Origin of the sequence: Vibrio sp. OPT24 (assembly GCF_015163545.1) — a bacterium.
In the GTDB taxonomy this organism is placed as follows: Bacteria; Pseudomonadota; Gammaproteobacteria; order Enterobacterales; family Vibrionaceae; genus Vibrio; species Vibrio cyclitrophicus.
This window is the reverse complement of record NZ_JADDYI010000049.1, coordinates 144,801-229,717: the sequence shown is the minus strand read 5'-3', so window position 1 is coordinate 229,717 and position 84,917 is coordinate 144,801. Positions and strand designations below refer to the sequence as shown.

The 84,917-nt window shown below is 44.8% G+C and carries 71 protein-coding genes, 6 tRNA genes and 1 rRNA gene (1 of these 78 only partly in view); 51 read left to right on the top strand and 27 right to left on the bottom strand.

Annotated features, from left to right (window positions below):
* Both rrf and IQO02_RS13790 read left to right on the top strand, forming a co-directional pair.
* A 5S ribosomal RNA gene (gene rrf / locus IQO02_RS13795) occupies window positions 1-97 on the top strand; the annotation flags it as partial.
* 106 nt (window positions 98-203) lie between these two features.
* Window positions 204-294, top strand: a tRNA-Ser gene (locus IQO02_RS13790).
* A gap of 114 nt (window positions 295-408) precedes the next feature.
* On the opposite strand, the gene ilvY is transcribed toward IQO02_RS13790, so the two are convergent.
* The gene (gene ilvY, locus IQO02_RS13785; protein ID WP_010433390.1) at window positions 409-1,299 is read right to left on the bottom strand and encodes an HTH-type transcriptional activator IlvY; all 891 of its coding nucleotides are present in this window, start codon (window positions 1,297-1,299) and stop codon (window positions 409-411) included.
* 146 nt (window positions 1,300-1,445) lie between these two features.
* Here ilvY and ilvC point away from each other — a divergent pair, with 146 nt between their 5' ends.
* Window positions 1,446-2,930 carry a ketol-acid reductoisomerase gene (gene ilvC, locus IQO02_RS13780; RefSeq protein ID WP_010433392.1) on the top strand — a complete coding sequence of 495 codons (1,485 nt, stop codon included), beginning with the start codon at window positions 1,446-1,448 and terminating at the stop codon, window positions 2,928-2,930.
* A 159-nt stretch (window positions 2,931-3,089) separates the two neighbouring features.
* Here ilvC and ubiK read toward each other — a convergent pair whose 3' ends face one another.
* From ubiK to IQO02_RS13760, 4 genes are all read right to left on the bottom strand, one after another.
* A complete protein-coding gene (ubiK, locus tag IQO02_RS13775) occupies window positions 3,090-3,341 on the bottom strand; it encodes a ubiquinone biosynthesis accessory factor UbiK (protein ID WP_010433394.1) in 252 nt (83 codons plus the stop codon).
* 119 nt (window positions 3,342-3,460) lie between these two features.
* Complete coding sequence (locus IQO02_RS13770; RefSeq protein ID WP_010433396.1) at window positions 3,461-6,583, bottom strand: multidrug efflux RND transporter permease subunit; 3,123 nt, start codon at window positions 6,581-6,583, stop codon at window positions 3,461-3,463.
* Window positions 6,584-6,594: 11 nt separating this feature from the next.
* Window positions 6,595-7,701 (bottom strand): efflux RND transporter periplasmic adaptor subunit, encoded by a 1,107-nt coding sequence (locus tag IQO02_RS13765; RefSeq protein WP_010433397.1) that lies wholly within the window; start codon window positions 7,699-7,701, stop codon window positions 6,595-6,597.
* Window positions 7,702-7,719: 18 nt separating this feature from the next.
* Window positions 7,720-8,301 carry a TetR/AcrR family transcriptional regulator gene (locus tag IQO02_RS13760; protein WP_010433399.1) on the bottom strand — a complete coding sequence of 194 codons (582 nt, stop codon included), beginning with the start codon at window positions 8,299-8,301 and terminating at the stop codon, window positions 7,720-7,722.
* A 180-nt stretch (window positions 8,302-8,481) separates the two neighbouring features.
* On the opposite strand from IQO02_RS13760, the gene rep reads away from it, so the two are divergent.
* Window positions 8,482-10,500 carry a DNA helicase Rep gene (gene rep / locus IQO02_RS13755; protein WP_010433402.1) on the top strand — a complete coding sequence of 673 codons (2,019 nt, stop codon included), beginning with the start codon at window positions 8,482-8,484 and terminating at the stop codon, window positions 10,498-10,500.
* Window positions 10,501-10,595: 95 nt separating this feature from the next.
* Here rep and IQO02_RS13750 read toward each other — a convergent pair whose 3' ends face one another.
* The gene (locus IQO02_RS13750; RefSeq protein ID WP_010433405.1) at window positions 10,596-11,009 is read right to left on the bottom strand and encodes a c-type cytochrome; all 414 of its coding nucleotides are present in this window, start codon (window positions 11,007-11,009) and stop codon (window positions 10,596-10,598) included.
* Between the two features lie 297 nt (window positions 11,010-11,306).
* On the opposite strand from IQO02_RS13750, the gene IQO02_RS13745 reads away from it, so the two are divergent.
* The 11 genes from IQO02_RS13745 (at window position 11,307) to IQO02_RS13695 (ending at window position 21,121) form a co-directional block, all read left to right on the top strand.
* Window positions 11,307-11,383, top strand: a tRNA-Arg gene (locus tag IQO02_RS13745).
* Window positions 11,384-11,431: 48 nt separating this feature from the next.
* Window positions 11,432-11,507, top strand: a tRNA-His gene (locus tag IQO02_RS13740).
* Window positions 11,508-11,584: 77 nt separating this feature from the next.
* Window positions 11,585-11,661, top strand: a tRNA-Pro gene (locus IQO02_RS13735).
* 45 nt (window positions 11,662-11,706) lie between these two features.
* A tRNA-His gene (locus IQO02_RS13730) sits at window positions 11,707-11,782 on the top strand.
* A gap of 55 nt (window positions 11,783-11,837) precedes the next feature.
* A tRNA-Pro gene (locus tag IQO02_RS13725) sits at window positions 11,838-11,914 on the top strand.
* A 1,134-nt stretch (window positions 11,915-13,048) separates the two neighbouring features.
* Window positions 13,049-14,776 (top strand): dipeptide ABC transporter ATP-binding protein, encoded by a 1,728-nt coding sequence (locus IQO02_RS13720; protein ID WP_010433407.1) that lies wholly within the window; start codon window positions 13,049-13,051, stop codon window positions 14,774-14,776.
* 94 nt (window positions 14,777-14,870) lie between these two features.
* Window positions 14,871-16,424: an ABC transporter substrate-binding protein gene (locus IQO02_RS13715; protein ID WP_016768241.1), complete on the top strand. Its 1,554-nt coding sequence runs from the start codon at window positions 14,871-14,873 to the stop codon at window positions 16,422-16,424.
* Window positions 16,425-16,606: 182 nt separating this feature from the next.
* Entirely contained in the window at window positions 16,607-17,584 is a 978-nt protein-coding gene (locus IQO02_RS13710; protein WP_010433413.1) for an ABC transporter permease, read from the top strand.
* Between the two features lie 2 nt (window positions 17,585-17,586).
* On the top strand, window positions 17,587-18,525 hold the full coding sequence (locus IQO02_RS13705; RefSeq protein WP_010433417.1) for an ABC transporter permease: 939 nt from the start codon (window positions 17,587-17,589) through the stop codon (window positions 18,523-18,525).
* Window positions 18,526-18,712: 187 nt separating this feature from the next.
* Window positions 18,713-19,675: an SPOR domain-containing protein gene (locus IQO02_RS13700; RefSeq protein WP_016784110.1), complete on the top strand. Its 963-nt coding sequence runs from the start codon at window positions 18,713-18,715 to the stop codon at window positions 19,673-19,675.
* Between the two features lie 201 nt (window positions 19,676-19,876).
* On the top strand, window positions 19,877-21,121 hold the full coding sequence (locus tag IQO02_RS13695; protein ID WP_010433422.1) for an NADH:ubiquinone reductase (Na(+)-transporting) subunit B: 1,245 nt from the start codon (window positions 19,877-19,879) through the stop codon (window positions 21,119-21,121).
* 76 nt (window positions 21,122-21,197) lie between these two features.
* Here the strand turns inward: IQO02_RS13695 and IQO02_RS13690 are convergent, their stop codons facing one another.
* The 3 genes from IQO02_RS13690 to IQO02_RS13680 form a co-directional block, all read right to left on the bottom strand.
* The gene (locus IQO02_RS13690) at window positions 21,198-21,449 is read right to left on the bottom strand and encodes a DUF6482 family protein (protein WP_065107183.1); all 252 of its coding nucleotides are present in this window, start codon (window positions 21,447-21,449) and stop codon (window positions 21,198-21,200) included.
* A 131-nt stretch (window positions 21,450-21,580) separates the two neighbouring features.
* Window positions 21,581-22,936, bottom strand: a complete 1,356-nt coding sequence (gene gorA, locus IQO02_RS13685) for a glutathione-disulfide reductase (RefSeq protein WP_010433426.1) — start codon at window positions 22,934-22,936, stop codon at window positions 21,581-21,583.
* 188 nt (window positions 22,937-23,124) lie between these two features.
* Window positions 23,125-23,964 (bottom strand): 23S rRNA (adenine(2030)-N(6))-methyltransferase RlmJ, encoded by an 840-nt coding sequence (locus IQO02_RS13680; protein ID WP_010433428.1) that lies wholly within the window; start codon window positions 23,962-23,964, stop codon window positions 23,125-23,127.
* A 279-nt stretch (window positions 23,965-24,243) separates the two neighbouring features.
* On the opposite strand from IQO02_RS13680, the gene prlC reads away from it, so the two are divergent.
* On the top strand, window positions 24,244-26,286 hold the full coding sequence (gene prlC, locus IQO02_RS13675; protein WP_016784107.1) for an oligopeptidase A: 2,043 nt from the start codon (window positions 24,244-24,246) through the stop codon (window positions 26,284-26,286).
* 103 nt (window positions 26,287-26,389) lie between these two features.
* Here prlC and asnC read toward each other — a convergent pair whose 3' ends face one another.
* Window positions 26,390-26,854, bottom strand: a complete 465-nt coding sequence (gene asnC / locus IQO02_RS13670; protein WP_010433446.1) for a transcriptional regulator AsnC — start codon at window positions 26,852-26,854, stop codon at window positions 26,390-26,392.
* Between the two features lie 125 nt (window positions 26,855-26,979).
* Between asnC and IQO02_RS13665 the strand changes: the two genes are divergently transcribed.
* The 3 genes from IQO02_RS13665 to IQO02_RS13655 all read left to right on the top strand — a co-directional run bounded on the left by IQO02_RS13665 (window position 26,980) and on the right by IQO02_RS13655 (window position 31,764).
* Complete coding sequence (locus tag IQO02_RS13665; protein ID WP_016768246.1) at window positions 26,980-30,090, top strand: EAL domain-containing protein; 3,111 nt, start codon at window positions 26,980-26,982, stop codon at window positions 30,088-30,090.
* 142 nt (window positions 30,091-30,232) lie between these two features.
* Window positions 30,233-31,012: a class I SAM-dependent methyltransferase gene (locus IQO02_RS13660; RefSeq protein ID WP_010433454.1), complete on the top strand. Its 780-nt coding sequence runs from the start codon at window positions 30,233-30,235 to the stop codon at window positions 31,010-31,012.
* A gap of 161 nt (window positions 31,013-31,173) precedes the next feature.
* The gene (locus IQO02_RS13655) at window positions 31,174-31,764 is read left to right on the top strand and encodes a hypothetical protein (RefSeq protein ID WP_016784105.1); all 591 of its coding nucleotides are present in this window, start codon (window positions 31,174-31,176) and stop codon (window positions 31,762-31,764) included.
* 109 nt (window positions 31,765-31,873) lie between these two features.
* Here IQO02_RS13655 and IQO02_RS13650 read toward each other — a convergent pair whose 3' ends face one another.
* Together IQO02_RS13650 and uspA are read right to left on the bottom strand one after the other, a co-directional pair.
* Window positions 31,874-32,752, bottom strand: a complete 879-nt coding sequence (locus tag IQO02_RS13650; protein ID WP_016768248.1) for a carboxylate/amino acid/amine transporter — start codon at window positions 32,750-32,752, stop codon at window positions 31,874-31,876.
* A 52-nt stretch (window positions 32,753-32,804) separates the two neighbouring features.
* Window positions 32,805-33,239 (bottom strand): universal stress protein UspA, encoded by a 435-nt coding sequence (gene uspA / locus IQO02_RS13645; RefSeq protein WP_010433461.1) that lies wholly within the window; start codon window positions 33,237-33,239, stop codon window positions 32,805-32,807.
* A 189-nt stretch (window positions 33,240-33,428) separates the two neighbouring features.
* Here uspA and ftnA point away from each other — a divergent pair, with 189 nt between their 5' ends.
* The 3 genes from ftnA (at window position 33,429) to IQO02_RS13630 (ending at window position 35,792) form a co-directional block, all read left to right on the top strand.
* Window positions 33,429-33,956 (top strand): non-heme ferritin, encoded by a 528-nt coding sequence (ftnA, locus tag IQO02_RS13640; protein WP_004735556.1) that lies wholly within the window; start codon window positions 33,429-33,431, stop codon window positions 33,954-33,956.
* Window positions 33,957-34,024: 68 nt separating this feature from the next.
* A complete protein-coding gene (gene uspB, locus IQO02_RS13635; RefSeq protein ID WP_004735557.1) occupies window positions 34,025-34,348 on the top strand; it encodes a universal stress protein UspB in 324 nt (107 codons plus the stop codon).
* Window positions 34,349-34,598: 250 nt separating this feature from the next.
* The gene (locus IQO02_RS13630) at window positions 34,599-35,792 is read left to right on the top strand and encodes an NAD(P)/FAD-dependent oxidoreductase (RefSeq protein WP_016800987.1); all 1,194 of its coding nucleotides are present in this window, start codon (window positions 34,599-34,601) and stop codon (window positions 35,790-35,792) included.
* A 136-nt stretch (window positions 35,793-35,928) separates the two neighbouring features.
* On the opposite strand, the gene IQO02_RS13625 is transcribed toward IQO02_RS13630, so the two are convergent.
* The gene (locus IQO02_RS13625) at window positions 35,929-36,822 is read right to left on the bottom strand and encodes a DMT family transporter (RefSeq protein ID WP_016795919.1); all 894 of its coding nucleotides are present in this window, start codon (window positions 36,820-36,822) and stop codon (window positions 35,929-35,931) included.
* Window positions 36,823-36,960: 138 nt separating this feature from the next.
* Here IQO02_RS13625 and rmuC point away from each other — a divergent pair, with 138 nt between their 5' ends.
* From rmuC to tatC, 7 genes are all read left to right on the top strand, one after another.
* Entirely contained in the window at window positions 36,961-38,493 is a 1,533-nt protein-coding gene (rmuC, locus tag IQO02_RS13620) for a DNA recombination protein RmuC (RefSeq protein WP_102277809.1), read from the top strand.
* Window positions 38,494-38,558: 65 nt separating this feature from the next.
* Window positions 38,559-39,338 (top strand): bifunctional demethylmenaquinone methyltransferase/2-methoxy-6-polyprenyl-1,4-benzoquinol methylase UbiE, encoded by a 780-nt coding sequence (gene ubiE, locus IQO02_RS13615; RefSeq protein WP_026012235.1) that lies wholly within the window; start codon window positions 38,559-38,561, stop codon window positions 39,336-39,338.
* A 98-nt stretch (window positions 39,339-39,436) separates the two neighbouring features.
* Entirely contained in the window at window positions 39,437-40,042 is a 606-nt protein-coding gene (locus IQO02_RS13610; protein WP_016768252.1) for a ubiquinone biosynthesis accessory factor UbiJ, read from the top strand.
* Window positions 40,039-41,673, top strand: coding sequence for a ubiquinone biosynthesis regulatory protein kinase UbiB (gene ubiB, locus IQO02_RS13605; protein WP_010433475.1), 1,635 nt, complete (start codon window positions 40,039-40,041; stop codon window positions 41,671-41,673). Before IQO02_RS13610 ends, ubiB begins: the two co-directional genes overlap by 4 nt.
* Before the next feature lie 54 nt (window positions 41,674-41,727).
* Window positions 41,728-41,982 (top strand): Sec-independent protein translocase subunit TatA, encoded by a 255-nt coding sequence (tatA, locus tag IQO02_RS13600; protein WP_004735565.1) that lies wholly within the window; start codon window positions 41,728-41,730, stop codon window positions 41,980-41,982.
* 3 nt (window positions 41,983-41,985) lie between these two features.
* Window positions 41,986-42,393 (top strand): Sec-independent protein translocase protein TatB, encoded by a 408-nt coding sequence (gene tatB, locus IQO02_RS13595; protein WP_016768253.1) that lies wholly within the window; start codon window positions 41,986-41,988, stop codon window positions 42,391-42,393.
* A gap of 148 nt (window positions 42,394-42,541) precedes the next feature.
* Window positions 42,542-43,300 carry a twin-arginine translocase subunit TatC gene (tatC, locus tag IQO02_RS13590; RefSeq protein ID WP_010433482.1) on the top strand — a complete coding sequence of 253 codons (759 nt, stop codon included), beginning with the start codon at window positions 42,542-42,544 and terminating at the stop codon, window positions 43,298-43,300.
* A 307-nt stretch (window positions 43,301-43,607) separates the two neighbouring features.
* Here tatC and IQO02_RS13585 read toward each other — a convergent pair whose 3' ends face one another.
* On the bottom strand, window positions 43,608-44,372 hold the full coding sequence (locus tag IQO02_RS13585; protein ID WP_016768254.1) for a TatD family hydrolase: 765 nt from the start codon (window positions 44,370-44,372) through the stop codon (window positions 43,608-43,610).
* Between the two features lie 208 nt (window positions 44,373-44,580).
* On the opposite strand from IQO02_RS13585, the gene hemB reads away from it, so the two are divergent.
* The 3 genes from hemB to polA all read left to right on the top strand — a co-directional run bounded on the left by hemB (window position 44,581) and on the right by polA (window position 49,629).
* The gene (hemB, locus tag IQO02_RS13580) at window positions 44,581-45,624 is read left to right on the top strand and encodes a porphobilinogen synthase (RefSeq protein ID WP_010433487.1); all 1,044 of its coding nucleotides are present in this window, start codon (window positions 44,581-44,583) and stop codon (window positions 45,622-45,624) included.
* A 78-nt stretch (window positions 45,625-45,702) separates the two neighbouring features.
* Entirely contained in the window at window positions 45,703-46,137 is a 435-nt protein-coding gene (locus IQO02_RS13575; RefSeq protein ID WP_016787704.1) for a GNAT family N-acetyltransferase, read from the top strand.
* 678 nt (window positions 46,138-46,815) lie between these two features.
* A complete protein-coding gene (gene polA / locus IQO02_RS13570; RefSeq protein ID WP_102364216.1) occupies window positions 46,816-49,629 on the top strand; it encodes a DNA polymerase I in 2,814 nt (937 codons plus the stop codon).
* A 507-nt stretch (window positions 49,630-50,136) separates the two neighbouring features.
* Here the strand turns inward: polA and IQO02_RS13565 are convergent.
* Together IQO02_RS13565 and yihA are read right to left on the bottom strand one after the other, a co-directional pair.
* Entirely contained in the window at window positions 50,137-50,742 is a 606-nt protein-coding gene (locus tag IQO02_RS13565; protein WP_016791239.1) for a hypothetical protein, read from the bottom strand.
* 230 nt (window positions 50,743-50,972) lie between these two features.
* Complete coding sequence (gene yihA / locus IQO02_RS13560; RefSeq protein ID WP_010433499.1) at window positions 50,973-51,632, bottom strand: ribosome biogenesis GTP-binding protein YihA/YsxC; 660 nt, start codon at window positions 51,630-51,632, stop codon at window positions 50,973-50,975.
* A 148-nt stretch (window positions 51,633-51,780) separates the two neighbouring features.
* Between yihA and IQO02_RS13555 the strand changes: the two genes are divergently transcribed.
* The 5 genes from IQO02_RS13555 (at window position 51,781) to hemN (ending at window position 56,381) form a co-directional block, all read left to right on the top strand.
* The gene (locus tag IQO02_RS13555) at window positions 51,781-52,398 is read left to right on the top strand and encodes a c-type cytochrome (protein ID WP_004735574.1); all 618 of its coding nucleotides are present in this window, start codon (window positions 51,781-51,783) and stop codon (window positions 52,396-52,398) included.
* Window positions 52,399-52,955: 557 nt separating this feature from the next.
* Window positions 52,956-53,594 carry a class I SAM-dependent methyltransferase gene (locus IQO02_RS13550; protein WP_016789627.1) on the top strand — a complete coding sequence of 213 codons (639 nt, stop codon included), beginning with the start codon at window positions 52,956-52,958 and terminating at the stop codon, window positions 53,592-53,594.
* Window positions 53,594-54,151 carry a Der GTPase-activating protein YihI gene (gene yihI / locus IQO02_RS13545; protein WP_010433507.1) on the top strand — a complete coding sequence of 186 codons (558 nt, stop codon included), beginning with the start codon at window positions 53,594-53,596 and terminating at the stop codon, window positions 54,149-54,151. The genes IQO02_RS13550 and yihI overlap by 1 nt, the downstream gene beginning before the upstream one ends.
* Window positions 54,152-54,157: 6 nt before the next feature.
* The gene (locus IQO02_RS13540) at window positions 54,158-54,646 is read left to right on the top strand and encodes a DUF2489 domain-containing protein (RefSeq protein WP_010433509.1); all 489 of its coding nucleotides are present in this window, start codon (window positions 54,158-54,160) and stop codon (window positions 54,644-54,646) included.
* A 343-nt stretch (window positions 54,647-54,989) separates the two neighbouring features.
* A complete protein-coding gene (gene hemN, locus IQO02_RS13535) occupies window positions 54,990-56,381 on the top strand; it encodes an oxygen-independent coproporphyrinogen III oxidase (RefSeq protein ID WP_010433511.1) in 1,392 nt (463 codons plus the stop codon).
* Between the two features lie 85 nt (window positions 56,382-56,466).
* Here the strand turns inward: hemN and IQO02_RS13530 are convergent, their stop codons facing one another.
* From IQO02_RS13530 to glnA, 5 genes are all read right to left on the bottom strand, one after another.
* Complete coding sequence (locus IQO02_RS13530) at window positions 56,467-59,064, bottom strand: EAL domain-containing protein (RefSeq protein ID WP_016784091.1); 2,598 nt, start codon at window positions 59,062-59,064, stop codon at window positions 56,467-56,469.
* A gap of 80 nt (window positions 59,065-59,144) precedes the next feature.
* Window positions 59,145-60,548 carry a nitrogen regulation protein NR(I) gene (gene glnG, locus IQO02_RS13525; protein WP_010433515.1) on the bottom strand — a complete coding sequence of 468 codons (1,404 nt, stop codon included), beginning with the start codon at window positions 60,546-60,548 and terminating at the stop codon, window positions 59,145-59,147.
* Between the two features lie 109 nt (window positions 60,549-60,657).
* Window positions 60,658-61,734, bottom strand: coding sequence for a nitrogen regulation protein NR(II) (gene glnL, locus IQO02_RS13520; protein WP_010433517.1), 1,077 nt, complete (start codon window positions 61,732-61,734; stop codon window positions 60,658-60,660).
* 167 nt (window positions 61,735-61,901) lie between these two features.
* Window positions 61,902-62,474 carry a DUF4124 domain-containing protein gene (locus IQO02_RS13515; protein ID WP_010433518.1) on the bottom strand — a complete coding sequence of 191 codons (573 nt, stop codon included), beginning with the start codon at window positions 62,472-62,474 and terminating at the stop codon, window positions 61,902-61,904.
* A gap of 216 nt (window positions 62,475-62,690) precedes the next feature.
* Window positions 62,691-64,100 (bottom strand): glutamate--ammonia ligase, encoded by a 1,410-nt coding sequence (gene glnA, locus IQO02_RS13510; protein ID WP_010433520.1) that lies wholly within the window; start codon window positions 64,098-64,100, stop codon window positions 62,691-62,693.
* A gap of 247 nt (window positions 64,101-64,347) precedes the next feature.
* On the opposite strand from glnA, the gene IQO02_RS22465 reads away from it, so the two are divergent.
* Together IQO02_RS22465 and typA are read left to right on the top strand one after the other, a co-directional pair.
* A complete protein-coding gene (locus IQO02_RS22465; RefSeq protein ID WP_016768260.1) occupies window positions 64,348-64,563 on the top strand; it encodes a hypothetical protein in 216 nt (71 codons plus the stop codon).
* A gap of 100 nt (window positions 64,564-64,663) precedes the next feature.
* Window positions 64,664-66,496, top strand: a complete 1,833-nt coding sequence (typA, locus tag IQO02_RS13505; protein ID WP_010433522.1) for a translational GTPase TypA — start codon at window positions 64,664-64,666, stop codon at window positions 66,494-66,496.
* Between the two features lie 265 nt (window positions 66,497-66,761).
* Here the strand turns inward: typA and IQO02_RS13500 are convergent, their stop codons facing one another.
* Window positions 66,762-67,292 (bottom strand): AAA family ATPase, encoded by a 531-nt coding sequence (locus tag IQO02_RS13500; protein WP_102265231.1) that lies wholly within the window; start codon window positions 67,290-67,292, stop codon window positions 66,762-66,764.
* A 31-nt stretch (window positions 67,293-67,323) separates the two neighbouring features.
* Window positions 67,324-67,965, bottom strand: a complete 642-nt coding sequence (locus IQO02_RS13495; RefSeq protein WP_016784088.1) for a DUF2959 domain-containing protein — start codon at window positions 67,963-67,965, stop codon at window positions 67,324-67,326.
* Between the two features lie 42 nt (window positions 67,966-68,007).
* Between IQO02_RS13495 and IQO02_RS13490 the strand changes: the two genes are divergently transcribed.
* From IQO02_RS13490 to IQO02_RS13480, 3 genes are read left to right on the top strand one after another with little or no spacing between them, the layout of a single operon-like run.
* Entirely contained in the window at window positions 68,008-68,949 is a 942-nt protein-coding gene (locus IQO02_RS13490) for a virulence factor BrkB family protein (protein WP_010433528.1), read from the top strand.
* Window positions 68,921-69,355, top strand: coding sequence for a D-aminoacyl-tRNA deacylase (dtd, locus tag IQO02_RS13485; protein ID WP_010433531.1), 435 nt, complete (start codon window positions 68,921-68,923; stop codon window positions 69,353-69,355). Before IQO02_RS13490 ends, dtd begins: the two co-directional genes overlap by 29 nt.
* Window positions 69,356-69,371: 16 nt before the next feature.
* A complete protein-coding gene (locus IQO02_RS13480) occupies window positions 69,372-70,307 on the top strand; it encodes a bifunctional GNAT family N-acetyltransferase/hotdog fold thioesterase (protein ID WP_010433534.1) in 936 nt (311 codons plus the stop codon).
* Window positions 70,308-70,335: 28 nt separating this feature from the next.
* Here IQO02_RS13480 and IQO02_RS13475 read toward each other — a convergent pair whose 3' ends face one another.
* From IQO02_RS13475 to hslR, 4 genes are all read right to left on the bottom strand, one after another.
* Window positions 70,336-72,306 carry an AsmA family protein gene (locus IQO02_RS13475; protein WP_265575859.1) on the bottom strand — a complete coding sequence of 657 codons (1,971 nt, stop codon included), beginning with the start codon at window positions 72,304-72,306 and terminating at the stop codon, window positions 70,336-70,338.
* A gap of 156 nt (window positions 72,307-72,462) precedes the next feature.
* Entirely contained in the window at window positions 72,463-74,088 is a 1,626-nt protein-coding gene (gene pckA / locus IQO02_RS13470) for a phosphoenolpyruvate carboxykinase (ATP) (RefSeq protein ID WP_010433544.1), read from the bottom strand.
* Window positions 74,089-74,425: 337 nt separating this feature from the next.
* Window positions 74,426-75,319, bottom strand: a complete 894-nt coding sequence (gene hslO, locus IQO02_RS13465) for an Hsp33 family molecular chaperone HslO (RefSeq protein WP_010433546.1) — start codon at window positions 75,317-75,319, stop codon at window positions 74,426-74,428.
* A gap of 18 nt (window positions 75,320-75,337) precedes the next feature.
* Complete coding sequence (gene hslR, locus IQO02_RS13460; protein WP_010433549.1) at window positions 75,338-75,724, bottom strand: ribosome-associated heat shock protein Hsp15; 387 nt, start codon at window positions 75,722-75,724, stop codon at window positions 75,338-75,340.
* A gap of 317 nt (window positions 75,725-76,041) precedes the next feature.
* On the opposite strand from hslR, the gene gspC reads away from it, so the two are divergent.
* From gspC to gspK, 9 genes are all read left to right on the top strand, one after another.
* A complete protein-coding gene (gene gspC, locus IQO02_RS13455) occupies window positions 76,042-76,938 on the top strand; it encodes a type II secretion system protein GspC (protein WP_016768265.1) in 897 nt (298 codons plus the stop codon).
* Window positions 76,939-76,979: 41 nt separating this feature from the next.
* Complete coding sequence (gspD, locus tag IQO02_RS13450) at window positions 76,980-79,004, top strand: type II secretion system secretin GspD (protein ID WP_016784084.1); 2,025 nt, start codon at window positions 76,980-76,982, stop codon at window positions 79,002-79,004.
* A complete protein-coding gene (gspE, locus tag IQO02_RS13445) occupies window positions 79,004-80,506 on the top strand; it encodes a type II secretion system ATPase GspE (protein WP_010433557.1) in 1,503 nt (500 codons plus the stop codon). Before gspD ends, gspE begins: the two co-directional genes overlap by 1 nt.
* 1 nt (window position 80,507) lies before the next feature.
* Window positions 80,508-81,728 carry a type II secretion system inner membrane protein GspF gene (gene gspF / locus IQO02_RS13440; protein WP_010433558.1) on the top strand — a complete coding sequence of 407 codons (1,221 nt, stop codon included), beginning with the start codon at window positions 80,508-80,510 and terminating at the stop codon, window positions 81,726-81,728.
* A gap of 87 nt (window positions 81,729-81,815) precedes the next feature.
* A complete protein-coding gene (gene gspG / locus IQO02_RS13435; RefSeq protein ID WP_010433561.1) occupies window positions 81,816-82,259 on the top strand; it encodes a type II secretion system major pseudopilin GspG in 444 nt (147 codons plus the stop codon).
* Between the two features lie 96 nt (window positions 82,260-82,355).
* Complete coding sequence (gspH, locus tag IQO02_RS13430) at window positions 82,356-82,949, top strand: type II secretion system minor pseudopilin GspH (RefSeq protein WP_010433564.1); 594 nt, start codon at window positions 82,356-82,358, stop codon at window positions 82,947-82,949.
* Complete coding sequence (gene gspI / locus IQO02_RS13425) at window positions 82,936-83,331, top strand: type II secretion system minor pseudopilin GspI (RefSeq protein WP_010433567.1); 396 nt, start codon at window positions 82,936-82,938, stop codon at window positions 83,329-83,331. Before gspH ends, gspI begins: the two co-directional genes overlap by 14 nt.
* Window positions 83,318-84,052 (top strand): type II secretion system minor pseudopilin GspJ, encoded by a 735-nt coding sequence (gspJ, locus tag IQO02_RS13420; protein ID WP_016791474.1) that lies wholly within the window; start codon window positions 83,318-83,320, stop codon window positions 84,050-84,052. Before gspI ends, gspJ begins: the two co-directional genes overlap by 14 nt.
* On the top strand, window positions 84,045-84,917 hold the 5' portion of the coding sequence (gene gspK, locus IQO02_RS13415) for a type II secretion system minor pseudopilin GspK (protein WP_010433573.1). It continues 177 nt past the right edge of the window; only the first 873 of its 1,050 coding nucleotides appear in the window; it begins with the start codon at window positions 84,045-84,047; the stop codon falls past the right edge of the window. Before gspJ ends, gspK begins: the two co-directional genes overlap by 8 nt.

Genomic DNA, 84,917 nt, shown 5'->3' with positions numbered 1-84,917 from the left:
TGGACCCACCTGATTCCATGCCGAACTCAGAAGTGAAACACAATAGCGCCGATGGTAGTGTGGGGCTTCCCCATGTGAGAGTAGGACATCGCCAGGCTCCAAATTTATTTTCACTTTTTTAAAAGTGAAGACAAAAGGTATCGTTACTTGCATTAGCAATTAACAACATCATTAGTGTACTAATCTATTGATGACAATTTGTTGGAGGGATGGCTGAGTGGTCGAAAGCACCGGTCTTGAAAACCGGCAACCGTTAATAGCGGTTCTAGGGTTCAAATCCCTATCCCTCCACCACCATTGAAAAGCCCGCTGAGAAATCAGCGGGCTTTTTTCTTATATGTAATATAAACAAAAAGAGAAGAGCACTGACGTGCCCTTCTCTTTTTGTTTACTTGAACCTTATTATTGCTAGTCTGTTAAATATTTGCCCTCTGCAACTTGCCAGAATGCTCTTATTAGAGGGTTATCTAGCTGAGAGCGCTTACAACACACACCTAACTCAAATGGTTTGATTGGCTCTATCTTTAAGCGGTCTACTTTGTCTCGTACAGGACTGTTGTTGATGACGACATCTGGTGCAATACCCACTCCACAACCAAGAGCAACCATACTGACGATCGCTTCATGCCCTGAAACTTGAGCATAAATGTTCGGCTTTATCTTCATCTTTTTGAACCATGCGTTTGCACGTTCTCGGGCTGTCCCTGCTTCCGGGATGATAAAGGGTACTTCATTCCAGTTGGGCTTATCTGATTGCAGTTGCTGGCTAAAGCTACTCACGCCAGATGGAATGATGACTGACAGTGGAATATCGCTGATGGTCTCGAACTCTAACCTTGAAGGCAGGATATCTGGCTTCGCTGAGATCGCGATATCCGCCTCATCATTCAATATTTTATCGATGGATTGGGCTGGGTCACCAGTAGATAGCTTGAATTCAATATAGGGATGAATTGCCCTGAATTCAGTTATTAGCTCAGGAAGATGACTATAACTAGCCGTTACTGAGCAAAATATACGAATTTCTCCTTTAAGTTCCTGCTCTCCACCCTTTAGATGAAGGTTATATTGCTGCCACTCTCCAACAATGCTCAATGCAACAGGTAATAGGTGTTTGCCTGCTGGGGTGAGATCAACGCTGCGGTTGTCTCTGATAAGCAATTCTTGCCCCGTCTCCTCTTCTAGTTTTTGTACCTGACGACTCAGCGCTGAAGGACTGACGTGCATAGCAGCAGCGGTTTTGCTGAAACTCTTGCTATCACATAAATGTATAAATAATTGTAGAGATTTTATGTTCATGTTCTGCGATCGTTTCCATGTTGCATTTATTGCAATAACTAATTGTGAATATATCACTTTCAGCAACGGAGTGTCTGTTTTAGTATGAAGTCATTCGATAGAGAGATATCGACCTTACGGACTTATTTTTAAAGGAGTGCCCTAGAATGGCTAACTATTTCAATACATTAAACCTTCGTGAACAACTTGACCAATTGGGTCGTTGCCGCTTTATGGATCGTGAAGAATTCGCGACAGAAGCTGAGTATCTTGAAGGTAAGAAAATCGTAATTGTTGGTTGTGGTGCTCAAGGCCTAAACCAAGGTCTAAACATGCGTGATTCTGGTCTAGACGTATCTTACGCTCTACGCCAAGCAGCAATAGATGAAAAGCGTCAATCATTCAAAAATGCTGATGAAAACGGCTTTGTTGTGGGTAGCTACGAAACGCTAATCCCTCAAGCAGACCTAGTAATCAACCTTACTCCTGATAAGCAACACACAAACGTTGTTGAAACAGTAATGCCTCTAATGAAGCAAGGTGCTGCTCTTGGTTACTCTCACGGTTTTAACGTTGTTGAAGAAGGCATGCAACTACGTGATGATCTTACGGTTGTAATGGTTGCACCTAAATGTCCTGGTTCTGAAGTACGTGAAGAGTACAAGCGTGGCTTTGGTGTTCCAACACTGATCGCTGTTCACCCAGAAAACGACCCTAAGGGCGAAGGTTGGGATATCGCTAAAGCTTGGGCAGCAGGTACTGGTGGTCACCGTGCTGGTTGCCTAGAGTCTTCTTTCGTAGCGGAAGTTAAATCTGACCTTATGGGCGAGCAAACTATCCTTTGTGGCATGCTACAAGCAGGTTCTATCGTATCGTACGAGAAGATGATTGCTGATGGCATCGAACCGGGCTACGCAGGCAAACTTCTACAATACGGTTGGGAAACGATCACTGAAGCACTGAAGTTTGGTGGCGTAACTCACATGATGGACCGTCTATCTAACCCAGCTAAAGTTAAAGCGTTTGAGCTTTCTGAAGAGCTTAAAGACCTAATGCGCCCGCTTTACAACAAGCACATGGATGACATCATCTCTGGTCACTTCTCTAGCACAATGATGGCCGACTGGGCGAACGATGACGTGAACCTACTAGGCTGGCGTGAAGAGACAGGCGAAACGGCATTCGAAAATTACCCAGCTTCTGACGTAGAAATCTCAGAGCAAGAGTATTTCGACAACGGTATCCTAATGGTTGCTATGGTTCGTGCCGGTGTTGAGCTAGCATTCGAAGCTATGACGGCATCAGGCATCATCGACGAGTCTGCTTACTACGAATCTCTACATGAGCTTCCACTAATTGCAAACACGGTTGCTCGTAAGCGTCTTTACGAAATGAACGTTGTAATTTCTGATACTGCTGAGTACGGTAACTACCTATTCGCTAACGTAGCAACACCGCTACTACGTGAGAAGTTCATGCCTTCAGTTGCAACAGACGTAATTGGCCGTGGTCTAGGTGAAACATCTAACCAAGTTGATAACGCTAAGCTAATTGAAGTAAACGAAGCTATTCGTAACCACCCTGTAGAATACATTGGTGAAGAGCTACGTAGCTACATGAGCGACATGAAGCGTATCGCTGTAGGCGGTTAATCTTCTGCTCATAACTGGATAAAGATAGCCCTGAACATTTGTTCGGGGCTTTTTTATGCCCGCAACTATTTGCTTGTAAAGTTTTGATAGGTCGAGGAAAAATAAAGGCTTACCCGAAGGTAAGCCTTTATTCGAACTTGAACTGATGGAAACGAGCTATTATTTGTCTGAAAGCTTTGCTTCTAAATCAGCTAGCTTTTGTTCCATTTCAGTTAGCTTCTGGCGAGTGCGAAGCAGTACTTGTGTTTGAACATCAAATTCTTCACGGCTCACAACGTCTAGCTTGTTTAGTTGGCCTTGGATAACCTGGCGAACTTTTTGATCTACGTCTGAACCAAGCTCTTTTACTGGTTGAGGCATAGAATCGTGAATCTGCTTAGCAATCTGCTCTAGTTTTTTTGGATCAAACATATCAATTAAAACTCCTGAATATTTACCACTATTCTATTTAATCACACTTGAGATGTCGCCTATGGCGTATAAAAAAAGGCCACCGAAGTAGCCTTTTTATTGTTAATACGACTTAGCGATTACTTATTATCAGCTAATTCTCTGTGTGCTGCTTTTGCTTCATCGACGCGAGCTAGCTTTTCTAGGTCTTTGTCTTCAACAAATACAGGTAGAGGTTTGTGTTTTTCAGCCAAGTAGCTGTAAATCACTGGCAGTACAAATAGCGTGAAGATAGTACCAATCGCCAGACCAGCTACGATTACGATACCAATACTAAAGCGCTGAGCCGCACCCGCACCACTTGCGTACATCAGTGGGATTAGGCCGGCGATCATCGCAGCTGTTGTCATTAGAATCGGACGAAGACGAACCTTCGCAGCTTCCATTACTGCTTCAATACGAGTCTTGTGATGATGCAACTGTTCCTCTTTTGCAACTTCACAGATCAAGATACCGTGCTTGGTAATCAGGCCGACCAAGGTGATTAAACCTACTTGTGAGTAGATATTCATCGTTGCCGCACCCCAAGCCAGAGCGATTAGGGCACCACAGATCGCAAGTGGCACAGATACCATGATAACCAATGGATCTTTAAGAGATTCGAATTGAATCGCCAGTACCAAGAAGATGATAGCCAGTGCTAAACCAAAGGTCGCGTAAAGCGCGCTACCTTCAGTTACGTATTGACGTGCTTCACCCATGTAATCGTGGTTATAGCCACTTGGTAGCTTATTCGCCGCCGTGTCTTCAAACCACGCAATTGCATCACCCATTGCAGCGCCTGGAGCAGGTACCGCACCAATCGTAGCTGAGTTCAATTGGTTGAAGTGAGGAAGAGAACGAGGCTCTGCCACAACATCAATCGTAATCAAACTGCCAAGTGGTACAGCATTACCGTCCGCAGCACGTACGTAGTAGTTATTCATCGATTCTGGGTTCAAACGGAATTTACGTTCAACTTGAGGGATAACCTCGTAAGAACGACCATTCAAGTCGATACGGTTTACGTAGCCATCTGACATCATGGTACCAAGCGTGATACCGATATCTTGCATGGTCACGCCGTATGCGCCCGCTTTGTCTTTGTCGATGTGTACTTTCATCGTTGCTGAGTCATAGTTCAGATCGAGATCCGAGTATACGAACAGCGGGTTTGTCGCTACATCAGTCAAGATATCAGTGGTGATTTGGAACAGGCTCTCAAAACTGTTTGGCGTTGTGATAACAAACTGAATTGGAAGACCTGAACCTGCACCTGGTAGCTCTGGCATTTGGAATGCAGTAACTGCCATTCCAGGAACATCTTTCACCAAACTACCAACGCGGGTTGCTACGTCAGATTGACTTGCTTCACGCTCACTCCAAGGCACCATAGATGCAATACCAAACGCTTGGTTTGCATTAGGAACACCTGTGAACACCTGCGCGTAAGCTACTTCTGGCTGATCAGACAGAACCTTATTTACGTCGTTCATGGTATTTTGCATGAAGTCTAAGTTCGCGTTCGACGGCGCCGTACCCATCAACATGATCACACCTTTATCTTCTGAAGGTGCTAACTCACTTGGGATGAACTTAAATAGCATTGGTAAGCTTGCAAATACGATCACCGCAAAGCCAATGAATACTGGGCGATGGTTCATTACCGCGCTAAGCATGCGCTCATAACGGTTCGTCATGCCATCCAGTACGCTATGTACTTTCTGTTCAAACTTGCTTGGCTCAGCATGAGCTTTTAGCATTTTAGAACACATCATTGGTGATAGTGTTAGTGCCACGATACCTGATACAAAAACAGAACCCGCTAGAGTTAATGCAAACTCTTTAAATAGTGAGCCCGTGATACCACCCATCATCGCGATTGGAGCGTATACTGCGCCTAGCGTTAGGGTCATTGCGATAACAGGAACCGCAATTTCACGAGTACCGATGATCGCAGCACGGAAAGGTGACTCCCCGAGCTTAATATGTCGGTCGACGTTTTCCAGTACCACGATCGCATCATCTACCACCAGACCGATGGCGAGCACCATTGCCAGTAGTGTCATCAGGTTCCAAGAGAAGCCCATTGCCTGCATTACCATTGCCACACCAATCAAAGATAGTGGGATAGTAACGATAGGGATCAGTACAGCACGGAACGAACCTAAGAACAGAGTAATTACGATCAATACGATTAATGCAGCTTCAAGGATGGTTTTTATAACCTCTTGAATCGATTCGTTAATCGCAATTGTCGAGTCATACATCACGTTCATGGAAATGTTACTTGGCAAGTTCTTCTCTAACTGAGGGAGAAGTTCAAGTACATCAGCGGCAATGTTGATTGGGTTTGCACTTGGTGCTGCATTAATTGCTGCAACTACCGCTTCTTGGCCGTTGGCACTTGCACGGTAAATATCGTGGCTTTTCTCTAGAGAAACCTTAGCGATGTCAGACAGGCGAATAATCTCACCTTCACCACTTCTAACGACTAAGTTCTCTAGCTCTTCAGTGTTCGAAACTTGCGTGTCGGCACTGCCGTTATAAAGAACAAACTCACCTGTTGCTTGACCTGTCGCCGATTGGTAGTTATTCGCATCCAATACCGCCATTACGTCAGTTGCGGTAAGGTTTACTGCTGCCATTTTAGCTGGGTCTAGCCACACGCGTAGTGCGTATTTCATACCACCATATAGGTCAACTTTAGATACGCCATTTACCGTAAATAGTTGCGGGTTGATTACTCGCTCTAGATAGTCGGTAATTTGGCTCGACACCAACTCATCACTGGTAAAACCAATGTAGAGTACCGCCGTTGTTGAACCGGTAGACATAGTTACGGTTGGATCTTCGGCTTCTTTAGGAAGCTGAGAACGTACCGAGTTAGTCTTGGCCAGTATGTCAGACAGCGCCGCATTCGGGTCTGTGTTCAACTTCATGTTCACGGTAATCGTCGAGCTACCGAGTACAGAAGAAGAAGTCATATAGTCGATGTTATCCGCTTGGGCCACAGCCTGCTCGAGGGGCTGGGTGATAAAGCCTTGGATAAGATCGGCACTTGCACCGTAGTAACTCGTAGTTACGGTTACGACGGTATTCGTCATTTCAGGGTATTCACGCACCTGCATTTTGAAGATTGCTTGTAAGCCAAGCAACGCAATCAAAAAGCTGATGGATACCGCTAGAACTGGACGTTTAATAAAAACATCAGTAAAGCGCATTGGGCCTCCAGTTACAGCTTAGGTGTTTCAGATGGTGGAGTGATTGAATCACTTTCTACGATCTTAACTTTGGCACCGTTACTCAGACGTACTTGGCCAGAAGTTACAACCGTATCGCCAGCTTTAACGCCTTCAAGGATATGTGCGATATCTGCTGTACGTTCACCAACTTTCACAACATGTTGAGCAACACGTTGAACGCCGTCTTCTTCCGTTAGGATGTAAACATTGTCACCGTATAGAGTGAAAGTAATCGCCGTTTGCGGCAGGGTTACTTGGTTCTCTAGTTTAGGAAGAATGATGTTAGCGCGAGCGAACATGCCACTGCGAAGCTTGCCATCATTGTTTGGAATATCCGCTTGAACTTGGATAAGACCACTTTGGATGCTTACTGCAGGTTCAATAGCACTGATAGAGCCTTCAAACGGTTTTTCTGGGTAAGCATCAACAAAGATGTCGATAGCCTGGCCAACATTAATGCGAGAGATATCGGTTTGAGAAACCGTGAAGCGTAGGCGCATGACACTGGTGTCTTCTAAACGAACGATATCGGTACCCGATTGTAGGTATTGACCTAGGTATACGTTACGAATACCAACCTTGCCATCAAAAGGTGCGCGAATTTCACGGCGTTCGATCGAGGCTTTTAGGCTTTCAATATCAGCAGATAGAGAGAAGTAGTTTGCTTCTGCTTCATCGTACGCTTCTTTAGAAATAGAGCCTTTCTTGAATAGACCTTGGTAACGCTTGTATTTTGCTTTCGCAGCAGGCAAACGAGCTTCAGAACTCTTAAGGTTGGCTTTCTCTACGTCAGAATCAAGACGTACCAGTTGCTGACCACTCTTAACATCAGTACCCGATTCGAAAGAAATTTGGTCAATAACACCGCTGGTTTCGTTCGCTAGTGTCACACCTTGATTTGGTTCGATGAAGCCGATAGCTTCAATTACGGGAACCCAGTCGATCGGCTGAACTTCAGTTACCGTTACGGGAAACTCGGGTTCAGGGCGGTTGGCCATATACTCAGCAATTTTTTGTTGTTTGAACATGTTGAATCCAATAACGCTGCCAAAAAGCAATACAGCGATGAATAACATGAAGAAAGTCCACTTTTTCATTATGGTCAAAACTCCGATCTAGTGTTTAATTATTGCGTCCCAACTGGCTTCTATTGCAGCTTCTAGTGCTGCCTCGTCGAGTTGGTAAAATCCTAAAGAATGCTTTCGCGCTAGAGAGACACTAGCCGCTAAGCTCAAGCCGCTTAATACTTCATTATCAAGCGGTTTAAACAGTCCCTGCTCTTTACCTTCATTAAATAGCAGTTCAACTTGGGCAAACATTTTACGTTCCAGTTCCCTGAAGTTTAGGCTATTTGTAATAGGTAGAGAGTCATACTGAACCCGATTTTTTATCGCGGCTAAGTTCGTTCCCGCTAAGTTCCATATGTTCAACCACATAGTACGATAGCGTTGCTTAATTGGATCCGAATCATTAACCCCTTCTTGAACAGCATCAGCTACTCGTTGAGTCACGAGCACTCGAACATCATCGATCAAGTGATCTTTATCATCGAAGTAGCGATAGATAGTGCCTGCAGCTACCCCTGCTTCTTTGGCTAATTTTTGCATCGAAAGGCCTTGAAAACCGACCTCTGCAATGAGCTTTTCAGCAGCAGAAAGTATTTGTTGGCGTTTATCCTGAGGTGCATGAGTTGTCATCTTTCCATCACCAGTGAATGAACGTTCATTCATTATAGCCTAAGAACCATACATCTATGCAACAAAGTTTTACACAAATGACGTAAAAATCTTGTATAAGAGAACGTAGCATTCGTGCTATTGCAGCATTATTATAGGCGCGCAATTTAATTCGCCCCTCTAGACCAAATTGAGAATCAAATGAAACTGAATCCAAGACAAGATGAAGCCGTGAAGTATGTTTCTGGCCCCTGTTTAGTATTAGCAGGCGCTGGTTCAGGAAAAACACGTGTTATCACCAATAAGATTGCTTACTTGGTTCAAGAGTGTGGCTACAAAGCTCGTAATATTGCAGCGGTAACCTTTACCAATAAAGCGGCACGCGAAATGAAAGAGCGTGTAGGACAAACTCTAGGTAAAAATGAATCAAAAGGTCTGATCGTTTCGACCTTTCACACTATGGGTTTGACGATTATTCGCCGCGAATACAAAGCATTGGGTTTAAAAGCTGGCTTTTCTTTGTTTGATGATCAGGACCAGTTAGCTTTACTTAAAGAGTTAACCGAAAGGCAGATCGATGGTGACAAAGATCTACTACGCGCTTTAATGAGCACCATTTCGAATTGGAAGAATGACATGCTGACGCCTGATCAGGCCAAAGCACGAGCTCAAGGCGAACAAGAACAGCTTTTTGCATTCTGTTTTGAGATGTATCAGAAACAGATGAAGGCATACAACGCGCTCGATTTTGATGATCTGATTGCGATGCCGGTATTGTTACTGAAAACTAATCAAGAAGTCCGTGAGCGCTGGCAGTCTCGCATTCGCTATTTACTGGTCGATGAGTATCAAGATACCAACACCAGTCAATATGAGTTGGTTCGTTTATTGGTGGGAGAACGTGGTCGTCTGACGGTAGTAGGTGATGATGACCAATCTATTTACTCATGGCGTGGCGCAAAGCCGCAAAACTTGGTTTTGCTAGGTGAGGATTACCCGAACCTTCGTTTAATCAAACTAGAGCAAAACTATCGTTCAACCAGTCGAATTTTGCGTGCGGCGAACATCTTGATCGCTAATAACCCACATGTTTATGAAAAATCACTGTTCTCAGAGATCCCGGACGGTGAAAAGCTCAAGGTTTTGAATGCCAAGAATGAAGAGCACGAAGCCGAACGTATTACTGGTGAGATCATTGCCCACAAGTTTTTGAATCGCACAGATTACAAAGATTACGCAGTGCTTTACCGTGGTAATCACCAATCTCGCTTGATTGAAAAAGCCTTGATGCAAAACCGTGTGCCTTACAAGATCTCTGGTGGTACGTCTTTCTTTGCTAGAGCTGAGATTAAAGACATCATGGCTTACTTACGTGTGTTGGTGAACCCTGATGATGACAATGCGTTTTTACGTATTGTGAACACGCCACGTCGTGAGATTGGTCCGGTTACTTTAGAGAAACTCGGCAGCTACGCCAATATGCGTGGTAAGAGCTTGTTTGAAGCCAGCTTTGAGATGGGCTTAGAGCAAACGCTGACGGGGCGTGGTCTAGAAAACTTGCGCCGTTTCGGTGACTGGATTGTTCGTATCTCGGATAATGCAGAGCGTGGTAATACGGTTGAGGCCGTACGTTCTTTGGTTCGTGACATTAACTATGAAGATTGGTTGTACGAAACTTCGGCGAGCCCGAAAGCGGCTGAAATGCGAATGAAGAACGTCTCTGATCTTTACAGTTGGATAGTGGCTGATCTTGAAGGTGACAACTACGACAAGGAAGAGAAAACCCTACGCGAGGTAGTGCAACGTTTAACACTGCGTGACATGATGGAGCGTGGGGAAGATGATGACGATGCAGACCAGGTTCAATTAATGACACTGCATGCATCGAAAGGCCTAGAGTTTCCATATGTATTCCTGATGGGGGCAGAAGAGGGTATTTTACCGCACCAAACCAGTGTTGATGAAGGCAACGTAGAAGAAGAGCGTCGTCTTATGTACGTAGGGATTACTCGAGCGCAAAAAGAGCTGACCTTTACTAAGTGTCGTGAACGCCGTCAATATGGTGAATTGATTAAGCCAACACAAAGTCGCTTTCTTGATGAACTGCCGCATGATGATGTGGAGTGGGAAAGCGTTAAGAAGCCTCAATCCGCTGAAGAAAGAATGGAAAAAGGGCAGGCGCACATTGCGAATATTCGAGCGATGTTCAATAAGAAATAATGATCTACTTTAATAGCACTATATAAAAACCAATAAAAAGGTGACCATGAGGTCACCTTTTTTGAATTTGGCATTTTTAATTACAGATCGGTAAATTATAGACCGGCAATCATGTGCTCGATAGCATCTTTGATTTCGTCGTCTGAACAGTCCATACATGAACCTTTCGCAGGCATTGCATTAAAGCCGTTGATTGCGTGATTCGCTAGAATATCGCGACCTTGAGCAATACGAGGACCCCAATCACCAGCATCGCCTTTTTTAGGTGCGCCACTTACGCCAGATGCGTGACAAGCGATACAAAAGGTACCGTAAACTGCTGCGCCATCACGAGGGCCTGTTGGTTCCGCGGCTACTGGCTCACTGCCGACTAGGTATACTTGGCCAACTGGTTTGATGCGTTCAGCAATAGCATCTTGCTCTGCTTCGCTTAGGCCTGAAGCCATTGCACCAGTTGAAAAGGTTAAAACTGCGATGACAACGCTTAAAATTCGACGAGACATATCCATTAAACTCACTTTACATTCCCAAGGTAAGTACATGCTTACCAATTTATAGTGTTGGAAGGGTGTTTTGATTTGAGCAGCAAAGAGCAACTGTTAAACCAATGTAAATAATGGGTGATTATATCCCGATAAGTTGTTGCAATAAACAACAACTTATAAGCTGTAGCGGGTTGTAGTACTCAAATAAGGGGTTTATCACATATTAACTGTCGAAAAAGAGACCAAACAGAAAAAAAAGTTAAAAAAGTACTAGACGGCATTGGGTGATATACGTATTATTCCACTCCGCCGACAGGGCATGCGCCTGTAGCTCAGCTGGATAGAGCGTTGGCCTCCGGAGCCAAAGGCCGAAGGTTCGAATCCTTTCAGGCGCGCCATCCGGTCTCTTACTTCGGTAAGTGAGAATTGGCAAAAAAGAAACAATGGTGGCTATAGCTCAGTTGGTAGAGCCCTGGATTGTGATTCCGGTGGTCGCGAGTTCGAATCTCGTTAGCCACCCCATTTTTTCTTTACAAAATATCGGTAGCTTCGGCTTCCAGTGTTGATTCATTCTTCCCAAGAATCGATACAAAACTAGTCGGTGAATAGCGCAGCTTGGTAGCGCATCTGGTTTGGGACCAGAGGGTCGGGGGTTCGAATCCCTCTTCACCGACCACTATTTCAATAATCGCTTGTTAAGCGGTTATATAAAAAATTAGTGGTGGCTATAGCTCAGTTGGTAGAGCCCTGGATTGTGATTCCGGTGGTCGCGAGTTCGAATCTCGTTAGCCACCCCATTAATTTTGGTAGCTTCTTTGAAGTTTCCAGTTTGAGAAATCAAACGAAACATCTCGGTGAATAGCGCAGCTTGGTAGCGCATCTGGTTTGGGACCAGAGGGTCGGGGGTTCGAATCCCTCTTCACCGACCACCTTAAGAAAGCTCATCAGAAATGATGAGCTTTTTTTCTATCTGGAGAAAAGATAATGGTGTATTCGGGGGCTGGAAGCCCAGTCGCATCAAATCCTTCTTCACCGAGCACCTTTAAGAAAGCTCATCAGAAATGATGAGCTTTTTTTCATCTGTAGATCACTAGATTGGAACCCAAGTGGGTTTCACCTGATGTTCAAAGAATGTCTCTTCACCGATCACTTAAGAAGCCTCAACTAGCCGTCCGCGTCAGAAATGACGGGGCTTTTTTACGCCTGGAATTTAGATCATTTGAGACCAGAGGGCTGGATCGCCAGTCCGCAGGAAGCCCTGCCGCGCCGTTATTCATTAACCTGCTATTTAAGGTTATGAACTTACCTATTTCGAAAAGTTGTCTGTGATCGTACTGGTAAAATGTACTTTCGTATTAAATGAGCATGCTGTCATGTCTTTAATTATTACGTCTTTATAAATATTTTCTCTATAAAATCATTAGATCTATATCTAATTTTATATAAATTGATTGCTCAATAATTCGACAAATTAATGGGTTTGGTCTAAGTGTTTTTATGAAAAGAGAAATCTAACCCTAGATTTGCTCTCTAAGGTCTATATTTGACAGATTTCTTCATATTAAATAGCCTAAAATCGTCTCTAATTTTATAAGCCTCTTATTTTACTACTTTACATTTATCACACTTATCTTGATGGTGGAAAGTGTGGCTTATTACTATGTATCTAGTTGTTTTATTTGTATTATTTAAATAATCCAGCATTTGTTTCTATAGTGTTAATTGTTTTTTGGAATAATTATTTGTTTTAAATGACTAATAGTGAGATCTGCTTTGAACGATTGGTTTCAGTCTACAAGTAAGTTGTAGTAAGGGATTTGTGAGTATTTCTCACCATGAGTATGATGTTGATTTTTATTACTATATGCTCTTTTTTTGAATAGTTATGTAGTGCTTTTGCTTGCCAGGCGTTTAATGTCGACTTTTTATCCTATTTTTGTTGCTTTTCTGTGAATTATTTGCCAAATTGTCAACCGTATAAAATATCAGAACAATATTCTGGTAAGAATGGATTCAATTTTGCAGACAGGGCAGAAAGCTGCCAAAGCAGTAGAGGTCTGGTAATGTCACTTTTAGAAGTAAAAAATCTTCGTATCGAATATCCATCTCGTCATGGAGTTCACGCCGCAGTTAAATCACTTTCGTTCAACATTGAACGTGGTGAGATCGTTGGCGTTGTAGGCGAATCTGGTGCAGGTAAATCAACAGTGGGTAATGCTGTTATTGATTTACTGAGCCCTCCTGGCCGTATTGCTAGCGGCGAGGTGTTTCTGGATGGCGAAAAAGTTTCGGGTTTATCTCCTGAGCAGATGCGCTCTGTTCGCGGCTCAAAGATTGGATTTATCTTCCAAGACCCAATGACTTCTCTTAACCCTCTATTCACAGTAGAACAGCAGTTAAAAGAGACGATTCATGCCAACATGAAGGTTTCGGATCAAGAAGCCTACCAGCGTTCACTAGACTTGATGAACCAAGTGGGTATCCCACAACCAGAAAACCGTTTAAAGCAGTACCCACACCAGTTTTCTGGCGGTATGCGTCAGCGTGTTGTTATCGCGATCGCATTGGCAGGTGAACCTGACTTAATCATCGCAGATGAACCAACAACCGCACTGGATGTTTCTATCCAAGATCAGATCTTGGGTTTGATTCGCGACCTATGTATTAAGAAGAACGTAGGTTGTATGTTGGTCACGCACGATATGGGTGTTGTATCTAACGTAACCGATCGTGTAGCCGTGATGTATCGTGGTGATTTGGTTGAGTTTGGCCCAACGGCGAAAGTCCTTGGCACTCCTGAGCATCCATACACACACAGCCTTATTTCAGCGGTTCCGCGTTCAGATCGTAAACTCGATCGTTTCCCTACAGTGAGTTACATCGAAGAAGCACACGAGATGGAACCACTGGATGTGAAAAACCACTGGTTGGGCCAAAGCCAAGATCACCGTGATTACACGGGGCCTTTGTTGAACGTTGAAAACGTGAACTTACGTTTTACGACTAAAGATTCATTCTTCGAAAGCCGTCGTGAATATGTTCAAGCGTCAAACAACGTCAGCTTTGAAGTGCATGAAGGTGAGACGTTTGGTTTGGTGGGTGAATCTGGTTCGGGTAAATCAACGATTGCTCGTGTGATTGCTGGCTTATACGCACCGAACTCAGGCAAGGTAACCTTTGAAGGTATTGACCTTACCGGTCTTAAATCTGAAAAAGAGCGTCGCCCTATGCGTCGCCAAATGCAGATGGTTTTCCAAAATCCGTATACATCAATGAACCCTCGAATGAAGATATTCGACATCATTGCTGAACCTATCCGTTTCCATAAGCTAACTCGCAACGAAAATGAAACTCGTCAGATCGTTAACGACCTGCTCGATCACGTTGGTTTGGGCCAAATGGCAGGGGTTAAGTACCCGCACGAATTCTCAGGTGGCCAACGTCAGCGTATCTCTATTGCTCGCGCTCTGGCAACTCGTCCTCGTCTTCTGATTTGTGATGAACCTACCTCGGCGCTGGATGTGTCAGTACAGGCTCAAATCCTTAATCTATTGAAAGACCTGCAAGACGAGCTCAATCTGACTATGCTGTTCATCAGTCATGATTTACCGGTTATTCGTCAAATGTGTGATCGTGTTGGCGTGATGCAAATGGGCGAACTATTGGAAGTTGCGCCAACTGAGCAGTTATTCCAATCGCCTCAGCATGAATACAGTAAGCACCTAATTTCTTTAATGCCTGAGTTTACGGGCTTAAGAGAAGAAAAAGCAGTGGCAAAAGCCGCAGTATAAAAATCAGCAGGCTGGAGTTTAGCTTGCTAAAAACAATAAACAGACGCAAATACAACAACTAGGGATCTGGATTCCCGCATGAAGGAGTTATGCAATGAAAACCATGAAAAGCAAATTAGCAGTAGCTTTGATGGCAGCTGGCCTAAGCTTTAGTGCAGCAGCAGCAGATATTACCGTTGGCTACGCAGCTGACCCAGTATCACTTGATCCGCACGAGCAGCTGTCTGGTGGCACACTGCAAATGTCTCACATGGTGTTTGACCCTCTAGTACGTTTTACACAAGAGATGGATTTTGAAGGCCGCCTAGCATCTAGCTGGGAGCGTGTTGATGAAACGACTTTCCGTTTCAACCTACGTAAAGGTGTGAAATTCCACTCTGGTAACGAACTGACAGCTGATGATGTTGTGTGGACTTTTGAACGTCTACAAGCTTCTCCAGACTTTAAGTCTATCTTCACGCCATACGAGAAAATGGTAAAAGTGGATGACTATACAGTTGAGCTAGTATCAAAAGCGGCTTACCCACTAGTACTACAAACAGCAACTTACATCTTCCCAATGGACAGCAAGTTCTACTCAGGCCAAACAGCTGAAGGTAATGACAAGTCTGAACTAGTTAAGCACGGTAATTCGTTTGCTTCGACTAATGTTTCAGGTACTGGTCCATTCATCGTTACGCAACGTGAGCAAGGCGTTAAAGTTACGTTCGAGCGTTTCAATGATTACTGGGATACAGAAACGGATGGTAACGTAGACAAGCTAACACTTGTGCCAATCAAAGAAGACGCAACGCGTGTTGCAGCACTTCTTTCTGGCGATGTAGATATGATTCACCCTGTAGCACCAAACGATCACAAGCGTGTTAAGAACGCTAAGAATATCGATCTAGTAACGCTACCTGGTACTCGTATCATTACGTTCCAAATGAACCAAAACAGCAACGAAGCACTGAAAGATGTGCGTGTTCGTCAAGCAATCGTTCATGCGATTAACAATGAAGGTATTGTTAAGAAAATCATGAAAGGTTTCGCGACAGCTGCTGGTCAGCAAAGCCCAACAGGCTACGCGGGTCACAACGAAGATTTAGTTCCTCGTTACGATCTGAAAAAAGCGAAAGAGCTGATGAAAGAAGCGGGCTACGAAGATGGCTTTACACTAACTATGGCAGCGCCTAACAACCGTTACGTGAACGATGCGAAAGTAGCGCAAGCGTCTGCGGCAATGCTGTCTAAGATTGGTATCAAAGTTGATCTTAAGACGATGCCTAAAGCACAGTACTGGCCTGAGTTTGACCTATGTTCAGCAGACATGATGATGATCGGTTGGCACTCAGACACAGAAGATTCAGCGAACTTCAATGAGTTTCTAACAATGACTCGTAACGAAGAGACTGGTCGTGGTCAATACAACTGTTCTGGCTACTCAAACCCAGAAATGGATGCGATTGTAGAAGCTTCTAACACCGAAACTGATCCAGTTAAGCGTTCTAAGATGCTGAAAGGCGTTGAAGCAACACTTTACAACGATGCAGTATTCGTACCTCTACACTGGCAAAGTGAAGCGTGGGGCGCGAAGTCTAACGTTGGTGCTGCAGACATCGTAAACCCAATGGTTATGCCTTACTTCGGCGACCTAGTTGTAAAATAATCTAGCTTGCTAGAATCGAGAGCCTGAAGTTTTTCAGGCTCTCAATATTATTAAGATATAGATTTAAGTTTCGGTATTTGGTCTTCCTTCAGTCTGGCTAAATACCTTTTTTAAGACTGAATTTTTTTGTTGTCTAATCGCGGATTTCGATTAGATAGTCATGGATAGATAAGGGGCAAGGAATGGTTACGTTTCTGGTCAAGCGCCTGTTTCAGGCACTGATAGTGATGTTTGTGATCAGTTTGGTGGCGTTTGCCATTCAGGATAACCTGGGCGACCCGTTACGTGAGTTAGTCGGTCAATCTGTTTCAGAGTCGGAGCGTCAAGCGCTACGTGATGAACTCGGCTTAAATGATCCCTTCGTTACAAAATACTCTCGCTTTATAGGCGCAGCCCTACAAGGTGATCTTGGTACTTCATATTTCTTTAAACGCCCTGCTGTGGACGTAATTCTAGATAAACTGGTCGCGACACTGGAGCTCGTGTTCGGTGCTTCTCTGATCATTGTTTGTCTGTCGATTCCATTAGGCGTTTATTCTGCAATACACCCAAAAAGTTTCTTCACTAAGCTTGTGATGGCCGGTAGTAGTATCGGTATCTCTGTGCCTGTTTTCTTAACTGCAATCATGCTGATGTATGTGTTCTCTATCGAGCTAGGTTGGCTGCCATCATTTGGACGTGGTGAGACTGCAAACTGGTTTGGTTGGGAGTCTGGCTTCTTAACACTAGATGGCCTTGCACACTTAGTTCTGCCGAGTATTGCTTTGGCATCTATCATGCTGCCGCTGTTCATTCGTCTAGTGCGTTCTGAAATGCTAGAGGTTCTTAGTTCTGAATACATCAAGTTTGGTAAAGCAAAAGGCCTAGCGCTGAACAAGATTTACTACCAACACGCTTTGAAGAACACAATGTTACCTGTACTAACGGTAGGTGGTGTTCAAATCGGTACTATGGTGGCTTACACCATTCTTACTGAAACTGTATTCCAGTGGCCGGGCACCGGCTTCCTATTCCTTGAAGCGATTAACCGAGTGGATACACCATTGATTACCGCATACGTTATCTTCGTTGGCTTGATCTTCGTAGTAACGAACACCATTGTTGATTTGCTTTACGGCATCATTAACCCAACAGTGAACATTACAGGGAAAGGAGCATAATCATGGAACAAACAACAACAGCTCCATCTCGTTGGGAGCGATTCAAGCAGTCAGACATTCTGTACTACTTCTTACGCGATAAAGTGGCTATGTTCAGCTTCGCCATCTTCGCCGCCTTCCTTGTGATGGCATTAGCGGCACCGATTTTAGCCCCAATCGATCCATACGACGTGACGTCTATCGATATCATGGATTCAGAACTGCCACCATCTTGGATGGAAGACGGTGAAGAACGTTTCTTACTGGGTACTGACGAGCAAGGTCGTGACATCTTATCGACTATGCTTTACGGCTCCCGCTTATCACTGACCATTGGTTTCTTAGCGGTTGGCCTTCAGTTGACTCTCGGTATCATTATCGGTTTGTCTGCGGGTTACTTCGGTGGTCGTATTGATAGCTTCCTGATGCGTTTTGCTGATGTTCAACTTTCATTCTCAACCATGATGGTTGCGATCATTGTCTCAGCCATCTTTAAGGCAAGTTTCGGCAGTGACTTCTACGCGCAATATGCCGTTGTTATGCTGGTGGTGATCATCGGTATTGCAGAATGGCCGCAGTATGCTCGTACCATTCGTGCATCGGTATTGGCAGAGAAGAAGAAAGAATATGTTGAAGCGGCACGTGTGATGGGCTTTAGAGCGCCTCGCATCATGTTCCGTCATATTCTACCGAACTGTTTATCACCGATCTTGGTTATCTCTACGGTACAGGTGGCAAATGCCATCATGTCAGAAGCGGCACTTTCTTTCCTAGGTTTAGGCCTTCCGGTAGACCAACCGTCACTGGGTGCCCTAATCAGTACTGGTTTTAACTACATTTTCTCAGGAGCATGGTGGATCACAGCATTTCCTGGTGTGCTTTTGGTAACATTAGTTCTAGTTATTAACCTACTAGGCGACTGGTTACGTGACGTGTTTAACCCTAAAATTTATAAAGGGTGATAGCTCGGTTTGATTTTTAGCAAAAAAAGTCACTAAACTAAGAGCCGTAAGCAATTACGGCTCTTTTTTTGCTTAATGGATCTGGAACTTAGTATTATTGATAGTGTCAATGATACTTAAAATGGAATTCATGTTTTATCGACATTGATTCGGTAATAATTAACCCGTGAGGGTTTAAGTGGTGGTTATGAAATTGACAATGAATGCTGTATGTCGTGCTGTGATGAGAAATTATCGTATGGGGCTTATCGCTGTATCTCTTCTGGTGTCGAGCCAAGTTAATGCAGAATCGGTACTATGCGATGCCACTCAAGCAAGCACCAATCAATTACCACAGCTAGAACAATCATGTCCGATCGGTAAAGGTGTATGGGGCAGCAAAGCGCCTAAACGTCATTCAGATAACGAACTGTTTTGGGTTCAATGTGGTTTGCTAAATAAGCCTTTGTCACTGAACCGAGCGAAGCCTCTATATGAAAAGATCTCAACTAACGTATGGATGAAGCCTGAGGGTGGCGATTATCGTTGTTTGATTGGTCCTTACTCTACATTTTCGGATGCGAGAAAAGACTTAGCTCAAGTACGCAAGGTGTCTGGTTATGGTGAAGCCTTTATTCGTATGGTTGATAAGTCTAAAACCTCATCACAGCCTGTCGTTGCAAAACCAGCAGAGTCAAAAGCTGTAAAGCCTAAGGCTCCTGTAAAAGTAGAAGCTAAACCTGCGCCGAAACCTGTGGCGGTTAAGCAAGCGGCTGCGGTAACGAGTGCTGCCGCTATTCAGACGCTACCAAGCGGTAATGCGAGTACAGACAACGATCTAGAAATCGAAATTCGCGTGACAGCCAATGTGTCGGGCAACCAATATGCTATTCCTTACCTCCTAGACCATCAGCAGCAGTTCTATATGGAGCAAGGCAAGCCTTGGAGCCGCCTCGATTACGGTAGCGCTGAATTAGTCTGCAATAAGGTCAACATGAAGCTGATGACTGAAAAACAGTGGCAGAGTATTTTGGGTTCAAAAGTCATGGAAAAACAGAATTGGCCAATGCACTTACCTTATTGGGGGGCAGGCAAGAAGGGTCTGTTTACCAATGGTAATGTAAACCAATTGAAAGGGTCTTCATTGCTTAATGTCATGTGCGTTAAATAAGTAACCTAAAGTAAGACTAAATGAGCCTCAGCTATCGCTGGGGCTTTGTTATTTATGAACCTAACTTTCTCATATTGGTTTTGTTCTTGAATGTTGGTCAGTTTCTTGAATACGAACTTGATTAAAAATCGCTAAAAGTTGTTCAAATTGAGCGTTTGATGCGTAGAAAACCATAACTCAAGCAATAAGGTGATTGAGATTATGAGTTTTAAAAAACGTTTAGAAGATGTGGCACCGCAATTTGAAGCCGGAGGTAAGTACGAAAAACTCTACCCAGTGTATGAGGCGTTCGCGACGATATTTTACACGCCTGGCAATGTAAACCGAGGGTTGACCCACGTTCGAGATAGTATCGATCTCAAACGAATCATGATTCTGGTGTGGCTAGCGACCTTCCCTGCCATGTTCTGGGGCATGTATAACGTCGGGCATCAGAGTGTTTCGGCACTCACATCCAGCTATCAACTGAGTGAGCTCACTTCGGTTATCGAGAGTAGTTGGCGCTTGTCTTGGGCATTTGGTGATGCGCCATCATTAATGGCAAGCGGTTGGGGCAGCCAGATGTTTTTTGGGGCGCTCTATTTCCTTCCTGTTTATGCCACGGTTTTTGTCGTTGGTGGTTTTTGGGAGGTACTGTTCGCGGTTGTTCGCAAGCACGAAGTCAACGAAGGCTTTTTCGTGAGTTCGGTTTTATTTGCCTTAATTCTCCCGCCGACGATTCCACTATGGCAAGCCGCATTAGGCATCACCTTTGGTATCGTTGTTGCTAAAGAGTTGTTCGGTGGTACAGGACGAAACTTCCTTAACCCTGCGTTAGCTGGGCGGGCTTTCCTCTATTTTGCTTATCCAGCCAACATGTCGGGTGGGCTTGTGTGGGTCGCGGCGGCTGATGGCTATTCAGGGGCGACACCACTCAGTCAGTGGTATGAGGGAGGCAGTACCTCTTTAATCAACAACATGACTGGCGAGACAATAACTTGGATGGATGCGTTCATCGGTAATATTCCAGGATCGATGGGGGAGGTTTCTTCGCTATTAATTATGCTTACGGGGTTGATGCTCATTTTCATGAAGATAGCGTCTTGGCGTATTGTTGCCGGGGTTATCATCGGTCTTGTGGTGACCTCTAGTTTGATGAACTGGATCGGCTCTGATACCAACTCGATGTTCTCGATGCCGTTTTACTGGCACTTTGTGTTGGGTGGTGTTGCTTTTGGTACTTTCTTTATGGCAACCGATCCAGTTTCTGCCGCGTTTACCAATCAGAGTAAGTGGGCTTACGGGATCTTGATTGGTGTAATGACGGTCGGCATCCGAGTGCTCAATCCTGCTTATCCAGAAGGCATTATGCTCGCTATCTTGTTTGCTAACTTGTTCGCACCATTGTTCGACTTTGTTGTGAAAGAGCAAAACATCAAGCGAAGACAAAAACGCACAGCTCGATAAGAAATATGACCCAAAAGAAAAAGGCTTGCACTAGTGCAAGCCTTTCTATTTTTATCACGATTGATTTGAATTTGATTCAACTCCATTTCAAATCAATCTCGAATGGTTGGGTATTACCACAATGCTCACCACACATCTCGTCGTAGGCACTGTTGTGAACCAACATTGCCGATGCTACGCCTCGATCGCTAAAGTGGTCGCGCGCTTGGTTAACACTTAAAAACCTCATTGGGTGCTGTTGGTCGTTTTTGATTAACTGCTTTTGCTCGCCAATAATTTGGTAAGCCAAGTAGATCCCGCCTTCAAATGATTCAATTAGTAGATTCATCACAAACTCCATTGCTGTTCTAGATAGGTCAGTATCTGTGTTACGTGGAGTTGAGGGGTAAGGTTCAAGAGTGGACATAAAAAAAGCAGGCACAAGGCCTGCTTTTAAGAGATATCAACAAATAGTGTTGATTATCTCATCGTTACGAACTCTTCGCTGCCCGTTGGGTGAATCGCCACAACAGAGTCGAAGTCTGCTTTGGTTGCGCCCATCTTCATTGCAACGCCGAAGCCTTGAATCATTTCATCAACAGTGAAACCGATGCCGTGTAGGCCAACTACAGTCTCTTCTTCGCCAGCACATACTAGTTTCATCTTACAAGGTTGACGGTGCTTGGTTACTGCTGTGTACATTGCCGTGAAGCCCGACGTGTAAACCTTGATGTTGTCTTTGCCGTATTGCTCTTCAGCTTCTTGAGTCGTTAGACCAATTGTACCGATAGGCGGGTGGCTGAATACAACAGTAGGAACTAGCTTGTAGTCCATCTTCGCGTTTGTTTGGCCGTTGAATAGGCGCTCTGAAAGCTGACGACCTGCTTTAACAGCGACAGGTGTTAGCTCGATACCGCCTTCCATTATGTCACCAACACAATAGATGCCAGGAACGTTAGTCGCTTGGAACTCGTCTACCTTGATGTAGCCACGATCGTTAGTCTCAACGCCAGTAGATGCTAGATTGATAGCGTCAGTCGCTGGGTGGCGACCGATCGCCCAGATTAAGTGGTCAACGTTTTGAGTGTTGCCGTTCTCTAGGTGTAGAGTCAGCGTACCGTCCGCTTCTTTCACCACTTCTTTAGGCACGGAGTGCGTGTGAAGTGTTGGACCTTCTGCTTCCATTACTTCTACTAGCGTTTCGATGATCATTGGATCAAAGCTACGTAGTGGAGATTCTTTACGGCAGAACAGATGTGTTTCTGTGCCAAGTGCACTTAGTACGCCTGCGATTTCTACTGCGATGTAGCCTGCGCCGATTACAGCAACACGCTTAGGTTGCTCCATCAGATCGAAGAAACCGTTTGAGTCGATGCCGTATTCTGCGCCTGGGATGTTTGGAATTGTTGGACGGCCACCTACCGCGATCAGGATGTGATCCGCAGTGTAGTGTTCACCGTTTACTTCAACGGTTTTCTCGTCAACAAACTTAGCAAAGCCTTTGATTACGTTTATTTTGTTGTTACCCAAAACGCGATCGTAAGACTCGTGGATACGACCAATATATGCTTGGCGGTTTTCAACTAACTTGCTCCAGTTGAAGCCTTTTACTTCAACGTCGAAGCCGTAATCTTCAGAGTACAGGTTGATCGCTTCAGCAACTTGAGCGCCATGCCACATTACCTTTTTAGGAACACAACCAACGTTTACACAAGTACCACCAAGGTCTTGAGCTTCGATAAGTGCAACCTTTGCACCGTGCATTGCTGCGCGGTTTGCTGATGCGATGCCGCCTGAACCGCCACCGATACAGATGTAATCAAAATGAGTCGCCATTACTTTCTCCATTTATTGAAGGCTGTGGGTACAGTGATCGCACTGAACACCTACGTCCTATAGATTCTTAAATTGTCTAATTATTATATTGAGGGCAGATCGGTTGAACTCAATCTCCCTGTTTAAAATTTATTCGTGTATGTCACAATCTACTGAATATTCGTCAGATCATGACGTTAAGTTCGAGATTATTCGGGTACGATCCACTCTACTTTGAAGTGACCGGTTGCCGGCGCAATTGCTTCCTTCAAGAATGGAAGAATTTCGTTCATTTGGCTTTCTAGCTTCCAAGGCGGGTTGATAACAATCATGCCTGATGCTGTCATGCCACGCTCGTTGGTATCTGGTGATACGCCAAGTTCGATTTGTAGAATCTTGTTGATACCTAAGCCTTCAAGTCCTTCGATCATGTCTTCGATATCACAGCGGTTTACTACCGGGTACCAAATTGCGTAGATACCGGTTGCCCAGCGCTTATGGCTTTGAGCAATCGCCGTCACCACATCGCGATACTCTTTTGCCAGCTCGTAAGGTGGGTCGATAAGTACCAAACCACGACGCTCTTTTGGTGGCAGGCTGCCTTTTAAGCGTTGGAAGCCATCTTCTTTGTAGATAGATACCTGACGATCGCGGTGGAACTCTTGCTCAAGCAGAGGGTGATCGGCAGGGTGAAGCTCGGTCAGTACCATGCGGTCTTGATCGCGCAGGTGCGCGCGGGCAACACGTGGAGAGCCCGGGTAGAAACGCAGTTTTTCGCCATTGTTGAGTGCTGAGATAGACTCAAGGTAGCTTTGAATGTCTTCAGGAAGTTCTGTTTGTTCCCAGACGCGTGCAATACCTTGTTTGTATTCGCCCGTTTTTTCAGACCATTCATGCGTTAAGTCGTAACGACCTACACCAGAGTGAGTATCATGATAAACAAAAGGCTTATCCTTCTGTTTCAAAGAATTAAGAATAAGGCTCTGTACGATATGCTTTACTACGTCGGCATGGTTGCCTGCGTGGAAGCTGTGGCGATAACTTAACAAATTAAACTCTCGTAACACTCTCGAATTAGAGTGTGGTTAGTGTAGGTGGGGTTAATCAGACTATTATAACCCTCAATGGACCATAAATTCTCGATCAATTCAGGAACAGTCGTTCGCAATATGCAGTTAGTTATTGGTTCTGCTATTGAAATTTGCCTTCATGGGCACTATTTAATAACTATTCGCAAGTGATTTTTTAGGGCGACCCTTAGCCTGATGACTGTAAGACGACCTCATTACAAAAAAGACGAAAGTCTCTAAAGCCAAAGGAATGTTTATATGTCTAATCCGCTATTAACCTTCACGGACTTACCTCCGTTTTCACAAATCAAACCTGAGCACGTTAAGCCAGCGGTTGAGCAAGTGATTGAAGCGTGTCGCAACAAGATAGAACAAGTACTTGAAGGTAATACTTCACCAAGCTGGGACAACCTAGTTGCTCCGATTGAAGAAGTGGATGATCGTTTAGGCCGTATTTGGTCACCAGTAAGCCACATGAACTCTGTTGTGAACAGCGACGAACTGCGTGAAGCGTATGAGAGCTGCCTACCAGTACTGTCTGAGTACGGCACTTGGGTTGGTCAACACAAAGGCTTGTTTGAAGCGTACAAAACGATCAAGGCGAGCGAAGCATTCTCGGCATTAAATCGAGCTCAACAAAAAACCATTACTGACGCACTGCGTGACTTTGAATTGTCAGGCATTGGCTTACCCGCGGACGAGCAGCACCGCTATGGTGAGATCAGCAAGCGCCAGTCTGAGCTGGGTTCTCAATTCTCAAACAACGTACTTGATGCCACCATGGGTTGGAGCAAGCAAGTAACAGACGTGGCTGAACTGGCTGGTATGCCTGAATCGGCACTGGCGGCAGCACAAGCCGCGGCCCAAGCTAAAGAGCTGGAAGGTTATCTACTAACTCTAGATATCCCTTCATACCTACCGGTGATGACGTACTGTGACAACCAAGCGCTACGTAAAGAGCTGTACGAAGCTTACGTAACTCGCGCTTCAGATCGCGGTCCAAATGCTGGTAAGTGGGACAACACTGAGATCATCACGGAGCAACTTAAGCTGCGTCACGAGATCGCTCGAATGCTGGGTTTCAGCACCTACAGCGAAAAATCATTGTCGACCAAGATGGCAGAAACGCCAGACCAAGTACTTGGTTTCCTTAACGACCTAGCAGTAAAAGCCAAACCACAAGGTGAGCGCGAAGTAGAAGAGCTACGTCAGTTTGCTGAGAAAGAGTTTGGTGTCTCTGAGCTAAATCTGTGGGACATCGCTTACTACAGCGAGAAACAAAAACAGAACCTGTTCGAGATCTCTGATGAAGAGCTTCGTCCATACTTCCCTGAGTCGAACGTAGTTTCTGGTTTGTTCGAAGTACTAAACCGTGTGTTTGGTATGTCGGTAACAGAGCGTGAAGGCGTAGACACTTGGCATGAGTCCGTTCGCTTCTTTGATATCTTTGATGCGACAGGAACACTGCGTGGTAGCTTCTACCTTGATCTATACGCACGTGAACACAAGCGTGGTGGCGCTTGGATGGATGACTGTCGTGGTCGTCGTATTACTGAATCTGGCGAGCTGCAAACGCCAGTGGCTTACCTAACGTGTAACTTCAACAAGCCAGTTGGTGACAAGCCTGCGTTATTTACTCACGATGAAGTGGTGACTCTGTTCCACGAATTCGGTCACGGCATCCACCATATGCTAACGCAAGTTGATGCGGGTGCTGTTTCTGGTATCAATGGCGTGCCTTGGGATGCGGTTGAGTTACCAAGTCAGTTCCTCGAAAACTGGTGTTGGGAAGAAGAAGCGCTGTCGTTCATTTCTGGTCACTTCGAAACCGGTGAAGCCTTACCAAAAGAGATGTTAGAGAAAATGCTAGCGGCGAAGAACTTCCAATCAGCGATGTTTATCCTGCGCCAGCTAGAGCTTGGCTTGTTCGATTTCACGTTACACACAGAGTACGACCCTGAAGTGGGTGCTCGTGTACTCGAAACGTTGGCGGATGTTAAGTCTAAGGTGTCGGTTCTGCCAAGCCTAGATTGGAACCGTTTCTCACATAGCTTTGGTCACATCTTTGCTGGTGGCTACAGTGCGGGTTACTACAGCTACCTTTGGGCAGAAGTGCTATCGGCAGATGCGTTCTCAGCATTTGAAGAAGAGGGTATCTTCAACACAGAAACTGGTAATCGCTTCCTGAACAACATCCTTGAAATGGGTGGCAGTGAAGAGCCAATGGAGCTGTTCAAACGCTTCCGTGGTCGTGAGCCACAAATTGATGCAATGCTGCGTCATGCGGGAATCAACGCATAATCACGGTAACTATCTAGTTTATTAAGAGTTAATAGCGAAAAGAGCCTCTAGTTAGAGGCTCTTTTTTGTCTGTGCTTCAGGGGCCAAACAAGGCGAACGAATGTTATGGATTCACATTACGATTGATAGGATTCTGCAATGAAATCAATGTCTCTGTCGATTGAACCTCATCGATCGCCTGCAATTTATCAATCAACACAAACTGTAGCTCTTCTATCGACTTACACATCAGTTTTACGAAAATGTTATAAGCACCAGTGGTGTAGTACGCCTCGACCACCTCGTCTAACGCATTCAGCTTGGCTATCGCAGAGTGGTAGTCTTTGGCTGCATTTAGGTTAATACCAATAAAACAGCATACGTCATAACCTAGCTTTTTGGTGTTTACCACAACTTCCGTTCGCTCAATAATGTCTGCCGATCTCATTTTTTCGATGCGAACGTGAATCGTCGCAGGGCTGACATCGAACTGTTTTGCCATTTCAGCATAAGGAGTTCGTGCATCTTCCATCAAGGTTTTTAGAATGGCGCGGTCTAGATCATCTAAACGGACGGTGGTTGTGGACATGCAGAATCCTTAGATTGAATGAAATCAGACTAGCTAGAGTACACATCATAGCCAAGGGTGATAATATTAGCAGCAACTATAGGGTTAGGGTGAATTCAGTGCGATTTTCGTTGTTATTAATTTTGATGTGTTGGAGTGTGTTTGCTTCAGCGCAGACAAAAGATGTGTTGGTTATTCACTCTTATCATCAAGGTTTTTTTTGGACGGATGATTTCCATAAAGGGTTATCCACAGAACTCGACCGTGACGGCTTGTCTTATCGTGTCGTTTACCTTGATAGTAAACGCTCTCAAAATACTGAATACCTAGATCGTATTTATCAGCTTTACCGCACGAAACTGACACATGAAGAATTTGCTGCGGTTGTCGTTAGTGACAATAACGCTCTGAACTTAATGAAACGTTTGGCTCCAGAGCTAAATGGTACTCCCGTTATATTTGGTGGCGTTAGCAACTTCTCATCTGAGATGCTTGAGGGGTTAAACGCAACTGGAATCACTGAAGATATCGATTTGGTTGGTAATATCGATCTAATTAAGCGTCTTCAAGCTACGGTGAAAAAGGTCTATATTGTTACTGACCACTCAATAACGGGCGAGGCTATTCGCTCCCAAGTTGACCTGTTTATTAAAACCCACCCTGATTTATCCAATTTGATTGAGCATTACGTTCCGGATTCATATCAAGAGCTAACGACCTTTGCTCAGCGTGCCGATCTAGGTAAGAGTTTGTTGTTTTGGGCGTACTATCGCGATGTTAATGGTCGTGTTAGTAGCGATGAAGATTGGCGTCAATTGAGCATGAAAACCCAACTGCCACTGTATATGGTCCATGATTTGGCGCTTGGATTTGGTGCTATCGGTGGTGTGATTCAAAGTGGTAAAACCCAAGGGCGAGAGACTGCCCGGATGTTGCTCGATGTGCTTGCTAATCCGGCAGAAGCATTCCCTCCGATTGTGCCTGGCACACCAGAAATTAAGCTCGATTACCAACAAATCTCGAGATGGGATCTTGGTGCTGAAAATGAAGCCAAGGTGACCTTCCTCAACAAGCCTAAGTCATTTCTAATGCGTTATCGCGATGAAATCCGAACCATAGGTTTGCTGTTTATCGCAATGTCGTGTGTCATCGCTATTTTGGTTTACTACCTGAATCGTCTGCAAAAAAGTGAACGAACGAGCCGTAAGAGCCAACTGCTTCTTGAGTCGATATTCGATCAAAGCTTGCAGTTTATGGGGATTATCGATAAGGACGGAGTGTTGCTGTCGAGTAATAGCAAGCTGCATGAACTTTTGTATAACCAAGGCTATAAATTAGGCACACCCTTGCAAGATCACCAGCACTGGGAAGATTCAGCAAGACAGGTACTCAACGAATATTTTATCCCTAGAGATGAACATCAGGTTTTGCGGTTTGAAGCTGAGGTGTGGTGTCGTGATCGCGGTGCGATGGTATTGGAGATTTCATTGAAGCCAATGCCGGGAAGCGAAGAGGATGACATTCAGTTCTTATTTGAAGCACGTGATGTTACCTCGCGTAAGCTAGCTGAGAATAAACTGTTTCAACGTGAAGCGAATCTAAAGTTGTATTACGACAAGCAACCAGTAATGATGATTACGCTTGATGGAAATAATCGTATTCAACAAGTAAACCAATTTGCGGAAGAGTTGTTGGGTTACTCACTTGACCAGTTATTGGGACATCGCCCGCGAGAGTTTTATGTCGATGAAAACGCGATGATCCCGCGCCATATCTTATTGCAACCACAATACAAGATTAGAGGTGTATGGCGTCGTGATATTGAATATCGTCATGCGGATGGCAGCACCATCTGGATTCGTGAAAATATCCGTCCGCTGGTGGAATCGGATCAACTGTTGATTGTGGGTGAGGACATCACCGAGACCCATGAGCTTGCTGAAAAGTTAGAGTATCAAGCGCGTTACGACTTATTGACTGATACCTTTAACCGTAACCACTTTGAGCAAGAGCTGCAAAAGGCCTTGAAAGAAGTTGAAAGCCATATGCGAACTCATGCGATGTTGTTTTTAGATTTAGACCAATTGAAGGTGTTGAACGATACTGCGGGGCATGAAGCGGGTGATGCCGCAATCATGTTTAGTGCCAAATTGCTGGAAGAGGTGCTGCCCTACAATGCTGTGTTGGCGCGTATGGGCGGTGATGAGTTTGCTGTATTAATCAAAGATTGCACCGAGCGAGACACGATCAACGTGTGTCGCAGTATCATCTCTATGATGAGCGAAAATTCGTTTGTGTGGGACGATATTCGATTCAATCTCACTTGTTCTATTGGCATTCGATTGATTGACCATACCGCCGCCTCACCACAGATGGTACACGCTCAGGCTGATGCAGCTTGTCATGCTGCCAAAGAGGAAGGCCGTAACCGCTATAACCTTTATCACCAAGATGATGAAGATCTACGTCGTCGACATTTGGAGATGGAATGCGTCAACCTAGTGCATGAGGCTTTAGCTCATGATCGTTTAGAGCTGTTTGCACAGCGTATTCTTGGTTTGGACAGAGACAGCGAAAAAATGCACTTCGAGATCCTAGTGCGTATAAAGAACATCAAGGGTGAATACATTTCACCCGGGATTTTCATGCCGGCCTCCGAACGCTACAACATTGCGCACTTGATTGATCGCCAAGTGGTGAGTCAGACACTGAGCTGGTTGGAGCGACGACCACAGGTGATTGATGAATTGGGGATGTGCTCAATTAACCTCTCTGGACATTCGATGGGTAATCGAGAGTTTGTCGAGTTCTTGATTGAGAGCTTGAGTAACTCGCTAATACCTTGTCATAAGATTTGTTTAGAGATCACTGAAACAGCGGCGATGAGTAATATGAAACAAGCGATCAAGTTCTTCACGCGACTTAAAGAGTTGGGATGCATGATCGCGTTAGATGATTTCGGCTCAGGGTTATCGTCGTTTGGTTACTTAAAGAAACTGCCGGTCGACATTGTGAAGATTGATGGCTTGTTTGTGCGTGATATTGCTGTCAACGAGATGGACCATGTGATGGTTCGCTCTATCAATGATTTAGCTAAGCAAATGGGTAAACACACAGTGGCTGAGTTTGTTGAAAACACACAGATAATCGACAAGCTGATCGAACTCGGTGTTAACTACGCACAAGGTTACGTCATAGGTCGACCTAAACCGCTTGAGGAGTTGGTTGAAGAGTTACAGCAAGAACGAATCTTATAACCTCCTTGGTTGTTTATACTCTCTTTAGTCGAGCGCTTGGCTTTATGGTGAATACTTTTCTTCCTTAATATGTATTGTTGAGGCAATCAGGTAAACTGGTTGCCTCTTTTGTTTTGAATATTACTGTCTGTTGGAGACGACCTTGCAACTACAACTGATTTGCGAAGATGCTACCCAAATCGATCATTTAAATGACTTAGCGACCCGTTGGAATTTATCCCATGATGAAAACAGCGATTTTGCGTTGGTTCTGACGAGCGAGCGACTTGAGTTACGCAAAGTGGACGAACCGAAACTTGGCGCTATCTTTGTTGATTTAGTCGGTGGCGCAGTCGGTCACAGACGTAAGTTTGGTGGTGGTAAAGGTCAGGCGATCGCCAAGGCGGCGGGCTTAAACAAAGGCGCAACGCCAACCATTCTCGATGGTACGGCAGGCTTAGGACGTGATGCGTTTGTGTTGGCTTCTTTAGGTTGTAAGGTACAAATGGTAGAGCGTCACCCTGTTGTGGCAGCACTGCTTGATGATGGCTTGCAGCGAGCACAACAAGACCCAGACATCGGTGATTGGGTAAGCGAGCGTATGAAGTTGATTCACGCTTCGAGCCATGACGCTTTAGATAAGCTAAGCGATGATCCTAATTTCGAACAGCCAGACGTGGTTTATCTCGATCCAATGTACCCACACCCTGAGAACAAAAAGAAATCGGCTTTGGTTAAAAAAGAGATGCGCGTATTCCAATCTTTAGTTGGTGCAGACATGGATGCAGATGCGTTATTGCAGCCAGCCCTTAAGCTCGCATCAAAACGAGTTGTGGTGAAAAGACCCGATTACGCGGCGTGGCTCGATGAGCAAAAACCGAGCATGGCGATTGAAACCAAAAAGAACCGTTTTGATGTGTATGTGAAAGCATCAATGACCTAGTTAATACATCAATTACTCAGTGAAAGCATCAATAACTTAGCAACACGCTAAGAAAGTTTCCCGTCATAAATACGATAAATTACCATTTAACACTTGCGATAGTCGCGTTACGGATGTATATCTAACTAAGAATCATTATTATTCTTAGCTGGAGTTGTAGCATGGCTAAACGCTTTTGTAAGTTAAACCGTCGAGATATCACTGAACACCTAGGCGAGATCCACAGCTTGGTCACTGAACCTAAGTTTGTGTGTCGTTCTTGTGCGCGTTCTTCGGCGGATCAAGCGAATCTATGCAAACCAACCGCAATTCCACCTCTTGGCTGTCAAAACAAACCCGTTGAAGAAAAAGTGGCATGCGGTCTGTTAGCGGAGACATTACCTGCACCAGAGTTATCGCTTGCGGAAATCAACGATACCCTTGAACCTACTGTGCAAATGTTCGATCCAGCCGTTGTTGATATTGCCGCTGATGTTGTCGATAAAAAAACATCACAGAAAAAAGCCAAGCTGAAAAAGCTGATAGCGAAGGCGAGTGGTGATGAGAAAGCAGAACTTAAGCGAGCGAAGAAAGCCGCTAAGAAGCAAGAGAAGTACAATAAAAAGCTAGCGAAGATGATTAAGAAGCAGCAAAAGCTGTTTAAGAAAAGTCAAAAACTGGAAAGTGACCTTGAACGCATCAATTTACAACTTGATGACGTTGCCTTCATGGAAACCAAGACTCAAGTAGTGAACCATAATCATATCCACTGAAGCTGATTTGAATTGTTTATTGCTACGCGTAGATTTAAAAAGAGCGACCTAAGGTCGCTCTTTTGCTTTTCTGGGGTAGCCGAGCTACTCATTTCGCTTATTCTGCCGGTTAGGCATTGCTTGCGGATCTCGCAACACGTTTCTTCACCCATGTTTCATTCACAAGTAGAGACAACAAGATAACGCCACCACCAATGGTAAGGCGAACCAAATCGACATCCCTGTTCCAAATCAAGATGTTCACCACAAGGCCTGCTGGAACTAAAGCATTATTCATTACAGCCAGTGCACCGGCATTCACCATGCATGCGCCTTTATTCCACATAAAGTAACCTAACCCTGAAGCAATCAAGCCAAGGTATATCAAGATTCCCCATTGAAGTGAGGTGGTTGGCAGTTTCTCTGGGTTACCCAGCAGCATGAAAGCAACGGAAGCGACGCATAACGCCCCTAAGTAGAAGTAACCAAATACGGTTCTCTGAGGTAACTCGGTCGATTCCTTCTCCATTATCACCTTATAACCCACCTGACCAATAGCAAAGCACAGGTTAGCGCCTTGTACGACAAGGAAACCGACTAAAAAGTTGTCATTGATGCCAGCAAATTTAATGAATACCGCGCCCAGCACTGCAATAGCGGCGGTCACGAGATACCAAGGTGAGAATTGCCCTTTGAGAAAGTCATAAATAAGCGTGACGTAAATTGGGGTAAAGACGGTAAACAAAAGGACTTCAGGTACGGACAGCAGTAAGAAAGATTGATAGTAGAAGCAATACATCAGCCCAAGCTGAATACCACCAATCGCCATCAATTTGCCGATCAGTTTGCGCGAGACACCGCGAAACTTAAGAAAAGGAAGAAACACGATGCCGGCAAGGGCTACGCGCATTAGTACAGAAAACCAAGAATCAACCTGACCAGCGAGGTAAACGCCGATCAGGCTAAAGGAGAAGGCCCATAGGAGGGTAACACCAGCTAAATAGCTCATAGTAAAACTTCGTTAATAAGATATGAGCTGTATGTTACCTAACCTTAAATCATTAGTCTTCTGAATCTCTTAGAGGCACGACCAGCATATCAACAGGTGAGGCATTGATCAGTTGTCGTGTTGAAGAAAGCAGTTTGCTCCAAAAGTCTTGGTGGTGACCACAGACCACTAAATCAACACTGAACTCATTGATGGTGTCACACAACTCATGGCTCAAATCACCACTGCCGACCAAAGTATGAGTGATTGGGTATTGAGCGTAGTCAGCAAAACTTTGTAGCTGAATACGAGAGGCCTCCATCGCGTTATGTTGGGTTTCTGCCATGTTGATATCAATCAGGCCGGTATAAAGCTCTGCATAGTTAACATCGATATGGATAAAAGAGACTTTGGCTTCCAATGGTTTAGCCAATGCCACCGCTTTATCCACAAGTAATTTGCTGTCATCTGATAAATCGACTGCGACCAAAATATGTTTGTAACTCATATTGCTAGCTCCTTTATTCGTTGTCTCATTAAAGACTAGCACTATGTGATGCCTTTTTTTGCTGAAGTGATCTCATATCCACTGTCTTGCGTAATGGCAGTTCGAAATATCGGTTAACTAATGGTCAGCGAGATATTCATTAAATAGTGATATAGTAGAGAAAATTGAGGATGTAATTAGGAGTCTTAAATGCTGTCAAAAACTATGGTTGAGCAACTGAATGATCAAATTAACCTAGAATTTTTCTCATCCAATCTATACTTACAAATGAGTGCTTGGTGTGAAGACAAAGGATTTGAAGGTGCAGCAGAGTTTCTGCGTGTTCATGCAGTAGAAGAAATGGAACATATGCAGCGTCTTTTCACTTACGTAAGTGAAACAGGTGCAATGCCAATTCTAGGTGCGATTGAAGCGCCAAAACATGAATTTGATAGCCTGGGTGCCGTGTTCCGTGAAACTTATGAACATGAGCAAATGATTACTCAAAAGATCAACAAATTGGCTCACGTTGCTTTCAGCACACAAGATTACTCAACCTTTAACTTCCTGCAATGGTACGTTGCAGAGCAACACGAAGAAGAGAAGTTGTTTAAAGGTGTATTGGATAAGCTAGAACTTGTTGGTGAAGACGGTAAAGCACTGTTCTTTATTGATAAAGATCTAGCGCAATTGGCAAAAGATGGTTCATCTTCAATTATGGAAGCTCCTGCCGTTTAGGTAGTATGAGAAAGACACTGATTATCTTTTTCTTTTGAGTTTTCTTATGAAGATGTAGGGAGGAAAGGATGATCAGCGGCGACACTATTCTATTTGCACTAATGGTTGTGACTTGTGTGAACTGGGCGCGTTACTTTACTGCGCTAAGAACACTCATTTATATTATGCGAGAAGCACATCCTCTACTTTATCAACAAGTAGACGGAGGTGGATTTTTCACAACTCATGGCAACATGACCAAACAGGTTCGCTTGTTTAGTTACATCAAAAGCAAAGAGTATCACCATCATCACGACGAAGTGTTTATGTCGAAGTGTGATCGCGTAAGACAGTTGTTTATACTTTCTTCTGCTCTGTTGGGTGTAACGTTGCTGTCTTCTTTCATCGTCTAAGTTATTTAGTACGCGTGAAGTAGAGTTTAGGTTTTGGTGTAAAGCTTCGGTTGTTGGTTCGCTAAGCCAAGTAGTGGTTTTGCTGCTGTCTGCAAATTGTACAATTGAACATCAATTGCAAAGTTTAAAATTGCCGCTAGAATAGCGAGCAATTAGTAAGGATGTGCTGTTTATGCACATCCTTTTTTATTGATGGCATTTCGAGAACAGGGCGTACTCGAGGTGCAAAAGTGAAGAAAGCAGAACCCCAATGAGTGAAAAGTTTGATGTAATCGTAATTGGTGCGGGCGCCGCGGGCTTAATGTGTGCTGCGGAAGCGGGTAAGCGCGGCCGACGAGTGCTGGTGGTTGATCATGCAAAGAAACCAGGCAGAAAAATTTTAATCTCAGGTGGCGGCCGTTGTAACTTCACTAATTATGATGTTTCAGCCAACAACTTCCTATGTAACAACCCTCACTTCGTGAAGTCAGCTTTATCTCAATACACCAACTGGGATTTTATCTCGATGGTGAGCAAGTACGGTATTGAGTTCGAAGAGCGAGACCACGGCCAGCTGTTCTGTGTGAATGACCATACCGCAAAAGACATCGTGAGCATGTTACTTGAAGAGTGTAAGCAAGCGAAAGTTGAACAGCGCTACCGCTGTGATGTTCACTCAATCGAAAAAACAGACGCTGGCTTTAAGATGCACCTCAATACCGACGAAGTTGAGTGTGACTCACTTGTCGTGGCGACGGGCGGTTTATCGATGCCGAAACTAGGCGCGACGCCATTTGGCTATAAGATGGCTGAGCAGTTTGGTTTGTCTGTGATGCCGACTACTGCGGGTCTGGTGCCATTTACTCTGCATAAAGAAGACAAAGAAGCCTTTGCTGAGCTTTCAGGAATCGCGATTCCTGCCGAGATCACCGCGCAAGATGGTACCTTATTCAAAGAAGCGTTGCTGTTTACGCACCGTGGCTTATCTGGCCCTTCGGTACTACAAATATCGTCGTTCTGGAAAGCAGGTCAATCGGTCTCTATCAATCTAGTTCCAGAAGTGGACGTTGCCGAGCTGCTTGAGAATTCTCGCGAGAAACACCCAAATCAGAGCCTGAAAAATACCTTAGCGAAAGCATTACCAAAGCGTTTCGTTGAGGTGCTGATTGACCGCAAAGAGCTGGAAGACAAGCCGCTCAAACAGTTCAATGAAAAGCAGCTAAATGACATTGTAGAGCATCTAGAGAGCTGGAAGATTGCGCCAAACGGCACCGAAGGCTACCGAACGGCTGAAGTGACTTTAGGCGGCGTCGATACTAACCACCTATCTTCAAAAACCATGGAGTGTAAGAGCGTGTCTGGCCTCTACTTCATCGGTGAAGTGATGGACGTAACAGGCTGGTTAGGTGGCTATAACTTCCAATGGTGTTGGAGTTCTGGGTTTGCAGCAGGTCAGTGGGTTTAAGCTTTTAGCTTACCCATTAGATTTTAAATGATATAAAAATGGCGAGTCATATGACTCGCCATTTTTGTATCTAGCTTAGAGTTAAAAGTAACCAAATTGATGGTTTTCATGCTCAATCGAACCTTTTAGCTCTTATTTACACAGCTTTGTTTTTTGAAAACTTGATCTGTTGAATCACCAAGCCAGCAATAATCAGCATCAAGCCAAACAGTGTCGCCGGGTGAATCTCTTCGCCAATAATGGTCGAAAGTAGCATTAACGAGATAAACGGTGAGGCAAAAATTAGGTTGCTGATACGCGCCGTATTGTTGGTTAGCTTGAGTGCTGATAGCCACAAGACAAAGGTAATGCCCATCTCGAACAGACCAACGTAAGTCACCGCCATCCAACCCTTCGCTGTGATTTGGCTAAAACTCTCGCCTTCGTAAACGGTTAAACCAATTGCGAATGGCAGTGCCACTAAGAACCCAAGCAATACGCCCACAACCGGGTCAGCCTTGTTTTTGGTGTTTAGAATCCAGTATCCCGCCCAAAGCAAGGTTGAAAGTAACGCCAGAGCTACACCGAGCGGACTATCGAACTGCATGCCTAGCAAATCGCCTTTGGTAGCAATAACCACCACGCCCGCATAGCTGAAGGTACACGCCACCCAATCTTGTTTACGAATCTTTTGCCCTAAAAAAACCGCCGCCATTAAGGTTAACGTGATCGCCCAACTGTAGTTGATGGCTTGGGCTTGAGAAGCAGGCAGTAGATCATAGGCTTTGAAGAGAATCAGATAATAGGCCAGTGGGTTAACCAAGCCGAGGAGTAGGTAATACCAAGGGTTTGAAAGGAACGTGGTACTCAGCTGAGAAAGCTTGCCTTGAAAGGCGCAGATGGTAATCAATGCTATAGAAGAGACAATGCTAGCGATGGTCAGCATTTGAATCGGCGAAAACTCAGCAAGGGTCAGCTTAAAAGCAGTAGCAACGGTTGACCACAGTAATACTGCGGAAAGGCCAAAGCCTAAGGCACGACGTTCGTTCATAGCAACTCATTCTAATTTGATGGGGCAGAATACTGAGCGCCTAGTCTATCTGTCGAATTTTAATACGGCAAACTGGACATTTATCCAGTATCAAAATACCATTTAATGAGTTATCTCCAATTAGGCTAAATCATTATCATGCAATGGATTATCGAACATCAGGCAACGCTTATTGCTGCTATTTCCGGCGCGCTCGTCAGCGGCGGTGTGGTGGGCTGGTGGATCAAACAGAAGTTCTCTTTTCAGCAGCGACTTCTTGAACAGCAACTCGAGTCCGACCGTTTGCTGCATGAGTCACAACAATCTCAGCTCAAATCTTCACTCGCAGAGGCGCAACAAGAGCTCAATGAGTTGGATGATGATCGAGATAAAGCGGCATTTGAACTTAAGCAGGCACATGGCAAGGTGATGGCTGCGATGGAGAAGCTGCGTTATTTTGAAGCCGTGAAGCAAGAGCGTCAGCAGTACGCCGATGAGATCAATGTGCTTAAGGATCATAAGTCTGAATTAGAAGCTGAGCTGCGCGAACAAGAAGCAAGACACGACCAAGAAAACCTCGCCAATAGCGAAAAGCTACAGTTGCTAGAGCAAGCCGAATTTCGACTTAAGCAGCAGTTCGAACTGTTAGCTAATCAACTGTTTGAGAGCAAAACCGCTAAGGTCGATCAGCAAAATAAACAGAGCCTAGAAGGTTTGTTGTCTCCATTGAGAGAGCAGTTGGAAGGCTTCAAGAAACAAGTGAATGACAGCTTCAGCCAAGAGGCCAAAGAACGTCACACCTTGGTACACGAACTGAAGAACCTACAACGTCTCAATGAGAGCATGACACGTGAAGCGGTTAATCTGACTCAAGCGCTAAAGGGTGATAACAAACAGCAGGGCAATTGGGGCGAAGTGGTACTGGCTCGAGTACTTGCTGAGTCTGGGCTGCGAGAAGGGCATGAATACCAAACTCAAGTGAACCTACAAAACGATGCGGGTAAGCGTTATCAGCCGGATGTGATCGTGCATTTACCACAGGATAAGCAAGTGGTGGTGGATTCTAAAATGGCTTTGGTGGCCTTTGAGCGTTACTTCAATGCTGAAACCGATCAACAACGCGATGCTGCGCTGCGTGATCACTTGGTGTCACTGCGAGCGCACATAAAAGGGTTAAGCCAGAAAGATTATCATCAGCTTAAAGGCATCCAGAGCTTGGATTACGTGCTGATGTTTATCCCGGTTGAGCCAGCATTCCAAGTGGCTATTCAGGCGGATCCTAGCTTGGTCAAAGATGCGATGGAACAAAACATTATCTTGGTCAGCCCAACCACCCTGCTGGTGGCACTGCGTACTATTGATAACTTGTGGCGCAATGAGAGGCAGAACCAAAATGCGCAAGTTATTGCGGAGCGAGCGAGCAAACTTTACGACAAATTACGCTTATTCGTTGATGATATGGAAGGCCTTGGTAGCTCACTTGATAGAGCCAACCAAAGCTACCAAGGGGCAATGAATAAGCTGGTGACTGGACGTGGCAATGTGATTCGTCAGGCAGAAAGCTTCAAACAACTTGGTGTTGAAGTGAAAAAATCGATTTCGGTTGGGATTGCCGAAATGGCTCAAAATGAGGCTTTTTCAGAAAATGCCTCCTTAGTAGAAAGACAACCTGCTGAGGATAAAGTAAACTAATCGGCTGCAGCGCCTCTAAACAGAGAGTGTGCTGTCGATGAGAACTTACCATGGTAGATAACAGCATTATGGACACAAGCGTGCAGACAAATTCAGCAGTAGAGTCGGAAACCACACACTTTGGTTTCGAAACCGTCGCAAAAGACGAAAAAGTCGCGAAAGTAGCAGAGGTATTTCACTCTGTAGCCGCTAAATACGACATCATGAATGACTTAATGTCGGGTGGTGTTCACCGCTTGTGGAAGCGATTCACGATTGATTGCAGTGGCGTACGCCCTGGTCAACGTATTCTCGACCTTGGTGGTGGTACTGGTGACCTTACTGCGAAATTCTCGCGTATCGTTGGCGAAAAAGGCCACGTGGTTCTTGCTGATATTAACAACTCGATGCTGAATGTTGGCCGCGATAAGCTGCGTGATAGCGGTATTGTTGGCAACGTACATTACGTACAAGCGAACGCTGAAGAACTACCATTCCCTGACAACTACTTCGATTGCATTACTATCAGCTTCTGTCTGCGTAACGTAACCGATAAAGACCAAGCGCTGCGTTCAATGTACCGCGTACTTAAGCCGGGTGGTCGTCTGTTGGTTCTTGAGTTTTCTAAGCCAGTACTTGAGCCTTTATCAAAGGTTTACGATGCATACTCTTTCCACCTATTGCCAAAAATGGGTGAGCTGATTGCTAACGATGCAGACAGCTATCGTTACCTTGCAGAATCTATCCGCATGCACCCGAACCAAGAAACCTTGGAAGGTATGATGCAAGAAGCGGGTTTTGAAAATACGAAATACTTCAACCTAACGGGCGGCATTGTAGCGCTGCACCGTGGTTACAAGTTCTAGTCGAACTTGGTAGCAAGCTCGTAGAGCACGCTAAAAAATAAGAATAAAGATAGAACGGATAGGTTAAGGCTTATCCGTTTTCAAAGGTAAGGACAGTCATGCCATTTGATCCATTGGTCACCGCAGTTATTGAAACCTCTTTAAATACTTTCGTGAACGATGATCCCGCCTTGGTTCGTCGTTTGTCTCGTTTAAAGGGACAGATCATTCAAGTTAATTTGAAAGAGTTGAACAAAACACTCACCTTCGTTTTCAGTCAACAGATCGATGTGTTGTCGGAGTATGAAGGGCAGCCTGATTGCTACCTATCTTTGAATTTATCGGTGTTACCGGAACTGCGTGAGCAATCGAACATCACTAAGCTGATCAAACAAGATAAGTTGATTCTAGAAGGTGATATTCAACTGGCGCAGAAGTTTGCTCAACTGATGACAGACTGCAAGCCAGACTTGGAAGAGTGGTTATCTCGTGCGACTGGTGATGTGGTTGCGCATACCTTAGTGCAAGGTGTTAAAAACGTCGGTGGTTTTGTGGCGAAGCAAGCCACTAAGCATCAAAACCATGTTGCTCAGGTTCTGACAGAAGAGTGGAAGATTGCTCCAGCCCCGTTAGAAGTGGTGCACTTTTGCGACCAAGTTGATGACGTAAAAAGCTCAGTAGCACGCCTTGAAGCTAAATTGAACGCTCTGTTGGAGAAAGCATGACCCCAGCAGAACTGAAACGTCTTTATCATATTATCAAGGTACAGTTAGAGTACGGCCTTGATGAGTTGATGCCTGAGCACCAGTTAACGAAAGCCCCTTTGCTGGCGAGAAAGTCACTGTTTTGGCTTAAGAACAAACATCAAGATAAAGAGTTAGGTCAGCGTTTACGTCTTGCTTTGCAAGAGTTAGGGCCAGTGTGGATCAAGTTTGGTCAAATGATGTCGACGCGTCGTGACCTGTTTCCTCCTCATATCGCTGATCAACTCGCTTTATTGCAAGACCAAGTCGCTCCATTTGACGGCGCGTTGGCCAAGCAAGATATGGAAAAGGCACTGGGTGGTAGCCTAGATAACTGGTTTACCGACTTTGATATCGAGCCACTGGCTTCAGCTTCTATCGCTCAGGTGCATACTGCGAAGCTTAAAGAGAGCGGCCGCGAGATTGTTCTGAAGGTAATTCGCCCTGATATTCGCCCGGTGATTGATGCAGATCTAAAACTGATGCACCGAATGGCGCGTATAGTCGCTAAGTCGCTTCCTGAAGCACGTCGTTTGAAACCTGTTGAGGTGGTTCACGAGTACGAGAAAACGTTACTTGATGAACTGGATCTGCGCCGTGAGGCAGCGAATGCGATTCAACTGCGACGTAATTTTGAAGGCAGCGAAGAGCTGTATGTGCCAGAAGTTATTCCTGATTTAAGCAGTGAAACCTTGATGGTGTCAGAGCGAATCTATGGTATTCAAGTTTCAGATATTGAAACACTGAATGCTAACGGCACCAACATGAAGCTGCTGGCTGAACGCGGTGTGACGGTATTTTTCACCCAAGTGTTCCGCGATAGTTTTTTCCATGCAGACATGCACCCAGGTAACGTATTCGTTAACCCTGAAAATCCAGACAACCCTCAGTGGATTGGTTTGGATTGTGGCATTGTCGGCACGCTCAACAGCGAAGATAAGCGCTATTTAGCCGAGAACCTGCTGGCTTTCTTTAATCGAGATTACCGTAAAGTTGCGGAGCTTCATGTGGATTCGGGTTGGGTTCCACACGACACCAACGTCAACGATTTCGAATTCGCGATTCGTATGGTGTGTGAGCCGATTTTTGCAAAACCACTTGGCGAGATCTCATTTGGCCATGTGTTGCTAAACTTATTTAATACAGCAAGACGTTTCAACATGGAGGTACAACCTCAGTTGGTGCTTCTGCAGAAGACCTTGTTGTACGTCGAAGGCCTCGGTCGCCAGTTGTACCCGCAACTTGATTTGTGGGCAACGGCTAAGCCTTTCCTTGAAACCTGGATGATGAATCAGGTGGGGCCGCAAGCTGTGATTAATGCAGTAAAAGAGCGCGCGCCATTCTGGGCAGAAAAACTGCCAGAGCTGCCAGAGTTACTTTATGACAGCTTGCGTCAAGGTAAAGCGATGAATCACAGAATGGATCAGCTTTATCAAGGCTACCGAGATAGTAAGCGTCAGCAAGCAACTGGAAAGTTTTTGTTTGGCGTTGGAGCAACTTTAGTCGTATGCTCCGCAATATTAGTTTCAAGCCCTTATGAGCAGCTATCTATGGGCTGTGGCATCGCAGGTGTCACATTTTGGCTGCTAAGTTGGCGAGCTTACCGTCGTTAGACAGTAGACTTCCTTAATATTTTTTATGTGTAGACAGACCCGAGGACAATGACAATGGGTGGTATCAGTATTTGGCAACTTCTAATCATTGCTGTAATTGTAATTTTGCTATTCGGAACAAAGAAACTGCGCGGTATGGGCGGTGACTTAGGTTCAGCGGTTAAAGGCTTCAAAAAAGCAATGAGCGATGAAGATAAGCCTGCAGATAAGAAAGATGCAGACTTTGAACCAAAGAATATTGAACAGCAGAAGAAAGAAGCGAGCGCTGAAACAACTGCTGAAACAAAGAAAGACAAAGAGCAGGCGTAAATCGTGTTTGATATCGGTTTTTGGGAACTGGTATTAATATCTGTCGTTGGGTTAGTGGTTTTAGGGCCTGAGCGTTTGCCCGTTGCAATTCGCAGTATCTCCAAGTTTGTTGGGCAAGCGAAAAGCATGGCAAATAGTGTGAAAGATGAACTTTCTCATGAGCTTAAGGTGCAAGAACTGCAAGAAAACCTACGCAAGGCGGAAAAAATGGGTATGGAAGATTTATCTCCAGATCTAAAAGCATCAGTTGATGAACTCAAGCAAGCCGCTGCTGAGGTTCAACGTCCGTATGCTAAGCCTGAGTCTGATAAGCCAAGTGAGACTAAACCTAGTGTCACGGAAACTGTGGAATCTGAAACCATTCAGATCAACAGCGAAGCTTCAGCACCGTCAGATAAGAAAGCCGAATAGTCTCGCAAGGAGGAGTCGCCGTATACTTGAATCGCTAGATGTTTAAATAGATAGCTATTCAAGTAAATAACTATTCAAGTTGATACCAATTCAACTGGATAGATAGGTGCGCGGCTCCTTTTCGATCTTCCTGTTTAAGAGGTTTGACATGTCTTCGACTGAGCAGACACAGCCTTTAATTAGCCACCTTCTAGAACTACGTAATCGCCTACTACGTGCGATTGTCGCGGTTCTGGTCGTGTTTGTCGGGCTAATTTATTTTGCTAATGATATTTATGAATTTGTATCAGCACCTTTGGTAGATCGCCTACCTGAAGGGGCGACGATGATTGCGACCGATGTTGCATCGCCATTTTTCACACCACTGAAATTAACCTTAATCGCGTCTATTTTTATCGCGGTTCCGTTTATTTTGTATCAGGTGTGGGCTTTTGTCGCTCCGGGCTTATATAAGCATGAAAAGCGCTTGATCATGCCGTTGTTGGCTTCAAGTTCATTGTTGTTTTACTGTGGTGTGGCGTTCGCTTACTTCGTGGTATTCCCATTGGTATTTGGCTTTTTTACGGCCATATCATTAGGGGGAGTTGAGTTCGCAACCGATATATCGAGTTACCTTGATTTTGTACTCGCGTTGTTCTTTGCCTTTGGTATTGCTTTTGAAGTACCAGTCGCGATTATCTTGCTATGTTGGACAGGGGCGACAACGCCTAAAGCTTTGTCAGAAAAGCGTCCTTACATCGTCGTCGGTGCTTTCATTGTTGGTATGATGCTGACACCACCCGATATGATCTCGCAAACCCTGTTGGCGATTCCAATGTGTATTCTGTTTGAGATTGGTCTGTTCTTTGCGCGTTTTTATGTGCGTAAACCAGAAGAGGGTGATGAGGAAGAAGAGGCTGAATCTTAATTGGCAAAGAGCTGATCGTTAGAGCCCAGCAGCAAAAAATCACATAATAAAAAAGCGGCTATTGGCCGCTTTTTTATTATGTTTTGTTTATCGAATCTTTAACTGATAGCCACAGTTTTGGCATATATAGAGCTCTTTGATACCCAAAATTTTATGCCATAGGGTTCGATGTTGACGTTGTAAGTATTGTGAGTGGTCACACATATCTATTATCCCCATATGAATGCGGTTGATAATAGACTCATTGCCTTTTGTTCTCAAATATTATTTGTTAATACAATTAATTTAATTTAATTTACTGATAAATCTATAATAAATTGAATAAATCTCTCGCATTTTTAGTGGTTAACGCGTCAACCTCTTCAATCGTCATGCCTCTAAGATCGGCTATTCGCTGTGCAACCAACTCCGTGTACGCTGGCTCATTCCTCTTACCGCGATTGGGTGCCGGTGCTAAATACGGACAATCAGTTTCAAGAATGATGTAATTCATATCAAGGTGAGGGATTACTTTGTCCATGCCTGAGTTTTTGAACGTCGACACGCCTCCTAAGCCTAAATGAAAACCTAACGCATTGATTGCTTGAGCTTCCTCTAAGCTGCTGCCAAAGCAGTGAAACACACCACGTAAGCTGCCGTCTTGTTCTTGGCGAAGTAGTGCGAGTGTTTCTTCAATGGAATCACGGGTGTGGATGACGACAGGTAGGTCGAGGTCTTTTGCCCACTGCAATTGGGTGACGAAGGCCATCTCTTGTTCTGCTTTAAAGGTTTTATCCCAGTACAAGTCGATACCAATCTCACCTACGGCGATAAAGTCATGCTTATCAAACCAAGCTCGAACGGTTTTGAGGGTCTGCTCGATATTTGCATCTACGTAACAAGGGTGCAAACCCATCATTGAACGACATACCTCAGGAAACTGAGCCTCTGTCGCTAGCATTGGCTCGATAGATTCTAAATCGATGTTCGGCAGCAGAATGGTATCAATACCTTGAGCAAGCGCGCGTTGCACGACTTGTTCACGGTCTTCATCGAATTCGCTCGCGTAAATATGGGCATGGGTATCGATCATTGTTTTGTCCTGAAAGCGGTCTTTACTGAATTGTCATGAGTATACGGCAGTGTGAGGAGAAGGTCATTTTTTGCCATTTCTCCCTGTTTTTGAGTGGGTTTTATATTTTACTGTTAGCGTCCTGAGCCATCAGTGATATGCTTTTGCCTGTATTTTGCACTTTTCATATCTAAGCATTTCGGTGCTTAGACTAGGCAAGGAGAATCTAGTGTCTGTTTCAATTCAAGGTCAATTCCCAGGTCGCCGTATGCGCCGTATGCGTAAGCACGACTTTAGCCGTCGCCTAATGGCAGAAAATCAATTGTCTGTGGATGATCTAATCTACCCAATGTTTATTCTTATGGGTAAAGAGCGTCGTGAGCCTGTAGAGTCAATGCCAGGCGTTGAACGCCTGTCTATCGATCTTATGCTTGAGGAAGCGGATTACCTGTCAAAATTGGGTGTTCCTGCAATTGCTCTGTTTCCGGTAGTGAACCAAGATGCTAAAAGTTTATGCGCGGCTGAAGCTCATAACTCAGAAGGTTTGGTACAACGAGCAGTACGCTTACTCAAAGAGCACGTGCCAAATATGGGTGTGATTACTGACGTAGCACTGGATCCGTTCACTACACACGGCCAAGACGGCATCATCGATGAAGATGGTTACGTGATGAATGACGAGACGACTGAAGTCTTGATTAAGCAAGCACTATCACACGCTGAAGCGGGTGCTGATGTGGTTGCACCGTCGGATATGATGGATGGCCGTATTGGTAAAATCCGAGAAGCGTTAGAAGAAGCTGGCTACATTCATACCCAAATCATGGCGTACTCTGCAAAGTATGCATCGTGCTACTACGGCCCATTCCGTGATGCAGTTGGCAGTGCTTCGAACCTGAAAGGTGGTAACAAGAAGAACTACCAGATGGATCCAGCCAACAGCGATGAAGCGATTCATGAAGTCGCGATGGATCTTAATGAAGGTGCGGATATGGTGATGGTGAAACCAGGCATGCCTTACCTAGACATCGTGCGCCGTGTTAAGCATGAACTGCAAGCTCCAACGTTTGCTTATCAAGTATCTGGTGAGTATGCGATGCACAAAGCGGCGATTCAAAACGGCTGGCTGAAAGAGCGTGAAACCGTCATGGAGTCACTGTTGTGCTTTAAGCGTGCTGGCGCTGATGGCGTCCTGACGTACTTCGCTAAAGATGTCGCAGAGTGGCTTGCTGAAGATAACGCACAAGCTGCTGAGCACCTGCAAGGCAAGTAAGTACGATCAAGCAAATCATATGATCACCAAAGGGTTGGCCGTTGTGCCAGCCCTTTTGTTTTATGAGGATGAAACAAGATGTCAATCATCGTACGTGAAGGTTCGTTAGAAGAGGTCGTCTCTGTTGTTGAACAGATCTCCGAGTTTGCTAAGAACGAAAGCGTTGCTTCTCTTGCAGAGCGGCTTGCTGGGAAAAAGAGCCTGATTTTAGTGGCTGAAGACGATGACGTGCTGCTTGGTTTTAAGATCGGTTATGAATTGGATCAGCACACTTTCTATAGCTGGTTTGGTGGCGTGTTACCGATCGCAAGGAATAAAGGTGTTGCACAGGCGCAATTAGATACTCAAGAACAGTGGGTGAAGCAACAGGGCTACCAACAGCTAAAAGTGAAATCTCGTAACCAGTTTCCTGCGATGCTGCGTCTGTTATTGAGAAACGGTTACCTAATCGAAAAATTAGAAGAAAAAGAAGACATTAATGCCCATAGAATCCATTTTTTGAAGCAAATTTGAGCACTGCTGTTAACGGTTTATAAATTAAATGAGATTTATTATCATTTAAGTGTTGACTATTAAATGAGAATCATTATTATTAACTTTGTCTTAGGGAATGAGGAAATGTTCACAAGGATGTTAAGTACTCAAGTGTCAACTTGGTTACCCAACAGAATTCTCGCGAACTTGTACTAAGTTCTTTTTGACACGACATTGCTCACATTGCTTCCAGTGTAATTTATAGCTTTTAGGTAAAGCTGTGGTATTCAATTTGAATGGCTTTACCGGTTTTTGCTAGGCGACATCTTCGGGTGTCGCTTTTTTTATACCTTCATTTCAACAAGATGCATATTTAGTGGCACATATTTTTATGAATAAAACGCCATCAGTATTCTTTTCCACAACGCAAGATCGTAAAAAGATCGTTGATCATATGTTCGATCTGTAATTTTATTCTTTACTTTCATGAGCTTATTGTTGTTTTATTGCTTGTTGTGCTTAGTTTTCAACAAGGTGGATAAATAATATAAACAGAGTTATCCACAGAACGCTTGCGTCTAAGAACAAAAAATAACAACAAATCGATTATATCGAACACAACCGAGTGAACGGATACAGATCGACAACGTGGAATCCAACCAACAGACGTGGCATTCTTAACAGATAATTTCTGTACTTACTGGATACACAAACATTATGGCTCGTATTCCTGATAATCCATTGATTCTGATCGATGGCTCTTCTTACCTATATCGCGCGTTCCATGCCTACCCTGGCACCATGAGCAATGGTGATATCCCTACCAACGCTGTTTACGGTGTGGTTAACATGCTACGCAGCATGATGCGTCAATTTGCTTCTGATCGTATTGCGGTTATTTTTGATGCGAAAGGAAAGACGTTCCGTGATGACATGTACCCAGAGTACAAAGCAAACCGACCACCTATGCCTGACGATCTTCGTTGTCAGATAGAGCCTCTGCACAATGTTATTCGTGCGATGGGTTTACCACTTATCTCTATTCCTGGCGTTGAAGCGGATGACGTAATTGGTACGCTGGCTTCTCAGGCTTCAGCTCTCGGTATGCCTGTGCTTATCAGTACTGGTGATAAAGATATGGCGCAATTGGTGGATGATAACGTTACTTTGATCAACACCATGACCAACGTAGTGATGGATCGTGAAGGTGTTATCGAGAAGTTTGGTATCCCGCCAGAGTTGATCATCGATTATCTTGCTCTGATGGGCGATAAAGTGGATAACATTCCGGGTGTCCCGGGTGTCGGCGATAAGACTGCAACCGCATTGCTGCAAGGCATCGGTAGTATCGAAAAGTTGTATCAAAATCTTGATGATATTGCGGCACTTGGTTTCCGTGGTTCGAAAACCATGGCTAAGAAGTTAGCTGATAATAAAGCTAATGCTGATATGTCCTATCAGCTCGCAACAATCAAACTGGATGTTGAGCTTGAAGAGACGCCTGAGTCATTAGTAAAAGCACAACCCAATATCGATGAGCTGATTAAGTTATACGGTCAACTGGTCTTCAAATCTTGGTTGAATGAGCTACTTGAAGGTGGCAGTGGTGTCGTTGAGGCGGCTGAAAAATCTGCCGCAGCGGGAGCTGGATCAGTACGTAGCAGCGCTTCTGCAACAACGTCTACTGTAGAGATGAATACATCTGCCGTGACGATTGATCGCAGCAACTACGAAACCATCCTCGATGAAGCGTCATTCAATGTTTGGCTAGAAAAACTGAAAGCGTCTGAAGTATTTGCTTTCGACACGGAAACAGACAGCTTAGATTACATGTTCGCGAACCTTGTTGGCTTGTCATTCGCAACCGAAGAAGGCGTTGCCGCTTACGTACCTGTTGCCCATGATTACTTAGATGCACCGCAGCAGCTGGATCGCGATTGGGTACTTGAACAGCTTAAGCCAATTCTCGAAGATGATTCACAAGCAAAGGTAGGACAAAACCTGAAGTACGATATGAGTGTGCTAGCGCGCTACGGTATCGATATGAAGGGGATTAAATTCGATACCATGTTGGCGTCATACGTTTTCAATAGCGTAGGTGGTAAGCATGATATGGACAGCTTGGCACTGCGTTTCCTACAGCACAGCTGCATCTCATTTGAGCAAATCGCAGGTAAGGGTAAGAAACAACTTACTTTTAATCAAATTGAACTGGGTGAAGCTTCTCCGTATGCCGCGGAAGATGCAGACGTGACACTACGTCTTCATAACCGCTTGATGGAAAACATCAATCAAGATGAAAAGCTTAAAACCATCTATGAAGAAATTGAAGTCCCGCTGATTCCTGTCATGTCTCGCATTGAGCGCACTGGCGTATTCATCGATGACATGTTGCTAGGCGCTCAATCGCAAGAGATTGCGGTTCGTCTGGACGAACTAGAGCAGAAAGCTTACGAGATTGCAGAGCAAGAGTTCAACATGAACTCGCCAAAACAGCTGCAAGCGATCCTGTTTGAGAAAATGGGTCTGCCTGTTATCAAGAAAACGCCATCAGGGGCACCTTCAACCAACGAAGAAGTGCTGCAAGAACTGGCGCTTGATTACCCGCTACCTAAGTTGATTATTGAGTATCGTGGCCTTGCGAAACTGAAGTCTACCTATACAGATAAATTGCCGAAGATGATCAACGCTGAAACAGGCCGTGTTCACACGTCTTACCACCAAGCGGTGACAGCAACGGGCCGTTTGTCTTCGACTGATCCAAACCTACAGAACATCCCAATTCGAAATGAAGAAGGTCGTCGTATTCGCCAAGCCTTCGTTGCACAACATGGTTGGAAGATCCTAGCGGTCGATTACTCTCAAATTGAATTGCGTATCATGGCGCACCTATCGGGTGATAAAGCGTTACTAGAAGCATTCCAACAAGGCAAAGATATCCACGCGGCAACGGCTGCTGAGATTATCGGTGTGGCCATTGATCAAGTTACCACTGAACAGCGTCGTCGTGCTAAAGCCGTTAACTTCGGTCTTATCTACGGCATGAGTGCTTTTGGTTTGGCTAAGCAACTGGGTATTCCTCGTGGGGAAGCACAGCACTACATGGACACTTACTTTGAACGTTACCCTGGCGTAATGCAGTACATGGAAGACACACGCAGCGCGGCTTCAGAGCAAGGCTTCGTTGAAACCATTTACGGCCGTCGTTTGCACCTTCCTGAAATTCAATCTCGTAATGGTATGCGTCGTAAAGCGGCTGAACGCGCAGCGATCAACGCGCCAATGCAAGGTACAGCGGCAGATATCATCAAGAAAGCGATGTTGTTAGTCGATGAGTGGATTCAAGCCGAAGGCGATGGTCGTGTGAAGCTATTGATGCAAGTACACGATGAATTGGTGTTTGAAGTGGAAGAGTCAGCTTTAGCCGAAATTGAAAGTAAAGTACAACAATTGATGGAATCCGCGGCAGAACTAGAAGTGCCGCTTGTGGCGGAAGCTGGCCACGGTGACAACTGGGATCAAGCCCACTAATCAGTTTTTGACCTTATTAAGCAAATTAGTATGAGCCAGTGCACAAACACTGGCTTTTTTTTGTCTCGAATAAAGATGAGCTGTGAAAAGAACTTAGATGTTTTAATAAAACATTCATGAAAAAAAACTACAAAAATTGTTTTCATTTCTGAGCAATTGTTGTACATTAAATCTTGTAGGGTACAGAGGTAAGATGTTCTATCTTTCAGACCTTTTGTTTCACGTTATTGGATTAGGCTGATTCAGCCGCCCCAGTCAGTATTTGACTGGGGCGTTTTTTCTTGTGCGAAAGAAAAATTTTTCCAACCTACGATTACTCCCGTAAACCCGCCCTTTTTAGTGTCTTTTCTTACGCTTTCTCAAGCACAGTGATAAACACCTGATTTGCCTTAGATCTGGAACTCGATCAGCATTTGGTAATTTAAATCCATCTCTAATTTGATTGTTTTATCATTTGAAATAACTTTTATTTTACAAATGGTCGGTAAAAGATAGGTAAGTCACGCCTTATTTATCAGTGTATTGAGCGGGTGAATGCTCAATGTACTCCATAATTTCTTGTTGTTTCTCAGTACTGTATTTTAGCGCTTCGGCGGTGATCTGGATGGATTGCGCCATAGAAGAGATATTGTGGGTCGCTTTTACCAAGGTTTGCTGCATGGGTTTTAGGATAAGTAGGTAGATAGCAGTCAACGCGATGACAATGACAGCGACCACAGCCACTAACGCAATGATGATCTTGGTCTGAATATCATCCAACAGCATTTGACTGGTCTTTTTAAAGGCGAGTCGAGATTGGTTTAAGGCTTGTGGGAGTTGATTGAGTGATGTCTTGGTAGAGCTGGCGAGCTTATTAATGCTTTCGACGGTCTGATTCAATGCTTGCTGCTGATCTTCACTGAGGTTGGGGTTGTTGACGATCGCCTGCAAAGATTGCGATATCACCTCAAGAGATTCACTTGCCTCCTGAGCATACTTCTCCATGCCATCGAGATCTAAGGTCATATCAACATTGACCAGAGCGGTCTCGGTCTTGGTCTGTTCTGCTTCAGAGGCGAGCCCTGTTAATGAGACCAGCATAAGTGCAATGATGGCCAATGGTGTTTTCCACATGAGTACTCCTTTCTCATTGTTCTGTTTATTTCGGTGTGTCTTTTAGTATGGTTCACTTCTATTGGTTTAAGCGGATAAATGCGGTCTCTATCGCTAATAATTCAGGCCTAACTCACTAATTTTCTGGCAAAAAAATACCCCGCTTTTATAGTGCGAGGTATTGATAAGGCTAAATCACTGGTTGTCAGTGCTTTAATCCCTAACTATAGATAAATCTATAGTTAGGAGAACTACTCTGAATCGTTGTGCTCTTCGTCCGCTAGCTCATCAATGAGTTGGTCAGCGAAAGCTGGGGCAAACCACTCATCCATCTTGGCACGCAGTTGGTCAACGCCGATGCCTTTCATTGAAGAGAAAACATCAACCGCAACATCACCACCGAAAGATTTCGCATCGTTACGGATTTTTAGTAGCTGAGCTTTACGCGCACCACTTTTCAGTTTGTCTGCTTTTGTTAACAAAACCTGTACTGGGATGCGGCTATCGATAGCCCAGTAGATCATTTGTTGGTCAAGGTCTTTCATTGGGTGACGGATGTCCATCAATACCACTAAACCTTTCAGGCTTTCGCGACGTTGTAGGTATTCACCTAGCGACTTCTGCCACTTTTTCTTTAGTTCAAGCGGTACTTGAGCAAAGCCATATCCAGGTAAATCGACGATATGACAACCATCCGTTACCTTAAATAGGTTGATTAGCTGAGTTCGACCGGGTGTTTTACTGGTTTTCGCCAAGCTTTTTTGGTTTGTAACGCGATTTAGCGCGCTAGATTTACCAGCATTGGAGCGTCCTGCAAACGCAATTTCGATCCCTTCGTCTTCTGGTAAATGACGAATATCAGGTGCACTGGTAATGAAATGCGTGTTTTGATAATGAATTTTTACGCTCACTGTTAACTCCATCTCGACTTTGTGTAGTCGATTGATTACTTTTTTGTGAATTTGTGTAAAATAACCGTGCTCGGCATAAGGTCGCCTATTGTACCATGAGTGGCAACATAGAGTGGTACTGGAAGCTTGATAATTATAATGGAATGTCATGAAGAAATTAGCGCTAATTTTGAGTCTTTTAGCCAGCTGCTCAGTATGGGCTCAAGGTAGTATTGAAGCTGGTAAAGCCAAATCACAAACATGTGTTGCCTGCCACGGTGCTGACGGCAACAGTCTGATCACTCAGTACCCTAAACTGGCTGGTCAACATGAGAAGTACCTAGAGAAGCAGTTAAAAGAGCTTAAACTCGGTATGACGAGTGGTGGTAAACAAGGTCGTAATGAACCTGTAATGGGTGCGATGGCGATGTCTTTATCTGAAGAAGATATGGCTGACCTAGCGGCATACTACGCCTCTCTACCTATTTCTAGTAACTCAACTCCTGAAAATGTTGTGGATGAAGGTAAAGTTCTTTACACCGCTGGTAACGCAGAACGTGGCGTAACGGCGTGTATTGCTTGTCACGGTCCTCGTGGTAACGGTACTGAACTTTCTGGTTTCCCTAAAATTTCTGGCCAGCACGCAGATTACATCAAGGCTCAACTTGAGAAATTCCGCGATGGTAGCCGTAATAACGACATGAATGCGATGATGCGTGATGTAGCTAAAAAGTTAACAGACGCAGATATTGATACCTTATCGAAGTACGTTGGTGGTTTACACTAATATGTCGGTTTCTTGCTCTTAGCCAGAGTAAAGAAATGTACGTTCGAGCGAGATTCAAGATACGCCCCGATCAGAAATGGTTGGGGCGTTTTCTTTTGTATTACTATTGCCTATGAGTGCCGTGTTCATATCTTATTTATCAATATGAGCTCAATTTGTGTACAAAAGTGTGAAGTCGCACTCTTGTAGTCTTTTTGTAACAAGGTAAAGTACCCGTCATCAGCTAGGAGCTGACTTAGATACGGATGGTCATCTAGTCTAACGGTATAGACAGAAACGGATCAGGCTAGGACAGCCCAGCAACAAGGTGTTAGAAAAGGATAGCCAAAACTCATCAGGACGATGAACAAAAAACAAATTTGGCATGGAAAGCACCAATAACAAATGGAGATTTGTGTACCAAGTTGAGTATGCAAATTTTGGCCGATATAGGCAGATTTAGAGAGCGATAGGTTTTCCTATCGCTTTTTTTATTGATTTGATGAAAAAACACCCAATACCTCTCCACTATAAACTCAGTTTCTGGTATGTTTCGCATCCCTGTTTAAGGATGTGCTATGTATACTTGTCCCTTATGCCATCACCAAGGCGTGAATCACTATTTTGAAGACAAACGCAGAGCTTATCTGCAGTGTCAGCAATGTGAACTGGTATTTGTTAAACCTGAACAAAGGTTAGAAGCAAAAGAAGAAAAAGCACACTATGATCTCCATGAGAACGATCCTAGTGATGCAGGCTATCGCCGTTTTTTATCTCGCATCGCAGATCCTCTAACAGACAAAATTTCATCTAACTCACACGGGTTGGATTTTGGTTGTGGCCCAGGCCCTACGCTATCTATTATGTTAGAAGAAGCCGGACACACCATGGAGTTGTACGATATCTATTACCACCCAGAACTCTCTGTGTTGGAAAAAACGTATGACTTTATGACTGCCACGGAGGTGATAGAGCATCTTTACCACCCAGACAAAGTGTGGCAGCAATGGTTGAATTTAGTTAAACCCAAGGGCTGGATTGGTCTTATGACTAAACTAGTAATAGACGTAGACGCGTTTGCTGGTTGGCACTACAAGAATGACCCGACACATGTCGTCTTCTTTAGTCGTCAAACATTCCAGTTTTTGGCAGAGCGGGATAAGCTCGAACTAGAATTTTTTGGAAATGATGTAATTTTACTGAGGAAAGTGCAGTAATGGGTCGTAGTAAGAAATCAAGAAAACCAGGAGCACTTGGCGCTCCGGAACCTATGGTTACTCGTAACCGTAGTGAATCTGATGTTGAAGGTCGTGAACGTAAGCGTGTTAAAAAGCGTAAAGGCCTTAAGTCTGGTAGCCGTCACTCAGATGGTAGCGAAGCAAAACAGCGCAAAGCTGCACTAGCTCGCGACCCTCGTTTAGGCAGCAAGAAAAAAATTCCGCTGATCGTTGAACCAGCGAAGAAGCCGACGAAACAAGAGCGCAAGCTATCTAACGAACAAGAGTTAGAGATGCTTGAGAATGATGCTCAACTGAATACACTATTAGATCGTATCGAAAATGGTGAAAACCTAGGTGCAGGTCTACAGAAGTTCGTTGATGAGAAACTTGATCGTATCGAACACCTAATGGGCCGCTTGGGTCTGCTAGAGCCAGAAGACGATGAAGAAGAGATTTTCGAAGAAGCACCTGTTGTTTCTAAGAAGAAAGCAAGCTCTGATGAAGACTTGTTATCTCAATTCGAAGACTTCGATTTAGACAGCTTTAAAGGTTAAGAGCCAATGAATGTAACCTTATTAGCAATTGCTGGCGGAATAATCATTCTCGGCTTGGGCTCTTATGCAGGTTACCTTCTACTTCAAGTGAAGAAGCAGACGGAGTTGCAAAAGCAGCATCAAGCACTTGCCATTGAAAAACGTAACGCAAAGATTTACGAGAACGTGAATACTTTGTGTCTAGCGGGTATTCAAGGGCAGTGTGATTTACCTGAGATCAGTATCCGAGTGTGTATCATTATGGATAATGTTCAGGGTGATGAGCGTGTCGATTTTGATTCTGAATATCCTGCTCTTTCTGAGCTGTACCATATCGTAAAAGACATGGCTCGCGGAGATGAAAGACAGGCACTGACCAAGAAAGAGCGCATGCAGCAGAATCTCACACGCCACAAGGCAGAGACTCGCTTGAATGATGCCGTCATCGAAGATTTGAAACGGTTGCAGGAGAAAATTAAACCTCTTAACAACCAAATCAATATTCAGATGATTTAGTCGCTAAGACTTTTAAAATTGAGGCTTGTTTAACATTTAGTTTTCAAAACGTGCTGTTTCAAGACGCGCTGTTTTTGAGATATACAGCTTTAAGACTCACGTCTTTAATACGCTTTGTCTTTAACAGATAATGTTAAATAAGCCTTCTTACCTTTTGCGTCTCGTTAATCCCGACGCTTTGTTAGTGATCAAGCTAGCAGTTCTGAGTTTTTGTCTAAAAAATTGATTTTGTCTTGAAACGACCTTACTGGTCGTGTGGCAAAATAACCCGTCTATATTTTAATGTATGTAAAATGATTTGAGAGACCTTAGGTTCTCGCGGATCTAAATTGGAATTACCGCTATGTCGAGCAAGCCAGTAACAACGAATCAGCAAATCGTTTGGGATCAAGAAATCTTAAACAAGTACAACTATTCGGGACCTCGTTACACTTCATACCCAACTGCGTTGGAGTTTCATGAAGCGTTTACCGTCGCTGATTACGACATGGCGTGTACGCAATACCCTGAGCGTCCACTCTCTCTTTACGTGCATATTCCGTTCTGTCACAAGCTTTGTTACTACTGCGGCTGTAACAAGGTCATTACCCGTCATTCGCACAAAGCGGATGAGTACCTAGATGTGATTGAACACGAAATTCGTCAACGCGCTTCTTTGCTGAATGGTCGCGAGGTGACTCAACTGCACTTCGGTGGCGGTACCCCGACATTCCTAACAAAAGTACAAATCACTCGTTTGATGATGATTCTGCGTGATGAGTTTAACTTCACGGCTGATGCTGAGATTAGTATCGAGGTTGACCCACGTGAGATTGAACTTGATGTACTCGACCACCTACGCCGCGAAGGTTTTAACCGCTTGAGTATTGGTGTTCAAGACTTCAATAAAGAAGTGCAAAAGCTGGTTAACCGTGAACAAGATGAAGAGTTCATTATTGCAATGGTTCAGCGTGCTAAAGAGCTAGGCTTCCGCTCTACTAATCTTGATTTGATCTACGGCCTGCCAAAGCAGACTCAAGCTTTGTTCGCGGAAACATTGAAGCAAGTGTTAGAAATGAAACCGGGTCGTTTATCGGTATTTAACTACGCACACATGCCGCAATTGTTTGCTGCGCAGCGTAAGATTAAAGACGAAGACCTACCAGAAGCTAAAGAGAAAATGGCTATCTTACAAGATACCATCGAAACGCTAACGGGTGCTGGTTACCAGTTCATCGGAATGGATCACTTTGCACTACCTGAAGACGAGCTAGCAGTAGCACAACGCGAAGGTATCTTGCATCGTAACTTCCAAGGCTACACGACCCAAGGTGAAGCTGACTTAATTGGTTTCGGTGTCTCTGCTATCTCTATGGTCGGTGATGCTTACGCTCAAAACCAAAAAGAGCTGAAGAAGTATTACGCTCAGGTGAATGACCTGCGTCATGCACTTTGGAAAGGTGTGGTATTAGACAGTGATGACCTAGTGCGTCGTGAGGTCATTAAACAGCTTATCTGTAACTTTAAGCTTGATAAAACCATGATCGAGTCTGAGTTTTCTGTAGACTTTAATGGTTACTTCAAAGAAGACTTAGGGCTACTGCAAACCTTCATCAATGATGAGTTGGTTGAAGTGGATGACAAAGAAATCCGCGTGACTTTGCGTGGCCGTTTGCTGATCCGTAACATCTGCATGTGTTTTGATAAATACCTACGTGCAAAGGCTCGCCAGCAGCAATTCTCTCGTGTGATTTAATTACACGTTCGAGAAACAAACATAAAAAATGCCAGCATCATGCTGGCATTTTTTTGTCTGTCTGTAAGTCAATTCTCTATCTACTTTACATCATGCTTTCTTTACTGCTTTGTCTTACGTTGCAGAGGTCGGTTGGCCATTGCTCAAAAGGAACCGGGCGACTGTATAAGAACCCCTGCGCCTGCGGGCATTTCAGCTGTTTGAGTAGATCCGCTTGTTGCTGAGTTTCTACACCTTCTGCGACTATGCTTACCTTGAAGCCCTTGGTGATATTAACGATTGCTGCAACGATAGAGCTGTCTAGGTTCTCCTTATCCAACTTGCTAACAAAGCTGCGATCGATTTTAAGGCAGTCAAATGGCAGCTTATGTAAGTACGCTAACGATGAATATCCTGTGCCAAAATCATCAATCGCAATGGAAACACCCAGTGCTTTTAAAGTCAGCATGTTGTCGATGATCATGGGGTCATTATCTACGATGCGCGATTCGGTGATCTCTAACGTAAGATTGTTAGCCGATAGCTTTGTCTCACTCAGTATGGATTGGACTCGATCAACAAAGCTACTTTCACTCAACTGGTCGACGGAGAGGTTAACGTGAATTGTGAAGTCTTTACCCCATTTTCCTGACGCGATCGCGATGGCGGTATCCCGACAAGATTTGTGCAGGATTTGCTGGCCGATGTCGTAAATAAGCCCAGTCTCTTCTGCAAGTGGGATGAAATCTAATGGTGAGGCGACGATACCATCGTCTGTTATCCAGCGTGCTAAGGCCTCCGCACCAATTGTTGAGCCAGATTCAAGGTCAATAATTGGCTGATAAAAAGGCTCGAACTGTTGCAGTTCGATGGCTTTGTTCATACGAGCGAGCATTTTAGTTCGGTGCCTAGAAGCTTTGCCCATCTCGGGGCTGTATACGCTGACACGAGTCTTATCTTGCTTTGCGTTGCTGAGTGCAATGCTGCTATTGCGTAGCCACAGCGTAATATCTTGCTCGTTAGAGACTCCTACGACTCCAATTGAAACATTAATGACAACATTTTCTGACTCCATAGCAAATGGAGACGCAAAGGTTTGAAGTAAGCGGTTGGTCAGTAATTGAATATCGTCATCTTGGGTGACATTAGGGGCATAGATTGCAAATTCGTCGCCACCAGTACGGGCTAATAGGTATTCACTAGGCAGTGTGCCTCTTAGGCGTGCTGCCGCGATGATAAGCAGTTGGTCACCATTGTAATGACCTAAGCTGTCATTAATGTCGCGAAAGCGATCAATACCCACTAAATACAGAGTGCCTTTTTCGATATCGCCATTTGTCTTAGCGGCCTCAATAAAGCCTTCACGGCTGTATAGTTTGGTTAGCGAGTCATAGGTAAGCTGAGCTTGTAATTGCTGGAATGAAGCTTTTAAATTGTTGGCCATCTCATTAAAGGCTTCTACCAACAGGCTGGTTTCGTAGATGTTATTGCCAGATTTTGGCATGCCGCTGTCCCAGTCGCCGTTCGCGAGACGTTTGGCGGCATCTGCTGTGGAGGTGATGGGTTGGGTAACTCGATTAAAGGCGATCAATCCTGCGATAATACCGATACAGCTGAGAAGCAGTCCAAGTAGCCAGCTATTTCTTTGGTTTTTAGGTAAATCACCAAGCAGGTTGGTTTCAGGGATCGACATACCAATAAACCAATTGATGCCGTGATCATCTTGATAAGGCGTGATCTGATTGAAGTATTGTTCACCATCAAGAGTAAATTTGAAACGTTGCACGCCCATATTTTCAATCAAATGAAATTGGTCAACGTAACTGGCGCTCTCTTTTATGATGGGGTTAGCACTTTCTGTTGCTAATAAGCGCTGACCTTTATGAGTTTTACCGGTTCCCCAAGAGACAACGCTGCCCCCACCAGAGTGCGCCACCAAGCGCTGCTGTTGGTCAATAATATAGACAGAGGCATCGGTTTCGGCTTTTAGGTTTCTTAAGAAGGCGTTGAAAGTGTTGATCTTGATGTCACTGACAATCACGGCTTTAAATTCGTTGTCGTCATAGATAGGTGCTAGGGCTGAAAGCGTGATCTCTTGGCGTTCATCAGCGTTGGCGTAAATGGGCGACCAAGAAGCTGTTTTTTGATTAACAACAGGCGTGTACCAAGGACGAATTCTCGGATCGTATCCCGAAATGACGGAGCGAATGTCTTCACTAATCGTGCTGCCGCGATAAATGACAAGTTGATCTTGGGTTCGGTCATCTTGCACCATCAAGGTATAACCATTGTTGGCTTCTTGACGAAAGCCAACGTAGTTACCGTCTTCAGAGCCAAAGCCGATCACATCCAGTTGAGGAACGGCCTGAAAATGCGTAGAGAACTTATAAAGAATATAGTCTTGAACTCTGCTGAGGTTCCCCGATTGATAAAGGTGGTGGTAACCGATGTTGTGGCTCAGCGAGAGGTTGGCGTGAAACGGTTTTTCTAAAAACTCAGAAAGACTTTTATGAACGTTGTCTGTGAGTGATGTTAGTTGTCGCGCACTAAGATCACTCACCATTTCTTTGTAGCTTTGCTTTTGAGTAAAAACCATTACGCTCATAGTGAATAGAAAAATCATCACGAATGGCAGAACCACAGCGGTTCTTAATGTAATTTTTGTTTTCAAAGACATCGTCGCTACAACTTTAGTGAATGGCATACCTTAATTGTACCGACACTACTCAAACCAAGCGACTCTTTTTTGGGTTAAAAAGTCGCTGCATCGAAAGTCATATCAGGTCAGTACAGTTCTTTGAGTTTACGGGTTAGGGTGTTTCTGCCCCAACCTAAAACCTTAGCTGCATCTTGTTTATGACCATTGGTATGGTTGAGTGCAGCCTCGAGCAGTATACGTTCAAACTCTGGTAGAGCGTAAGTGAGCAGCTCTTTTTCTCCTGAATCAAGCGCACATTTCGCCCAATTCGCGAGCAGTTGCTGCCAGTTATCCCCAGAACCTGAAGTGGTCACGACTTTTTCTTCCAACAATTCCGGTGGTAGATCGGAAGGCAGTATCTCGCTGCCGCTAGCCATCACCGTTAACCAACGACAAATATTCTCAAGCTGACGTACGTTACCAGGCCAATTCAGTTGGTTGAGCTTTAGAATCGTTTCTGGATGCAGTGTCTTCACTTCAACGCCTAACTCTTCTGCAGCTGAGGCTAAAAAGTGGTGAGTCAGCTTTTCAATGTCCTGTTTACGTTCGCGTAGTGCTGGAATATGAATTCGAATGACGTTAAGTCGATGGAAAAGGTCTTCACGAAACCCACCTTCATGAACTAATCGTTCGAGGTCTTGGTGGGTCGCTGCGACGATGCGAACATCGACCTTAACTGCAGAGTGACCACCTACGCGATAGAACTGACCATCAGAAAGTACACGCAATAGACGAGTTTGAATATCGAGTGGCATATCACCGATTTCATCAAGAAACAGCGTGCCGCCGTTAGCCTGCTCAAAACGTCCTTGGCGAACACTGTTAGCACCAGTAAACGCGCCTTTTTCGTGGCCAAATAGCTCTGATTCAATGAGATCTTTAGGAATAGCCGCCATATTAAGGGCGATAAATGGCTTTTTCGCTCTTGGGCTGTGTCGGTGCAAAGCATGCGCGACGAGCTCTTTACCCGTACCTGACTCACCGTTAATAAGAACCGAAATGGATGAACGAGATAAACGACCAATAGCGCGGAAAACTTCCTGCATCGCAGGTGCTTCACCAATGATTTCTGGCGCATTAGTGTCTTCAGTTACTTCGCTGGCTTGTTCGCGTTTCTGTTCATGGCTATGCGCAATCGCTCGCTCTACCAGAGTCAGTGTTTCATCGATATCAAACGGTTTAGGCAGATACTCAAAGGCCCCTTTTTGGTACGCATTGACTGCTGCATCTAAGTCTGAGTGCGCGGTCATAATAATGACGGGTAGATCAGGCGATCGCTGATGAACTTGATGTAACAATTCAATCCCGTCGATACCAGGCATTCTAATATCAGATACTAATACATCTGGCGTTTCGCGCTCAAGAGCAAGCAATACGCTCTCTGCGTCGGCAAATGTTTCGCACTTTATGTCCGCAGAAGACAGTGTTTTCTCTACTACCCATCGGATAGAGCTGTCGTCATCAACGACCCAAACGTATCCCTTACTCATAATTCAATTCCTTTACAGCCAATTCTATTGTGATAATCATTGTTGTTTTTATTTTTCGGTATTCTTTTTTGCCTTTAAAGCTCGGTTTTCCATTGGGATCTAGCTTCACTTATATCGGCAAGTAAATCGTGAATGTGGTATTTCCTGGCCAGCTTTCAACGTCAATTTTCCCATTGTGTTGATCGATCAGGTTTTGCGATATGGATAACCCTAATCCCGTGCCACCTTCTCGCCCGCTAACCATTGGGTAAAACAGTGTGTCTTTTAATTCATCAGGAATACCTGGGCCGTTATCGCTGATCTCAATACGAGCAGCGAGTTTGTGCCGTTGACCATGAATATTGGCTTGATGCACCGTTCTGGTGCGAATGGTGATTTTTCCTGATTCTTGGGTTTTTAAAATCTGTGCAGCATTGCTCACGATATTGAGCATGGCTTGTTCAACTTGGGCGGAATCCATCAAAATCGCGGGCAAGCTCGGGTCGTAATCTCTTTCGATAGCGAGTGTTGAACCTGATTCGAGTTCAACGAGTTGTCTTACTTTTTCGAGTATTTGATGGAGGTTCTCTTCCGATTTTGTTCCTGGCTTTTGTGGACCAAGAAGGCGGTCGACTAACGCTCTCAAGCGGTCGGCTTGCTCAATAATGATCTGCGTATACTCATTAAGGGACTGATCGGGCAGCATTTTTCCAAGCAGCTGCGCCGCGCCTCTTAATCCACCTAACGGGTTCTTAATTTCATGCGCTAACCCTCGCACCAGCAGCTTAGCCGCTTGTTGTTGCGCGTGCTGGTTTAGCTCTTGGCTGAGTCGTCTTTGTTGGTCTATCTTGCGCATCTCTACCAATAGCAAGGTCTCACGTTGCCAAGATATTGGGCTCACTGTCACTTCAAGCATTAATGGGCGGTTATCGACAACAAAGGTAACGTCACTGTCGGTAATGCTCTGGCCACTTTGCAGAGGTTGTGTCAGGAGGGCTAAATCGAGAGAGGCATGTTGGATGAGTTGACTCAATGGATGATCAACGATGCGTCTCGCACTTTGTGAAAAGAGTTGTTCAGCCGATGGGTTGGCGTATCGCACATACAGTTGCTCATCGAGCATCAATGTCGAGGTCACCATATTATCGAGAATGGCACTGGAAAGTTGATGTGTATCTATGCTGTCGCGTTTCGCTGATCGATTCACTATTTCGTCCTTGAACTGGTGTTTTCTCACTGCACCAATTTGGTGCGTAGCTAAGTTCAAGTATGGCGCATATCAATCAGAAGCTAAAGTTAATTCATTAAAGTTGCTGAAAGCTGTTGAGAACAGGTGAAAAGCTGAGGTAATTCCGTCTCTTTTAACACACAGGCCTACTTGATCGTCGCTCGATGTAAATACACGGTGACTGGACTAGTAGATGCAATAAGCTTGCCGCTTCTATGTGCTTGAATTGCAATGGTGTGAGTACCTCGGTCTATGCCCTTTAGTTCCCAGTGATATTGGGTTTGTGGAGCGCCATAACGACGACCATCAAGCATGAGTTGTAATTGTTCCCCGATACCTAGCTTTCGGCTCAGTTCTATTTTAATAGGGATTAAGCCGCGGTTGCTGCGGATGGTTTGATCGTGAACGGGAGTCAGCATAGTCAGTGTTAACTGAGTAGGGAGTTCTCGTTCTGTGGTGTTGTCGGCTGTTGGCTGATCATGAACTGGCGCAGTCACTTTCGTTGTCGATGAAGCCGAGGAATCAACGGGTATCGAGCTTTCAAATTTAGGCGCGGGCGCAGAAGCTTGTACGTCAGGTAAGTGAAGAGACTTGGCATTTTCAGCGGTGGGCATATCACTAAAGTGGAGTACGCCCTCGCTATCTTCCCAGGTATATACCGTTTGAGAAGAGCATGAGAGTGCGACTGTTAACCCGATCAGGAACAGTATATTTTTCATATCTTTAGCCTCTTTTAACCGCTAGGTGACTTCACGTTTGGCGTTGATTTTATTGTATTTATAGCAGCAGCCTCTGAAGGCTTTTGTCTAAGGTATGGTACGAGGAGGGGGGCGTCGAGAGAATAAAAAAAAGGCCCACCTGCGAGGCGAGCCTAATATTTTTTAGCACTTCTTACATGTTGCAGTAAGAGTCACTACACGATTATTAATCGAGGATTAAACTGAGTAGTACAGTTCAAACTCAAGTGGGTGTGTAGCCATGTTCACGCGTTGTACGTCGTCAGATTTCAGAGTGATGTAAGAATCGATGAAGTCGTCAGAGAATACACCGCCAGCTGTTAGGAACTCACGGTCGTCGCTAAGTGCTGCAAGAGCTTCTTGTAGAGATTCCGCAACTGTTGGGATTTCAGCTGCTTCTTCTGCAGGAAGGTCGTATAGATCTTTGTCCATAGCTTCGCCTGGGTGGATCTTGTTCTTGATACCGTCAAGGCCAGCCATAAGCATTGCTGAGTAGCATAGGTATGGGTTAGCTGCTGGATCACCAAAACGTAGCTCGATACGACGTGCTTTAGGGCTTGGTACTACTGGGATACGGATAGAAGCAGAACGGTTACGTGCTGAGTAAGCAAGCATTACCGGTGCTTCGAAACCAGGTACAAGACGCTTGTACGAGTTAGTTGATGGGTTAGCAAATGCGTTGATTGCACGAGCGTGTTTGATTACACCACCGATGTAGTAAAGCGCCATTTCAGATAGGCCGCCGTACTTATCACCAGCAAACAGGTTTACACCGTCTTTTGCTAGAGATTGGTGAACGTGCATACCAGAACCGTTGTCACCAACTAGTGGCTTAGGCATGAATGTTGCTGTTTTACCAAATGCGTGAGCAACGTTGTGTACAACGTACTTGTAGATTTGAGTTTCATCAGCTTTCGCTGTTAGCGTGTTGAAGCGAGTTGCGATTTCGTTTTGACCCGCAGTTGCTACTTCGTGGTGGTGAGCTTCAACAACTAGGCCCATCTCTTCCATTACTAGACACATTGCTGAACGGATGTCTTGAGATGAATCGACAGGAGCTACTGGGAAGTAACCGCCTTTAACGCCAGGACGGTGACCTTTGTTACCGCCTTCGATGTCAGAACCTGTGTTCCAAGCTGCTTCTACGTCATCAATCTTGAAGAAAGAACCAGACATGTCGTTTGAGAACTTAACGTCATCAAATAGGAAGAATTCTGGTTCTGGACCAACTAGAACTGTGTCTGCGATACCTGTAGAACGTAGGTACTCTTCAGAACGTTTAGCGATAGAGCGTGGGTCACGGTCGTAGCCTTGCATTGTTGCAGGCTCAAGAATGTCACAACGGATGTTTAGTGTTGCGTCTTCTGTGAATGGGTCTAGTACAGCAGATGCAGCGTCTGGCATCATTACCATGTCAGATTCGTTAATGCCTTTCCAACCAGCTACTGAAGAGCCGTCAAACATTTTACCTTCTTCAAAGAAGTCAGCATCAACTTGGTGAGAAGGAATAGAGATATGCTGCTCTTTACCTTTTGTATCAGTAAAACGTAAGTCGATAAATTTAACTTCGTTCTCTTGGATCAGGGATAGTACATTTTCTACTGACATCTTGGATAACCTCCAGTGTTATTAATTCGGTATTAGCTCGATTCGGTTGAAACTAGCATTGATTAATGTCTGTATGTGCATTAATCGATGCTGATTTATCTATAGCCAAAAACGTGCCAAAAAAATTATTCCATTAATTTCAATGATTTACTTGTTTAACTGTTTTGTTCTCTTTGGTTTTTGCACCAAAATGATCTCTATCTGCACTTGTTTGGTGCAATCGTTTGTCTGTGCACCAAGATGAGTCATGAACGAATACTATTCAGCAATGAATTGCTTAAGTTGTCAATCCACTTTTACGGTTTTGAGAGAGATTCGGCTTGAAGCTGATTTGGTAATGATTCTTCAGAGTCATATAAAATGGACGGTTGGGTACGATACTGAATCAAAGTTAAGCGGATATGAATCGCTAATAAAGAAAAAAGCCTTGGTTCAGATCACATATTTCTGGGTTTTTGTCTAGAATCTGGTATATTATTGACCGTTTTTTAAATCAAGCTAGCGGTTATTATCCAAACTTTTGAGATAAGTGACGGCTACTTTTATGAGTGAATCGAGAATCCATGTCTACTCCACAGATTGATAAGTTAAGAAATATCGCGATCATCGCGCACGTTGACCACGGTAAAACGACTTTGGTTGATAAACTGCTACAACAGTCAGGCACTCTTGAGTCTCGTGGTGAAGCTGAAGAGCGTGTCATGGATTCGAATGACATCGAAAAAGAGCGTGGCATTACCATTCTTGCTAAGAACACAGCAATCAACTGGAATGATTACCGCATCAACATCGTAGATACTCCGGGACACGCGGACTTCGGTGGTGAAGTTGAGCGTATCATGTCTATGGTTGATTCAGTTCTTCTGATCGTAGATGCAGTTGACGGCCCAATGCCTCAAACTCGTTTCGTAACGCAAAAAGCATTCGCACACGGTCTTAAGCCAATCGTTGTAATTAACAAGATTGACCGCCCAGGCGCTCGTCCTGATTGGGTTATGGATCAAGTATTCGACCTTTTCGACAACCTAGGTGCTACTGATGAGCAACTAGACTTCACCGTTGTTTACGCTTCAGCTCTAAACGGTTGGGCAACAATGACTGAAGGCGAAACTGGCGAGAACATGGAACCATTGTTCCAAGCTGTTGTTGATACAGTTGAAGCGCCTGCAGTTGACCTTGACGGCCCACTACAAATGCAAATTTCGCAACTTGATTACAGCTCTTACGTAGGTGTTATCGGTGTTGCTCGTGTTACTCGTGGTTCTGTTAAGCCAAACCAACAAGTAACTATCGTGAATGCTGAAGGCAAAAAACGTAACGGTAAAGTAGGTACTGTACTTGGTTACCTAGGTCTTGAGCGTCACGAAGTAGATCAAGCTAACGCTGGCGACATCATTGCAATCACAGGTCTTGGTGAGCTGAAAATTTCAGACACTATCTGTGACGTAAACAATGTTGAAGCAATGGAACCACTGTCTGTTGATGAACCAACAGTAACAATGACTTTCCAAGTAAACACTTCTCCGTTCGCGGGTAAAGAAGGTAAGTTTGTAACTTCACGTAACATCCTTGAGCGTCTTGAAAAAGAATTGGTTCATAACGTTGCACTACGTGTTGAAGAAACTGAAAGTCCAGACCGTTTCCGCGTATCAGGCCGTGGTGAGCTTCACCTTTCTATCCTGATCGAAAACATGCGTCGTGAAGGTTTCGAGCTTGCAGTATCTCGTCCAGAAGTAATCATCAAAGAAGAAGATGGTCAGAAAATGGAACCGTTCGAAACGGTGACTATCGATGTAGTTGAAGAGCACCAAGGTGCGATCATGGAAAGCATCGGTCTACGTAAGGGTGAGCTAACAGATATGGCACCAGATGGTAAAGGCCGTGTTCGCATGGACTTCATGATGCCTTCTCGTGGTCTTATCGGTTTCCAAACTGAATTCCTTACAATGACATCGGGTTCTGGTCTTATTTACCACTCGTTCGATCATTACGGTCCTTACAAAGGCGGTATCATTGGTCAGCGTAACAACGGTGTTCTAATCTCGAACGCGACTGGTAAAGCACTGACTTACGCATTGTTCTTCCTTCAAGCTCGTGGTCGTCTATTCACAGAGCACGCTGATGAAGTTTATGAAGGTCAAGTAATCGGTATTCACAACCGTTCAAACGACCTGACAGTAAACTGTCTGAAAGGTAAGCAACTAACGAACGTTCGTGCATCTGGTACTGATGAAGCACAAGTTCTTTCTCCACCGATCAAGCACACTCTAGAGCAAGCTCTTGAGTTTATCGATGAAGATGAACTAGTAGAAGTAACGCCACTAAACGTACGTATCCGTAAGAAGCTTCTTACTGAAAACGAACGTAAGCGTGCAGCACGTCCAGCTAAGGCTTAATTGCCAGCAGACTAGCTTCTAGCTATCAAGCAGTTTTAGAATAAGTAAGAAAGCCCCGAGTAGCCTAGCTGCTCGGGGCTTTTGTTTTGTGTGCGGCTTGGAAAAGTATCGAAAACCATCAGCTGTGTGAGGTTCCTTATCACACTCGTGCCTCGCTGTAGGGAATGACGGTAGTTTGCTTAGATTCAGGTCAACGAGATGCGAGATACAAAGAGCATTCAAGTATTCGTCATCCTCAAGAGGGAGGACCGGCCGAGTTGGGGATTTAGCTTTTGATACCTAGGTGACTTTTAACAAATAGAGCCCGTTCTTCGACTGACATAAATGGAACCTCGACAACCTCATAACCCAGTTCTTGGTAGACTGTTACTAAAGCGTGGTGAATTTCTAAGGCTTCTTCAAACGGATAAGGGCGCACTTCATCTTGCACATAGATAGAAGCCTCTGGGCGGCAGAATAGGACTTGTGAATGATAGCCTTGGCTCGCTTCTCGGTAGGTCGCATCAATATCGAGATTCGCCTGAGCTAAGTAACCGCAGATATCTGGAATCGCACGGTCGAGAAACGCAATCTGGTGTTGATTCGCTTGCTCTTTTTGCTCACTCATCACAGTCAAGCACAAGTGAGCAAAGCCCGGAAGGTCTAACCAAGGTAATATACCGTTCTCAAGTTGACTCTGCTGTTCTATCAACTGGCGAGAGGACTCAGCGAATATCGGGTAACCGATGTCACCCAAGGCATTAATTAGTGTGGTTTTACCAGCCCCTGGGCCGCCAGTAACAATGATTGGGTTCATACGGATTTATCTTAATTCGTTTCTAATGGCACTACTTCTGATTGAGTTGAGCTAGGAATTTATCCGACTCTGCTATTGCCGCATTCATCTGCTCTATTGCATAGGCGATGTCTTTTTCTAAGCTCATAAACTCTCCCTGCAACGAACCGACAGCGCTCGCATTTAGGTTGTGCTTGAGATAAAGCGTATTGTCGCGAAGGGTGTTGAGTACAGGGTCCATCTTTTTCTCGGCACGTTTCATCGCTGAAAGCATCGTTTGGTAAGACGATTTAGTCTCACGCAGCTTTTGCTCACTTGAACGACGCAGTGAGTCGCTAGTGTAAAGGTCTAGTTCACTTTGCCATTCGGCGAATAGCGCATCTGATACATCTTCAATAGCAGCAATCCGGTCACTGACATTTTGCGCGGCTTTCTCGCTGTCTTGGTATTTATCATTGATTTGGTTGTACATGTCTTCAAGGTCGCCACCGTTGAAGTTAGTCAGGCTGCTGAGCGCCTCTAGCGCGCTACTAAACTCTTCCTGAGCATCCTGCTGCGACTCTTTAGCGTCTTCCACTCTATCGACCATAATGTCGCGCTTGTGGTACCCCACTTGCTCCATAGCCGAATAATAAGCGGACTGGCATCCAGTTAGGGTAAAAATAGAGAGGACTATAACTATTAAATAAGGCATCCTAGTTTCCTATAGTTAAATAAAGGAATATTAATTAGGACTATGAACGAGTTACCAGGGAGTTACAAGTTGAAGATAAAAAACGCAATCACTGGAAGCATCCAGTTTTCCCGCTATCTTCTCACGCGAATGACACACGATAGAGTCAATGTGAATGCCGGGTACTTGGCGTACATTACTTTGCTCTCAATTGTGCCGATGTTGACGGTTCTGCTCTCTATTTTGTCGTCATTCTCAATTTTTGCTGATGTTGGGCTCGTGATTCAAAACTTCGTTATTACCAACTTTGTTCCTGCGTCTGGGGATGCGGTGCATGGTGCCTTGTTAGAGTTTGTCGCCAATACTGGCAAAATGACAGCGGTAGGTAGTGTGTTCTTATTCGTTGCTGCACTGATGTTGATCTCCAATATCGATAAGAACCTAAACTACATCTGGCGAGTAACGGAAAAGCGACGTGCCGTGTTGTCTTTTTCCATGTACTGGATGGTGCTGACCCTTGGGCCTATTCTAGTGGGCGCTAGTATTGCAGCGACCTCTTACGTGACGTCATTGAATTTGCTGCAAAACGAAGTCGTATCGAGTGCATTTAATACCATTATTCGCAGACTTCCTTTGATTCTCTCTTTCTTTGCGTTTTTTGGCCTATATCTTCTTGTTCCAAACAAAAAGATACACTTTTCTCATGCCGCGGCAGGTTCTTTGGTGGCGGCAATTTTGTTTGAATTGAGTAAGAAAGGCTTTGCAGCTTACATTACTCAGTTTCCGTCTTACCAGTTGATTTACGGCGCGCTAGCGGCGATCCCGATTCTCTTTGTTTGGGTTTATTTGTGTTGGCTGATCGTGCTAGTCGGAGCTGAAGTGACAGCCGCGCTTGGTGAGCACGAACAGTGGAGTGACTCGCAAGAAATGGTACACTCAGCGGATAACGATGAAATTCCAGAACAAGGAAACAACAGTGATAGCCCTGATTCAAAGAGTAAGTGAAGCTGCCGTTCGAGTTGATGGCGAAGTAGTTGGTGAGATTGAACAAGGCTTATTGGTTCTATTAGGCGTAGAAAAAGGTGATGACGAAGCCAAAGCCAAACGTTTGATGGAACGAGTAACAACTTATCGTGTCTTTGAAGATGAAGACGGAAAAATGAACCTCAACGTAAAACAGGTTGAAGGTAAAGTGTTGGTGGTTTCTCAATTCACACTGCCAGCCGATACAAAAAAGGGAACTCGAGCGGGCTTTTCTCGTGGAGCAAACCCTGAAGATGCGGAGCGTCTTTACGATTATTTCTCTAACCAATGTGAATCAGTATTGCCAACGGAACGTGGCCGATTTGCAGCCGACATGAAAGTGTCATTGGTTAATGATGGCCCAGTAACATTCTGGCTGCAGGTTTAAACTTAAAAGGATAAGCATGTTTAAACTGATAACACCGACCACCGAAAATCAACTGAACAAGTATTACCATTTTCGTTGGCAGATGCTGCGTGAACCTTGGCGAATGCCGGTAGGTTCCGAGCGTGATGAATATGATGCCATGAGTCACCATCGCATGATTGTCGATGGTCGTGGCCGTCCGATGGCGATTGGCCGCCTTTACATCACTCCAGACCTCGAAGGTCAGATCCGTTATATGGCGGTAAAGAACTCTCGTCGAAGTAAAGGCATGGGCTCATTGATTTTAGTGGCGTTAGAGTCACTGGCTCGCCAAGAGGGTGCCAAACGTCTAGTGTGTAATGCACGTGAAGATGCGATCTCATTCTATGAGAAAAACGAATTTGAGCGTCGTGGTGAAATTAATGACCAGCGTGGTCCAGTTCGTCATCAGCAGATGGTGAAACACCTTGATCCGATGGCTGATGTACTGCGTAAGCCTGAATGGTGTAATGAGCTACAACAGCGCTGGGAAAATCAAATTCCGATCAGTGACAAGATGGGTATCAAAATTAACCAATACACGGGTTATCAGTTTGAATGTAGTGCTCAGTTGAACCCAAACCTTAATCCTCACAACACCATGTTTGCAGGCTCAGCTTTCACCTTAGCGACATTAACAGGCTGGGGAATGACTTGGTTGTTGATGAAAGAGCGTGGACTTACTGGTGATATCGTTCTGGCTGACAGTAATATTCGTTATCGTCACCCGGTTGAGCAAAACCCAGTCGCTGCTACTTCATTGGATGGAATCAGTGGTGATTTAGATCGTCTCGCTTCAGGTCGAAAGGCTCGTATCATTATCCACGTGACTATTCATAGTGGCGATGTTGAAGCGGTTGAATTCACGGGCACTTATATGCTGATCCCTGACTACAAAAAGCGATTATCAACAGACACTAACGTAAGCGTATAGCTGACACTGACTAACAGATACAAGGCGCCTACTCCTGTGGAGTGGCGCTTTTTTGTTGGCAGTTATTAATCTCCGAATATTTCGCTTGGTCGAGCTTTCCTGAGATTTGATGGCATTGGTCAGTTAAGGTGATGGAAAGTGTGTGTTTGCTAGTTTCTAGCAAATCGAGTTCTCCTGAGACCTCGCCAGTTAACGTTTGAATCCTTTGCGAACCTTGCGCTTCAGCGGATGCACCAATGATGTGCGTTGGTTCAAGGGTGAAACGGCCACGGTAAAAACTGGCATTCAGTTCTGGGACTTCAAATACATTATTACTCGAGGTTTCAGAAAGCTTATCGTTAAAGGTCATCATGCCTTGGCGAACGCTACCAGTAAGTTGGCCTGAGGTTGAGTACCCGAGCATTAGTGAATCGCCGTACAAACCTGCGGCTTGAAGTTCGAATTCTCCATAACCTGTCGCATCGAGTGGCAATTTAAGTTGTTGCAACATTAGTGAGATTGGTAACCCGTCAGCAGAGACATCTAAGCTCCATGGTTTGCTTATTTTGTTAAAATCGAGCGTGGCATTTGCTTCAATATAACCATCCCGTAGTGGGGCAAACAGGCGTGTTAACGTCCATTTCCCCTGCTCGCTATGCATTTCAATCACAGGTTGGGCGCTGAGGATGTTTTGATAGCTCGCATCGTTGGCGCTGGCCATCAACTTGCCCTGCCATAGACCTAATTTTCGGTCTTGAAGTAATTGAACCTGACGCCCCTCTATATGTAGCCCTGAGACTTGCCAGTAAGGTTTCTCGGCGAGTTGAATGAGTTGGCTGCGTTCGACGTTAAGTTGCTTGATAGAGATCTGTTGTAGTTCTTCAAACCAAGGCGTTAGGCGAACTGCAGGTAAATGTTCATCTAGGCTCTCCTTGATCCACTTTATTCCGCGAACATCGAGTTGTGTTAATTCAACGGTGCTCGGAGTTACTTTTCCATTCAGTTGAATACTGCCTTGAAGAAGTTGAGTATAGAAATCTTCAATCAGAATCTGGTTTGGTTGGAGGTTCAACTTAACGCTTGGGTCGATGAACCTGTCATCATCTAAAATGACACCTTCTGCTTGTAGAGAGAGCGTCGCTTGCTGTTGATCCCACCACCTAAAAGGCAGTTGGATATTTTCGAGTGACGCATCAAAAGCGGTTAAGTGGCCATCTTGCCATTGCACGTCACTGCGTAGAATATCGAGACTGTTGATGTGATTGATCTGAATGCCTGCGACATCCCAATCTTTGTTTAACAGGCTTTGGGTCTGTTGTTCGTTTAATCGTAAGCCATCGACTGTGACATTCACCAATGACCAATCGCGTTGGTATTGTTCTGCCTGTCCAGATATTTTGGCTCCACGCCAATCAAATGAAGCGCCATAAAGGGTGCTATCACTCGGTTTTAGGTCTAAGTCTATCAACAGATTATCGAATGCTTCACCTTGCCAATACAATTGCGAGGCGGAGAGTTGGGTTTTGCCATAGGGCAGCAGTGAACGGTTGTCCCCCCAAATGGGTTCGGAGATCTGGAGGTTGATGCCTCGTGTATTAAAGTCTGGAGTCGAGAAATCTAGATTATTGATGGCCAACTGATGGAGTTTGAGACTTGGTTGAGTCAATACCGATGTGAGTGTTTCCAGATCGTCAGCTTCTAACTGGAGTCCGCTGATTAACACCGAGTCTAAAACCAGCTTGGCTTCAATAAGAGAGTCTGAACTGAACCAGATATCGATCTTATCGATATAAAGAGGCGTTTGCTGTTTAGGTTGGTTGTGGGTGATGCCCATCAAGGTGATGTGATACGGCGCCTGATACTCAATATCTTCAATGAGTACAGGTTGTTCAATCGTATGCTTGATAAAAAAGTTAGCAACATCAGCTCGGTATTGAGTTTGTAAGCTTAATAGCAGCGCCGCGAGAAGTGCAACGATGATGGAAAGCACAATGCCGAGCACCATGAATACCTTTTTCATTCCTTGAAAGCCTTAATTTTCACTAGTCTTAAAACAGAGTGGAACAAAAATGGGTAAGCAGCAACAAAAAAGCCCCTCAAAAGAGGGGCTTGCTACAAAAATATCATTTTGAAACAGGGTCTTTGCATTTCGCTCAACCCCGAGCAGACTTTAGGGTTAGTCTAGTTGTGGACCTGCAGCAACCAGTGACTTACCTTCAGCGTTATCTGTGTACTTGTCAAAGTTGTTGATGAAGCGCTCTGCTAGATCTTTCGCTTTGCTTTCCCACTGCAATGGATCAGTGTACGTATCACGCGGGTCAAGAATCGTAGGATCTACGTCGTGCAACGCTAGCGGTACTTCTAGGTTAAACATAGGGATAACCTTAGTATCCGCTTGGTCGATTGAGCCATCTAAGATAGCGTCAATGATGCCACGAGTATCTTGAATCGAGATACGTTTGCCTGTGCCGTTCCAACCAGTGTTCACTAGGTAAGCTTCTGCTCCCGCCGCTTCCATACGTTTCACAAGCACTTCAGCGTACTGAGTTGGGTGAAGAGTTAGGAATGCAGCACCGAACGCAGCAGAGAACGTAGGAGTTGGCTCAGTAATACCGCGCTCTGTACCCGCTAGTTTCGCTGTGAAGCCAGATAGGAAGTGGTACTTCGTTTGTTCTGGAGTCAGTTTAGATACTGGCGGTAGAACACCAAATGCATCAGCGGTCAGGAAGATAACTTTTTGAGCGTGACCTGCTTTTGATACTGGTTTAACAATGTTGTCGATGTGATGAATCGGGTAAGAAACACGAGTGTTCTCTGTTTTTGAACCGTCATCAAAATCGATAGAACCATCGCCACGAACCGTTACGTTCTCTAGTAGTGCATCACGACGGATTGCGTTGTAGATTTCAGGTTCAGCTTCTTTAGATAGACGAATTGTCTTCGCGTAACAACCCCCTTCAAAGTTGAAGATACCATCGTCATCCCAACCGTGCTCATCATCACCGATTAGCTCACGTTTAGGATCGGTTGATAGGGTTGTTTTACCAGTGCCTGATAGACCGAAGAAAATAGCGACATCGCCTTTCTCGCCAACGTTTGCACTACAGTGCATTGAAGCAATACCTTGTAGAGGTAGTAGGTAGTTCATCATTGCGAACATACCTTTTTTCATCTCACCGCCGTACCAGGTACCGCCAATGATCTGAACACGTTCAGTCAGGTTGAAAGCGACAAAGTTCTCAGAGTTTAGACCTTGTTTCTCCCAGTTAGGGTTGGTTGTTTTAGCACCGTTCATTACCACGAAATCAGGTTCGAACGTTGCTAGTTCTTCGTCGGTTGGACGAATGAACATGTTCTTAACGAAGTGCGCTTGCCACGCTACTTCAGTGATAATACGCACACTTAAACGCGTATCTGGGTTAGCACCACAATAACCGTCGATGACAAACAGACGCTTGCCAGATAGCTGAGTTGTTACAAGCTCTTTCAGCTCGTCCCATACTTCAGTGGTAATCGGTTTGTTGTCATTTTTGCCTTGATCTGACCACCACATGGTATCGCGTGTTGTGTCATCTTTAACAATGTACTTATCTTTTGGTGAGCGGCCAGTAAAGATACCAGTATCAACCGCAACGGAGCCTAGTTCCGTTACTACGCCTTTTTCGTAGCCTTCTAGACCCGGCAGTGTTTCTTCAACGAATAACTGCTCGTAGCTAGGATTACGAAGAACTTCGGTAACGCCAGTCAGTCCGTGCTTAGTTAGATCAATTTGTGCAGCCTTAGTATGTTCCATAACGGTCATAGGTGCTCCTTGTAGGATATTTTGTAGGGATTTTGTAATAATTTTTTATTGTTATCTGCTCACCATGCTAGCAACGAGGCTCGGGGGAAACAGGGATACAGCTCAAAAAATATCCATATTAACCTTGGGGTTTTAAGCGCCTCGTCACATATTGGCCCAACTAGTCTATCCTGTACGCAAACCTTTGCGCTAGGGGCGAGAACATTATTAATTGATTAAAATTAAGCGGTGATTTTATTACGAGATGTTACGGAGTTTGCGCTATTTTGATCACAAAAAAGGCCAGCTGAGTGCTGACCTTTTTGGGGTAAATTACGTGTTTTTGGTACGCCGTAAATTAATGAACCGTATTGCTGCCTTTATCTGCCGCTTCTGCGTAAAGAGCATCTACATCATTTTTGTCGAACGAGTAGTTTGTGCCACAGTAATCGCAGTGTAGTCCCACACTACCTTCCGTGCTTAGAATGTCGTAAATCTCTTCTTGAGCAACAGTAATGATAGCCGCAGCGCTTCGATCACGTGAACAGCCACAGAAGAACTCAACCGGTTGAGGTGTAAATACCTGAACCTTCTCTTGGTTGTATAAACGGTAAAGCAGTTCGTTAGCTTCTAAAGAGAACAACTCTTCGTTTTTAACGGTGTCGGTTAGTTGCTCTAGATGCTCGAAATCATCTGGCGTACCTGTGCCGTCAGGCATAACTTGTAAAAGCATACCTGCAGCGTGAGCTTTGCCTTCATGTTCGCCAGTGCGCAGCCATAGACGAGTCTTAAGCTGTTCTGAGTTAGCAAAGTAACCTTCAAGAACGTCAGCAAGCGTTTCGCCTTCCAGACCAACGATACCTTGGTAACGTTCACCTTTCTTAGGATCGATGGTGATCACTAGGTGGCCTTTACCCATTAGGTCGTGTAGGCCTGCATCATCAGCAATCTCGCCTTCAAAGCGAGCGACACCGCGGATCTTTTGGTCGTGATCGCCATTGATAACAACTAGAGATACTGGGCCATCACCTTGCAATTGCATGGTAATAGAGCCTTCAAACTTTAGGGTCGCTGTTAATAGCGTCGTTGAAACCAATAGCTCACCCAGTAGCTTTTGAACTGGCGCTGGGTATTCCTTGCTAGAAATAATCTGTTGGTACGCTTCATCGATTTGTACCAATTCACCACGTACTGATAGATCTTCAAATAGGTAGCGATTTAAAACATTACTTGTAGACATTGGGTCTGCCATTTGGCTATTCCTTCTAGCTTATTGATTCTTGAACTTGATAATGTCACGACGTTGCTTTTTATCTGGGCGACGTTCAGGTGCTGGGCTATGAGCATTCAGCTTACGTTGTGCTGCAAACTCTTCTCTTTTTGCCACGCTCTCGGTGGTTTCTGCATAGAGGGTTTGGGCGATCGGAGCTCCGCCACGATGAGCCGAGATTTTCTCGATTGTCACCGTTTTTTCTTCATTACCTTGACGCAGTGTAATCACGGCCCCAAGTTCGACAATTTTACTTGGTTTGCTGCGCTGACCATTATAGTGGACTTTGCCACCATCGACCATGTTGCGAGCAATAGACCGGGTTTTGTAAAAACGAGCTGCCCACAACCATTTATCGAGTCTGACAGCTTCATTAGCAGTTTTCATATAGGGCTGTGCCTTATTAAGTGAGAAATGAATGCGGTTTAACTGTAATGAACAGTGCGCAACATGTTTTTTTGATGATGCTTATCACATTAAGTAGAAGCTTAAAGTGGAGGCGGTTGGCATTTTTTTCAAGTCATATTACAAAATAGCCATGTAATGCCGTTTTATCGATTTGCTATGATATAGTTCGAGATCTTATGCTTAAATAAGCTCGGTATCGAACGAATGAATAAAAAGGCTGAAAGTTTAATGATTTGCAGCGTTTGTCGTCATGAAAAGGGGCAAGGGAAGTGAACTTTTTAGAGCTCAAAAGTCGCATGGGAAATTCACCTGTGTTGAGCCGCTTATTAGAGAATGGATTTGTATTTCAGCAAAAACTAAGCCTAGTGACGTGTTGTTTGTTGATTGCAGCTTCAGCATGGATTTTAGGACAGCTTGCGTGGTTTATTGAACCTGCCGAGCAAACCGTTGTGCCTTGGAAAGCAACAGCTTCATCGTCTTCCTCTCCTCAATCGACCCTCGATATTTCTTCCCTACAGCAGAGCAACATGTTTGGTGCCTATAACCCAACCACAGCTCCTGTTGTTAAACAGCAAGTTATCCAAGATGCACCTAAGACACGATTAAACCTAGTTTTGGTGGGCGCTGTCGCCAGCTCTAATCCAAAATTGAGCTTAGCGGTGATCGCGAATCGTGGCACGCAAGCAACTTACGGCATTAACGAAGAGATTGAAGGTACGCGAGCTAAGTTAAAAGCGGTATTAGTGGATCGCGTGATCATCGATAACTCAGGGCGAGATGAAACATTGATGCTTGAAGGGATTGAGTACAAGCGTTTAGCGGTATCAGCACCTGCGCCACCTCGTACCACTTCTTCTGTTCGTGGCAATAACCCCGCTTCCGAAGAAGAGAAGCTAGACGAAATTAAAGCGAAGATAATGCAAGATCCACAACAAATCTTCCAATATGTTCGACTGTCTCAGGTGAAGCGTGACGATAAAGTTATTGGTTATCGTGTGAGCCCTGGCAAAGATTCAGAACTTTTTAACTCTGTTGGGCTCCAAAACGGAGATATTGCTACTCAGTTAAATGGGCAAGACCTGACAGACCCCGCAGCGATGGGCAACATATTCCGTTCCATTTCCGATCTGACAGAGCTAAACCTCGTGGTCGAGAGAGATGGACAACAACATGAAGTGTTTATTGAATTTTAAAACTTTGCGTCTGAAGACAGACGAAAGTGTAGGAGAAATACGTGAAGCATTGGTTTAAGAAAAGTGCATGGTTACTGGCAGGAAGCTTAATCTGCACACCCGCAGCCATCGCTAGTGATTTTAGTGCCAGCTTTAAGGGCACTGACATTCAAGAGTTTATTAATATTGTTGGCCGCAACCTAGAGAAGACGATCATCGTTGACCCATCGGTGCGCGGTAAAATTGATGTACGTAGCTATGACGTACTCAATGAAGAGCAATATTACAGCTTCTTCCTAAACGTATTAGAAGTGTATGGCTACGCGGTCGTTGAAATGGACTCAGGCGTTCTTAAGATCATCAAAGCCAAAGATTCTAAAACCTCAGCAATTCCCGTTGTTGGTGATCGTGATTCGATCACAGGCGACAGTGTAGTCACGCGTGTTGTGACGGTTCGTAATGTCTCGGTTCGTGAACTTTCTCCTTTGCTTCGTCAATTGAACGATAATGCCGGTGCGGGTAACGTTGTGCACTACGATCCTGCCAATATCATCTTGATTACCGGTCGTGCGGCGGTAGTGAACCGTTTAGCAGAAATCATCAAGCGTGTTGACCAAGCGGGTGATAAAGAGATTGAAGTCGTTGAGCTAAAGAATGCATCGGCGGCAGAAATGGTTCGTATTGTTGATGCTCTGAGTAAAACCACCGATGCTAAAAACACACCTGCATTCCTACAGCCTAAATTGGTTGCCGATGAGCGTACTAATGCAATTCTTATTTCCGGTGACCCAAAGGTACGTAGCCGTTTAAGAAAGCTGATTGAACAGCTTGATGTAGAGATGGCGACCAAAGGTAACAACCAAGTTATCTACCTTAAATACGCAAAAGCGGAAGATCTTGTCGATGTGTTGAAAGGCGTATCGGACAACTTGCAGTCAGAGAAACAATCTTCAACTAAAGGCAGTTCATCGCAACGTAATCAAGTCATGATCTCAGCCCACAGTGATACCAACTCGTTGGTCATTACCGCACAACCAGACATCATGAACGCGCTGCAAGACGTTATCGCGCAGTTGGATATTCGTCGTGCCCAAGTGTTGATCGAAGCCTTAATTGTCGAGATGGCTGAAGGTGACGGCATTAACCTTGGCGTGCAGTGGGGTAACCTAGATACTGGTGCCGTGATTCAGTATGGTAACACCGGTGCATCGATTGGTGGCGTGATGGTTGGTTTGGAAGAAGCCAAAGACACTGAAACGACCACTGCCGTTTATGATGACAATGGTGACTTTGTTCGTAATGAAACCACCACTGAATCGGGTGACTATTCTACCTTGGCATCTGCTCTTTCTGGCGTTAATGGCGCCGCAATGAGTGTTGTTATGGGTGATTGGACAGCGTTGATCAGCGCGGTTGCGACCGACTCAAACTCAAACATCCTATCTTCTCCAAGTATCACGGTTATGGACAATGGCGAGGCTTCATTCATTGTGGGTGAGGAAGTGCCTGTTCTAACCGGCTCTACCGCAGGTTCAAGCAACGACAACCCATTCCAAACGGTTGAACGTAAAGAAGTGGGTATCAAGCTTAAAGTGGTGCCACAAATCAACGAAGGTGACTCGGTTCAGCTGCAAATAGAACAAGAAGTCTCTAACGTATTGGGCGCCAATGGTGCAGTTGATGTTCGTTTTGCTAAGCGTCAACTGAACACGTCTGTGATTGTTCAAGACGGACAAATGTTGGTGCTGGGTGGCTTGATTGATGAGCGTGCACTGGAAAGTGAGTCTAAGGTGCCGTTCTTGGGTGACATCCCAGTACTTGGACACCTGTTTAAATCAACCAGTACTCAGGTTGAGAAAAAGAACCTAATGGTTTTCATCAAGCCAACCATCATCCGTGATGGCATGACAGCCGACGGTATCACTCAGCGTAAGTACAACTTCATTCGTGCTGAGCAGTTATACAAGTCTGAACAAGGTTTGAAGCTGCTGGATGACGATAATATCCCGGTACTGCCTAAATTTGGTGCCGATATGAATCACCCGGCTGAAATCCAAGCCTTCATCGATCAAATGGAAACAGAATAATGTCTGAATTGGTAGGGGCGGCACGCACTTATCAGCGTTTACCGTTTAGCTTTGCGAATCGCTACAAGATGGTGTTGGAATATCAGCACCCTGAACGTGCGCCAGTGCTTTATTATGTTGAGCCACTGAAATCAGCTGCGATCATTGAAGTAAGCCGCGTTGTCAAAAATGGCTTTACTCCAGAAGCTATTACAGCAGAAGAGTTTGATAAAAAACTGACCGATGCTTATCAACGTGATTCGTCAGAAGCGCGGCAGTTAATGGAAGACATCGGTGCTGACAGTGATGATTTCTTCTCATTGGCAGAAGAACTGCCCCAAGATGAAGATCTACTCGAATCGGAAGACGATGCACCTATCATCAAATTAATCAATGCGATGTTGGGAGAGGCGATCAAAGAAGGCGCTTCGGATATACACATCGAAACTTTTGAAAAGTCACTCTGTATCCGTTTCCGAGTTGACGGTGTGTTGCGTGATGTTCTAGCGCCAAGCCGTAAACTGGCTCCGCTATTGGTTTCACGAGTAAAGGTTATGGCTAAACTGGATATTGCAGAAAAACGCGTGCCACAAGATGGCCGTATATCTCTGCGTATCGGTGGTCGTGCGGTAGATGTTCGTGTCTCAACCATGCCTTCTTCACATGGTGAGCGTGTGGTAATGCGTCTGTTGGACAAAAACGCGACTCGCTTAGACTTGCACAGCTTAGGCATGACCGCAGAAAACCACGAGAACTTCCGTAAGCTGATTCAGCGCCCACATGGCATTATCTTGGTGACCGGCCCTACGGGTTCGGGTAAATCAACAACCCTGTATGCTGGCCTGCAAGAGCTCAACAGCAATGAGCGAAATATCCTTACCGTTGAAGACCCAATCGAATTTGATATTGATGGTATTGGCCAAACACAAGTGAACCCTAAGGTTGATATGACCTTTGCGCGCGGTTTACGTGCCATTCTTCGTCAAGATCCTGATGTGGTTATGATTGGTGAGATACGTGACTTAGAGACCGCTGAGATCGCTGTTCAAGCCTCTTTGACGGGTCACTTAGTTATGTCGACCCTTCACACCAATACAGCAATTGGTGCGATCACGCGTCTACGTGATATGGGCATTGAACCTTTCTTAATCTCTTCTTCGCTGCTGGGTGTTTTGGCTCAGCGTTTGGTTCGTACTTTGTGTAACGACTGCAAAGAGCCTTATGAAGCCGACAAAGAACAGAAAAAACTGTTTGGATTGAAGAAGAAAGAGAGCCTGACGCTTTACCATGCGAAAGGTTGTGAAGCGTGCGGCCATAAAGGTTATCGAGGCCGTACCGGTATTCATGAACTGTTGATGATTGATGATTCAGTCCAAGAGCTGATTCATAGCGAAGCAGGTGAACAGGCGATTGAAAAAGCCATTCGTAGCACGACACCAAGCATTAGAGATGACGGCTTAAGTAAAGTTCTGAAAGGGATAACGTCCCTAGAAGAAGTGATGCGCGTTACCAAGGAAGTCTAGTATGGCGGCATTTGAATACAAAGCGCTGGATGCTAAAGGTAAAAGTAAAAAGGGGTCTATTGAAGCGGATAACGCTCGCCAGGCTCGCCAGCGCTTAAAAGAGCAAGGCTTAATGCCGGTTGAGATGACTGAAGCCAAGGCAAAAAATGCCAAAGGCTCTCAACCTTCGACCAGTTTTAAGCGTGGTATCAGTACACCTGATCTTGCTTTGATTACGCGTCAAATATCAACGCTTGTTCAATCTGGTATGCCGTTGGAAGAATGTTTAAAAGCGGTCGCCGAGCAATCGGAAAAACCACGTATTCGAACTATGTTACTTGCCGTCCGCTCTAAAGTGACGGAAGGTTACTCGTTAGCCGATAGCTTGTCAGATTATCCACATATCTTTGATGAACTGTTCAGAGCCATGGTTGCGGCGGGCGAAAAATCAGGGCACTTAGATGCGGTATTGGAGCGATTAGCTGATTACGCGGAAAATCGTCAAAAGATGCGCTCTAAGTTACTGCAAGCGATGATCTACCCGATTGTGCTGGTGGTGTTTGCGGTGACGATTGTCTCTTTCCTATTGGCAACGGTAGTACCTAAGATCGTTGAACCCATTATTCAAATGGGCCAAGAACTTCCGCAATCGACACAATTTTTATTAGCATCGAGTGAATTTATCCAGGATTGGGGCATCCAATTACTGTTGTTAACTGTTGGTGTGATTGTTCTGATTAAGACGGCACTGAAAAAGCCGGGCGTTCGTATGAGTTGGGATCGAAAATTATTGAGTATCCCGCTGATTGGTAAAATAGCGAAAGGGATCAATACCTCTCGTTTTGCTCGAACACTCTCTATTTGTACCTCGAGTGCGATTCCTATTCTTGAAGGGATGAAGGTTGCGGTGGATGTGATGTCGAATCACCATGTGAAGCAACAAGTACTGCAGGCATCAGACAGTGTTAGAGAAGGGGCAAGCCTGCGTAAAGCGCTCGATCAAACCAAACTCTTCCCACCGATGATGCTGCATATGATTGCCAGTGGTGAGCAGAGTGGCCAGCTGGAACAGATGCTGACAAGAGCGGCGGATAACCAAGACCAAAGCTTTGAGTCGACCGTGAATATCGCGCTAGGTATTTTTACGCCAGCACTTATCGCTTTGATGGCAGGCTTAGTGCTGTTCATTGTGATGGCGACGCTGATGCCGATGCTTGAAATGAATAATTTGATGAGTGGTTAACCAACTGCTCATAAGACGTTAGTTTTTGGATGAGCGAGAACAAGGACACTATTACCTTCACTCGTTGTCTGTAATTTGGAGAAAACAATGAAAAATAAAATGAATAAACAATCAGGCTTTACCCTACTAGAAGTGATGGTTGTTGTGGTTATCCTCGGCGTATTGGCGAGCTTTGTTGTACCTAACCTATTGGGTAACAAAGAGAAGGCTGATCAACAGAAAGCGATCACTGATATCGTGGCGCTAGAGAACGCGCTGGATATGTACAAACTGGATAACAGCGTTTACCCAACAACGGATCAAGGCCTTGATGCATTGGTTTCCAAGCCAAGCAGCCCAGAGCCTCGTAACTACCGTGACGGCGGTTACATCAAGCGTTTGCCAAACGACCCATGGGGTAACGAGTACCAATACCTAAGCCCTGGTGATAACGGCACTATCGATATCTTCACACTTGGTGCTGATGGCCAAGAAGGTGGTGAAGGGATTGCTGCAGATATCGGCAACTGGAACATGCAGGATTTCCAATAAGCTTCGGCTTGTTGTTTGATTCGTTCCTGTTGGTTGATAAGTTATTGAGCTTGAAACGTTATTGATGGTTGGACGTAAACAGATGGAGTCTACAAGGTGAAAACTAAGCAAACACAGCCAGGTTTCACCTTGATTGAGATTCTTTTGGTGTTGGTATTACTGTCAGTAACGGCGGTCGCAGTGATCGCGACCATACCTACCAATAGTAAAGACGTCGCCAAAAAGTATGCCCACAGCTTTTATCAACGAATTCAGTTACTTAATGAAGAGGCTATTTTGAGTGGCTTAGATTTTGGTGTTCGTGTTGATGAAAAGAAATCGACTTACGTTCTGATGACTTTGAAGTCTGATGGCTGGCAAGAAACTGAGTTCGAAAAAATTCCCTCTTTAACTGAATTACCAGAAGATCTCGCATTGTCACTGACCTTAGGTGGTGGCGCATGGGAAGACGATGATCGGTTATTCAATCCAGGAAGCCTGTTTGATGAAGATATGTTTGCTGATCTTGAAGAGGAAAAAAAGCCTAAGCCACCACAGATCTACATCTTATCGAGTGCTGAAATGACACCATTTGTGCTGTCGTTTTATCCAAATACAGGTGACACCATACAAGATGGTTGGCGCATTCGAGTGTTGGATAATGGCGTTATTCGATTGCTTGAGCCAGGAGAAGAAGATGAAGAGGAATAACGGCTCTCCTTATCGTTCTCGTGGTATGACTCTTGGTTCTCGAGGAATGACCCTGCTTGAAGTATTAGTTGCGCTCGCTATTTTCGCAACGGCAGCGATCAGTGTTATTCGTGCCGTCACTCAGCACATTAATACCCTTAGCTATCTAGAAGAAAAAACCTTCGCAGCTATGGTAGTAGACAATCAAATGGCTCTCGTCATGCTGCATCCTGACAAGCTTAAAAAAGCGCAGGGCACGCAAGAGTTAGCAGGAAGAGAGTGGTTCTGGAAAGTGACGCCAATTGATACTAGCGGTGATTTGTTAAAGGCGTTTGATGTCAGCGCGGCAACCAGTAAGAAGGCCTCTCCAGTGGTTACGGTGCGCAGCTATGTTGTCAAATAAAAGCATGTCGTTAAGTAGGGTCAAGCCATCAGCTAAGGTTTCATCTAAGTGTCTGTCACGCAAACAAAGACTATCCTCGAAAGGGAGAGGCTTTACCTTAATCGAAGTTTTGGTCTCGATCGCTATCTTTGCCACGTTAAGCATGGCGGCTTATCAAGTGGTAAACCAAGTTCAACGAAGTAATGAAATCTCAATTGAACGCAGTGCGCGCTTGAATCAATTACAGCGTAGCTTGGTCATTTTAGATAATGATTTTCGTCAGATGGCAGCGAGACAATTTCGCACCGATGGTGAAGAAGCATCATCTAAGCTGATCTTATTGAAAGAGTATTTACTGGATTCCGACAGTGTTGGCATCATGTTTACTCGTTTGGGTTGGCATAACCCGCAGCAGCAGTTCCCTCGAGGTGAGGTGACTAAAGTGGGTTACCGCATCAAAGAAGAAACGCTTGAGCGAGTATGGTGGCGCTACCCAGATACACCAGCAGGCCAGCAAGGCGTGATGACTCCCTTACTTGATGATGTCGAAAGCTTGGAGTTCGAGTTTTATGACGGCAGTCGTTGGGGGAAAGAGTGGCAAACTGATAAGTCTCTGCCTAAAGCGGTAAGACTCAAGCTAACATTGAAAGATTATGGTGAGATAGAACGTGTTTATCTTACGCCTAGTGGTACGTTAGACCAAGCTGATGACTCTTCAAGTAGTGAGGACAGCAATGGCTAATCGAATCAATCGTCCTGCTAAGAGACGTTCGGTCATAGGGCGCAAACAACGCGGTGTAGCATTGATCGTTATTTTGATGCTATTGGCGATCATGGCAACCATTGCAGGCAGTATGTCTGAGCGTCTGTTTACTCAATTCAAACGCGTTGGTAATCAGTTAAATTACCAACAAGCTTACTGGTATAGCATTGGTGTAGAAGCGCTTGTACAAGACGGTATTAGGCAAAGCTATAAAGACAGTGATACTGTGAATCTAAGCCAACCATGGGCGTTAGAGGAGCAGGTCTATCCATTAGATTATGGGCAAGTCAAAGGCCGTATCGTGGATGCGCAAGCTTGCTTTAATCTTAATGCGCTAGCGGGTGTTACGACAACTTCAAGTAACCAAACACCTTATTTAGTGACAGTTTGGCAAACCTTATTGGAAAACCAAGATATTGACCCTTATCAGGCTGAGGTTATCGCGAATTCAAGCTGGGAGTTTGTTGATGCTGATACCCGAACCACTTCTTCGTCTGGCGTAGAAGACAGCACCTATGAAGCGATGAAGCCATCGTATTTGGCGGCCAATGGTTTAATGGCCGATGAATCGGAGCTACGAGCGGTGTATCAGGTTACCGGTGATGTGATGAATAAAGTTCGCCCTTTGGTTTGCGCTTTACCAACCGACGACTTCCGATTGAATGTGAATACACTCACGGAAAATCAGGCGCCTTTATTGGAAGCGATGTTCGCGCCGGGCTTAAGTGAATCGGATGCTAAACAGCTGATAGATAAACGCCCATTTGATGGTTGGGATACGGTAGATGCATTTATGGCGGAGTCTGCCATTGTCGGTGTGAGTGCCGAAGTTAGCAAGAAAGCG

Coding starts and splice junctions, on each gene's coding strand:
- ilvY (WP_010433390.1), bottom strand. CDS start 1,299: ATGAACATAAAATCTCTACAATTATTTATACATTTATGTGATAGCAAG.
- ilvC (WP_010433392.1), top strand. CDS start 1,446: ATGGCTAACTATTTCAATACATTAAACCTTCGTGAACAACTTGACCAA.
- ubiK (WP_010433394.1), bottom strand. CDS start 3,341: ATGTTTGATCCAAAAAAACTAGAGCAGATTGCTAAGCAGATTCACGAT.
- IQO02_RS13770 (WP_010433396.1), bottom strand. CDS start 6,583: ATGCGCTTTACTGATGTTTTTATTAAACGTCCAGTTCTAGCGGTATCC.
- IQO02_RS13765 (WP_010433397.1), bottom strand. CDS start 7,701: ATGAAAAAGTGGACTTTCTTCATGTTATTCATCGCTGTATTGCTTTTT.
- IQO02_RS13760 (WP_010433399.1), bottom strand. CDS start 8,301: ATGACAACTCATGCACCTCAGGATAAACGCCAACAAATACTTTCTGCT.
- rep (WP_010433402.1), top strand. CDS start 8,482: ATGAAACTGAATCCAAGACAAGATGAAGCCGTGAAGTATGTTTCTGGC.
- IQO02_RS13750 (WP_010433405.1), bottom strand. CDS start 11,009: ATGGATATGTCTCGTCGAATTTTAAGCGTTGTCATCGCAGTTTTAACC.
- IQO02_RS13720 (WP_010433407.1), top strand. CDS start 13,049: ATGTCACTTTTAGAAGTAAAAAATCTTCGTATCGAATATCCATCTCGT.
- IQO02_RS13715 (WP_016768241.1), top strand. CDS start 14,871: ATGAAAACCATGAAAAGCAAATTAGCAGTAGCTTTGATGGCAGCTGGC.
- IQO02_RS13710 (WP_010433413.1), top strand. CDS start 16,607: ATGGTTACGTTTCTGGTCAAGCGCCTGTTTCAGGCACTGATAGTGATG.
- IQO02_RS13705 (WP_010433417.1), top strand. CDS start 17,587: ATGGAACAAACAACAACAGCTCCATCTCGTTGGGAGCGATTCAAGCAG.
- IQO02_RS13700 (WP_016784110.1), top strand. CDS start 18,713: ATGAAATTGACAATGAATGCTGTATGTCGTGCTGTGATGAGAAATTAT.
- IQO02_RS13695 (WP_010433422.1), top strand. CDS start 19,877: ATGAGTTTTAAAAAACGTTTAGAAGATGTGGCACCGCAATTTGAAGCC.
- IQO02_RS13690 (WP_065107183.1), bottom strand. CDS start 21,449: ATGAATCTACTAATTGAATCATTTGAAGGCGGGATCTACTTGGCTTAC.
- gorA (WP_010433426.1), bottom strand. CDS start 22,936: ATGGCGACTCATTTTGATTACATCTGTATCGGTGGCGGTTCAGGCGGC.
- prlC (WP_016784107.1), top strand. CDS start 24,244: ATGTCTAATCCGCTATTAACCTTCACGGACTTACCTCCGTTTTCACAA.
- asnC (WP_010433446.1), bottom strand. CDS start 26,854: ATGTCCACAACCACCGTCCGTTTAGATGATCTAGACCGCGCCATTCTA.
- IQO02_RS13665 (WP_016768246.1), top strand. CDS start 26,980: ATGTGTTGGAGTGTGTTTGCTTCAGCGCAGACAAAAGATGTGTTGGTT.
- IQO02_RS13655 (WP_016784105.1), top strand. CDS start 31,174: ATGGCTAAACGCTTTTGTAAGTTAAACCGTCGAGATATCACTGAACAC.
- IQO02_RS13650 (WP_016768248.1), bottom strand. CDS start 32,752: ATGAGCTATTTAGCTGGTGTTACCCTCCTATGGGCCTTCTCCTTTAGC.
- uspA (WP_010433461.1), bottom strand. CDS start 33,239: ATGAGTTACAAACATATTTTGGTCGCAGTCGATTTATCAGATGACAGC.
- ftnA (WP_004735556.1), top strand. CDS start 33,429: ATGCTGTCAAAAACTATGGTTGAGCAACTGAATGATCAAATTAACCTA.
- uspB (WP_004735557.1), top strand. CDS start 34,025: ATGATCAGCGGCGACACTATTCTATTTGCACTAATGGTTGTGACTTGT.
- IQO02_RS13630 (WP_016800987.1), top strand. CDS start 34,599: ATGAGTGAAAAGTTTGATGTAATCGTAATTGGTGCGGGCGCCGCGGGC.
- IQO02_RS13625 (WP_016795919.1), bottom strand. CDS start 36,822: ATGAACGAACGTCGTGCCTTAGGCTTTGGCCTTTCCGCAGTATTACTG.
- rmuC (WP_102277809.1), top strand. CDS start 36,961: ATGCAATGGATTATCGAACATCAGGCAACGCTTATTGCTGCTATTTCC.
- IQO02_RS13610 (WP_016768252.1), top strand. CDS start 39,437: ATGCCATTTGATCCATTGGTCACCGCAGTTATTGAAACCTCTTTAAAT.
- ubiB (WP_010433475.1), top strand. CDS start 40,039: ATGACCCCAGCAGAACTGAAACGTCTTTATCATATTATCAAGGTACAG.
- tatA (WP_004735565.1), top strand. CDS start 41,728: ATGGGTGGTATCAGTATTTGGCAACTTCTAATCATTGCTGTAATTGTA.
- tatC (WP_010433482.1), top strand. CDS start 42,542: ATGTCTTCGACTGAGCAGACACAGCCTTTAATTAGCCACCTTCTAGAA.
- IQO02_RS13585 (WP_016768254.1), bottom strand. CDS start 44,372: ATGATCGATACCCATGCCCATATTTACGCGAGCGAATTCGATGAAGAC.
- IQO02_RS13575 (WP_016787704.1), top strand. CDS start 45,703: ATGTCAATCATCGTACGTGAAGGTTCGTTAGAAGAGGTCGTCTCTGTT.
- polA (WP_102364216.1), top strand. CDS start 46,816: ATGGCTCGTATTCCTGATAATCCATTGATTCTGATCGATGGCTCTTCT.
- IQO02_RS13565 (WP_016791239.1), bottom strand. CDS start 50,742: ATGTGGAAAACACCATTGGCCATCATTGCACTTATGCTGGTCTCATTA.
- IQO02_RS13555 (WP_004735574.1), top strand. CDS start 51,781: ATGAAGAAATTAGCGCTAATTTTGAGTCTTTTAGCCAGCTGCTCAGTA.
- IQO02_RS13550 (WP_016789627.1), top strand. CDS start 52,956: ATGTATACTTGTCCCTTATGCCATCACCAAGGCGTGAATCACTATTTT.
- yihI (WP_010433507.1), top strand. CDS start 53,594: ATGGGTCGTAGTAAGAAATCAAGAAAACCAGGAGCACTTGGCGCTCCG.
- IQO02_RS13540 (WP_010433509.1), top strand. CDS start 54,158: ATGAATGTAACCTTATTAGCAATTGCTGGCGGAATAATCATTCTCGGC.
- hemN (WP_010433511.1), top strand. CDS start 54,990: ATGTCGAGCAAGCCAGTAACAACGAATCAGCAAATCGTTTGGGATCAA.
- IQO02_RS13530 (WP_016784091.1), bottom strand. CDS start 59,064: ATGCCATTCACTAAAGTTGTAGCGACGATGTCTTTGAAAACAAAAATT.
- glnG (WP_010433515.1), bottom strand. CDS start 60,548: ATGAGTAAGGGATACGTTTGGGTCGTTGATGACGACAGCTCTATCCGA.
- IQO02_RS13515 (WP_010433518.1), bottom strand. CDS start 62,474: ATGAAAAATATACTGTTCCTGATCGGGTTAACAGTCGCACTCTCATGC.
- glnA (WP_010433520.1), bottom strand. CDS start 64,100: ATGTCAGTAGAAAATGTACTATCCCTGATCCAAGAGAACGAAGTTAAA.
- IQO02_RS22465 (WP_016768260.1), top strand. CDS start 64,348: ATGAACGAATACTATTCAGCAATGAATTGCTTAAGTTGTCAATCCACT.
- typA (WP_010433522.1), top strand. CDS start 64,664: ATGTCTACTCCACAGATTGATAAGTTAAGAAATATCGCGATCATCGCG.
- IQO02_RS13500 (WP_102265231.1), bottom strand. CDS start 67,292: ATGAACCCAATCATTGTTACTGGCGGCCCAGGGGCTGGTAAAACCACA.
- IQO02_RS13495 (WP_016784088.1), bottom strand. CDS start 67,965: ATGCCTTATTTAATAGTTATAGTCCTCTCTATTTTTACCCTAACTGGA.
- IQO02_RS13490 (WP_010433528.1), top strand. CDS start 68,008: ATGAACGAGTTACCAGGGAGTTACAAGTTGAAGATAAAAAACGCAATC.
- IQO02_RS13480 (WP_010433534.1), top strand. CDS start 69,372: ATGTTTAAACTGATAACACCGACCACCGAAAATCAACTGAACAAGTAT.
- IQO02_RS13475 (WP_265575859.1), bottom strand. CDS start 72,306: ATGAAAAAGGTATTCATGGTGCTCGGCATTGTGCTTTCCATCATCGTT.
- pckA (WP_010433544.1), bottom strand. CDS start 74,088: ATGACCGTTATGGAACATACTAAGGCTGCACAAATTGATCTAACTAAG.
- hslO (WP_010433546.1), bottom strand. CDS start 75,319: ATGGCAGACCCAATGTCTACAAGTAATGTTTTAAATCGCTACCTATTT.
- hslR (WP_010433549.1), bottom strand. CDS start 75,724: ATGAAAACTGCTAATGAAGCTGTCAGACTCGATAAATGGTTGTGGGCA.
- gspC (WP_016768265.1), top strand. CDS start 76,042: ATGGGAAATTCACCTGTGTTGAGCCGCTTATTAGAGAATGGATTTGTA.
- gspE (WP_010433557.1), top strand. CDS start 79,004: ATGTCTGAATTGGTAGGGGCGGCACGCACTTATCAGCGTTTACCGTTT.
- gspF (WP_010433558.1), top strand. CDS start 80,508: ATGGCGGCATTTGAATACAAAGCGCTGGATGCTAAAGGTAAAAGTAAA.
- gspG (WP_010433561.1), top strand. CDS start 81,816: ATGAAAAATAAAATGAATAAACAATCAGGCTTTACCCTACTAGAAGTG.
- gspI (WP_010433567.1), top strand. CDS start 82,936: ATGAAGAGGAATAACGGCTCTCCTTATCGTTCTCGTGGTATGACTCTT.
- gspJ (WP_016791474.1), top strand. CDS start 83,318: ATGTTGTCAAATAAAAGCATGTCGTTAAGTAGGGTCAAGCCATCAGCT.